Origin of the sequence: Saccharospirillum salsuginis, assembly GCF_014651855.1 — a bacterium.
Taxonomy (GTDB): Bacteria; Pseudomonadota; Gammaproteobacteria; order Pseudomonadales; family Natronospirillaceae; genus Saccharospirillum; species Saccharospirillum salsuginis.
In genome coordinates, this window is the sequence record NZ_BMXR01000016.1 from 1 (window position 1) to 105,497 (window position 105,497).

Annotated in this window: 77 protein-coding genes, 1 tRNA gene and 1 pseudogene; 46 read left to right on the top strand and 33 right to left on the bottom strand. The window is 58.1% G+C overall.

The genetic code is table 11. The features are described from left to right. Nucleotides 1–146: 146 nt before the first annotated feature. The gene (gene sbcB / locus IE111_RS22260) at nucleotides 147–1,712 is read right to left on the bottom strand and encodes an exodeoxyribonuclease I (protein WP_189613055.1); all 1,566 of its coding nucleotides are present in this window, start codon (nucleotides 1,710–1,712) and stop codon (nucleotides 147–149) included. Nucleotides 1,713–1,843: 131 nt separating this feature from the next. On the opposite strand from sbcB, the gene IE111_RS22265 reads away from it, so the two are divergent. The 3 genes from IE111_RS22265 (at nucleotide 1,844) to IE111_RS22275 (ending at nucleotide 7,340) form a co-directional block, all read left to right on the top strand. Further along, nucleotides 1,844–4,549 (top strand): DUF349 domain-containing protein, encoded by a 2,706-nt coding sequence (locus IE111_RS22265; protein WP_189613058.1) that lies wholly within the window; start codon nucleotides 1,844–1,846, stop codon nucleotides 4,547–4,549. Between the two features lie 118 nt (nucleotides 4,550–4,667). Next, nucleotides 4,668–4,744: transfer RNA gene (locus IE111_RS22270), tRNA-Met, on the top strand. Nucleotides 4,745–5,405: 661 nt separating this feature from the next. Next, nucleotides 5,406–7,340, top strand: coding sequence for a methyl-accepting chemotaxis protein (locus IE111_RS22275; RefSeq protein ID WP_189613059.1), 1,935 nt, complete (start codon nucleotides 5,406–5,408; stop codon nucleotides 7,338–7,340). Here IE111_RS22275 and IE111_RS22280 read toward each other — a convergent pair. The 4 genes from IE111_RS22280 to IE111_RS22295 all read right to left on the bottom strand — a co-directional run bounded on the left by IE111_RS22280 (nucleotide 7,331) and on the right by IE111_RS22295 (nucleotide 12,431). Continuing rightward, nucleotides 7,331–9,178, bottom strand: a complete 1,848-nt coding sequence (locus IE111_RS22280; protein ID WP_189613061.1) for a putative bifunctional diguanylate cyclase/phosphodiesterase — start codon at nucleotides 9,176–9,178, stop codon at nucleotides 7,331–7,333. The genes IE111_RS22275 and IE111_RS22280 overlap by 10 nt on opposite strands. Before the next feature lie 279 nt (nucleotides 9,179–9,457). Further along, complete coding sequence (locus IE111_RS22285) at nucleotides 9,458–10,519, bottom strand: zinc-binding metallopeptidase family protein (RefSeq protein ID WP_189613063.1); 1,062 nt, start codon at nucleotides 10,517–10,519, stop codon at nucleotides 9,458–9,460. Continuing rightward, nucleotides 10,519–11,742 carry a M20 family metallo-hydrolase gene (locus IE111_RS22290; protein WP_229805482.1) on the bottom strand — a complete coding sequence of 408 codons (1,224 nt, stop codon included), beginning with the start codon at nucleotides 11,740–11,742 and terminating at the stop codon, nucleotides 10,519–10,521. Before IE111_RS22290 ends, IE111_RS22285 begins: the two co-directional genes overlap by 1 nt. After that, the gene (locus tag IE111_RS22295) at nucleotides 11,742–12,431 is read right to left on the bottom strand and encodes a DUF1028 domain-containing protein (protein WP_189613066.1); all 690 of its coding nucleotides are present in this window, start codon (nucleotides 12,429–12,431) and stop codon (nucleotides 11,742–11,744) included. Before IE111_RS22295 ends, IE111_RS22290 begins: the two co-directional genes overlap by 1 nt. A 370-nt stretch (nucleotides 12,432–12,801) precedes the next feature. Between IE111_RS22295 and IE111_RS22300 the strand changes: the two genes are divergently transcribed. The 10 genes from IE111_RS22300 (at nucleotide 12,802) to IE111_RS22345 (ending at nucleotide 24,940) form a co-directional block, all read left to right on the top strand. Continuing rightward, nucleotides 12,802–14,358 (top strand): ABC transporter substrate-binding protein, encoded by a 1,557-nt coding sequence (locus IE111_RS22300; RefSeq protein ID WP_229805483.1) that lies wholly within the window; start codon nucleotides 12,802–12,804, stop codon nucleotides 14,356–14,358. 298 nt (nucleotides 14,359–14,656) lie between these two features. Beyond that, entirely contained in the window at nucleotides 14,657–15,616 is a 960-nt protein-coding gene (locus IE111_RS22305) for an ABC transporter permease (RefSeq protein WP_229805484.1), read from the top strand. Then, entirely contained in the window at nucleotides 15,613–17,535 is a 1,923-nt protein-coding gene (locus tag IE111_RS22310; protein WP_189613069.1) for a dipeptide/oligopeptide/nickel ABC transporter permease/ATP-binding protein, read from the top strand. The genes IE111_RS22305 and IE111_RS22310 overlap by 4 nt, the downstream gene beginning before the upstream one ends. Beyond that, complete coding sequence (locus IE111_RS22315) at nucleotides 17,532–18,503, top strand: ABC transporter ATP-binding protein (protein ID WP_189613070.1); 972 nt, start codon at nucleotides 17,532–17,534, stop codon at nucleotides 18,501–18,503. Before IE111_RS22310 ends, IE111_RS22315 begins: the two co-directional genes overlap by 4 nt. Before the next feature lie 13 nt (nucleotides 18,504–18,516). Then, a complete protein-coding gene (locus tag IE111_RS22320) occupies nucleotides 18,517–19,251 on the top strand; it encodes a FadR/GntR family transcriptional regulator (protein WP_189613072.1) in 735 nt (244 codons plus the stop codon). Between the two features lie 374 nt (nucleotides 19,252–19,625). After that, nucleotides 19,626–20,897 (top strand): D-amino acid dehydrogenase, encoded by a 1,272-nt coding sequence (locus tag IE111_RS22325; protein WP_189613075.1) that lies wholly within the window; start codon nucleotides 19,626–19,628, stop codon nucleotides 20,895–20,897. A 394-nt stretch (nucleotides 20,898–21,291) separates the two neighbouring features. Beyond that, nucleotides 21,292–22,275 (top strand): nucleoid-associated protein, encoded by a 984-nt coding sequence (locus IE111_RS22330; protein WP_189613077.1) that lies wholly within the window; start codon nucleotides 21,292–21,294, stop codon nucleotides 22,273–22,275. Nucleotides 22,276–22,362: 87 nt separating this feature from the next. Then, nucleotides 22,363–22,686: a hypothetical protein gene (locus tag IE111_RS22335; RefSeq protein ID WP_189613079.1), complete on the top strand. Its 324-nt coding sequence runs from the start codon at nucleotides 22,363–22,365 to the stop codon at nucleotides 22,684–22,686. A gap of 153 nt (nucleotides 22,687–22,839) precedes the next feature. Further along, a complete protein-coding gene (locus IE111_RS22340) occupies nucleotides 22,840–24,549 on the top strand; it encodes a sensor domain-containing protein (protein ID WP_189613081.1) in 1,710 nt (569 codons plus the stop codon). Between the two features lie 184 nt (nucleotides 24,550–24,733). Then, entirely contained in the window at nucleotides 24,734–24,940 is a 207-nt protein-coding gene (locus IE111_RS22345) for a cold-shock protein (protein ID WP_189613083.1), read from the top strand. 117 nt (nucleotides 24,941–25,057) lie between these two features. On the opposite strand, the gene IE111_RS22350 is transcribed toward IE111_RS22345, so the two are convergent. Next, nucleotides 25,058–26,653 (bottom strand): GMC family oxidoreductase, encoded by a 1,596-nt coding sequence (locus IE111_RS22350; RefSeq protein WP_189613085.1) that lies wholly within the window; start codon nucleotides 26,651–26,653, stop codon nucleotides 25,058–25,060. A gap of 341 nt (nucleotides 26,654–26,994) precedes the next feature. Between IE111_RS22350 and IE111_RS22355 the strand changes: the two genes are divergently transcribed. From IE111_RS22355 to IE111_RS22365, 3 genes are all read left to right on the top strand, one after another. Further along, entirely contained in the window at nucleotides 26,995–27,717 is a 723-nt protein-coding gene (locus IE111_RS22355) for a head GIN domain-containing protein (RefSeq protein ID WP_189613086.1), read from the top strand. A gap of 243 nt (nucleotides 27,718–27,960) precedes the next feature. Next, a complete protein-coding gene (locus IE111_RS22360; RefSeq protein ID WP_189613088.1) occupies nucleotides 27,961–28,533 on the top strand; it encodes a hypothetical protein in 573 nt (190 codons plus the stop codon). 234 nt (nucleotides 28,534–28,767) lie between these two features. Continuing rightward, entirely contained in the window at nucleotides 28,768–29,385 is a 618-nt protein-coding gene (locus tag IE111_RS22365) for an FMN-binding negative transcriptional regulator (RefSeq protein ID WP_189613090.1), read from the top strand. A 143-nt stretch (nucleotides 29,386–29,528) separates the two neighbouring features. Here the strand turns inward: IE111_RS22365 and IE111_RS22370 are convergent, their stop codons facing one another. The 6 genes from IE111_RS22370 to ispE form a co-directional block, all read right to left on the bottom strand. Beyond that, a complete protein-coding gene (locus IE111_RS22370) occupies nucleotides 29,529–30,002 on the bottom strand; it encodes a copper chaperone PCu(A)C (RefSeq protein ID WP_229805485.1) in 474 nt (157 codons plus the stop codon). Between the two features lie 507 nt (nucleotides 30,003–30,509). Further along, a complete protein-coding gene (gene ychF / locus IE111_RS22380) occupies nucleotides 30,510–31,601 on the bottom strand; it encodes a redox-regulated ATPase YchF (RefSeq protein ID WP_189613094.1) in 1,092 nt (363 codons plus the stop codon). 27 nt (nucleotides 31,602–31,628) lie between these two features. Beyond that, the gene (gene pth, locus IE111_RS22385) at nucleotides 31,629–32,219 is read right to left on the bottom strand and encodes an aminoacyl-tRNA hydrolase (protein WP_189613096.1); all 591 of its coding nucleotides are present in this window, start codon (nucleotides 32,217–32,219) and stop codon (nucleotides 31,629–31,631) included. Between the two features lie 204 nt (nucleotides 32,220–32,423). Continuing rightward, entirely contained in the window at nucleotides 32,424–33,065 is a 642-nt protein-coding gene (locus tag IE111_RS22390; protein WP_189613098.1) for a 50S ribosomal protein L25/general stress protein Ctc, read from the bottom strand. A gap of 142 nt (nucleotides 33,066–33,207) precedes the next feature. Beyond that, on the bottom strand, nucleotides 33,208–34,134 hold the full coding sequence (locus IE111_RS22395) for a ribose-phosphate pyrophosphokinase (RefSeq protein ID WP_444544506.1): 927 nt from the start codon (nucleotides 34,132–34,134) through the stop codon (nucleotides 33,208–33,210). A gap of 93 nt (nucleotides 34,135–34,227) precedes the next feature. Beyond that, nucleotides 34,228–35,085, bottom strand: a complete 858-nt coding sequence (gene ispE, locus IE111_RS22400) for a 4-(cytidine 5'-diphospho)-2-C-methyl-D-erythritol kinase (protein WP_229805486.1) — start codon at nucleotides 35,083–35,085, stop codon at nucleotides 34,228–34,230. 275 nt (nucleotides 35,086–35,360) lie between these two features. Here ispE and IE111_RS22405 point away from each other — a divergent pair, with 275 nt between their 5' ends. The 8 genes from IE111_RS22405 (at nucleotide 35,361) to IE111_RS22440 (ending at nucleotide 50,598) form a co-directional block, all read left to right on the top strand. Beyond that, the gene (locus IE111_RS22405) at nucleotides 35,361–36,341 is read left to right on the top strand and encodes a TAXI family TRAP transporter solute-binding subunit (RefSeq protein ID WP_189613104.1); all 981 of its coding nucleotides are present in this window, start codon (nucleotides 35,361–35,363) and stop codon (nucleotides 36,339–36,341) included. Between the two features lie 85 nt (nucleotides 36,342–36,426). Then, entirely contained in the window at nucleotides 36,427–38,613 is a 2,187-nt protein-coding gene (locus IE111_RS22410; protein WP_189613106.1) for a TRAP transporter permease, read from the top strand. 139 nt (nucleotides 38,614–38,752) lie between these two features. Beyond that, entirely contained in the window at nucleotides 38,753–40,576 is a 1,824-nt protein-coding gene (locus IE111_RS22415; protein WP_189613108.1) for a sensor histidine kinase, read from the top strand. After that, nucleotides 40,573–41,925, top strand: coding sequence for a sigma-54-dependent transcriptional regulator (locus IE111_RS22420; RefSeq protein ID WP_189613110.1), 1,353 nt, complete (start codon nucleotides 40,573–40,575; stop codon nucleotides 41,923–41,925). The genes IE111_RS22415 and IE111_RS22420 overlap by 4 nt, the downstream gene beginning before the upstream one ends. Before the next feature lie 166 nt (nucleotides 41,926–42,091). Beyond that, on the top strand, nucleotides 42,092–42,382 hold the full coding sequence (locus tag IE111_RS22425) for a hypothetical protein (protein ID WP_189613112.1): 291 nt from the start codon (nucleotides 42,092–42,094) through the stop codon (nucleotides 42,380–42,382). A 31-nt stretch (nucleotides 42,383–42,413) separates the two neighbouring features. After that, nucleotides 42,414–49,370, top strand: a complete 6,957-nt coding sequence (locus tag IE111_RS22430) for an RHS repeat domain-containing protein (RefSeq protein ID WP_189613114.1) — start codon at nucleotides 42,414–42,416, stop codon at nucleotides 49,368–49,370. Then, nucleotides 49,367–50,353, top strand: a complete 987-nt coding sequence (locus tag IE111_RS22435) for an RHS repeat domain-containing protein (RefSeq protein ID WP_189613116.1) — start codon at nucleotides 49,367–49,369, stop codon at nucleotides 50,351–50,353. Before IE111_RS22430 ends, IE111_RS22435 begins: the two co-directional genes overlap by 4 nt. Before the next feature lie 2 nt (nucleotides 50,354–50,355). After that, nucleotides 50,356–50,598 (top strand): hypothetical protein, encoded by a 243-nt coding sequence (locus tag IE111_RS22440; protein WP_229805487.1) that lies wholly within the window; start codon nucleotides 50,356–50,358, stop codon nucleotides 50,596–50,598. 50 nt (nucleotides 50,599–50,648) lie between these two features. Here IE111_RS22440 and IE111_RS22445 read toward each other — a convergent pair whose 3' ends face one another. Continuing rightward, nucleotides 50,649–50,846 (bottom strand): DUF4372 domain-containing protein, encoded by a 198-nt coding sequence (locus IE111_RS22445; protein WP_189613120.1) that lies wholly within the window; start codon nucleotides 50,844–50,846, stop codon nucleotides 50,649–50,651. Nucleotides 50,847–50,958: 112 nt separating this feature from the next. On the opposite strand from IE111_RS22445, the gene IE111_RS22450 reads away from it, so the two are divergent. Beyond that, nucleotides 50,959–51,417, top strand: a complete 459-nt coding sequence (locus IE111_RS22450; RefSeq protein WP_189613122.1) for a hypothetical protein — start codon at nucleotides 50,959–50,961, stop codon at nucleotides 51,415–51,417. 844 nt (nucleotides 51,418–52,261) lie between these two features. Then, nucleotides 52,262–53,137 (top strand): IS66 family transposase, encoded by an 876-nt coding sequence (gene tnpC / locus IE111_RS22455; RefSeq protein ID WP_194523977.1) that lies wholly within the window; start codon nucleotides 52,262–52,264, stop codon nucleotides 53,135–53,137. Nucleotides 53,138–53,240: 103 nt separating this feature from the next. Here tnpC and IE111_RS22460 read toward each other — a convergent pair whose 3' ends face one another. Both IE111_RS22460 and IE111_RS22465 read right to left on the bottom strand, forming a co-directional pair. Further along, a complete protein-coding gene (locus tag IE111_RS22460; protein ID WP_189613127.1) occupies nucleotides 53,241–53,852 on the bottom strand; it encodes a hypothetical protein in 612 nt (203 codons plus the stop codon). 33 nt (nucleotides 53,853–53,885) lie between these two features. Then, nucleotides 53,886–56,132: a CHASE2 domain-containing protein gene (locus IE111_RS22465; protein WP_189613129.1), complete on the bottom strand. Its 2,247-nt coding sequence runs from the start codon at nucleotides 56,130–56,132 to the stop codon at nucleotides 53,886–53,888. 451 nt (nucleotides 56,133–56,583) lie between these two features. Here IE111_RS22465 and IE111_RS22470 point away from each other — a divergent pair, with 451 nt between their 5' ends. The 5 genes from IE111_RS22470 to IE111_RS22490 all read left to right on the top strand — a co-directional run bounded on the left by IE111_RS22470 (nucleotide 56,584) and on the right by IE111_RS22490 (nucleotide 59,485). Beyond that, nucleotides 56,584–56,943, top strand: coding sequence for a VanZ family protein (locus tag IE111_RS22470; protein WP_189613131.1), 360 nt, complete (start codon nucleotides 56,584–56,586; stop codon nucleotides 56,941–56,943). Next, on the top strand, nucleotides 56,943–57,389 hold the full coding sequence (locus IE111_RS22475; RefSeq protein ID WP_189613133.1) for a methylglyoxal synthase: 447 nt from the start codon (nucleotides 56,943–56,945) through the stop codon (nucleotides 57,387–57,389). Before IE111_RS22470 ends, IE111_RS22475 begins: the two co-directional genes overlap by 1 nt. Nucleotides 57,390–57,419: 30 nt before the next feature. Continuing rightward, nucleotides 57,420–57,689: a MoaD/ThiS family protein gene (locus IE111_RS22480; RefSeq protein ID WP_189613134.1), complete on the top strand. Its 270-nt coding sequence runs from the start codon at nucleotides 57,420–57,422 to the stop codon at nucleotides 57,687–57,689. Between the two features lie 4 nt (nucleotides 57,690–57,693). Continuing rightward, nucleotides 57,694–58,773, top strand: a complete 1,080-nt coding sequence (locus IE111_RS22485; protein WP_189613136.1) for a WD40/YVTN/BNR-like repeat-containing protein — start codon at nucleotides 57,694–57,696, stop codon at nucleotides 58,771–58,773. Nucleotides 58,774–58,882: 109 nt separating this feature from the next. Then, the gene (locus IE111_RS22490) at nucleotides 58,883–59,485 is read left to right on the top strand and encodes a YitT family protein (RefSeq protein ID WP_189613138.1); all 603 of its coding nucleotides are present in this window, start codon (nucleotides 58,883–58,885) and stop codon (nucleotides 59,483–59,485) included. On the opposite strand, the gene IE111_RS22495 is transcribed toward IE111_RS22490, so the two are convergent. Together IE111_RS22495 and IE111_RS22500 are read right to left on the bottom strand one after the other, a co-directional pair. Then, nucleotides 59,486–61,132: an ABC transporter substrate-binding protein gene (locus IE111_RS22495; RefSeq protein ID WP_189613140.1), complete on the bottom strand. Its 1,647-nt coding sequence runs from the start codon at nucleotides 61,130–61,132 to the stop codon at nucleotides 59,486–59,488. It lies immediately after the preceding gene. A gap of 164 nt (nucleotides 61,133–61,296) precedes the next feature. Then, nucleotides 61,297–62,946 carry an ABC transporter substrate-binding protein gene (locus IE111_RS22500; RefSeq protein ID WP_189613142.1) on the bottom strand — a complete coding sequence of 550 codons (1,650 nt, stop codon included), beginning with the start codon at nucleotides 62,944–62,946 and terminating at the stop codon, nucleotides 61,297–61,299. A gap of 311 nt (nucleotides 62,947–63,257) precedes the next feature. Here IE111_RS22500 and IE111_RS22505 point away from each other — a divergent pair, with 311 nt between their 5' ends. After that, nucleotides 63,258–64,289 carry a LacI family DNA-binding transcriptional regulator gene (locus IE111_RS22505; protein WP_189613145.1) on the top strand — a complete coding sequence of 344 codons (1,032 nt, stop codon included), beginning with the start codon at nucleotides 63,258–63,260 and terminating at the stop codon, nucleotides 64,287–64,289. Here IE111_RS22505 and IE111_RS22510 read toward each other — a convergent pair. Next, complete coding sequence (locus IE111_RS22510) at nucleotides 64,276–64,710, bottom strand: GFA family protein (protein WP_189613147.1); 435 nt, start codon at nucleotides 64,708–64,710, stop codon at nucleotides 64,276–64,278. The two genes, IE111_RS22505 and IE111_RS22510, sit on opposite strands and share 14 nt — an antisense overlap. 335 nt (nucleotides 64,711–65,045) lie before the next feature. On the opposite strand from IE111_RS22510, the pseudogene uvrA (IE111_RS24855) reads away from it, so the two are divergent. Beyond that, a pseudogene (gene uvrA / locus IE111_RS24855) lies at nucleotides 65,046–67,835 on the top strand (excinuclease ABC subunit UvrA); the annotation flags it as partial. A gap of 60 nt (nucleotides 67,836–67,895) precedes the next feature. Then, a complete protein-coding gene (uvrA, locus tag IE111_RS24860; protein ID WP_444544507.1) occupies nucleotides 67,896–70,625 on the top strand; it encodes an excinuclease ABC subunit UvrA in 2,730 nt (909 codons plus the stop codon). A 115-nt stretch (nucleotides 70,626–70,740) separates the two neighbouring features. On the opposite strand, the gene IE111_RS22520 is transcribed toward uvrA (IE111_RS24860), so the two are convergent. Beyond that, nucleotides 70,741–71,598: a HEPN domain-containing protein gene (locus IE111_RS22520; protein WP_189613151.1), complete on the bottom strand. Its 858-nt coding sequence runs from the start codon at nucleotides 71,596–71,598 to the stop codon at nucleotides 70,741–70,743. A gap of 575 nt (nucleotides 71,599–72,173) precedes the next feature. Here IE111_RS22520 and IE111_RS22525 point away from each other — a divergent pair. From IE111_RS22525 to IE111_RS22540, 4 genes are read left to right on the top strand one after another with little or no spacing between them, the layout of a single operon-like run. Further along, nucleotides 72,174–72,383 (top strand): hypothetical protein, encoded by a 210-nt coding sequence (locus tag IE111_RS22525; RefSeq protein WP_189613153.1) that lies wholly within the window; start codon nucleotides 72,174–72,176, stop codon nucleotides 72,381–72,383. 51 nt (nucleotides 72,384–72,434) lie between these two features. After that, nucleotides 72,435–76,439, top strand: a complete 4,005-nt coding sequence (locus IE111_RS22530; RefSeq protein WP_189613154.1) for a contractile injection system protein, VgrG/Pvc8 family — start codon at nucleotides 72,435–72,437, stop codon at nucleotides 76,437–76,439. Nucleotides 76,440–76,460: 21 nt separating this feature from the next. Beyond that, nucleotides 76,461–77,114: an AHH domain-containing protein gene (locus IE111_RS22535; protein WP_189613156.1), complete on the top strand. Its 654-nt coding sequence runs from the start codon at nucleotides 76,461–76,463 to the stop codon at nucleotides 77,112–77,114. Beyond that, complete coding sequence (locus IE111_RS22540; RefSeq protein ID WP_189613158.1) at nucleotides 77,114–77,743, top strand: hypothetical protein; 630 nt, start codon at nucleotides 77,114–77,116, stop codon at nucleotides 77,741–77,743. Before IE111_RS22535 ends, IE111_RS22540 begins: the two co-directional genes overlap by 1 nt. On the opposite strand, the gene IE111_RS24840 is transcribed toward IE111_RS22540, so the two are convergent. The 10 genes from IE111_RS24840 to IE111_RS22585 form a co-directional block, all read right to left on the bottom strand. Then, nucleotides 77,671–77,961: a tyrosine-type recombinase/integrase gene (locus IE111_RS24840; protein ID WP_373300967.1), complete on the bottom strand. Its 291-nt coding sequence runs from the start codon at nucleotides 77,959–77,961 to the stop codon at nucleotides 77,671–77,673. The genes IE111_RS22540 and IE111_RS24840 overlap by 73 nt on opposite strands. Before the next feature lie 12 nt (nucleotides 77,962–77,973). Further along, nucleotides 77,974–78,255, bottom strand: a complete 282-nt coding sequence (locus IE111_RS24600) for a site-specific integrase (RefSeq protein ID WP_229805488.1) — start codon at nucleotides 78,253–78,255, stop codon at nucleotides 77,974–77,976. A 221-nt stretch (nucleotides 78,256–78,476) separates the two neighbouring features. Further along, nucleotides 78,477–81,527: a type I restriction endonuclease subunit R gene (locus IE111_RS22550; RefSeq protein ID WP_189613160.1), complete on the bottom strand. Its 3,051-nt coding sequence runs from the start codon at nucleotides 81,525–81,527 to the stop codon at nucleotides 78,477–78,479. Between the two features lie 14 nt (nucleotides 81,528–81,541). Continuing rightward, complete coding sequence (locus IE111_RS22555) at nucleotides 81,542–82,852, bottom strand: restriction endonuclease subunit S (RefSeq protein WP_229805489.1); 1,311 nt, start codon at nucleotides 82,850–82,852, stop codon at nucleotides 81,542–81,544. Continuing rightward, nucleotides 82,849–83,082: a hypothetical protein gene (locus IE111_RS22560; protein ID WP_229805490.1), complete on the bottom strand. Its 234-nt coding sequence runs from the start codon at nucleotides 83,080–83,082 to the stop codon at nucleotides 82,849–82,851. Before IE111_RS22560 ends, IE111_RS22555 begins: the two co-directional genes overlap by 4 nt. A gap of 1 nt (nucleotide 83,083) precedes the next feature. Continuing rightward, nucleotides 83,084–86,365 (bottom strand): DEAD/DEAH box helicase, encoded by a 3,282-nt coding sequence (locus IE111_RS22565; RefSeq protein WP_189613162.1) that lies wholly within the window; start codon nucleotides 86,363–86,365, stop codon nucleotides 83,084–83,086. Continuing rightward, a complete protein-coding gene (locus IE111_RS22570; RefSeq protein ID WP_189613165.1) occupies nucleotides 86,362–87,156 on the bottom strand; it encodes a hypothetical protein in 795 nt (264 codons plus the stop codon). Before IE111_RS22570 ends, IE111_RS22565 begins: the two co-directional genes overlap by 4 nt. Further along, a complete protein-coding gene (locus IE111_RS22575; RefSeq protein WP_189613166.1) occupies nucleotides 87,153–87,716 on the bottom strand; it encodes a virulence RhuM family protein in 564 nt (187 codons plus the stop codon). Before IE111_RS22575 ends, IE111_RS22570 begins: the two co-directional genes overlap by 4 nt. Further along, nucleotides 87,713–89,884 carry a type I restriction-modification system subunit M gene (locus tag IE111_RS22580; protein ID WP_189613168.1) on the bottom strand — a complete coding sequence of 724 codons (2,172 nt, stop codon included), beginning with the start codon at nucleotides 89,882–89,884 and terminating at the stop codon, nucleotides 87,713–87,715. The genes IE111_RS22575 and IE111_RS22580 overlap by 4 nt, the downstream gene beginning before the upstream one ends. A 153-nt stretch (nucleotides 89,885–90,037) precedes the next feature. Further along, on the bottom strand, nucleotides 90,038–90,736 hold the full coding sequence (locus IE111_RS22585; protein ID WP_189613170.1) for a DUF2441 domain-containing protein: 699 nt from the start codon (nucleotides 90,734–90,736) through the stop codon (nucleotides 90,038–90,040). Between the two features lie 424 nt (nucleotides 90,737–91,160). Here IE111_RS22585 and IE111_RS24845 point away from each other — a divergent pair, with 424 nt between their 5' ends. The 6 genes from IE111_RS24845 (at nucleotide 91,161) to IE111_RS22615 (ending at nucleotide 98,166) form a co-directional block, all read left to right on the top strand. Beyond that, complete coding sequence (locus IE111_RS24845; RefSeq protein WP_373300966.1) at nucleotides 91,161–91,343, top strand: tyrosine-type recombinase/integrase; 183 nt, start codon at nucleotides 91,161–91,163, stop codon at nucleotides 91,341–91,343. A gap of 789 nt (nucleotides 91,344–92,132) precedes the next feature. Further along, nucleotides 92,133–93,344, top strand: coding sequence for an extracellular solute-binding protein (locus IE111_RS22595; protein WP_189613174.1), 1,212 nt, complete (start codon nucleotides 92,133–92,135; stop codon nucleotides 93,342–93,344). 232 nt (nucleotides 93,345–93,576) lie between these two features. After that, entirely contained in the window at nucleotides 93,577–94,590 is a 1,014-nt protein-coding gene (locus tag IE111_RS22600) for a carbohydrate ABC transporter permease (protein WP_189613176.1), read from the top strand. A gap of 1 nt (nucleotide 94,591) precedes the next feature. After that, complete coding sequence (locus IE111_RS22605; protein ID WP_189613178.1) at nucleotides 94,592–95,440, top strand: carbohydrate ABC transporter permease; 849 nt, start codon at nucleotides 94,592–94,594, stop codon at nucleotides 95,438–95,440. Between the two features lie 436 nt (nucleotides 95,441–95,876). Next, a complete protein-coding gene (locus IE111_RS22610; RefSeq protein WP_189613180.1) occupies nucleotides 95,877–97,220 on the top strand; it encodes a GH1 family beta-glucosidase in 1,344 nt (447 codons plus the stop codon). Nucleotides 97,221–97,350: 130 nt separating this feature from the next. After that, nucleotides 97,351–98,166: a substrate-binding periplasmic protein gene (locus IE111_RS22615; RefSeq protein WP_189613182.1), complete on the top strand. Its 816-nt coding sequence runs from the start codon at nucleotides 97,351–97,353 to the stop codon at nucleotides 98,164–98,166. Here IE111_RS22615 and IE111_RS22620 read toward each other — a convergent pair whose 3' ends face one another. The 3 genes from IE111_RS22620 to IE111_RS22630 form a co-directional block, all read right to left on the bottom strand. Further along, nucleotides 98,167–99,315, bottom strand: coding sequence for an NnrS family protein (locus tag IE111_RS22620; RefSeq protein ID WP_189613184.1), 1,149 nt, complete (start codon nucleotides 99,313–99,315; stop codon nucleotides 98,167–98,169). It lies immediately after the preceding gene. A 15-nt stretch (nucleotides 99,316–99,330) separates the two neighbouring features. Beyond that, entirely contained in the window at nucleotides 99,331–99,552 is a 222-nt protein-coding gene (locus IE111_RS22625; protein ID WP_189613186.1) for a hypothetical protein, read from the bottom strand. A gap of 500 nt (nucleotides 99,553–100,052) precedes the next feature. Continuing rightward, nucleotides 100,053–100,772, bottom strand: a complete 720-nt coding sequence (locus IE111_RS22630; RefSeq protein ID WP_189613189.1) for a DUF1223 domain-containing protein — start codon at nucleotides 100,770–100,772, stop codon at nucleotides 100,053–100,055. A gap of 188 nt (nucleotides 100,773–100,960) precedes the next feature. Here IE111_RS22630 and IE111_RS22635 point away from each other — a divergent pair, with 188 nt between their 5' ends. Continuing rightward, nucleotides 100,961–102,853 (top strand): propionyl-CoA synthetase, encoded by a 1,893-nt coding sequence (locus IE111_RS22635; protein ID WP_189613190.1) that lies wholly within the window; start codon nucleotides 100,961–100,963, stop codon nucleotides 102,851–102,853. Here the strand turns inward: IE111_RS22635 and IE111_RS22640 are convergent. After that, on the bottom strand, nucleotides 102,844–103,902 hold the full coding sequence (locus IE111_RS22640; protein WP_189613192.1) for a Gfo/Idh/MocA family protein: 1,059 nt from the start codon (nucleotides 103,900–103,902) through the stop codon (nucleotides 102,844–102,846). The two genes, IE111_RS22635 and IE111_RS22640, sit on opposite strands and share 10 nt — an antisense overlap. A 238-nt stretch (nucleotides 103,903–104,140) precedes the next feature. Here IE111_RS22640 and IE111_RS22645 point away from each other — a divergent pair, with 238 nt between their 5' ends. Then, nucleotides 104,141–105,379, top strand: a complete 1,239-nt coding sequence (locus IE111_RS22645; protein ID WP_229805491.1) for an imelysin family protein — start codon at nucleotides 104,141–104,143, stop codon at nucleotides 105,377–105,379. Nucleotides 105,380–105,497 lie beyond the last annotated feature (118 nt).

The following is a 105,497-nucleotide window of genomic DNA, read 5'->3' on the forward strand; positions in this document are numbered from 1 at the left end:
GACTGGTATCTGGGCTTGCATGAAGAATGAAACGCCGTTTGATAGTGCGCTTTTGTTCAGCGATGAGCATTTTAAGGCTTGACGCTAAACGGAGTATCTACGGAAATGACCGTTGGGTGGAATTAGAGAAAAAAAGCGACGGATTCCTAGTCGAACAGGTCCAGTTGGGATTGTCCGGGCTGTCTGGTCGAATTCGTATCCTTATCCGCTCGGTTTTCCTGAACGTTAGGAGCAGCGTCTTCTTCGGTGTTATCGGAAGGTTTCGTTGCCTCTTTTAACCACTCGGCTTCTTGTTGGCGCAGCCACGCCAAGACATCGGTTAATACCTGGGAATCCGGCGTCTCCTCCAATGCCGCTTCGGTCCGTTCGATAGCCTCCGCCAGAGTCAGGCTGGACCCCCAGTCCGGGTCGCTCAGGCGCCGCTGGATGTCTTCCCGCCACTGGACGGTTTCCCGGGCATCCAATGAATCGGGAAAGTGCCGACCGCGCGCGTTGAACACCAGGGCTTGCTGTCGTTCGTCCTGCAGGTCCTCGGCCAGGCCGGGCCAGCGCTCGGGGTGGGCGGTCTCGGCACGGATCCGGTTGAGCACGCCCCGATCGTGGTCATTGATGAAGCCAGCATAAAGCGCGTGTTCGGGGTCGGCGAACGGCTCGCGTTCCCCGCTTCGAAACACGTCCCGCGCCAGTGTGACCAGGTCGTGCCAGCGGTCGACGATGTGTCGATGCCGCTCGATGGCGTCGCGATCCAGGTTGAACCGCTCGGCCACGGCATCGTCCAGCATCTTATAGGGCGCCACCATCGGGCTGCGGTTGATGTGTATGGTTCGCAGAGGCGGACGGGGAATGCCATCGGGAAGTTCGTCCGCGGGGCTGTACAGCCAGGCTCGCAGATCGTCGGCGTTGTGGTCCAGCAACCAGGTCGGGTCCTCGATCAGATCGAGCACGATGATCTCGTTGCTGCGATCCGGGTGCTCCATCAATGGTAATTCCACCGTCAGGCAGCCGCGCTCGGCCGGAATCATGCCACTGACATGCACAATGGGTTGGCGCTGTTCCGGCGACAAGTGGCGGCGGACTTCGTGTTTGTTGCGCAGGCTCAACGCGTAGTCGAACAGCTTGGGTTGATGCCGGCGGATCAGCCGGGCCATCTCGATCGTCGCCAGGACATCGCTGACGGCGTCGTGGGCATTGGCGTGTTCGATGCCGTTGGCCTCGGACAGGTGTTCCAGTTTGAACGAGGGCGCACCGCTGTCGTGTGTCGGCCATTCAATTCCCTCGGGGCGCAGGGCGTACGTCAGGCGCACCACGTCCAGCAGATCCCAGCGGCTGTTGCCGTTGCGCCATTCCCGGCTGTATGGGTCGAGCAGGTTGCGATAGAAGAGGTAGCGGCTGAATTCGTCGTCGAAGCGCAGGGTGTTGTAGCCGGTGGTGCAGGTGCCGGGTTCGGACATTAACGCATGGATGCGCGCGGCGAAGTCCCATTCCGACAGTCCCTGCCGGTCGCAGCCCTGGGGCGTGAGGCCGGTGATCAGGCAGGCGCCCGGGTCGATGACGGTGTCGACCAGCGGCCGGCATTTCAGGTCGACGGGGTCGCCGATCGGGTTGAGGTCGGCATCGGTCCGGACGGCGGCGAACTGGGCGATGCCGTCGCGTCGCGGGTTGATGCCCCACGTTTCATAGTCGTACCACAGGAAGCTGGCTGGTCGTGTCATGAAGGGGAGTTCCGGGGCCTTGCATTAAGGTTTACACTGGGCTGATAACCCACCACCTTAACATTGATTGGTGTTTCCGGCACGAGGGGCCGTTCCCGCGTTGCCCGGTACGTTCAGACGAGGGATGTGACATGGTCTTGACCAAACTGTTTGGCAGCAAAAAGAACAAGAAAACGCAATCTCAGCCGAGCCCGACAAAACCTGCTTCACCACCGGTCGATCCCGGTCCGAAAACACTCGAGGACCTGATCGCGCTTAGCCGCAGCGACGACCGCAAGGAGCATCTGACTGCCCTGACCGAACTGGCCCGCCGACTGACGGCCGGGGAGAGCTCGTTGAACGACTTGGTGGCGCAAGGACTGAACAAGACCGATCGTATCGCCCTGGAACTGCATCTGGACGAATCCGCCCGTCCTGAAGACATTGGCGAGGAAGACTGGGTCAAGGTCGCGATCAAGGGGTTTTCCGCCTCGGTGCGCAAAACCGCGGCCGAACAGGTCACCTCCGAACCGTCGCTTGAAGTGCTGATCAAGTCGAGCAAGGGCCGCGACAAGGCGGTCTATCGCATCGCCAAGGACAAACTGGATGTCATTCGCCAGTCCCAGCGCGAAGCCCAGGAACAGGAAGAAAAAGCCAAGACCGTGGTCGACGCCATGGAGCGTCACGCCAGTGCCTCGCTCGACCCACTCTATGCCAACAAGTTGAAGTCCCTCGTCGACCAATGGCAGGGCTGGCAGGATCTGGCCAGCCCTGCGTTGCGTCAACGTTTCGAGCAGGCCCGCCAGACCGCCGAAGCGCGGGTTCAGGAACTGGAGCAGGCCGCCCAGGCCGAAGTGGAACACCATCAGGCACTCGCCATGGCGGATCAGAACCGTCAGTCCATCGCCGAGCGGGTGCTGAACGAATTACGCGAACGCATCGATGCCCTGTCGCTGAGCGAGGATGACGTACGCGAAGCCCAACTGTTTTTGACCGAACAGCAGCATGCCTGGCGCGAGAGCGAGCAGTTGAGTCGCCCCAGCAAGGACGAGGAACGGGCCTTTCATCGTCTCTGTACCGCCTTCGAGGCCGTGCTGGCCAAGCAGGCCAGCATCGAGAAACGCTTTGGTGGCTGGGAGGCATTGCTGCAGCGTCTGGAACACTCACCGGACGAGATGGATGCGGAAGCACACGCCCTCGATGAATGGCTGCACGATCTCGATTGGCCCGACGATACACCGCCCCCGGAACTCAAGGCCCGGGTCGAACAGGTTCTGGCGGCTCACCACGATCAACTGGAAGAGCATCGCAAGAAGGAAGTGCAGGCCGTCCGTCAGGCCCGGGGCTTGATGCGCCGCTGCATGGCCGCCGTCAATGAAGGTCACCTGAAGCGTGCATCGGGTCTGTTGCACGGCGTGCAGGATGCCCTGGAAGGCCTGACCGAGCGGCGTCATCCGGGCCTGTTCCGTCAGTTCGAGGAAACCCGGGAAGCCGTCGAGAAGCTGCGCGACTGGCAGAGCTTCGCGGTCCAACCCAAGAAGGAAGCGCTGATCGAGCGCATGCGCCATATGGTGGATCAATCGATAGAGCCTCAGGCCCGGGCTCGCGCCATCCGCGCCATGCAGGACGAATGGCGCATGCTCAGCCGGGGGTTGCAGAACCAGCATCAGGACTTGTGGGAGCAGTTCCATGAACTGGCGCAAAAAGCCTACGAACCCTGCCGGGAATATTTCAACGAACAGAGCAAGTTGCGCGGCCTGAACTTGGAAAAACGCCGCGAACTGGTGCAACAGTTGGAGCAGTACGAAGAAATTACCGACTGGGAAAACCCGGACATCAAGGAACTCGACCGGGTGATGAACATGGCGCGCCAGGATTGGCGGCGCTTCTCGCCGGTCGACCGGGCCGCCAACAAAGACGTGCAGAAGGCGTTCGATGAAGTCTATCAGCGCATCCGCGGCCGGCTGCAGCAGGAACAGTCCGAATTCCGCGACGCCAAGCTGGCGATCATCGAACGGGCCCGGGCTCTGCTCGATGAAGAGGATGTCCGCCACGCCACCGAGACCGCCAAGCAACTGCAGAAGGAATGGCAACAGGCCGGCCATCTGGCCCGGCGTGATGAACAGGCGCTTTGGAAAGACTTTCGGGCCATTTGCGATGAATTGTTTGAGCGGCGCGGTCAGCAAATCGAGGCCTTCAAGGCCGATCTGGAAGAGCATCGCATCGAGGCCGAACGCCTGATCGGCCAGATCGACGCCCTGGCCAAACTGGACGATGTCCTGGCCGAGCAGGAGCAGTACCAGTCGCTGCGCGAAGCCTTCAAGCACCTGGGGACATTACCCAAGGCGCACCACAAGGAATTGATGGACCGCTACACCAAAGCCTGCAAGGCGTTCGAGGCCGCCAGCCGGGTGCAACGCAATCGCCAGAAGGACCAGCACTGGCTGGACCTGATCGACTGGGTGCACCGGGCCCGGTTCGACGAGAGCGTCGACCTCGATGTGCTGCGAGGCGATTTCGAGCGGATGGAGGTGCCGGCTCCGGCGCGCGACCTGTCCGACCGGCTGAACAGCTGGCGTTTGCCGCCCCAGCCGGAGGATGCCGAGGAATTGCGCCGCCGCACGATCGAGCTCGAAGCCCTGTCCGACCTGGAAACACCGGAAGCGGACCGTGCCTTGCGTATGGAATTGCAGGTTAAACGGCTGCAGGAAGGCCTGGGCCGCTCGACCAGCCCGACCGACTTTGAACAGGCCGTCGTCGATTGGCTGGCCACAGGCAGCGTGGCCCAGGCCGACTACGAGCCGCTGGCCGTGCGCATGAAGGCGGCCCGCGAGGCGTGGATGAGTAGAAAAAATTGAAAAAAATCAAAAAGTTAGTTGACAGTTGGCCGGACTGTCCTTAATATTCGCATCCGTTGAAGGGGCAATGACCAAACGGTCAAAAGCCAGCCGACAAAGGCACTTCAAAACAGTTTATTGCGGGGTGGAGCAGTCTGGTAGCTCGTCGGGCTCATAACCCGAAGGTCGTAGGTTCAAATCCTGCCCCCGCTACCAATACGAACCCGGAATCAGAGATGATTCCGGGTTTTTTATTTCGGGGTGGAGCAGTCTGGTAGCTCGTCGGGCTCAACTCTCCCCTCAAAATCGTCGAAGGTCGTAGGTTCAAATCCTGCCCCCGCTACCAATACGAACCCGAAGTCAGAAATGGCTTCGGGTTTTTTCGTATGGACTGGGGGAGCCCGGAATGGAGCAGTCTGGTAGCTCGTCGGGCTCAACTCTCCCCTCAAAATCGTCGAAGGTCGTAGGTTCAAATCCTGCCCCCGCTACCAAATCGAACCCGGAATCAGAGATGATTCCGGGTTTTTTATTGCGGGGCGGAGCAGTCTGGTAGCTCGTCGGGCACAACTCTCTCCCTCAAAATCGTCGAAGGTCGTAGGTTCAAATCTTGCCCCCGCTACCAATCGGAACCCGAAGTCAGAGATGGCTTCGGGTTTTTTATTGTGACCTGTTTCTCAAATCATTGAACCGTTTTTTCTTCCTTGACGTATGTCTAAGTCTCAAGCGGATCGGAACGATCGTCCGCATCCATTCAGCGACTCAGTTCGCTACAAAGAGACGAGGTAGTCAGATGAAGTTGCCAGGTTCGGTGGCCTTTCGGTTGGTCTCAGTCATTGGTATATCGATTGTTCTCTCCCTGGGTATTTCAAGCCTGTTCATGACCGCAAGCGTTCGCCAGGCCGCTGAACAGCAGGGGCGTGCGAACCTCACTCAATTGGTCGAAGCCACCACCCAATCGGTGAAAGCCTATAACACGGAGCTGGAGGCGGAAGCCGCCAAGCTGTCCGCTGTGTTTGGAAAGTTGTTTCCCGGAACTTTCGAGGTGGATACCGGCGAAACCCAGGTCGTGGCCGGTCAGCAAGTGCCGGCTTTGTTGAACGCCGGACGACCGATCGCCGGGGATTACACCGAAGTGGATCAGTTCGCCGATGCCACCGGCGGCAATGCCACGATTTTTGTCCGGCGCGGCGACGACTTTGTCCGCGTGGTCACCTCGGTCAAGACCGAAAGCGGGTCCCGCGCCGTCGGCACCGTGCTCGACCGGAGCTCGCCCGCCTATCAACGTAATCTCGATGGCGAAGCGTTCAACGGCAAGGTCACCCTGTTCGGTCGGAAATTTGTCACCAACTATTCCCCCATCTTCGATGCCTCGAACCGGGTGATCGGCATTCGCTACATCGGCATCGAGTATTCGGACAGTCTGTCCGCCATCATCAATGGGTTGCGCGAGCAAACCGTGGGCTCGCGGGGGCATATTTTTATCCTCAATACCCAGCAAGGGAATACGCGCGGGCAGCTGGTGGCGCACCCGACCGATCAGGGGCGTTCCTTCGCTTCTCTTGGCGGCGGGTCGGATGCCGCGTTGCGACAGATGTTGAACGAATCCGAAGGCGATCTTGAAGTGATGCTGAACGGGCCGGACGGTCTGGCGCCCTGGGTCGTCCATTTCGGCGCCATTCCCGAACTGGATTGGGTGGTTGCGGCGGCTCAGCCCAAGTCGGAAATGCTGGCCACGGCTTCAAGCGTGTCCAGTCGCATGATGTTGGCGATTCTGGTAACGGTGGTCGTGGTCGGTGCCGTGCTGATCCTGTCGGCTCGTCGTATGGTCGCGCGTCCGCTGGACGACGCCGTGGCCGCTCTCGAAACCATTGCCCGCGGCGATTACAGTCAGGACGTCCAGGTGACTCACGGTGGTGAAATGGGTCGATTGCAGCGCGCCCTCGGCACCATGCAGACTCAGGTCAAAACCACCATCACGGAGATTTCCAAAGCCTCGTTCGAACTGGCGAGTGCGGCCAGGCAGTTGACCGTCGCCGGCGATCGCATGGCGACCGATTCGCGTCGTCAGAGTGAAGCAGCGACCTCGATGGCGTCGACCATCGAAGAGTTGACCACCAACATCGACCATTTGGCCGGCAACGCGTCCGAAGCCCGGGAAATATCCGAAGCCACGGACGACAGTTCCCGGCGCGGCGCCGAAGTCATTGAAGCGGCCGACCATCAGATGCAGCACATCGCGGACTCGGTCCGTCAGGCTTCCGATCGCATGACCGCTCTGGATGAGGTCTCCGAAGAAGTAGCGACGATCATCGAAGTGATCGAAAACATCGCCGAACAAACCAATTTGCTGGCGCTGAACGCCGCTATCGAAGCGGCCCGTGCCGGCGAGCAGGGCCGGGGCTTCGCTGTCGTGGCCGAGGAAGTCCGCAACCTGGCCAGCCGGACGACGGACTCGGCGCACACCATCACCTCCATGATCGGCAAGATGCGGGACGGAACCCGCGATGCCGTCGGCATGATGCGCCAGAACCTGGACGACGTCGACAGCGTCGCCAAGCTCGGCCATGAGGCCGGCGATGCGATCAAGGACATTCAGGATTCCGCCCAACGCGTGGTGACGGTGTTCAGTGAAATTTCGGAACGGCTGAACGAACAGAGCCAGGCGAGCAATGAAGTGGCGCAAAACGTTGAACGCATCGCCACCATGGCTGAAACCAACGACAAATCCACACAGGAAGTGGCTCAGGCCACCGTCGAACTGGAGACGATGGCCGAGCAGTTGAAATCCATCGTCAGCCGGTTTCAGGTGTGATCGGGCACGTGTAGAAAGCCGGGAAGCAGTCGGTCGAAGGGCACTGGCCGGCTGTAGCGATAACCCTGCAGAAAGTCACAGTCCTGATGCATCAGCCAGGCCTCCTGGGCCTGGGTTTCCACACCTTCGGCCACGACGGACAAGCCGAGCCCCTTGGCCAGCCCGAGAATGGACAGGGTGATGGCGCAGTCGTCCGCATCGGAAGGCAGGTCTCGAATAAAGGAGCGGTCGATCTTGAGTTTCGAGACGGGCAGATGCTTCAAGCGGGCCAGCGACGAGTACCCGGTACCGAAGTCGTCGATCGAGAGCTGAGCCCCGAGTTCGACCAGCCGTTGCAGGATATCCTGAAGGGTTTCCGAGTCGGCCTTGATGGCGTCCTCGGTGACTTCGAATTCGAATTGCCGGCCGGACAGTCCATACTTGGAGAGGATGGCGTTCAGTCGCTCCGGCAGGTCCACCTCCAACAGTTGTTCCGAGGCCAGATTCACGGCCACAACCGGCATCCGGATGCCCTGTTCGCGGGCACGGGCACAATCCCGACCGATGCGGTGCATCACCGCTTCCCCCAGCTCCACCATCAAACCGCCGGCCCGGGCCAGGTCCAGGAAGCGGCCCGGCGCCAACCAGCCGTGGGCGTCGTGGTGCCAACGAACCAGGGCTTCCACCATGACCAGACGTTGATCGGAGGCATCGACGATGGGTTGGTAGAACACATCCAGTTCGTGGTTGAGAATCGCCGAGCGCAGTTGCGATTCCATCAGAAAGCGTGATCGCGCATCGGCGGACAGGTCGGTGTGGAATATCTGGGTCTGGCCCCGTCCGGATTCCTTGGCGTGGTACATGGCCGCTTCGCTGTGTTTCAGCAAGCTGGCGGCATCCTTCCCGTCGAGCGGAAAGCGACTGATGCCCAGGGAGGACCCGACCTGCAAAGCGTGTCCGGCGATGCGGATCGGTTGAGCGATGGTGCGACGAATGGTTTCGGCCAGCGAATGCAATTCTTCGGTGTTCATTCGGTTGCGTATCAACAGAGCGAATTCGTCTCCGCCGCAACGGGCGATCTTGTCCTTGCCGGGTATGAACAGATTGCGCAACCGATCCGCGACTTCCGTGATCACCTGATTGCCCACCATCTGGCCCATACCGTCGTTGATGGATTTCAGTCGATCGAGGTCCACCCAGATCAGGGCGAAGGGTGGCAGGTTTTCGGATGTGGCGGGGTGAGTCAGGTGTTGCAGACGCTCGCGCAGGGAGCGCAGGTTCGGAAGCCCCGTCAGGTCGTCGAAATGGGTGATGTAGTCGAGTTCCTGCTGCGACAGGCGCCAGGCTTCGTGGGTGTTGATCAGGCTGATGGTGTCGGCGATGGCGGTGGCGAAAGACATTTCCGGAAGCGTCCATTGCCGGGGTTTCAAGGTCTCCAGACAGAGGATGCCGCTCAGGCGTCCTTCATCGAAAATGGGGGCGTCGAGCAGGGAGTGGATGCCCAGCGGTCTCAGGTAGTTGTCGTTGAAATCGCGAGTGCGCTGGTCGTTGCGCGCATCGCTGGCGTCGATGACCCGGGCGCGCAGCAGGGCTCTGAAGTAGGCCGGATTGAGTGCCTGGTCCAGCCGGGTACCGTCGTTGTGGGTGCCATCGTTGAGTTGAAAGAGGATTTCACTGTCGATGGCGGTGTCGGACCCGTTCATGCGCCAGACGCCGACGCGGTCGATGTTCAGGCGAGTACCCACGAGGTGGACCAGGGCAGCCAGTTTGTCCTGTCGGTTGTCGCTGATGAAGTCAGGGTCGTGACTGAGTTTCATCAGGGCGTCATGGTATTCGATGAACTGTTGATTCTGATCCATGGGTCTTGGTGGGTCGCTTGGGTGCCTGGAACCCGCAGTCGGGACTTGGGTTGCTCTTCCAGGAACCGCTGTGAACCCTTCCATGGGCGCTTAACTTCGCCATCCATGGCTCAGATGTTCCTTCCAGAGCAACCCAAGCCCCGACTACTAGCCAACTTTAAAATCGCCGCATTCAACCTGGGAATTCAGTAATTCGCCGTTTGGCGTACTTAATCCTACGACCGTAAAGCGGTTACAGGTTCAAGCATGGCAGCGGTTTTTACGGCTGTCCATACTCTGTTAGTCGTTATGTTCGGGACTGAGGGTATAGGCCAGGAGCAGTCGGGTTATGCCGAGCAGGCTGTCGATGTGGGTGCGTTCGTAGCCGTGGGTGCTGTCGGTGCCGAAGCCGATGAGTGCGGTGCGGACGTCGTAGCCGGCGTTGAGGGTGGAGGAGCAGTCGCTGTGGTAGTGGCGGAAGACGTCGCGGACGTGGGGGATGTGGTGGCGTTCGGCGAGGTGTTCGAGCTGGCCGAGCAGGTCGCGGTTATGGGGGCCGAGGCTGTCTTTGTAGCCGAGGCTGACGGTATTTTCGCGACTGTTCTGGTTGTCGGCGACGGGGGCGATGTCGACGCTGATGAGTTCATCGAGTCCGCGGGGCAGGGCGGTTCCGGCGCCGAGCCCGACTTCTTCGGCGTTGGTGTAGGCGAGCACGAAGGGGATGTCCGGGGTCAGGCGGTGTTCGTGCATGAGGCTGAGCATCTCGAGGGTGCAGGCGATGCCGGCTTTGTTGTCGAGGAAGCGGCTGCACAGGTAGCCCGAGTCGGTGAACTCCGGTTGCGGGTCGACGCAGACGATGTCGCCGGGCTGGAAGCCGGCGGCTTCGGTGTCGGCACGGCTGGTGGTGGGAATGTCCGGGCGCAGGGTCAGTTGCGACCAGCCGACCGGTTGTTCGTCGACGGCATCGTTGTAGGCATGACCTGAGGACAGTTGGGTCAGGATGGTGCCGCGAATCGGGCCCTTGCGGGTTTTAATGGTAACGCGGGCGCCTTCGGCAAAGCGGGCGGACCAGGTACCGAGCGGGGTCAGTTCCAGCCGGCCATTGGGCCAGATGGATTGCACCATGGCGCCCAGGGTATCGAGGTGGGCGGCGATGGCGCGTTTCGGGTTCGGACCGCTGGCGGCGAGGACATTGCCGCGTGCGGTGGTGGTGACCTGGAGCGGGAAGTCTTGCAGTCGTTCGCGCATGGCGGCTTCCATGGCGGCGGTGTCGCCGGTCGGGCTGTCGATGCGCAGCAGTTCGTCCAGTGTGGCTTTCAGTCGGGCCGGGTCGGGTTGGGGCCGGTCGGTGTGGTGACGCATCAGTCGCGGGCCTCCCAGTGTTGCAGGCAGTGACGCAGGACGCGGGCGGCGCTGTCGGCGTCCGCCGCCGTGATGGCTTCGTCCGGATGATGGCTCAAACCGTCCTTGCAGCGCACGAACAGCATGCCGACCTCGGTCAGGGCGTTCATGGCCAGTCCGTCGTGACCGGCGCCGCTGAATAGTCGGTGCGGTTCGAAGCCTTCTGCTTCAATCGAACGTGCGAGACGGGTCTGGATGGCGTCGGAGCAGCGCACCTCCGTTTGTTCGTAGCGCCGTTCGTGCCGCCATTGGCAAGGGCTTTGGTTCAGAGCGCCTTCGATTTCCCGGAACAATTGTTCGCGGGCTTCGCGGCGAATCACCGACGATGGCGACCGCAGCTCCACAGTCAGGTCGACTTGGCTGGGGATGACATTGACGGCATTCGGTGTCACGTTCAATTCACCGACCACGCCGACCAGGTCGTCGGTGTCCCGGCACAGCCGATCGACGATTCGGACCACCTCGGTGGCTGCGACCAGCGCATCCCGGCGCAAATGCATCGGCGTTGTGCCGGCATGCCCGGCCTTGCCGGTGATCGTCACACTGTGGCGTTCAATGCCGGTAATCGCGGTCACGATGCCGACCGGCAAATCCAGGGATTCCAGTGCAGGACCCTGTTCGATGTGCACTTCCAGAAAACCGGCGATCCGATCCGGGTCGCGGGCCAGTTGCGGGATGGTCGACGGGTCGGCGCCGAGATCCCGGAGTGCATCGCCAAGCGTGTTCCCGTCCCGGTCCAGGGCGTCCAGCATAGTGGACTCGAACGTACCGGCCAGCGCCGAACTGCCCACCAGCGTCGATGAAAACCGGGCGCCTTCCTCATCGCTGAAAGCCACCAGTTCGATGTTGACGGGCAGGGTGGTTCCGGACTTGTGCAGATCCTCGAGTACTACCAGAGGCAGCAAGACACCCAGCATGCCATCGTACTTGCCGCCCTGACGGACCGTGTCCTGATGCGAGCCGATGATCAGCGTCTTCGCCCCGGCCACCGGCACCGTGCGCCCGACCAGGTTTCCTGCCCCGTCCAATTCCACCGACAGACCGGCCTGTTTCATCCAGCCCGACAAATCCGCCAGCAACGCCTTGTGTTCCGGCGTCCCCAGCAACCGGGTCACCCCCGGACCCGGCTCCGAATGCACAGCGGCCCGTTCGGATAACGCCATGATCCGCTCGCCCATCGACATCACTTCACCTCCTCATCGCTGACCGGCCCCGTGCGCGTCGGCTCGTCAAAGGTCGGCACCCCGGCCAGGAACGCCTGAAAGGCATGGCTCTGGGTCTTCTCGTACAACACCCACAACTGATCGATGCAGTTCGACTCCGCCCAATCCACACGCAGATCCACCGGCGGTCGATCCCGGTACTGCACCTTCAACGCCGCACTGTGCGTGCCGCGATAATCGCCACCGTACGCCTCCCCCGCACTCATCGCCGCCAGCAAACGCTCATGCAGCGGCGCCTGCGGCCGCGCCTCGAACGCCTCCTTCATCACCTCAACAATCTGCTCCGAGCGCAGCATATTGCCCGCCACCGCAAAGTGATCGCCGCAAAAATGCCGCTTCTCCGACAAATTCGACGACCCCGTATGCGCCGCCGTTCCGCCCTGTTGATCCAGCACAATCAACTGCCGCTCATTGCGACCCTGATCCAGCTGAATCAACCGATCCTTCACCGCCTCCGCCGACATCCCACTGCTCAACAGTGCCAGGCCTTGCTCCCCATACATCCAATTCGTAAACGCTCCCTGAGTCGCAATCGCGCCAGTCTGAAAGCGCACATGCGGCACAAAACCGCCCACAGCCACACTGCCCGTGGCCGTCGCAACGCCCAGCGCGCCGGTGTGTCTGTCCTTGGCGATAATGGAATAGGTCATGCCGCTCCGTCCGTTCAGAAGTTGATTGGCAATTTATCACTATAAAATTCCTTGCGTCCACTAATTTATAGTGATAAATGTATTTTCAGAATCGGAACAGTCCTTGGACCTGGGTCTTTGTGTGTCCGATGAGCGAGTGCAGGGTGCCGGGGGTACTCTGGAAGGGGTATCTGAGCCATGGATGGCGAAGTTAAGCGTACATGGACGTATTCACAGCGGCCCCTGGAAGAGTGCCCCCGGTACCCTGCACGGACCATCAACCACCTTGGAACCCGGGCACCCAGACAAGACAGGGAATTGCCGAGCCATTCCCTCTTGAACGCAATCACAACAACAAACCCGCGAAGCGAAGCAAAGAGAGGCCCCAACCGTGAAACAGACCATCCGAACCCTGCTCATGGGGCTGGCCGTCCTGGCCGGCAGCACCCTCTGGGCTGAAACGCCCCCCAACGTATTGGTCGTCGGCCAAATCGCCGAACCCCAATCCCTGGACCCCCACGCGGTCACAGCGGTCAACGACTTCCGCATCCTCGTCAACATCTACGACGGGCTGGTGCGCTACCAGGACGGCACCCTCAACGTCGAACCGTCCCTGGCCGAAAGCTGGACCATCAGCGACGATGGCACCCAGTACACCTTCGACCTGCGCGAAGGCGTCGAATTCCACGACGGCACACCGTTCAACGCCGAAGCCGTCGTCTTCAACTTCGAACGCATGCTCAACGAAGACCACCCCTACCACGACACCGGCCCCTTCCCGCTGGCGTTCTACTTCGGGCAGGTCGCCGAAGTCGAAGCGCTCGGCGAATACCGCGTCCGGTTCACCCTGTCCGAACCCTTCGCCCCGTTCCTGTCCAACCTCGCGTACCCGACCGGGCTGATCATCTCGCCGTCCGCCGTGCGTGAACATGGCGAAGACGTCGGCCGGAATCCGTCCGGCACCGGTGCCTACCAATTCGAGGAATGGGAAGCCAATTCACGCGTCGTGGTCAGCCGCAATGACGACTACTGGGACGGCGCACCGGACCTGGAAGCCGTCGTCTTCCGCCCGATCACCGACGCCAACACCCGGGTCGCCGAAATGCTCTCCGGCGGCATCGACATGATGGTGGAAGTACCGCCGGACAACGTCGCCACCTTCGCCAGTGACGACAGTTTCAACATCTACGAACAAGCCGGACCGCACCTCTGGTTCCTGATTCTCAACCTGAAAGAAGAACCCATGAACGACAAGCGCGTTCGTCAGGCGGTTAACTACGCGATCAACAAGAAAGCGCTGGTCGAAGATGTCCTGCAGGGCACCGCCACCGTCGCCACCGGTCCTACGCCTCCCGCCTTTGGCTGGGCGTACAACGAAGACCTGGAGCCGTACCCCTACGACCCGGACAAGGCGCGTGAATTGATTCAGGCCGCTGGTGCGGATGGCGCCGAAGTCACCTTCTACGTCACCGAGGGCGGCTCCGGTATGCTTGACCCGATCTCCATGGGCACGGCGATCCAAGCCGACCTGGCCGCCGTCGGTCTGGATGTGAATATCGAGACTTACGAATGGAACACCTTCCTCGGCCGGGTCAATCCAGGCCTGGAAGGCAAAGCCGACATGGCGGAAATGGCCTGGATGACCAACGACCCGGACACACTGCCTTTCCTGGCGTTGCGCACCGAAGCCTGGCCGGAAAACGGCGGTTTCAACTCCGGCTACTACAGCAACGAGCGCGTGGACGAACTGCTCAACAAGGCCCGCACCAGTACCGACCAGGCTGAACGCGCCCGCCTGTACAAGGAAATGCAGGAAATCGTCTACGAGGACGCGCCCTGGGCGTTTATCGCCAATTGGCAGCAAAACGCCGTTGCCACGTCCAATGTGCAAAACTTTAAGCTGCAGCCTTCGTTCCTGTTGCTGCTTCACGATGTGAGTAAGCAGTAGCTGGCGGTGGAAACGGAAATTTAGGCTACCAGGCAAGCGGCGGATGCCTGGGATACGATGACTTAACCACCCACGTAAAGTGGCGGATGCCGGGTGGTCTCAGTCGGGGATGTGGGCAGCATGGATGCTGCCGTCAAGCCCCCATGGATGGGTTCATGGCGACCCCGAATGAGACCACCCGGCAGCCACCACGAATTCCTGGCAACCGATGCAGTGGTTACTGGGGTCCCGTATCCCAGGCATCCGCCGCGAACCATTGGCACCTATGGAAACCCCAATTCAATCATCAGGGTGAATTATGGAACGCCAAATCTGGCCCTACATCGGGCGACGTCTGGTGATGACAATACCGGTTCTGTTCGGACTGACCGTGATTGTCTTTTTCATCATGGCGCTCATTCCCGGCGACCCCGCTACCGCGATTCTGGGCAGCTATGCCACGCCCGAAAACGTGGCTCAGCTCAATGCCCAACTCGGGCTCGATAAACCACTGGTGCAGCAATATCTGACCTGGCTGGGCAATGTGGTCCAGGGCGATTTCGGCCGATCCTATAACCAGAATCGGGAAGTCATCGAAATCGTCGGGGAGCGGTTTGGCGCTACCTTGATTCTTGCCGGTACCGCCTTGGTGCTGTGCTCTATTTTCGGTTTGTTGGTTGGCATCATATCCGCCGTGTATCAATACGGTTGGGCGGATAAAATTCTGACCCTGATCGTTCTTATCGGTATTTCCACACCAGCATTCTGGCTCGGTCTTTTGATGATCATGCTGTTCGCCGTTCAGCTGCGATGGCTGCCGGCCAGTGGCATGTTCGCAGTCTATGGCGGGGGCGATCTGCCGGATTTGATTCTTCATTTAATCCTGCCGGCCTCGACGTTGGCGTTTATCGCCACGGGAGTGATCGCCCGTCTCACCCGGGCCAGCATGCTGGAAGTGTTGCGGCAGGATTATATTCGTACCGCTCGGGCCAAGGGGCTGAACGAACGTCGGGTAATTTATCGTCATGCGTTCAAGGCGGCTCTGGTCAGCATTGTTCCAGTCATCGGCATTCAGGCCGGTTTTGTGTTGGGCGGGGCGGTGTATATCGAAACGGTTTTTCAGTGGCCCGGCATCGGCAGTATGTTGGTGAATGCCATTTCCACCCGTGATCTGTTGCTGGTGCAGGGTGGGGTGCTGGTTGTGGCCGCGGCTTATGTATTTTTCAACCTGGTGGCGGATGTCGTCCAGGTCATGCTTGATCCGAGGGTGTCCACATGACGACGGCAACCGCTAATGCAACCCAACTGAAAAAGCGGAGCGGCCGGGCGGGACCACTGGCACTACTGCTTCGCAATCATCTGGCCGGGTTCGGGCTGGTGGTGCTTGGCCTGGTGGTATTGACTGTGTTGGTGACGCCCTGGCTGCCGTTGCCCGATCCGAATGCGACCGCGCTGTCCGACCGCCTGTTGCCAGTGTTCAGTGACGGTCATTTTCTCGGCACCGATCAATTAGGGCGTGATTTGTTGTCCCGTATCCTTTGGGGGACTCGGGTATCGCTCGCTGTTGGTATTACCGCCACCTTGGTGGCCGCGACCTTCGGATCCGTCATAGGCTTGCTGGCGGGTTATTTTGCCGGCCGGGTCGATGGTGTCCTGATGCGCGGCATCGATATGTTGATGGCCTTCCCCTACATCTTGTTGGCGCTTGCGATCGTCGCTGTTCTGGGGCCCGGATTGTTGAACGCCTTGTACGCCATTGCCATTGTTAACATACCGTTCTTTGCGCGGAATGTCCGTGGTGTGGTTGTGACACTGCGCAACCGGGAGTTCGTCGATGCGGCCCGCCTGTCGGGGAAAGGCAATACGCTGATCCTGCTGACGGAAGTTTTGCCGAATGTATTGCCGGTCATTGTCATCACCATGTCCACCACCGTCGGCTGGATGATTCTGGAAACGGCGGGTCTGTCCTTTCTCGGTCTGGGCGCTCAACCGCCACAGGCGGATCTGGGCTCCATTCTCGGCGAGGGCCGGCGTCTGATCATCAACGCGCCGCACGTGGCGACCATCCCCGGTCTGGTGATTTTTGTTCTGGTGATGAGCATCAACCTGCTCGGTGACGGTGTCCGCGATGCGCTCGACCCGCGCCTGAAAGCCGGGGCTCTATTGCGGCCCGCCGCGCGCACTCAGGTCGCCAATGAAGCCAAGACCGCCGCCCGGGGTGAGCAACGGGGCCTTCTGGAAGTGAAGGATTTGCACACCGAGTTCCGCATCGGCCAGGACATTCACCGCGCGGTGAACGGACCGACGTTTCATATCGAGCCGGGGGAGTGCCTCGGGATCATCGGTGAATCGGGGTCCGGCAAGTCGGTCACGGCCATGTCGCTGCTGGGACTGGTGGCGTCTCCGCCGGGTGTGATCGCCAGTGGTCAGGTCAATTACCGCAACGAGAACATTCTGGGGGTGAGCGACGATCGTTTGCGGCACCTGAGAGGCGGGGAACTGGCTTACATCTTCCAGGATCCGCTGTCGACTCTGCATCCACTGTTCACCGTCGGTGACCAATTGGTCGAGGCGATGCGGGCGCACCACCCGTACAGCTACCGGGAAGCCTGGGACAAGGCTGTGACGCTGCTTGAAAATGTACGCATTCCGAACGCCCGCGAACGCGCCAAGGTGTACCCGCACCAGCTCTCCGGCGGCATGCGTCAGCGCGTCAGCATTGCCATGGCGCTTGCCAATGAACCCCAGCTGCTGATCGCCGACGAGCCGACCACGGCCCTGGACGTGACCGTTCAAGCCCAGATTCTGAAGCTGCTGAACCAGCTGCGGCGCGAACAGGACGCCAGTTTGATGTTCATCACTCACGACTTCGGCGTGGTGGCGGACATTTGCGACCGCGTCGCGGTCATGTACGCCGGCGAACTGGTCGAGGTCGGCCCGGTGGCCGAGGTCCTGGCGAATCCGGCCCACCCCTACACCCAGCGGTTGATCGCTTGTGTGCCGGATGTGAACCGGAAGCAAGGGAATCTGACCGAGATTCCCGGCCTGCCACCGAAGGTCAGCGACCTGCCGGTGGGGTGCAAGTTCGCCGACCGCTGTGATCGGGCCGTCGAACGCTGTCGTCAGGCCCCCATCGACCTGGAACCCCTGACCGACCAACGCCAGGCGCGCTGTATCTTTGCCCGGGAGGTGCTATGAACAAGGTGGAAGTGACCGGACTGGTCAAACGATTCGGCGGCGGGCGGACCCTGTTCCGTCGGCCCATCCCGGCCGTCCACGCGGTGCGGGATCTGGGGTTTCGGGTCCGTCCCGGCGAAATCCTCGGTATCGTCGGCGAATCCGGATGCGGAAAATCGACCCTGGCCAAAATGCTGGTCGGGCTGGAATACCCGACCGACGGCGAGATCCGTTTCGACGGGGAGCCATTGGCCGCCGCGGGCCACAAGCCCAACCTCAAGGTGCTGTCGCGTCGCGTTCAATACATCTTCCAGGACCCGAACAGCTCATTGAACCCGCGCAAGACGATCCGCGAGATCCTCTCCGCGCCGCTCAAGCACCTGCGTGGCATGAACGCCGAGGAACGGGAGCGTCGACTGGCCGAACTGATGGAGCACGTCAACCTCAGACCGGAATTTCTGGATCGCTATCCGCATGAGTTTTCCGGCGGGCAGGCGCAACGCATCGGCATCGCCCGGGCGCTGGCCGCCGAGCCGGATATCCTGATCCTCGACGAACCGGTGTCCGCCCTCGATGTGTCGGTACAGGCGCAGGTACTGAACCTGCTCAAGCGACTGCGGGAGGAATTCCAGCTGACCTACCTGTTCATCAGCCACGACCTCGGCGTTGTGCGCAACTTTTGCGACCGGGTCGCTGTCATGTACTTCGGCCGCATCGTCGAAGAGGCCGGCGTCGACGATCTCTTCTCCCGGCCCATCCACCCCTACACCCGCCGACTGCTCGACAGCGTGCCGGGTGTCGAGACCCGGGTGCTGCCGCCGGAAAGCGACGCCGTCGAACTGCCCGACCCTTACCATCCGCCACAGGGGTGCGCCTTCGCGCCGCGATGCCCCAATGCCCGGGACGACTGCCGGACCAGCGACCCCGAACTCGCCGACCATCGGCCAGAGCACCGGGCGGCGTGTTATCATCCGCTGGAGCATCCATGAACAGGCAACACCCATGACCAAACGCTCCGACCAGGTCGCCGACGCGTTGAAACAACTGATCGCCGAGCATCGTCTGAAACCCGGCGACCGGCTCCCGCAGGAAAAGGAGTTGATGACCCAGTTCAGCGCGAGCAAAGGCACCGCTCGCGAAGCCCTCAAGGCCCTGGAAACCCAGGGGCTGATCATCACCCGCACCGGCCCCGGCGGAGGTGCCTTTGTCGCCGACGTCCCCCCGGACCGCGCCATGTCCCTGCTGGCCAACTACTTCTACTTCAAAGACATCACCATCCACGACATCTACCAACTGCGCGTCCACCTCGAACCCGAAATGGCCGCCAGCGTCGTCGGACGCCTGAGCGAGGGCGATTTTCAACGTCTGCAAACCACCATGACCATCTACGACGCCCCGCCCACCGACCAACAGGAAGAACACGCCCAGCGCATCGCCGAACTCAGCTTCCACGAAGTGCTCGTCGATCTGTGCCCCAACCCCATCCTCAGCTTCACCTGCCACTTCCTGCTCGGCCTGCTGAAAAACCTCCGCCTGTGCCACAACATCTACGACCTGCCTAATCCCGAACTCTGGGAAACCGGACGTCACTACCAAATGCAGCTCATCTCCGCCCTCAAACGCGAATCCGAAGCGGATGTTCGTCGCATCATGCGCGAGCACATGATCCGGGCCGAGGCGTTGATGCAGGAGCAGGAGACAATTGTTTTGGATGAGTTTTTGCCGTCTCGGCGGTAGGGGATCTGGGTGGGATGGCTTGAAATGGTGGGCAATGCCCACCCTACGATTGAACCGTGGTTCAGGTAAACGTTTGTGCCAATGTTCATTGTCGGATTACGGCCTTCGGCCTAATTCGACCTACGATTCTGTTGTTAAGTGTTGGCTGTTGGCTAGCGGCTGATGCCGGGGGTTCTCATCTGGGGATGTCCGAGGCATGGATGCCGAGGTCAAGCCCCCATGGATGGGTTAACGGCGACCCCAGATGAGAACCCCCGGCATCAGCTGCGGATTATCACCACCCAACTCAAACCAACCGCCCGCTTTGCCACGGGCTGTCCACTGTTCTAAGGTATCAACACCACCCGAGCCTGCAATCAACACGGAGTACCTGAATGGAGGTTGTCATCATCGGCGCCGGCGTCGTCGGCATCACCACCGCCTGGGCGCTGAACCAGCGCGGTTACCAAGTTACCGTCATCGAAAAACAAAGCCAGGCCGCGCTTGAAACCAGCCGAGCCAATGCCGGTCAACGCTCCTACGGCCACGTCTCTCCCTGGGCCTCCCCGAAGCTGATCCGCAAAACCCTGCCATCGCTGGTCAAACGGCAGGGTCCGTTGAAGATCCAACCGCTGCCCACGCCGATCACCATCCACTTCCTGTTATCGATGTGGCGGGCCGCCTACACCCCCGGCCTGTTCCAGCGCAACCACGAAGCCATGCTCCAGCTCGCTCAGTTTAGCCGCAGCCAGTTTCTCGCCCTGGAAAAAACCGTCAAACTCGACTTCGACGGCCACCACGGCGGCATGCTCAAACTGGCCAGCACCGAATCCGAAAAGCGGGAACTGCTCGACATCGCCCAGACCCTGCAAAAACTCGACATACCCTGTCGCTGGTTCGACGCCGCCGCCGCCCGAGACCAGGAACCCGGCCTGCGCGAAGACACCCCCCTGGTGGGCGGCCTGCACGTGCCCGGCGACGGCTCCGGCGACTGTCACCTGTTCACCCAGGCCCTCGCCCGAGAATGCGAAGCCGCCGGCGTCCGTTTTCGCTACGACACCACCGTCACCCACTTCAAAACCTCGGAAGATCATCTTGAGCGCATACAGGTGAGCGGCGAATCCGGCCCCGAATGGATCGATGGCGACCTCTTCGTCGTCTGCGCCGGCTGCGCCAGCCGGGAATTGGGCCTGTCCCTGGGCGTCAAATGGCCCATATACCCGGTCAAGGGCTACTCCCTGACAGCCCGAATCGAAAACCCCGACCACGCCCCCATCTCCACCCTGGTCGACGACCGCTACTCCATCGCCATCACCCGTCTCGGCAATCGGCTGCGGGCCACCGGCTTCGCCGAACTGACCGAATTCAACCGCAAAATACCCGACCGACGGCTCGCCGCGATCCGGGAAGGCCTGGAAAGCCGCTTCCAGGGCGCCGTCGACTGGAGCAAAGCCGAATCCTGGACCGGTTTCCGACCAATGACGCCTGACGGCCCGGCCCTGCTGGGCAAGACCTTTCAGGACAACGTCTACGTCAACAGCGGCCATGGCACCTGGGGCTGGACCCTATCCGCCGGCAGCGCCGAAGTCATCGCCCGCCAGATCGCCGGCGACCCCATTCCCCTCAACCTTCAGGCGTTCGATCCACTGAGATTCAGCCGGAAGTAGGGCAGAAGTGGTCCGACACATCGGGCGGAGCGTTATCTGCCATTGTTAGCATATAAAGCCTGTGAATGGTTCATGGGCTCGGTATGCTCCCCACGGCAGATAACGGCTTCGCCTCTTCTGCCCTACCATTGAGGCCGCAATAGGCGCGCTAGTAAGCCCGAGGTTGCGGGTAGGCCTCAGCAGGGGAGTTCGCAGCATGGATGCTGCGGTCTAGCCTACATGGAAGTATTCACGGCGACCCTGCAGAGGCCTACCCGCCACCTCGGGCGGACCAAAGGCACTACCCCATACCAGCCACGGAACCAAAACAGACCATTGGCACGACTCCTCCCCAAACCGGTATACTCCGCCGCCGTATGAACGCAGCCAGACAGAAGGCCATGACTCCATGCCGATGACCAACCTGATCGTCCACCAGCTCACCCGAACCGACACCAAGACCGACCTACACCTCCAGGACGCCGAGCTCTCCCTGGACGACCACGCCATAACCCTGCTGGCCGAAGTGAAATCCAGCTTCGCCGCCCGTGCCAGCAAACGCTACGGTGGTTTCTCCGAAGAAGCCGGGCATTTCAAGGCGTTGACCGGTCAGTGGCAGCAGAACAGCATTCCGTTCAAGAGCTTCACCCATCAAATCATGGAACGACTGGCCGTGACCCTGGAGCAGGGCGGCCTGGAAAGTACCGGTCATTGGCTGTTCGCCGAAGAAGAGATCGAAGCCGGGCGCCAGTTCTGGTTCTTCCAGCTCAGACACAAAGACGGTCTCGCGCTGACGCACGACCTGCAACTGAGTGAAAGTCGCATTCTGGACTACAGCCGACTGGGCTTCGGTTTGTGTCTGGATTTGACGGCACTGGCCGATCCGAACGAAAAACAGTATCTGACCGTCAGTTTCGGGTTCGGCGACAAGGCCTTGCAGGACGGACTGGTCGATTTCGTGGACTTCGTGGCCACCGTCGATACCAGTGCCGATACCGAAGCCTTCATGGCCGTGGTCGATGCGTTCAGCACCCAGTTGCCGCCCGAAAAAGGCCAGAACTACCGGAAAAAAGCCGTCGAGTTCTGCATGGAACAGGATAAGCTGGGCGAACCCGTGTCCGTGCGAACACTGTCCGAGGAATTGCAAACCGAAGCCGATGCCTCCATATCCCAATACATCGAGGAGGCCAAACCGGACGTCAAGGAGGCCTTCATACCGGACCGCAAGAGTTTGAAGAAGTACATTCGTTATTCCGGCCGCAGTAAGGACGTATCCATCAGCTTCAGCAACGACACCCTGGGGCGGGACATCCAGTTCGACGAACAGAACGAGCGCCTGATCATCAACGAGATACCGTCCAGCCTGTTGAAGCAGCTGAAAAGCGGATCTGACGGCTGATTGATCCTGATCAAGCCATTTTTAGGGCCCCCGGTATATCTTTGCTAAACTGTAGGATTGTTTGAAATCTCACCCTCGGGGGTTAAGGTGAAACGACCACCGACCAAAAAGGAAATCCGTCAGGACCTGGAACGACAGGTCGAGAATTTCCTGCGCGAGGGCGGGCGAATCAATCCGGTCGAACAGGGTACAAGTGGGCTGGAAGGCAACCGTCCCTGGTCGCATCCGTTCCAGGCCGGTCCCGACGGCGAGCCCAAGCAAGAGCGCACGCCAGTGCCCGAGGTTGTCGCCGCCATCGAAGCCCGCAAACACAAAAAGCACCCTCCTGTACGCTCCAAACGCCGTGGACCACGCAAACAGTGGATATACGACGATTTCGGCGAGCCCGTGCGCTGGGTGTGGAAAGACTGAACCTTCGTCGTTGCCTGTCCAGGCCCGTATTCCGGTGCTAAGCTGAAAGTCTGAATATTCGCCGTCTGTTGACTCATCACGCCGTGATACCGGGGTTGTCGGAGTGATGTCGATACTGGCCAGACGGTTGAGCGGGTTGTCGCGAGTAGGGCCATGGCCATTTCCAACAACAATAACGAAGATGCCTATCAACTGATCGCCGATTCCATGAGTGATCTCGTCTGCCTCCATGATCCGCAGGGGATCTATCTGTGGGTCAGTCCGTCCGCCCGTCGGATTCTGGGTTATGAACCCGATGAGATGCTGGGCAAAAACCCGTACTCGCTGTTCCATCCCGACGATCGGGAACGCATCCGCAGTGGCACGCACGATCCGGCGCTTGAAGGCGCGGGAAACATTTACGTGCGGTACCGGATGCTGCATCGCAGCGGCTTTTACGTCTGGCTGGAGTCACTGACCCAGCCGATTCTCGATGATGTAGGAACCGTGGTTAACCTGCACACCACCTCGCGGGATGTGACGGAACAGGTACGGCTCGAACGGGCTTTGGCGCAGAGCGAAGCCTTGCATCGCTCGGTCGTCAATTCCCTGGCCGAAGGGGTAATGTCCTTCGCCAGGGACGGGCGGGTTTTAACCATCAATGAACAGGCCTCGAAACTGCTGGAACTGAATCCGGATAACGTGCTTGGCCGTCAGCCCAAGGACGTTTCCTGGAGGGCTGTTTATCTGGATGGGACGGAAATCCCCCAGACAGAGCTGCCACTCTTCGTGACCCTGTCGACCGGTCAATCCTGTCGTGATTTCCGGATGGGGTTGGTATTCGACGACGCCAAAACCAAATGGGTGTCCGTCAATTCGGAACCGGTGACGACCGAGGGCCCCCAGGCCGACAATCAAGCGGCCGTGGTATTGACGATGACGGACATATCCGATCAGTTGCGACGCGAAGCCATGCTGGAACAGTGGTCAACGGTGTTTCGCCACAGCCGGGAACCCATACTGCTTGTCGATCTGGACGGAATCATTCAGGAAGCGAACCCGGCGTTTGGTCGTTTACTTCAACTGGACAGCTCATCGACCATCGGGACGTCGTGGAGCGGTTTTTTACAACCGTCCAGTGGAACCCGGGTTCACGATGGAGACCTTCTGTTGAACGCGGCCCACCAGGGGCACTGGCGGGGTGAACTCTGGTTGCGCGATACCGAAGGCGGCATTCATGCGACCTGGGCGTCCATCTCGGCCTTGCCGGTCGAACCCGGTACGGAACACAAGATGCTGGTGATATTCAGCGATTTTCAGGAAAAGCACGAACAGGAAAAGGCGTTGCGGATTCAGGCCACCCACGACGCCTTGACCGGGCTGCCAAACCGGCTGTTGCTGATGGACCGGTTCGACATGGCGCTCAAGTCGGCGCAACGTCATGGCGAGACCTTCGCCTGCTTTTATCTCGATCTCGATGATTTCAAGCCGGTAAACGATCGCTATGGCCATGCGGTCGGCGATGAAGTACTCAAGACCATCGCCCGTCGGCTGAAAGCCATTCTGCGGGACGACGACTCCCTGGCCCGTCTCGGTGGCGACGAATTCGTCATGTTGATCACCTCGCTCAACGGGCGTTCGGCCGCAGGATCGGTGGCTGACAAGGTCTTGCAGGTCCTGACAGAGGTCATACCGGTGGGCGGTCGGGACATCCGGGTCAATGGCAGCCTTGGGGTTGGTCTCTTTCCGCATCATGCCGCCAGCGTGGATGATCTGCTGCATGTGGCGGACCAGGCGATGTATCGCGCCAAGCACTCAGGCGGCTCGCGCTGGCTCCTGGGCGGCCCCCGCGAGGGTTTACACAATAAAAACGAACGCCCTTAAAAAAAATGATTGACATCCCCCCGGGGTGCTATAAGCTGCACATCAGCTTGAAAGTACGACCTATTTTTTGTGAACACCCTCTCGAAGCTTCGCGCATCTCGTCTGGACCTTCATAAGTAATAGCAACACTTCAGCACAACCGGCCCTCGGGCTAACAATGTTTAATCTCAATAAGGTATTACTTATGTCTACCGTTACCGGCACTGTAAAATGGTTCAACGAATCCAAAGGCTTCGGCTTCATCGAGCAGCAAAACGGCCCTGACGTTTTCGCTCACTTCAGCGCTATTCAAGGCACAGGCTTCAAAACCCTGGCCGAAGGCCAACAGGTTGAGTTCACCATCACCCAGGGCCAGAAAGGTCCTCAGGCTGAGAACATCGTTGTTGTCTAAAGGATAACAACCCGTCCTTCGGGACGTGATCAAAAAAGGCAGGCACCGAAAGGGCCTGCCTTTTTTTGTGCATGGATGAAAACTCCCGGCCCCAAAGCCGGGCCCTGCCAGGCTTTCTTATTCGCCCTTTCGCATCCAGTGAGCCGCGCGTTCGGCCAGCATGATGGTCGGTGCATTGGTGTTGCCACCGATCAGGGTCGGCATCACGCTGGCATCGACCACGCGCAGACCCGATAAGCCCCTGACGCGAAACCGGGTGTCCACCACCGCGTCCGCATCCACGCCCATTCGGCATGTGCCGACCGGGTGATAGATCGTATCCGCCCGTTCGCGGAGCGAATGAATCAACTCATCGTCGCTGGCATTGTCGCCGATGTACATGGGTTTGCCCCGGTAACGGTCCAGCGCCGGCTGCATGATCAGTTCACGGCTCAGTTTCACGCCGCGCAATAACGCGTACAGGTCTCGTTCGTCGCTCAAAAAAGCCGGATCGATGCGCGGCGGCGACAGCGGGTTGCGGTCATACAGGCCCAGGTGGCCGCGTGAGTGGGGCCGCAATTGGCAGGCGTGAATGCTGAAACCCTGGCCGTAGTGCAATTTTCGGTTGTGATCGTCCGCCAGGCCCACCAGAAAGTGAAACTGGGTGTCCGGTCGCTCCAGATCGGCTTGGGTCTTCAGAAAGGCGCCTCCTTCGGCCACATTGCTGGCGATGATGCCCCGACCGCGTGTCAGATAATTCGGCAGCGACGCAGCCACCCGGGCAAGGCCCATCGCACCGTAGCCGATCAGGTGAGGGGAGGGGCTGCGCCAGGCGGAAATGTAGTCGAGATGATCCTGAAGATTGGCGCCGACCTGAGCGTGTTCATGGATGACGGGAAGACCGTGCGTTTTCAGCTCATCGACCGGGCCGATGCCCGACAGCATCAGCAGTTGGGGGGACTGGAAAGCGCCCGCGCACAACACCACCTCGCGACGGGCCTTGTACAGTTGTTGCGGCCCGTTGCCGTGCATGGCCCAGACACCGGTGACACCGTTCTCGCCCACTTCAAGCCGGGTGGCCTGGGTGCGGGTCATGACGGTGAGGTTGGGGCGATTCATGGCCGGATGCAAAAAGGCCTTGGCCGCACTGCAGCGCAGGCCCCGACGCTGTGTCACCTGATAGCGACCCACGCCTTCCTGGCTCGCGCCGTTGAAATCGTCCGTCAGGGTGTGCCCGGCCTCTCGACCGGCCTCGATATAGGCATCGATCATCGGGTTGTGGTAGGGCAGGTCCGCCACGCCGAGGGGGCCGTCGGTCCCGTGGTACGGCGCGGTCAGTCGGTTGTTGGCTTCGCTGTGCCGAAACCAGGGCAGAACCTCATCCCAGCCGAAATCGGCGAGGCCAAGCCGAGCCCAGTCGTTGTAGTCTTCCGGGTGACCGCGTGTATAGATCATGGCGTTTATCGCGCTGCTGCCACCGAGCGCCTTACCGCGTGGCTGATAGCCTTTGCGCCCGTTGAAACCGGCCTGCGGTACCGTTTCGAACGCCCAGTTGTGCGCGAAGCCGGGCACGGTAACGGCCATGCCGAGCGGAATCTGTATCAGTGGGCTGCGTCCGCCGCCGCCGGCCTCGGTCAGCAGTACGGTAACGCCCGGGTCCTCGGACAACCTGGCGGCAAGAACGCTGCCGGCCGAGCCTCCGCCGATGATGATGTAGTCGAAATGTTTGGTCATGCTCAAATCCTTTTTCGGGCTACGCTACAGCCGACCGTATGAAGTGACAAGCGGCACTCGTTATTGGTCGGGATTTCTGGCTGAATCGGATGAAATGGGCGAGCGTCTGTTACCTCTGGTTGATGAGCCGGGTTCCGATCCGTTCAGGACATGATGAAACGGAAGTGACGGTTTGAACCAAATACATTGGCTGAATTGGCTAAAAAAGGTGTCTGTTTCCCGTCGAAGCCGCTGATTGCCCCGTATTCCGGACAGCATCGGGTTTGGCACGACCTCTGCTACGCAACGACCGAACGGCGGTGTTCACCGTCCTACTTAAGGAATAGAGAAGGAAGTATACGATGAAAACAGTGAAGCAAGCCTCTTTAATACTGGGAACTTCAATCATGATGATGGCCGGCTGCGCCTTTTCGGCGACCGTGGCCGGGCAGGGGGACATGCTGGAAACCCGCTATGAGTTGCCGGCTTTGCAGCGGGTAGAGATCGGCGGAATCGGAGAGGTCAATCTGATCGAATCGGACCGCCGGGAACTGGTGGTCCATGCTCAGGAAAACGTCCTGGAATCACTGGTGATTACCATTCGTGGCGACGAACTGGACATCGGCCCGGAACGCGGCGTGAATTTCTCGGGTCGAACCGAGATTATCTACGATCTCTACATTCCGGAGGTTGAACACATCTCGTTGAGCGTCAGTTTGAACCTGCATTCCGATGGGTTTGCCACGCCTGATCTGACGCTGGATTTCAGTGGCAGTGTCGATGCGGACATGGTGCATCTGGACACACGCACCCTGAAACTGGATGCGGCCGGCAGCGCGGATGTGGATCTGTCCGGCAATACCGAACGGTTCATCATCGAAACCGCCGGCTCGGCCGACGTGAATGCCGAAGCGTTGCGGGCCCAGTTCGTTGACATCGACACCGCCGGTTCGGCATCGATTCGGGTATGGGCCGAGCAACGGCTGACCGTGGACGCGGCGGGCTCGGCGGACGTTCGATACGCGGGCCGACCTCTGGTGGAGCAAAGTGCGGCCGGTTCCGCCAAAGTGCGCCCACTGAATTGAATCACAATATAACGTTGGGGCCGGTCATTGATCCCAAATACAGGGGTAAGCGATCCGGCCCTGTACCGGGGTTGCCCGAACCTCGGGTAACCCCTAGATTGAAAGCATCTCTCGAATCCTGGATTCTTCCGGCTGGCTCTTGTCCAGGGAGAATTCGACAGGATGTATTCGCCGCAAGTCCATCCTCCAGCGTCTTTCTTTCCCTGTTCATGGTTGAATGATTCATTGTTCGGGAGATTAAGGATGAAACGCCTGTTTTTTGCATTCGTATTGACCCTGCTGGGAAGTTCTCCGGCTTTGGCCGAAGGCTTGTCCGATGGGTCGCTGGAATTGTCCATCAATGTTATTCGCTCCGAAGGCGCCTCTTTCGAAGCCGAGATCGCCGGTTCCACCGACTATCCGAGTTTTATGAGCGCTCCTATCCGCCTGGGTTATCAGTTGAACGATCAATTCACCTTGTTCGGTGGCTTTGCCCGGTTCAACAAGTCCGTTGAACAGGGCAACACCGAAGGGTCGTTGAGTGCGACCGTATTCACCGGCGGTGCTCAGGCGCAATTGGACTCCGGGCTGATGATCGAAGCAAGCTGGTCACGCATCCTGTCCACGTCGGATGACGGTACTCAGGAAGCCGATTTTAAAGGCAACCACTTTGAGGTTTTCGCAGGGCGTCGGTTCCAGGCCTTGAACGGCCTCTACATCGAGCCCAAGGCCGGTGGCACTTTCGGCAGTGTGGAACTCGATGACAGCAATACCGATCAGTCTTTCCAGGACGGTTTGGGTACCGAGTTCGCATTAACGCTGGGGTACGTTCTCTAAACCTGCACGGAGCCCGGCCCGGCCGGGCAGTCTGCTTTAGGACGAGTTCACCTTCCAAAGGGGCCTGGTGCGTACCGGTAAACTTCAGGATGACGATGCGAACCATCTCCCCGCCGATGCCGGCATTATCGATTCCATAGAAGACCTTAGAGATTGGATGAATGGGACCTAAAGCTGGACTAAGCAGGATCAAGCTGGCACCTTGGGTCTTTCCAGTCTGTCGATAAGAAAGCCATGTATATTCCATCCGCCATGCAAATGCCGTCCTGCCAGGCGGCCTGGGATTTTATCGAACAATACAGCTTCGGATGCCTGATGTCGTCCGAGTTAGTGGGTACTCATTTACCGTTTATCCTTAAGCGGGAAGAGGGTGCATTCGGAACGCTCTACGGGCATTTCGCTCGCGCCAACCCTCATTGGAAAACCCTGGACGGGCAATCGGTCCTGGTTGTTTTCAATGGACCGCATGCCTACATATCGCCACGCTGGTATGCCAAAGGTCCGGCGGTACCCACCTGGAATTATGCGGCGGTGCATGCCAAGGGATCACTGTCGTTACTCAACGCCGAACAGACACTGGAGTGTGTGGACGAACTGGTTTCACAGCATGACCCGGCGGTGTCGGAAAACGCCGATCTCATGCCTGACACCTTTAAACAAAAGCTGTTGAACGGCATTGTCGGTTTCAAGGTCGAGCTGACCCATCTGGAAGGAAAATGGAAGCTCGGTCAGCATCGCAGCCGGGACGACCAGGCGGGTGTTCACCGTCATCTCGGCGAATCAGATTCCCGAGAGGCACAGGCGCTGGCCGATTACATGACGGCATTGAACATTGGGACCGGTCATGAGTAGGGCAAGTTATGAAGAACTTGCCGGAACCATCAGCCGGATTCAACGGTGACAAGACCGGCTATCAAATACGGTTTGTCGAATCATAGACGTTGCATGGGGCCACCCGACTCTACGCCGGAGATCGAGTGACCATGGGTTAAGAATCAATCCATGTCGTGGTCCATGCCGCCACTGCGTTTCTCGACGGCGAATTCCACGTCGATGTTGCCGGCGTGCTCGAATGTCAGAGTGACCGGGACTTTTTCACCATCGACCAGCGGCGAGTCCATTCCCATGAACATGACGTGGTAACCACCGGGTTGCAGACTTCGGCTTTCACCAGCCGGTATCAGCAAGCCTTCCGGTCGATGCTCCATTTTCATCACGTCGCCTTCCTGTCGGGTTTCGTGAATCTGGACTTCGCGCGCGAAGGGCGCTGAGCCTCCGAGCAGGGTCTCATCCTGGTCGGAGCCGTTGTGTATGGTGAGGAAACCACCGCCGACCGTTACCCCTGGAGGAGTTGCCCGGGCCCAGGGATGGGCGATGGTGAGGTCATGGTGTTGATAGTCGTGGGCCAGGCTCAGGGCGCTGAACATCAGGGATGCCGCCGCGGCGAACAGACGTTTTTTCATAATCATGATGAATCCTTCTCGAAATGAATGGTTAGGCAATGTGCGGGACATGCGGCCTGATGGGCGGTCCCCTTGCCAGGTAGTTCGAGACGGAAGTTTCGGGAGGTGCGGCCCGGAAGGCCGTTGAGGGAGGGATTGCCCGGCCCGGTGAGCCTATGGCGATAGGCAGCTCGACAAGGCCCGGCGAATACTGGATGCAAGGGCAGGTTTCATCCGGATGCTCGGCCGCGGGTGATTCGCCCGACTCGATCGCAACCACCACCACACCGGCACTGGCGCACAATCGCATCCAGCGGCCGTCCACCGCGCCCTGGGCATTGATGGCGGGCACCAGGAAAAAGCAGAGCCAGCAGATAACCTGCAGGACGAGGCCATTGTGGAGTCGGCGGCGAGTGAATGTCATCGGGGAAGAGCATGGCTCGGTGATGGACCAAGCGTGACTTTACCCGCATTCGGCCGGTCGGGGCAACCGGGGTTGGGGTCGGCCCGGTGCGAAACCGGGCCGGGTGGGGATCACACGTTGAAGCGGAAGTGCATGACATCGCCGTCTTTAACGATGTAATCCTTGCCTTCCAGGCGCCATTTGCCGGCTTCTTTGGCACCGGCTTCGCCGTTGTATTGAACATAGTCGTCGTAGGAGACGGTTTCGGCGCGAATGAAGCCTTTCTCGAAGTCGGTGTGGATCACGCCGGCCGCCTGGGGAGCGGTGGCGCCGACCTTGACCGTCCAGGCACGTACTTCCTTCACACCGGCGGTGAAATAGGTCTGCAGGCCCAGCAGTGTGTAGGCGGCACGAATCACCCGGTGCAGGCCCGGCTCTTCCATGCCCAGGTCGGCCAGGAATTCGGTTTTTTCGTCGTCTTCCAGCTCGGCGATTTCGGACTCCAGTTTGTTGCAGATGGCCACCACCTCGGCGTTTTCCTCGGCCGCGATGGCATGGACCTTGTCCAGATAAGGGTTGTTCTCGAATCCGTCCTCGTCGACGTTGGCGATGTAGAGCGTCGGCTTGGTGGTTAGGAAGAAGAACTGTTTCAGGTCGGCCTTTTCGTCGTCGGTCAGGTCGACGCTGCGAATGGGTTTGGCTTCATCCAGGGCCGGCTTGATCTTCTCCAAAAGCGCGACCAGGCGAATGGCTTCCTTGTCCTGACCCTTGGCCTTCTTCTGCAGCTTGGTCAGTTGCTTTTCCACCGCGTCCAGGTCGGCCAGTGCCAGTTCGGTGTTGATCACCTCAATGTCGGACTGGGGGTCGATCTGGTTGGCGACGTGGATGACGTTGTCGTTCTCGAAGCAGCGCACGACATGGGCAATGGCGTCGGTCTCGCGAATATTGGCCAGGAACTGGTTGCCCAGGCCCTCGCCCTTGGAGGCACCGGCGACCAGGCCAGCGATATCGACGAATTCCATGGTGGTCGGAATCGATTTTTCCGGTTTCACGATCTCGACCAGTTTGTCCTGACGCGGGTCGGGTACGGGTACGACGCCCGTGTTCGGCTCGATGGTGCAGAACGGGAAGTTTTCGGCGTCGATGCCGGCCTTGGTCAGGGCATTGAAGAGGGTCGATTTACCGACATTGGGCAAGCCAACGATGCCGCATTTAATCCCCATGGTGTTGTCTCCTGAAAACGATCGCCGTTACTCGGCTTTGAATTGATGCAGTTGGTTCATGGCTTTTTGCCAATCGCCGGCGACAACGCGTGGCGTATGGTCGATCGCCGCTTCGATGGCACGATCCAGACGGATTCGGTCGTCCGGATGGGCCTTGCTGAGTACGTAATTGACAACTTCGCCCGATGAGCCCGGATGGCCGATGCCCAGGCGAAGCCGATAGAAATTCCTGTTGTTGGCCAACCGCGCGACGATGTCGCGCAGGCCGTTGTGGCCACCATGACCGCCACCCTGTTTGAATCGGGCCACGCCGGGCGGCAGGTCCAGTTCGTCGTGGGCGACCAGGATCTGTTCCGGGGCGATCTTGAAGAACTGGGCGAAGGCGCCCACGCTCTGACCGCTGCGGTTCATGAAAGTCATCGGCTTCATCAGCCAGACGCTCTGGCCGGCCAGGTTCACCTTGCAGGTTTCGGCCTGGTATTTGGTGTCCAGTTTCCAGCTGGCGCCGCATTCACGGGCCAGTGCATCGACGTATTCGAAGCCGGCGTTGTGTCGGGTGGCGTCGTATTGGGCGCCCGGGTTACCGAGGCCGACGATGAGGCTGATGGCGTCTTTCATGATGAGACCGATGTTTAAATGGGTCGCGCACGGAGTGCGCTCCTACGGTTTGTCGTAGGAGCGCACTCCGTACGCGACCAGTATACCGTTAGCACAACGTGCACAAACACTGCTCCCGCACATCCATGTGCTCCGCAGCATAAGTGCATCCATGCACAAAAAAGGGCCTTACGGCCCTTGTTCGAAGCGAAACGGTGCGAAGATTTACTCTTCCGCCGCTTCCTCTTCGCCTTCTTCGCCTTCAGCCAGAGCCTTGCCGGCCGGCTTGATGACGGATACGACCGGAGCGTCGTGGCTGGCGCCCTTGTTCAGTTCGACCAGAGACACGCCTTTCGGCAGTTTCAGGTCGGACAGGTGAAGGACGGCGCCCAGTTCGATGTCGGCCATATCGACTTCGATGAATTCCGGCAGGTCGCTGACCTTGCAGTTAACGTCCACTTCAGTGGCGCTGTGCTGAATCTTGCCACCTTGCAGTTTAACAGCCTTGCACTGGTCTTCGTTCAGGAAGTGCAGCGGCACTTTCTTGTGGACCACGGTGCTCTTGGTCACGCGCTCGAAGTCGGCGTGCAGCGGCAGGCCACGGGCCGGCTCACGCTGAACGTCCATCAGAATGGCTTGCTCTTCTTTGTCGCCGATCTTGATGGTCAGTACGTGAGAGTAAAAGGCTTCGCTCTTCATGGAGCGGCTCAGTTCGCGCTCTTCCAGCGTCAGGCTGGTCGGTTTGCGATTCTTGGCGCCGCCGTAAATGATGGCCGGCACCTTGCCTTCACGACGCAGGCGGCGGCTCGCACCCTTCCCCGCGACCTCACGCACTTCGGCGCTCAACGTAAAAATATCGTTAGACATTGTCAGTCTCCAAATAATAGCGACACAGGACCGCGACCAGCCCCGTGCCACTGTTCATCGACGATCGGGTAATCCCGATACGAGTTAAATAGGTTGGAATGTTGTCAGGATTTGCTCCGAACTAACGTGATTTTCGCGTTAATTACCGGAACATGGCGCTGATCGATTCCTCATTGCTTACCCGGCGAATGGACTCCGCAAGGACCCCGGCCATGGAAAGCTGGCGGATATTAGCACAGTTTTTCGCGGCTTCCGAGAGCGGAATGGTGTCGGTCACCACCAATTCGATTTTTGAGTTGGCGATGCGCTCGACAGCCGGACCGGAGAGGATGGGGTGAACGGCGTACGCCACGACTTTCTTGGCTCCGAACTTGACCAGCGCCTCGGCGGCCTGGCACAGGGTGCCGGCGGTATCGACCATGTCGTCGACCAGAATACAGGTCCGGTCTTTGACATCGCCGATGATGTTCATGATCTCGGCCTGGTTGGCTTTCGGCCGGCGTTTGTCGATGATCGCCAGATCCGCGCCCAGTTGCTTGGCAACGGCCCGGGCGCGCACCACGCCGCCGACATCGGGGGAGACGACCATCAGATTGTCGCTTTCCTGGCGCTGAATGTCGTCGAGCAAAACCGGCGAGCCGTAGATGTTGTCCACCGGAATGCTGAAGAAGCCCTGTATCTGGTCGGCGTGCAGGTCGACGGTCAGGATGCGGTCGATGCCAACGACGGTCAGCATGTCGGCCACCACCTTGGCGGAGATGGGGACACGCGAACTGCGCGGGCGCCGATCCTGACGGGCGTAGCCGAAATAGGGCATGACCGCCGTGATGCGACCGGCCGATGCACGGCGCAACGCGTCGGCCAGCAGGATGATTTCCATCAGGTTGTCGTTGGTCGGAGCGCAGGTGGGCTGAATGATGAAGACGTCGGCACCGCGAACGTTTTCATTGATGTCGATGGCGGTTTCGCCATCGCTGAACTTGGTGATGGTGGCATCACCCATGGGGATGCACAGACGTTCAACCACTTGGTTGGCGAGATCGGGGTTGGCGTTCCCCGTAAAAACCATCATTTTTGACACTTCGGACCACCCTTGATTGGTATTGAGCTAAAACTCGATCGGGTGGCCCGCAACCACCCGATATGGAAATCGGTGTTGCGGTCAGGCCTGGTCGGCCAGGGCTCGCTGCAATGGCGATTGATTGACTCCCCGGCCAATAAAGCCGCTGTAGCCGGGGTTTCGCTCTGTGATGGTGCGCAGAATCGTTTGAGCTGCCATATCGCTTTGCGTCTGTACGAATACACAAGCTCCACTCCCGCTGAGCCTGACCGAGCCGTACTGGGACAGTTGCTCGATGGCGTGATCGATATTGGGGTAGAGCGTTCTCGCCACGGGTTCGAAATCGTTGTGTCCGGCCCCCGTCAGCGCGGTGCGTATTGTGCTGACAGGGGTATTGCGTGTCAATTGAGGGTGCCTGAACAGGGCCGGCGTGCTGACGTGAACGCCGGGGTGGATGACGACGAACCAGTGTTCGGGCAATTCCACCGGTGTCAGCTCCTCGCCGATCCCCTCGGCCCAGGCGCTGCGTCCGCGAACGAACACCGGGACGTCCGCGCCCAGCGTCAGGCCGATCTCGGCCAGGGCGTCTTCGTCCAGACCCAGCTGCCACAGGTGATTCAGGCCGACCAGCGCCGTGGCGCAATCCGAACTGCCACCGCCGATGCCGCCGCCCATGGGCAGCCGCTTGGTGAGCTGGATGTCGGCACCGCCGGTGTGGCCGGTGGCGTCTTGCAGGGCGCGGGCGGCACGGGTGATCAGGTTGTCTTCGTTGGCGACATCCGGGATGGACGGGGAGACGCGCACCTCTGTGTCGTGCCGGGGCGTCAGGGTCAGCTCATCGCCAAAATCCAGCAACTGAAACAATGTCTGCAGCCGGTGATAGCCGTCATCCCGACGGCCGACGATGTGCAGCATCAGGTTCAGCTTGGCCGGAGCCGGCAGTGTCAGGGTGGCGGTCAAAGCAGCCTCCGAAATGAATGGTCGAGCGATGCGGATCATACCGCAATCCGTGCGTCCGCGCCGCCGGAGTCTTGGGTGGAATTCCACCCAAAGTCGCGAGTCCCTTGAGTTGGTCCCCACCCAATCGTTGCGCTTCGGGTATCGGAAATGCCCATTGTAGAGCCTTTTCGTTAGTTGGCACCCCGGTTGCAATAGCCTGGGTACGAAAGCCCGCAGAGGCTTCGAATCGCCACAGTGAATACTCACAACAAAGACAACAACGATTGGAGTAAGACATGAAACTATCCCGTACCTGGGCGCTTGCCGCGCTCTCCGCTTCCGCTATGACTCTGGGTGTCGCTCACGCCGAAGACCGTTCCGACTGGCCGTCCAGCTTCACCGTCGGCACCGCCAGCCAGGGTGGAACCTATTTCGCCTACGGCTCCGGCTGGGCCAATTTCGTGGCTGACAACATCGGCATTTCCGGCGGCGGCGAAGTCACCGGCGGGCCAATGCAGAATATGGCGCTGGTCCACACCGGTGACCTGGCATTCGGTTTGACCACCATGGGCCCGGCCCGTGAGTCGATTGATGGCAACAGCCCGCTGGCGCCGGGCATGAAGATGGACAACGTCTGCGCCATGTTCCCTATGTACCAGACGCCGTTTTCCGTAACCACGCTGTCGAGCTCCGGCATTGAATCCATCGCCGATATCCCGGCCGGTTCCCGCATCGGCTTCGGTCCGGCCGGTTCCACGTCCGACACCTACTTCCCGCGCATGCTGGAAACCCTGGGCGTCGACTTCGAGCGCCGCAACGGCGGCTGGACCGACCTGGGCGGTCAGTTGCAGGACGGTCTGCTGGACGTGATCGCCTTCGCGGCCGGTATCCCGATCCCGGCGGTCAGCCAGTTGGAAGTGCAGACCGACGTGAACATCATCGAGTTCACCGAAGCCGAAATGAACACCATTCTGTCGGAATTTCCGGTGTCCGAGTTCACCATCCCGGCGAGCACCTACAGCACACTGAATGAAGACGCTCGCGCGGTCTCCATGTGGAACTTCGCCATCGCCAACTGCGACCTGCCGGAGAGCTTTGTCTACGAGGTCACCAAGCTGACCATGGAGAACAACGACAAGATGGTTTCCATCCACAAGGCGGCCCGCACCAGCGTGCCGGAGAACTACGGCAAGAACACCTTCATCCCCTGGCATCCGGGTGCCGCTCGTTGGTTCAACGAGAACGGCTATTCCATCGACGCCAGCATGATTCAGTGATGTTGTCGGGAGTCGCCCGTCGGCTCCCTGCATTGAAAACCCGGCCGGACGTCCGTCCGGCCTTTCTCCATCCGGGGATAAGACCATGAATTCCGAAGACAAACACCCTGAGGCCGTCGAACGCGAGCCGACCGATGCCGTCCTGCTCGCCGACGGTGTCGATGAAGAAGCGGTGGAAGCCAATCGCCGTCTCTTCGAAGGTTGGTTGTTCTGGGCGGTGGCCGCGATGGCTGTCGTTTATTCCAGCTTCCACCTCTATACCCTGAACATCGCGCCCCTGGAAACCTGGACCTTCCGCATCATCCACGTGTGCGGTGCCCTGGTGCTGGGCTATGTCCTGTATTCCGGCACACAATTCACCACAGAAGACGGCACCGTCAAGGCACGCCGCTGGACCACACCGCTGGCCTGGCTACTGCTGCTGCCGGCTCTCTACGCCCTCTACCAGACCAGAGTCATGTACCGCTTGGTGGAAACCGGCACATTGCGCGTTCCCGCCAATATCGAGACCTGGCACTATGGTTGGCCGCTCATGGTGGCCACGGGACTCGGTATTGTCCTGAGCTGGTTTCATCGCAAACCCCGTTCCGGCTTCAGTGTCGCGGACCTGGTGTTGGTGGTGTGTTCCATTGCCGCTGCGACCTATTTTCTGGTGGTGTTCAACACGCCGCTGCGCATGAGCACCGGCACCAGTTTCGCGCCGATCGGCATTTCCTTCGCCGCCGTCGCCGGTACCGCGCTGATCATGGAAATGACACGCCGAGTGGCCGGCCTGGCACTGGTGATCATCGCCCTGATCTTTCTGGGCTATGTGTTCGCCGGCCCCTACCTGCCGGGCTTCCTGGGGTACCCGGGGCTGTCGGTCCAGCGCTTCTTCAGTCAGGTCTACACCGATGCCGGTGTCCTGGGGCCGACCACGGCCGTATCCTCCACCTACATCATTTTGTTCATCATCTTCGCCGGTTTCCTGCAGGCGTCGAAGGTGGGCGACTATTTCGTCAATTTCGCCTTCGCCGTTGCCGGTCGCGCCCGGGGCGGTCCGGCCAAGGTGGCGATTTTCGCCTCCGGCCTGATGGGCATGATTAACGGCACCAGCGCCGGCAACGTGGTATCCACCGGGTCGCTGACGATCCCGCTGATGAAGAAAGTGGGCTACAGCAAGCAGTCCTCGGGCGCCGTCGAAGCCGCCGCGTCCACCGGCGGGCAGATCATGCCGCCGATCATGGGGGCCGGCGCCTTCATCATGGCGGAAATCACCGGCATTCCCTACACCGAGATCGCCATCGCAGCCATCATTCCGGCCATTCTTTACTTCGCCTCGGTCTACTTCATGGTGGACTTCGAAGCGGCGCGCACCGGCATGCGCGGTATGCGCGAGGACGAATTGCCGAGCCTGCGCATGCTGGTGCGGCAGGTATACCTGTTCGTGCCGATCATTATCCTGATCGTGGCGCTGTTCATGGGCTATTCGGTGATCCGCGCCGGTACGCTGGCGACGGTGTCGGCCGCCGTGGTGAGCTGGATTTCGCCCAACAAGATGGGCATCCGGGCCATTCTGAAAGCGCTGGAGTTGGCCGGTGTCATGGCGATCCAGATCATCGTGGTCTGTGCCTGCGCCGGTGTGATCGTCGGCGTTATCTCTCTCACCGGGGTGGGTGCGCGTTTTTCATCGTTGCTGCTGGGCCTGGCCGAAGCCAGCCAACTGTTGGCACTGATTTTCGCCATGATGATTTCCATCCTGCTGGGCATGGGGATGCCGACCACGGCCGCGTACGCGGTGGCCGCCTCGGTGGTGGCGCCGGGTCTCATCTCCCTGGGTATCGATCCGCTGACCGCGCATTTCTTTGTCTTCTACTTCGCAGTCGTCTCCGCGATCACACCGCCGGTGGCGCTGGCGTCCTATGCAGCCGCGGGGATTTCGGGAGCCAACGCGATGGAGACCTCGGTCGCCTCGTTCAAGATCGGCCTGGCCGCGTTCATTGTCCCGTTCATGTTCTTCTACAACGGGGCCTTGTTGATGGAAGCCAGTTGGCCGGCCATTATCCGCGCTCTGTTCACCGCGACCATCGGCGTCTACTTGCTGTCGGCCGGGGTGCAAGGTTGGTTCATGCGCGTATCGGCGGCCTGGTTCGTTCGTTGGGCCCTGGTGCTGGCGGCCTTCCTGATGATCGAAGGCGGCATCGTCACCGACCTGGCCGGTGTGGCTGTCGCGGTCGGTGCCTTCCTGGTGCAGAAAGCACGGGGTGGCAAGGCGCAATTGGTCGGGTCCTGAGCCTTGGCTTATGGTGGGCCGAGCCCACCCTGCGGAGTTACCGGCCCCGTAGGGTGGGCACTGCCCACCAGACTAACCACCTCTTGTACCCGACACCAACACTGACTAATCTTCACTCAGACTTTTCGATAAACCGCCAATGTCCTACCGCATCTGGGTAATCCTGCTGTTCCTTCTGACCTGCGCCATATCCTGGGGCGTTGGCTCCATGGCGGGTTATCGGTCGGTGGAGCGCGAAAGCCTGGAAGAAGCCTTTCGCTACGGACAGTTGGTAGCCAATGAATTGAACCGCTATCGACCAATTCCCGAGTTGATGGCCGAGCATCCTTTGCTGCTCGATGCGTTGCTGAATCCCCGGGATGCGGACCTGATCCGCAAGGCCAATGAAGAAATGAAACGCATGGCGACCATTGTGGAAAGTTCGGACGTCTACCTGATGGACCGGACCGGCCTGACCATCGCCGCCAATAATTACGAGCTCGAGACCAGTTTCATCGGACGTAATTTCGGTTTCCGGCCGTATTTTCACGAAGCCCTAAACTCGGGCGAATCGGCCCTGTATTTCGCGCTGGGGACCACCACCGATCTGCGCGGCCTGTATTTTTCCCACCCCATCCTGACCGATACCCGACCCCGGTCGGTGGTCGGCGTGATCGTGATCAAGATCCAGGTCTCGGACCTGGAAACCCAATGGCAACGGCCGGCGTCGTTCACCGAATCGGAAATGGTGGTGCTGGATGCCGACGGTATCTCTTTCCTGGCGAGTCGACCCGGGTGGTTGTTCCGGACGTTCGAACCGATTTCCGACGCCCGCATGATCGGCATTCGCGAGGAGCAACGCTACCCGAGACAACCGCTTGAGCCGATGAACATCACCACCGATGTCCGGCCCTGGGGGGTGTCCGATCAGTCCCGCCGGGTGGTGATCCAAGAGGACGGCGTCAATCAGGAATACCTGCGCGTTGAATCGTCGCTGCCGGAATTGAACTGGCGTCTGCAGGTGTTGATCGGCACCCGGCCGGTACTCTGGACCCAGGTGCAATTTCTGATCGCCGGGACGGTTCTGTTCCTGGGCGGATTTCTGACCTGGCTGTATCTGCGCGAACGCTATCGGCGCGAGGCGGAATTGTCGCAGCGGGGTGAGCAACTGGAGCGCCGGGTCGCCGAGCGCACAGCGGATCTGGAGTCGTCCAACCGTCAGCTGAAGGCGGAAATAACCGAGCGTGAACGCGCGCAGACCGAACTGAAGGAAACCCAGCAGGAACTGATTCAGGCCGCCAAGCTGGCTGTGCTGGGGCAGATGTCCGCCGGGCTCAACCATGAAATGAATCAGCCGCTGACGGCAATTCAGGCCTACGCGCGCAACAGCCGTCGCTTTCTGGAACGGGACGATTCGGCGACGGTCGACGCCAACCTGAACGAGATAGTGAGCCTGTGTAACAAGATGTCGGAACTCACCCGCCAGTTTAAAGTCTTCGCGCGCAAATCCGAAGGGCCGCCGAGCCAGGTCGATCTGCGCCAGCCGGTCGAGGCGGCGTTGAAAATCATCTCCGCCCAGGACAGCAGCGAGGGTGTCGGCATCGACTGGAACCCGCCCGAAGTGCCCGCTTTGGTGCATGGTGACTTGATCCGCATCGAGCAGGTTCTGGTTAACCTGATCGCCAACGCTATTCAGGCGGTCGAGAACACACCGGATCCGCGCGTGAGCATTGACATCATCGAACAGAACGGCCAGTGGCAATGCCGTGTTCGCGACAACGGCCCGGGGTTGCCGGCCAACAGCGAGCAGGTGTTCGAACCCTTTTTCACAACCAAGTCGCTGAAGCAGGGATTGGGGCTCGGGTTGTCGATTTCACGGCAGATCGTCGACGCCCTCGGCGGTCGCCTGACCGGCCAGAACCGGGCTGATGCTCCCGGTGCCGAATTCATCCTGACCCTCAACAAGCGAGAGACACCCGAATGACCGACGCCACCATTTTCTTTGTCGACGACGAAGCCGACATTCGCCAGGTCATGCAACAGACATTGACCCTGGAAGGCTTGCAGGTTCGTTGTTTCGCCGACGGTCGTTCGGCTCTGGCGGAGCTGTCGTCGGAATTCGTCGGCGTCGTGTTGTGCGACTACCACATGCCGGGCATGGACGGCTTGGCTCTGCTGCGGGCCGTGCGCGACATCGACGACGCCATACCGGTGATCATTCTCACCGGCCAGGGTGACATCAGCACCGCCGTCTCCGCCATGCAGCAAGGCGCTTACGACTTCATCGAAAAGCCCTTCAACCACGAAGAGCTGATCGAACTGCTCAAGCGCGCCCAGGAAAAACGTCAACTGGCGCTGGAAAACCGTCAGTTGAAGGCGCAACTGCGCCAGTTCGCGCGACCCGGCCCGCGCCTGCTGGGGGATTCGCCGTCCATGAAACGGGTGATGGCGATGATCGACCCTTTGCTCGACACCTCGGCCGATATTCTGCTGCGCGGGGAGACCGGCGCCGGTAAGGACGCCATCGCCCGCTACATCCATGAGAACAGCCCGCGCAGCAACCACAATTTTGTCGCCATCAACTGCGGCGCGGTACCGGACAACCTGATCGAAAGCGAGCTCTTCGGTCACGAAGCCGGCGCCTTTACCGGTGCCGACAAGCGCCGCATCGGCAAGTTCGAACACGCCAACAAAGGCACGCTCTTCCTCGATGAGGTGGAAAGCATGCCGCTGTCGTTGCAAATCAAATTGCTGCGGGTGTTGGAGGAACGCAAGGTCGAGCGACTGGGCAGTAACCAGACCATCGACGTCGATGTGCGCATCATCGCCGCGTCCAAGTCGGACCTGAAAGCGTTGAGCGACCGGGACGATTTCCGCGCCGATCTGTATTACCGACTGAACGTCGTGGAAGTCGACATTCCGCCCTTGCGCGAACGCAAGGAAGACATCCCGCTGTTGTTTCACCATTTCGTGCTGATCGCGGCGGCCCGTTACGACCGCGAAAGCATTCCGCTGGACGCCAATCAGGCCGCCCGACTGATGCAGCACGACTGGCCCGGCAATGTACGGGAGTTGCGTAACCTGGCCGAACGCTATGTGCTGATGGGCCCAGCTGTTCTGGAAACGGGAGCCGAGACATTGACGGGGGATGTGCAGGACCAACAGAGCCTGCCGGATATGGTGGACGCCTTCGAACGCTCGGTGATTTCAAGTGCCCTGCAGGCCTGTCAGGGCAGCATCAAGGAGACCATGGTGCGCTTGGGTCTGGCGCGCAAGACGCTCTACGACAAGATGAAAAAGCACGGGCTGGATAAGGCTGAATTCAAGGAATAATGACACTCTGATTACGTCTACGGAATGAATGCTTCTAATAAGGATGTTTGATGATACCAATATGCAAATATCACTCTATGATGTTAATGATGTGATCGAATTGGCAGAAATGTTTCGGCACGATATCTTAGACTGTAAGGACAATCCAAAACGGTAGGGACTACCGATGAAGATCACCATGTCTACGAGGATTGTAGTAGCAGTTGCATTTTCCTCTTTATTAATTTATGCATCATTGCACGCCTTTCATGTAGATAGTGAAGGCACTGCAATGGCGCAAGATCCCGTCAATCAACACTCCTCTTCCAGTAGTTCATATGAAGAGGAGGTCCCACCTCCCATTGATCGAGCTATTCCACAACGGCAGAACAGAAAAGTATTCGATGTTAAAGAATCTTTGGATCCTATCCAGTTGGAGGAATCGTTCGGAATTACTCGAGTACCGGTCAAGCAGTGACATTAGCGTTAAAAGTCGAATAGGGAATTTTATGAGTTTCAATTACAAATCACTTTGGTTACTGCTATGTGGAGTAGTAGCCAGCATGCATACCTCGGCAATAGAGGTTAGAGATTACTATGAAGAACCAGGTTTGCAGGAGTATCGGGCTGACCTAGGGAATACCTTTAATGAGTCAATCAGTCCTTTTGGTGGAACCCTGCAGTTGAAATACAATGACATCATTGTACCTGGCAATGGTGGTATGGATGTTGTAGTCCAGCGGTCTTACACAAGTATTCAAAATGATCAGTACCCCGATTCTGATTCAATCCTGGGGTTTGGTTGGAACCTTCACTACGGAAGAGTGGTATCTCCAAAAAACGGGTTCTATTGCAACAACGTCGACGATAGTTCGTATCTAAATCCGTCTTACGAATCACCAGATGGATCTCGTCATATGTTATTCAAGAATACCGAGTTGAATGACGGTAGTTGGATCACAAAAAGCAATTGGAGAGGGGAGTGTGTTGGAGGGCCGCTGGGTTTTGATCAAGGAATGATTATGACCTCGCCTACAGGGGTTAGATATCATGCAACATTCAATGCCCCGGGTAAGAATGTATGGTTAGTGGAAAAAATAGTAGACCTGAATGGCAATGAAATATTTATCGATTACGAGGTAAATCCTGAACAAAAAGCGTTGATCAAGGCAATTTATCGTTCGGAAGAAGGGTACGAGAGTGAAGCTAAGCTGGGAGACGCCGTTGTAGAGTTTAGTTACTTTGATGAAGATACTGTATACGCCCGAATTAAGCGTATAAGCTCAAACGACCGATCTTGGGAATACAACTACGACTTGGTAACCGAAGGACCATTTGAAAACGAGGTAGTGTATCAGCTCTCTAGAGTTATTCGGCCAGATGGGGAATACTGGGAGTATGGGTACTATGACCGCATGAACAACCCAGACCCTATTGGTTCTAATGACGAACAAGCAGGTTCATACTCCTTAAAGTCTATTACAAACCCAAGAGGCGGTTATACCGAGTACACTTACCAGTATGTGTTCTTTGATCAAGCTGTAAAAGATATTCGTGAAGCTCGGACTACAGCTATTTTCAGAAAAACTGTTAGTGGTGACAATGTAGAGGTATCAACTTGGAAATACAGCTTCGAACCTCACTCCGAACCGGCAGCATTTGATAATGAGGGAAATCCACTCCTTTATTTGGATGTAACAACGGTTGAAGGGCCCACAAAAACGGAAAAGTACTATCATTTTGGTAAATCTTATACGTTGATTGACATGGGTGAGCCTGATGATGGCGAGTCAGGTAAACATCACTTGTTTTGGGAGAAATGGCAGATAGGCTTGCTTCGCCGAATCGAAATATATAGTAATAACGACGAGTTGATGTCGGTTACAGTAAACAATTGGAAAAAAAGGCTAGTATCGAAGAATTACTTTGATCATGGCTCCATGTATCGTCCGGACTGGTGGACGGATGACAGTTCTCGAGAGTATACCTATGCGGCGCAGCTTGAATGGACAGGAAGTAAAAAAGACAGCTATGCTACTTTGCCTGACGGCGAATTCACCAGAACGATTAACTATTTATCCTATGACGATTATGGGAATCCAACTTACATAAGGGAAAGTGGAAATGTAGAGTGGGATTCGTCAGTATTGGATGGACACCGGATCGCTGAAGGCTCTGCTCAAGATGATAGGAATAGATATATTCGTATATCATATGGTAATGATGTAGATAATTGGTTGATTGGTCAAGTGCGGTCAAAGACTACTCAGGTTGATGGGGTTGATAAGGACAAGGCTACTTATAGCTATGATGCTAATGGTAATTTAATAAGTGAAACTGTTAATGGTCTGGTTACTACATTCGAATATCATTCACATGGAGAGGTGAATCTTGTTGAGGAGCCTACCGGAAAAACTACTGTGTTTGAGAGCTATAAAAGAGGTGTTCCTCAATCTATAGAAAAGCCTTTGGGCGTCCACGAAAATATAGTAGTTAATGATACTGGTACTATAAGAAGCTTTGAAAACGGAGTAGGCGATAAAACATTATACGAATATGATGGCTTGGGTCGTATTACGAAGATAACCTTTCCTATTGGGCTTCCTGTTAATATAGATTATTCCTACAATGAGCGAACGTTAACTCGTGGACCGTTCAAACAAATCGATCAATATGACTCTTTGGGAAATGTTGTTAAAGTGGAATATCAAGATACAAGTACTTCCGAAGTGGTTTGGACTCACTATGAGTTTGATCCACTTGGAAGAAAAGTGTTTGAATCACTTCCAAACGAGGAGTCACGAGGAACTGTATACGAATACGATGCTCTCAACCGTATTATAGCGTCGACGGATCCCGCTGGAAACGTAACAGAGTGGAGTTATGATGACCATTTAGAAGAAGTAACAGATGCTAATGGGAATGTAACAAGGATTGTATTTCAGCAGATAGGACTTTCTGTCCGGTGGCCATACAAGATAGTTCAGCCAGCGTCGAAAGGAACTATAGTTGTCAGAAATGAGAAAGGACAGGTACTTCGGATACTTCAGGGAAAGTCACTGGAAAATGGTGACATCCAAGGGTTTGAAAAAACGTTTTCTTACACCAAGATTGGCCGAATTGCTTCAGAGAGTAGCCCCGAACAAGGCACTTTCACATTTGAATATGATGAGGTGGGTCGTTTGTCGGCTAAAAAGCACCCAGGAAATGCAACTGTACAATATGAGTATGACGCGATGGATCGTGTCGCAAAAGTCACATCGATAGATGGTGATGTTGACATTGAGTATGAATATGACAAAGCCGGACGGCTTAAACTATCTCGATCTGGCGAAAATCAAAGAAGCTATAGTTACGATGAGAACGGGAATATTACTACTAGTACGCTTTCTATATTAGGCGTATACGACCACTCCATGTCGATCCAGCGTTTTTATAATGAGCTGGACCATGTATCGAAAGAAATTTACCCAGATGGTTTGACTATAGAATATGAACCTAATGCATTCGGTCAGGCAACGAAAATCGGTGAGTTTGCCAATTCAATTAGTTATCATCCGAATGGGGTTGTCAAAGAGTATGTTCTAGGAAATGGTGTTAATGTTAGTCAAGGACTTGAAAAACGTCAGCTACTGGAGACTGTAAAAGCCGATGATGTTCTGGATTACTATATTGGTTATGATGACGTGAGTAATATTTCTTACGTAAACGACTATATTGGTGATAGGCGGTATTTATACAGCTATGATGAACTGAATCAGCTAAGAGAAGCAAAGGTGTATGAAAGAAATGGGTATTACTATCGTGAATTGTACGCTAGGGTTTATGAATATGACTATTTAGGGAATATTTCGAGCAGTTGCTGTACTCCCAAGCGGTTTGGTAGCGATTATCGCTACAATAAGTATTACGGTTATGGTTCTAATAAGTTGGAAGCTTTCCAGTTTGGAAGCTCCATAAATGAATACCAATATAACATGGATGGTACTCCTTCGCAGAAGAGAGTGATTGGTCATCAAGGTTTTGTAAGCGATTTTTATAGCTACCGATTTGACGCAGATCAGAACTTGAGAAAAATCAATCATGGCAACCATACTATTAATTTCAGCTACGACAGTAATGGTATGATGGTGTCAGCCGAAAACATTGGACCTGGCTACAAATATGATACTAAATTCAGTTTGTATTCAAGCGGTGGGAATCTGATCTATACAGAAGAATTTAACACCTGTAAATCTCTAACATATGTGCGATTGGCCGGAAAACTGATTGCAAAGTCAGAGCTGGACGATTTCGATAATGGAACCTTGGATGGTGACTCGGATGGCATGAGCGACTGTCTAGAAGCGAGATATGGTTTGAACTCAGAAGATCCGAGTGATGCAGATGGTGATTTGGACCAAGATGGCTTGACCAACTCTGAAGAGATTGCACTTGGTAGTCATTTAACGTTAGCCGATAGTGATAGTGATGGAATCGACGATAATGAAGAAGCGGCATTAGGGACCTCTCCAATATTAGCCGATTCGGATTATGATGGGTTAAATGATTTGCGAGAAGTTGAACTTGGACTGAATCCGGTAAATGAAGATACTGATGGCGATGGAATAAAGGATTCAATTGAAGTTAGAGTAGGTCTGGATGCAGATAACCCACAGGACGCCTACCAGGACCTAGATGAAGACTTATTTAGCAATCGACAGGAAGCGCTTGCCAATACCAGCCTGGATGATGCGGCAGATTATCCTCAAGGTGAGCACACACTACTCTGGAAGCAGAAAGTAATTGCGGGTGATTCTGCGATTCCGGCACTGGATAAGTTGGGAAACTCATATATTCTATCTAGCTGGGATATAATAAAGATATCTCCTAGTGGGAAGAGGGAGCAGTTAGCCGAAACCGATGGAAGGTACTGGAGTCAAGGTTATCAACGTTCAATGCAAATCGATGGGGATAAAGCATTGATGGTTCCTTGGGATTATACTCTTGGGATATATGACAATAGTGCTGAAGAGTTATATTACTCAGATAAAGTCATTGAAAAGTCTGAGGTTGATGGAGTGCTGGCAATGATAAGGCCAGGACAATACAAATTAGCGCAGACAGTTTCAGACAAGAGTTACATTGCGGAAAGTACTCCCGAACAAGCTAAGTTGTTGTATTCCTTTAGCCCTGACGAGAAAGTACATGGTATTCTGATTGATTATCATGGTAATAGCATTGTTTGGTATGAGAGCTACTTGTCCGTGTTTAATGCGGATAATGAATTGATGTGGACCGAGCGACCTGCGCAGTCATTCGTCGCCATTGATAACGCCTTATACTTGTACAACTTCGAACATTATCCAATTCGAAGTCATCAGCCGAGATACTCTTTTGCAAAGTATTCGTTGAGTGGAAACCTACTGTGGGGAAAAGATCTCAATGTGAAAGTCGGGGTGTCAGATATCGAGGGCAACAGCTATCTGGGAGTTAAACGTGGAGATGATCCATCAACGTTAACATCTTTCACTCCATCAGGTCAGCTTCGCTGGGAAAATGAACTCGAAGATGGCGAAGTACTATTCGATTTGTTACTGGCACAACCTGATAAGCTACTGGTTGTTACCTCAAAGTCACTATATTTGTTGAACTTGGGTGGAGACACAGTTTGGAACGCTCCCGCACCGTGGTCAGCCTCTGCGATCGACGGACGTGTGACTATGGATCGTGATGGAACGGTTTTAACCATGATCGAGGACTATGGCTTGTATGCGATTGCTACACCTGCAAAAGGAATGGCTAATACTCCAAGTCCGGCTAGAGTCATGGGAGTTGGAAATTCGGTCAATGCCTGTTATCGAGGCAGTGAGGCATATGCGATTGATAGTGACCTCGACAACGATCAGGTTAGTGATTGTTTCGAGTCGTTCTTCGCTTACGATTTTGATGGGCAAGGTGATAGTGACCTTGATGGTCTAACAAATGCTGAAGAATTAGCTTTGGGAACCAGCTTTCTTGTCGCCGATACAGATCAGGATGGCCTAAGTGATAGGCAGGAAAGTGATGCATCGACCCATCCTCTATTATCGGACACTGATGGTGATACCATTTTGGATGGAGATGAAATCGAAAAAGGAAACAGCCCTGTAGTTGCAAATGTTAAAAGTGATGTTGATGTAGATGGATATCCTGACGTGGTAGAAATGGTGTTCGAAACTGACTACAACAGTCCCGCTTCGGTTCCCGAGTTGGATAGTCCAGTACCAGTCCTGGAAGTAGATGAAAAATTCAGTGAGAGAAGTGTTGACTCCATACAAAAGTATCGAGTTTTCGAGCACGAATATGGCTATTACTTTAGAACCAATGAGGGGATAGTTTCAACGGATCATGCAGGAGAGTTGAAGTGGATATATTCACTTGACGAAAACTACTCTAGAGAAAGAATTGCAGTAGGGAAGAATGGGAGGTTATTTCTTTGTGCGGATGCCATTGAGGAACCTTATGAAGGGAAGGTTTTCTCACTGGGTGTCGATGGTGTATTAGATTGGCAGTATCGATATGTGGATTCTAATTATTGTATGGATATGGTATTAACCTCAGATAATGATCTTTACGTAACATTTGGGTTTCATTCATATCACCACGACCCGAAAATTATACAGTTTGATGAAAACGGGTCTATTGAACGTGAACGCCGCATGACAAATCGATTGTCGAGTATTGTGGAAACTGCCAGTGGTCAATTGGCCGGTGTTAGCTGGGGTACTGAGGTGTTGCTACCTGATTTAACGGTCGATTGGCGAAATGATAGCTGTAATACATCGGATGCAATCGACTCATTGACTGTGCCCATGTCGAATGGAAATGTCCTCCACTATGGTGACTGTGTCGCACTCTTCAGTGCTGAGGGAGATAGGTTGTGGTACAGCTACAGTCTAGGTATCGGTCAGGAGATTGAGATAAATAGTATTGTTGTTGACCATGAGGATAATATCTATCTCGCAGCTGATTCGGTTATTTATAAGTACGATGAGCTAGGTAACCTTATTTGGGAGTATGAAAACGAGTATGGTCTCATGTCAGAACTGAGTACTTCTCGAAACGGTTCTTTGCTGTTTTCGTCATCTAACCGAATCATTGAGCTCGACTTTGATGGCAATGTTCGACGTACGATTCAAAGCTCCTATGTCAGTACGGACACAAAAGTGTATGCGTCAACAACCGGAGTGTGGTGGTTTGTCAACGATAACTCGATCTTCGCGATACAACCTGACATCATTGAATCTCAGATATCAACGACATGGAGCAGCTTGGAAGGTGGCCAACTGGGTACGCGTTCAATCTGCGTAAGGGATACACAATTCCTGAGTGCAACGCAGGATTCAGACGGCAACGGTCTCACGGACTGTATGGACTACTTAACGTCGCTTTCACTGCCAGCAACTAATGTAGAATACACACCATTAGAGGGGCAAATGCAATGAGTTGCTATTTAAAAGGGATTCTAAGCAAGCTGATGTGGATAGGTGTGCTCGCCTCTGTCGCCATAAGTGCGCAGGCCAGTCGAGAGACCACCTACCTCCATACCGACCACCTGGGCACCGTTGTGGCAGCCACGGATGAATCCGGCTCGATTGTCTATCGCAAACAATTCGATGACTATGGCGACTGGTTGAACACCAGCAGTTCAGTGGCGGAAAACCACCCCGAGGGCTATACTGGCAAGCCGCTTCTGGAGGAAGCGGGCCTGGTTTACATGGGTGCCCGATTCTACGACCCCGAAATTGGCCGATTCCTGTCGCCGGACCCTGTAGGGTTCGATGTACAAGAACCGATGCTCTTTAACAAATACCTGTACGGGAGCAACAATCCTGTACTCATGGTAGACCCGGACGGCAATCGGCCGGTGGAGTACTATCGTGTAGAACCGACCTATTCCACGGTATCGGCGGGCCATCTGAAAGAATTCTATGGGGACCACGGATTCATCACTTCTGCGAGTACAGAGGAAGATGAACGGGCTGTGGAGTTCATGGAGAATGCCATTGTCGGTGGCGTTAGCATGATACCCATCATGCGTGGTGCGCAGTTGGCTGTTAATGCTACTCGGTCGATAAGGGCTGCTAGAGGCGCAAATAGTGCACTCAAACAATTTGGGCGAAGTGTTGATGACCTTTCATCAGCAGCAAGCCAAGCTATTAACAAAGAGGGACTAACTGCTGCTGCGCGTGCGTTAACTAAACATGCTTCAGGGCAAAGAAGTTCTGGTTCCTTCCCTAAATTAACGGGAGGCATAGCAGAGCAGAATAAAGCTGCAAGGGAGATTGTCGATGAAATTTTAGGCAATTCACAGTCATCCTTTACTAATTTAAGCCGTGGGGGGCTGGAAGTTCGGGCGCCCGATGGTCGAGGTCTAAGATATAACAGTGATGGAAAACTATCTGGTTTTCTTGATCCAAGGAAATGAGTATGATTCCGAATTTTAGTGTGGACTTTTTTAGTGATGTGCAGTATGAGTACATGACTGCAGAAATTTCGTATAAAGGTCAGATATTGTGCCAAATTAGTCAGGACAAAGGGAGTAGTAATATGGAAATTGAATTTTTTCATGAGCAGCGAATTGTGGGTGAGCAACCAAAAATGAAATTTCCCATTAAGGATTTTATTACGTTAATTGAAGACGTAAAGGGTGAGCTTTCTACATACAGATGAAATCATTTTATTTAATGCTGTTTGAAATTAATTTTTATTCTACGGAGGTCTTAGCTAAATTCCGAGGCGATTAAATCCTGAATCGGGTTTGTGTTGGCTATGTTTTTCAAGTATTTCGATTGGTGCGGATAATGGTCGGGCAGCGAATGGGAGCGCTTGTCTCCGTCGTACTCATCCACGAGCTTTTTGAATTCGGCTTTGGGTAAGAACTTGAGGAGTTGGGCGAATACTGTGCTACGATGGGCCATGCTCGGTTCCTGGCCAATAGGGTCGATGTTGTTTTTGCGAACTCTATTGTACCCCATGCCCACGGGGCCGAGCTCCCCTTCAGATCAGCCGATTTTTAACTGGACAGCAGGGATGATAGATATTGCTAAAGTGATTTTAAACTTTCATAAAATGTTACTTTCTATTGAGAAAGGGCTCTCTAATATAGGGTATTATAAGGGAGGTGATGAGTGGGACGAGTTGTCTGACCAATTGTATTATTATGCTGTTGTGAAGTATGTATATCAAGAATATGGCTTCGATATTGATCGACCGTTCGAATCATGGGAAAGGGTTAAGTACGGGGTGGTAGTGAGAGTAGAGGATGGAAGTTCGATGCTTATCGGTAAGCGGTCCGATCAAACCGAGCCTATAGTTAAGTATGAAAAACTTATTGGTCAAGAAATAGAGTTCTCGTTTGTTGGTTTTGGAAATCCTTCGTATCCCGAAGAAGATGTGGCTGGTTTAGGCTTTGTTTTAGGCTTTAGTTCCAATGCGGAAATAATTTGTGCAGCAATAGATATCTGTTCCTTTTTTGTGAAAGAACCCTAATCTGGGTATATAATGGATCCTGGGAAAGAGGATTTTCTGTTTTCTTCATCCAATCGAATCATTGAGCTCGACTTCGATGGCAATGTTCGACGTACGATTCAAAGCTCCTATGTCAGTACGGACACAAAAGTGTATGCGTCAACAACCGGAGTGTGGTGGTTTGTCAACGATAACTCGATCTTCGCGATACAACCTGACATCATTGAATCTCAGATATCAACGACATGGAGCAGCTTGGAAGGTGGCCAACTGGGTACGCGTTCAATCTGCGTAAGGGATACACAATTCCTGAGTGCAACGCAGGATTCAGACGGCAACGGTCTCACGGACTGTATGGACTACTTAACGTCGCTTTCACTGCCAGCAACTAATGTAGAATACACACCATTAGAGGGGTAAATGCAATGAGTTGCTATTTAAAAGGGATTGTAACTATTCAGTTCAAATTCTTGAAAAAAGAGCTTGACAGGGTTTTTCCCAAAAAACAGACATTTTCGCCCACCCTTGCTGCACCTCCATAATCCAATCAACCAAGCCCCTGTCAGCTTACCTAGGCAACGTTCTCTCGAAGCCCGTCCCCAGGCGGATCCAAAAGAAGAAAACGCCTCAGAATCCCACTCAGAAGGAAAAATTCGTCCTGAAAATTCCATGAGACAATAGAGCCAACCAAGCCACCGACCCAGCCGTCAATGACGTTAGAGAATATCGACATCAACGCCGCTATCGCAGATGCGGAAAAACTGCGGAAAAACTGCGGAAAAACGATAAACAGATTACGCCTCCCGTTCGCGCTGTGATGTCTGTGTTGCTTCTCGTCATCAAACTGCTGATGGCGAAGTCCGGAATGAACAGCCGTAACAGCAGCATTCCACCCTCTCAGGATCAGAACCGGCCGAGAGCCAGAAAATCTTCGGCCAAACGCAAGGCCGGAGGCCAGCCCGGACGCAAGGGCATCACCCTCAGTACCGTCGATAACCCCGATCAGATCGATACGCTCAAGCTGGACCGCCGTACCCTGCCACGCGGTAACTGGCGTGTGGTAGGCCATGAATGCCGTCAGGTTATCGACCTGAAAATCCATCGTCATGTCATCGAGTACCGCGCCCAGATACTGAAAAATGAACACGGGCAGCGTCGTGTCGCCGAGTTCCCGGACGGCGTGACTCGGCCGGTCCAATATGGCTCTACGGTCAAGGCTCATGCCGTCTATCTGTCGATGTTCCAGTTGCTGCCCTATGAGCGGATACAATCCATGTTCACCGACCAGTATGGCATCCCTTTGAGTGCCGGCAGTCTCGTCAACTTCAATCGCGATGCCTGTTCACGCCTGGCTCCCTTCGAAGGGCTGGCCAGGGAATGGTTGACCGCCGAACCCTTGCTTCACGCCGACGAAACCGGGCTCAATGTCGATGGCAAACGCCAATGGCTCCATGTCCTGTCCGCCCCAAAGTGCACCTTGTTCAGTCTGTCGCCGAAGCGCGGCACCGAGGCGATGAACGCCATGGGCGTGCTGCCGGTGTACAAGCGCACGCTGGTGCACGATCATTGGAAACCCTATTACACCTATGCCTGCCTTCATGCGCTGTGCAACGCTCACCATCTGCGTGAACTGACCTACGCCCATGAGGAGGACGGGCAGCGCTGGGCCAAGAACATGCATACGCTGCTGCTGGAACTGCGCGATGCCGTTGAACGGGCGGTGGTGCCTTGCACTCAGTAGGATGGGTGAGGTTTTGCGTAACCCATCAACGTAATTTATCTGCGAGTGAGTCAGCATCTGGTCGAGGTATAAGTGTTCGAAAAGTGAAAAGTTGGCTGCTACATTAAAGCTTTTTATCATGAGTATTGCTTCCGGCCCTTGTACGATCAAAAGCCTTAAGTTTGGGTGAGTTCATCGCACGAATGGTCCAGGCCAGCGCAAAGCCGGCCACAAGCACCAGGTTGCCTGCCCCGAACACCAGCTTGATGCGCGACGCCCAGGTAACCGCCAGCAGGAAACCGTCCGAAGCCGCGTCCGGGAAACGGATGGCCAGGACCAGTCCGACATTTTCGCCGTAATCCGCTATGGTCCCGATCCACGGGAACAGCACCCAGGCGTGCCAGCGACTGCGTTCACTGAACAATCGCCGGGTCAAAAAGGCCAGAGTCAGGCAGAAGAAGGTGGCCAGTGACAACGGAAAAACCAGATCCACCGGAAAGAACCGGGTCGCATAGAATGCGAGTCCTTCCGGCCGGGCGGACGCCAGAAATGTCCGCAGGTCGCTCAGCGTGTAGAAAGGAATGATATCCGGCGCCTGATAGCCGCCGGTGAGTTCGAGCAGTCTCGGAACGATCGCCAGACCGAACAGTGTGTACAGCGCCGCTGTTGCGATAAACGCCGCGAGAATGGTTTTCCAGTTCGATGCCCTCTGATAAAACCGGATCAGTCCGTTCATCAAATCAGCTCCTGGTTTGTGCGCACCGCCGGACTATTTGGATGTGTGCGTATAAGTACCATCCCAGCCTTCCGGTAGGGCCTGAGATCTCAATTCGATAATCCGCTCCAGATAGACCCGATACAGTTTGGGGCGTTTGCTGTGCTTGGCCAGCTGCTCGAAGACTTCCCGGGCCGACTCCCATTCCTGGTTCAGGTAAAACCGGTAGGCGGTTTCCAGGCGCGACAGTTCATCGAACCAGTGATCGTCCACCTCTTCGACGCGGCCCAGCGGTTCGAACACAGCCACCGGTTCCTGTTTGCCTTTCACCCGGATTCGATCCACGGGCCTGAACACCCAGCCGTCGATTCGGGCGCGGGTATCCGGGCCAACCAGTATCTTCACGCCATAAAACTTCGTCAGGCTTTCCAGACGCGAGCCCAGGTTCACGGCATCGCCGAGTACGGTGTAGGCGCGGCGGAAGTTCGAGCCCATGTCGCCGACGTTCATCGGGCCGGTGTTGAGACCGATGCCGACGTCGATGGCGGGGTAGCCGAGTTCGGCCAATTCGGGGTTGAGCCGGTCCAGCGTTTTGATCATCTCGTCCGCCGCTTCCAGCGCGTGCAGGGCATGGTCCGGGTCTTCCAGTGGCGCCCCCCAGAACGCCATAACCATATCGCCGACGTATTTGTCGATGGTGCCCTGGTGGTTGAAGATCACTTCGGTGATCGGCGTGAAGTAGCGGTTGAGCAGGTCTTTCAGTTCGGTCGCCGACAGCGATTCGGAAATGGTGGTGAAGGAGCGGACGTCCGAGAACAGCACCGTCATGTCCCGGTTCTCGCCCTCGAAGCCATAGGCGTCCGGGTCGTTCAGCATATGGTCGATGTGCGCCTTGGGCACATACTGGCCAAAGACGTTGGCGATGTGCTGTTTGTTGCGACGCTCGGAAATAAAGCCTTCGAGCAGGTGCAGGCCACCGAGCGCGAGCGTCAGCAGAATGCTGCTGGCGAGCGGCAGGGCGGCGTTCTGTTCGGCCCAGAAATAGAAATTGATGCTCACCAGGGCGCCGAGCAAAACCCCGGTGGCGGTTACCAGGCCGATCGGCCCGAGACGGCTGGATATGATGGAAAAGACGACGCCCAGCACCAGCAGCAGGGACGCGATGATGGTGTGGGCCGAAACCGGCGTGTAGGGAAAGTCACCGGTCAACAGACCGTTCAACAGGGTGGCGTGCACTTCGACCCCCGGGAACTGGGGCCCGACCGGGGTGCTGCGCAGGTCGGACAGACCAATGGCCGAGGTGCCGACGAAGACCAGTCCATTTTCGAAGCGGGCGGGGTCGATCCGGCCTTCAAGGACATCGGTGGCGGAGATATAGGGAAACTGCCCCTGGGGCCCGAGGTAGGGCACCAGCACCCGCCCGGCGTCGTCGGTGCGGATGAACTGGTCGGCGAACTGAATGCCCTCGATAACGTCGATGGCGCTGTTGAAGCGGGCCGTCTTCAGCTCGATGGCGTCAAGAAAGTAGTAGGCCATGCCGGTGGCCAGAGCCAGCGACGGGTAAAGGTCTCCTTCGAAACGGGTGACCAGGGGGACGCTGCGCAAGGTGCCGTCCCCGTCGATCTTGGGCGCGATGGAGCCGGCGGTGATGGCCGCTTCCTGCAGGATCGGGACGCTGGCGGTGTAGCCGTTGGCGTGGACGACACGCAGGCGCTTGTCCTGTTCCGGCGTCAACGAGAGAATCGGCTGCGGCAACTGCCCGACGCGAATGCCGGGGTCGTCCTGAAACAGCAAGGGCATGACGACGTCTATGCAGCAAAAGCTGTCGGCCAGAATACGGTCGAATTCGGTGGCCGGAACAAACTCTTCCATGGCGTCGGCCAGGTTATGCTGACCGTTTTGGCGGGCGCGTTGTTGCAGGTCCCGGGTCGGGTTGGGTTGCGGCTCGGTCATCATGATGTCGAAGGCGACGACGACGGCGCCGGCTTCGGTCAGCGCCTGGGTGAGGGCGGCGAGTTTGTCCCGGGGCCAGGGCCAGCGGCCCACGGTGTTGAGGCTGCGTTCGTCGATGTCGACGATCAGGATGTTGGCATCGGCCCGCTCAAAGCGTTGTTCTTCGTGCAGCAGGTTGAAGCGCCAGTCGTACAACAGATAGTCGAGCCGCTTGATGACGGAGCTCTGGTCGCCCCGGGCGTAGTAAAGGTGGTAGCCGGCCAGCGACAGTGTGATCAACAGGCCGATGATCAAGGCGCTCCAGCGCAGGGCGTTACGGAACAGGAAATGTGCGGGTTTGGATCGCATCGACAGCGTTACAACGATGGAGGTCTTGGCAGCATAGCCCGTAGGTCGGATTAGCCGCAAGGCGTAATCCGACGATTGCATTGGAGTGAGGATGCTATTCCGGCTCGGACCGTAGGGTGGGCACCGCCCACCAATGGAAGGATAAATCGCATCGGAAATGTTCCACTGCCCCGGTAATCGAATGGGTGGCTGTGGATTCAGTCGCTGGTTCGTTGTCCTCCCTAGGCTAGCCCGTAGGGTGGGCACCGCCCACCAATGGAAGGAATATTTGCCTCGGTAACGCGCCACTGTCTCGTGTAATCGAAGGGGGCTGTGGATTCAGTCCCTGGTTCGTTGTTCTCCCCTGGTGGGCAGTGCCCACCCTACGAATGAAAATCCCCCTCACAAGCTTGGGCACTCTCCAGCTGAACGCGGTACCATTTCAATCAATCCCCAAAAAAACAAGGACCCGATGTTGAAAAAGCGATTCGTCATTCGACTACTTTTCTGGATAGCGTTGATCAGCGTCACCGTGCTGTCGCTGATCCCGGTCGATCACCCGGACATGGCGCCGAACGATAAACTGAATCATCTACTGGCCTGGGGCGCACTGAGCGTGCTCGCCGGGCTCGGTTGGCGGTACCAGAACTGGTTGTTCTCGGTGTTGCTGGGCTACAGCTTCTTGATCGAGCTGCTGCAGGGTATGACGGGCTACCGGATGTTCAGCCTGGCCGATGGCTTCGCCAATGCCCTGGGCATTGGCCTGGCGATCATCGGGGTGCGTCTGTGGTATAAAGTCGAGGCACGTTTGGATAAGTCCCGAGGATATTGATGAGCGAAAAGCAACGCAGTGTCGCCCTGGTGGCGCACGACAACAAGAAGCAGGAGCTGGTGGCCTGGGCGAAGGAGAATCAGTCTCTGTTCGAAACGCTGGGCATCTATGCGACCGGGACGACCGGCAAGTTGATCGAGAAGGGCTTGAACCGGTCGGTGAACAAGCTGTTGAGCGGCCCGCTGGGCGGTGACCAGCAGATTGGGGCGAAGATCGCGGAGGGTCATATCGATCTGCTGATTTTCTTTTGGGACCCACTGGAGCCGCAGCCGCACGATCCGGACATCAAGGCACTGCTGCGCATTGCGGCGCTGTACAACATTCCGGTGGCCTGCAACCGCGCCAGCGCCGATTACATGATCCAGTCGCCGTTGTTGCATGGCGAATATCGGCCCGCGAAGCCGGATTTTTCGATCTACACTCAGCGCATCACACCGGCCGGCTAACAGGGGCGTACCCATCCCCGGGGAGGCAGCATGGTTGAGGTCAGTTTTACCCAGAATCTGCAGCGGCATGTGGAATGCCATGCGTTGCAGGTGGCCGACGGGACGCTGGCCGAGGTGCTGGAGCGGGTGTTCGAGGTGTACCCGGCGCTGAAGGATTACGTACTGACCGAGCAGGGCGAGCTGCGCAAGCATGTGATGCTCGCCATCGATCAGCAGTTGGTTCAAGGGGCCCTGCCGGCGCGGCAGCGGCTGAATTCAGGCAGTCGCTTGCATGTGATGCAAGCGCTATCGGGAGGGTGATGCCATGAACAGGGTGCTGTTGTCGACACGCAAGGGGCTGGTTGAGTTGTCCGGTCGCGATGGTGGTCTGCACTATGACAAGACGCATTTTATCGGCGATCCGGTGTCGGTGACGGCGACGGATGCCGAGGGCCGCTGGTGGGCGGCGCTGAATCTCGGCCATTTCGGGACCAAGCTGCACCGCTCCGAAGACCGGGGGCGGACCTGGCGGGAAATCGCCGTGCCCGCCTATCCGGAAAAACCCGAGGATCCGGACGACCCCAATACCTGGACGCTGCAACAGATCTGGTGTCTGGAGGTCGATCCCAAGGTGCCGGGTCGGCTCTGGGCCGGCACCATACCGGGCGGATTGTTCCGCTCCGACGACTACGGCGACAGCTGGGTGCTGAACGAGGCGCTCTGGTCGGTGCCGGAACGCAAGGGCTGGTTCGGCGGCGGTTACGATCAGCCGGGCATCCATTCCGTGGCCATTCACCCGCAGGACTCGAACCATCTGACGGTGGGCGTGAGTTGCGGCGGAGTCTGGAAAAGCCACGACGGTGGCGACAGTTGGACGCTGGTGGGCGAAGGGCTGCGCGCAGCCTTCATGCCGGAGGATATGCAGTTCAACAAGGCGATCCAGGACGTGCACCGTCTGGTGGTCTCGCCGACAGACCCGAACCGTGTCTGGGTGCAGCATCACAACGGCGTTTTCGTCTCCAGCGACGGCGCGGAGACCTTCACCGAACTCGAACCCGAACCCAGTGCCTTTGGTTTCGCCGTGGCCGTGCACCCGACCGACCCGGACCGGGCCTGGTTCGTGCCCGGCAAGAAGGACGAATTCCGCTATCCGGTGGACCTGGCCATGCTGGTGAACCGTACCAACGACGCCGGCAAGCGCTTCACCGCTCAACGCGAGGGGCTGCCGCAAGAGGCCTGTTTCGACCTGGTCTATCGCCATGGGCTGGCGGTGGACGATACCGGCGATCGCCTGGTCATGGGGTCGACCACCGGCAATGTCTGGTTCAGCGATGATGGCGGGTCGAGGTGGCAATCGGTGAGCACCCACATGCCACCGATCTACGCGGTGGCCTTCGCAGAGTGATTGACACCCCGGCATGATATCTTGCCACAGCTTTGATCCGGAGCACTTTCCTTTGCGGGCGGCGCTGTTAAGATGCGCCGCCCTTTAGCAGTAGCGGGAGCCCGTTCCGTTGAAACAGAAAAGCACCCATTCCATTCCCGAAGACCTGTTCGCCCTGTTGACCGGGGCCTTGTTCGTGTCCTTCGGCCTGTTGTTGTTCAAGGATCAGGGGTTTTTGACCGGTGGCACGGCCGGGTTGGCGCTGATCATCACGAAAGTCAGCGATTTCTCCTTTGGCCAGGTTTTCTTCGTCATCAACCTGCCATTCTATTGGCTGGCTATCCGGCGAATGGGGTGGCGGTTCACGATCAACACCTTCATTTCGGTCGCCTCGGTCTCGGTATTGGCCGACAACCTGCACCGGGTGATTTCCCTGGGCCCGGTCCATCCGGTATTCGCCGCCATCATGGGCGGCTTTATGATCGGCACCGGCATGCTGATCCTGTTTCGGCATGTCTCCAGCCTGGGCGGGGTCGGCATCCTTGCCCTCTATCTACAGGATCGCTTCAAGCTCAGCGCCGGCCGGGTGCAGATGGGTGTGGACGTGGCCATTGTCTGCATCGGCTTCTTCCTGGTGCCGCTGGTCGTGTTGGCGTTGTCCGTGCTGGGCGCCCTGGCGCTGAACCTGGTGATCGCCCTGAATCACAAGCCCGGCCGCTACCAGATCACCTGATCAGCGCGGGCGCAGATTCAGCACGTGGATCAGGCGCTCGGGGATCCCCTGATACACCATGGGGCGAATGTAAGGGTTGTCCTCGTCGACCCAGCCGGTGAACTCCGCATCGTTGTACTGATACCAGATCGGGTTGGCGAACAGGCTGATCACCGGCAGCGTTTCCGCCACCCGGGTCTGGATGCGGGTGAGGATGCGCTGTTGCTCCTCCGCGTCCGTGGTCAGGGCGAAGTCGTCCAGCCAGGTTTCGATGTCCCGGTCGCGGTGCATGTGCATGGCCTGGTTGGTCAGGGTGCCGGGGGTCATGTCGTCCGGATTGAACATTTCCGAATAGGTCCGCCAGGGCGTTAGTCCGGTGTTGACCCACATGATGTAGATGTCGAATTCGCCGGTCGGTATGCGTTCGAACCAGGCCTGCTCGTCCATGCTGTCCACCGTCGCCTTGATGCCGATGTCACGCAGGTTGGTGGCGATGGTGAACAGGCTGTTGACCCAGTCGGTCCAGCCGGAGGGCACCGCCAGAGTCAGCTCGATGGGGGTACCATCGCTCAATTCCCGGTAGCCGTCGCCATCGCGGTCCAGATAGCCGGCCTTATCTAGTCGGTCGCGGGCGGCTTCCGGGTCGTAGTCCATCAGATCCCGGTAGGGCGCGAGTGCGTTGTCGTCGTACCAGTGTTGGTACAGCGGTCCGGTGCCGACCGGATAACGCGTTTTCGACGTGAGTCCGAAGGTATCGCGTTGGCGCAGTGTGTCGCGATCGATGGCCTGGCTGATGGCCCGGCGCACCTCGACATTGTCCAGTGGCGCGCGTTGGGTATTCAGCTGCAGGTTGACGTTGGGACCGGGCGCGACCCAGTAGCGGTTGTGTTCGCTGTGTTGTCCGTACGTGTCCTCCGGATCCCGGATGCCTTCACCCATCCAGTGGATCTTGCCGCGCCGTGCGGCGGCCCACAGCGTTTCATTGCCGCTGAAGTGGGGGAATTTCAGACAATCGACCGCCGGTTTGTCCGGAACGTAATAGTGCGGGTTTCGGCACAGTTTGAAGTGGGTGACATTGAAGGCGTCCACTTCGGTGAAAGGGCCGGTACCGACGGGATTCAGGTTCGCGAAGTCGTTCGGATCCCCGACCTTGGAGAAGATATGGCGCGGCAGCGGATAGAGCCGGCCGATGTGCTGATGCGCCAGTGCATTGGGACGCGCCAGATGGAAACGGACCGTCAGATTGTCGATTACCTCGACGTCGCGGACCAGGCCGGTTCCGGTGTCCGGATCATACAGGCTCAGGTTGATGGGGTAGTCCGGGTGTTGCCGCGCATAGTCCACGGTGAAGGCGACGTCCTCGGCTGTGAACGGTGTCCCGTCCGACCAGCTGACGCTGGCGCGCAATTGGTAGGTGACCGACGTCAGGTCGGGGCTGATCGACACATCCCGGGCCAGGCGGGGGTAGTGGTTGTTCGGGTCCCAGACGTTGAACACCCAGAGCGGTTCGTAGACGAAATCCTGAGCGTAGAACACGCCGTTGGTCGCATCGAAGGGGTTGAAGTTGCGATCGAAACTGTTGGTGTGACTGGGTACCAGAACCAGATCAGTGGCCTGGAGCGTGCCGAACAGGAGCGTCACGAGGACACCGGGAAGCCATTTGTTCATGTGCAAGCCTCATTGATTTTATTGTTGAGAAAGCGCTTACATTTTTATTGCTTTCAATGAAAGCGCTTACATATTAGTCTGGATGTGACAGGCTTTGCAATAACGTTGAGTAAAAAGTGATCAGAAGGAGCGGCGGGACTGCCACTCCGAGGAGGTGGGATGGTCTAACGCGGGCGCAGATTCAGGACATGGATCAGCCGTTCGGGAACGCCCCGATGCACCATGGGGCGCACAAAGGGATCGCTTTCGGTCACCCAGCCGGTGAATCGTTCGTCGTTGTACTGGTACCAGCTTGGATTGGCGAACAGAGTGATCACCGGCAGGGTCTCGGCGACCCGGGTCTGAATACGCGTCATGATGCGCTGGCGTTCCGCGTCATCCGTCATCAGGGCGAAATCGTGCAGCCAGTCTTCGATGTCCTTGTCCCGATACATGTGCATGGCCTGGCTGTCCAGGTTGCCGGGCTTCATCTTGTCCGGATTGAACAGGTCCGAATAGGTGCGCCAGGGGCTCAGGCCGGGATTGGTCCACATGATGTAGATGTCATAGTTGCCGGTCGGTATGCGTTCGTACCAGGCCTGTTCGTCCATGCTCTCCACTCGGGCGTTCAGGCCGATCGAGCGAAGGTTGGCGGCAACAGTGAACAGGCTGTTCACCCAGTCGGTCCAGCCCGAGGGCACGGCCAGGCCCAGTTGAATGGGGGTGCCGTCCGGTTGTTCCCGGTAGCCGTCGCCGTCCCGGTCGAGATAGCCCGCACCGTCTAGTAGCGCACGCGCGGCCTCGACATCCTGTTGCATCAAATAGCGAAACGGCGCCAAGGCCGTCTCATCGTACCAGCTCTGGTACAACGGGCCGGTACCGACCGGATAGGGGCTCGCGCTGGTCAGGCCGAAGGTATCCTCGGTCAACAGGGTCTCGCGATCGATCGCCAGGCTGATGGCCTTGCGAACGGCCACGTCGTCGAGTGGTGGTCGTGTCGTGTTCAATTGCAGGTTGGTGTTGGAGCCCGGTGCCATCCAGTACCGGTTGTGTGGAGTGTGCTCGCCAAAGGCACCAACCGGGTCCCGGACGCCTTCACCCATCCAGTCGATCATGCCGCGCCGGGCCGCGGCCCAGAGGGATTCGTTACCGCTGTAATGCGGATACTTCAGGCAGTCCACCGCCGGTCTGTCCGCTTCGTAGTAGTGCGGATTGCGGCACACCTTGAAGTAGCTGGTGTTGAAACGGTCGACTTCGGTGAATGGGCCGGTGCCCACCGGGTGAGTATTGGCGAAGGCTACCGGGTCGTCGATCCGGCTGAAGATATGGCGCGGCAACGGATACAGCCGGCCGATGTGCTGGTGGGCGAGCGCGTTGGCTCGGGCCAGCTCGAATTCGACGGTCAGGTTGTCCACCACACGGGCACTCTTGACCAGGCCGGTGCCCGTCTCGGGATCGTGGATGTCGAGGTTGATCGGATAGTCCGGATGACGGCGGGCATAGTCGACGGTGAACACGACATCCTCGGCGGTGAAGGGGGTGCCATCGGACCAATACACGCCGCTGCGCAGTGTGTAGGTCAACCGCGTCAGCCCCTCGCTTTGATGCACGGCCTTGGCCAGACGAGGGTAGTGACGGTCGGGATGCCAGACATTGAAGACCCAGAGCGGTTCGTAAATGAAATCCTGGGCGTAGAAGGAGCCGATGGCGGAATCGAACGGATTGAAATTGCGTTCAAAGCCGTTGGTATGGCTGGGTACCAGAACCAGATCCCGGCTTTGACCTCCCAGGGCCAGAGTCGGAATCAGGAGCGTAAGCCAGAGTATGTGTCGCATGGGGTTACCTCGGTGGCGGTTTCTTCTTGTTTAACTGTAACCGGTTACAGTTAACTGTGACCCATGCCCGATGTTTTTTCAAGCGTACGGACTCGGATGGTGGTTTTTAGGAACGAAAAGGCATGAGCGAGGCAGTTGATAGTCGTTGATTGCGAGGTGTTTCGATATTTCGGCGAGAAAAGTGCTATGCTTTCTGTAATCGCTTACAGTAATGCCCGGGCCGGCGATCCGGAAAGGCTGATTCGCAACCGCCTTTGGTGTACTGTAGTCGGTTGCCGCTTTGTAACACTGCCAATGAGGACAACGGGCGAATGGCCACCATACGGGAAGTTTCCAAGCACGCCGGCGTATCGGTCGCGACCGTCAGTCGGGTCGTGAACGGCAATAAATGGGTCTCCGAAGCCACCCGACTGCGGGTGCTTGAATCCATGGAAGAGCTCGGTTACGAGCCGAACTCCTTCGCCCGCAGCCTGGCCACGAATCGAAGCAACACCATCGGCATGGTGGTCGGGGATTTGTCCGGTCCCTTCTTCGGGCCCATGATGCAGCGCGCCGAGCAGGTGATTCGCGATGCCGGCAAGCATCTGATCATCACCAGCGGCCACTCGACGCTCGAAGAGGAGCGCGATGCCGTTCAGTTCCTGCTCAAGCGCCGGTGCGACGCCCTCATCCTGCACCTCGACCTGATGCCGGACGAGGAAATCATCGAGTTGTGCGACAAATCCCCACTGCCGATCATCCTGGTCAACCGCCTGATCCCGGAGCTGGCCGACCGTTGCGTATCACTCGACAACGAAGCCGGCGGCTACCTGGCCACCCGTCATCTGCTCGATCTGGGCCATACCCGCATCGCGCACATCACCGGCCCCCTGTACAAATCCGACGCCCGGGACCGCCTGGCCGGTTACCGCCGCGCGCTGGAAACGGCGGGGGTTCCGTACGATGAGAGCCTGGTGGTGGAATCCGACTACCTGGAATCCGGCGGTGCCCAGGCGCTCGACCGGCTCAAGCGCCGCGAGGCCGAGTTTACGGCCGTTGTCGGCGGCAACGACCTGATGGCCATCGGTGTAATCAATGCCCTGCGCCAGCAAGGCGTTCGTGTACCGGAGCAGTGCAGTGTGGTCGGCTACGACGACGTGGTGATGTCCGCGTACTTCGTGCCGGCCCTGACCACAGTGCGCGTGCCCGTGGACGACTTCGGAGCCGATGCCGCCCGCCTGGCTCTGAAACTCTGCGAAGGCGCCAGCGACACCGCCCAACTGCGGTTCCAGCCGGAACTGGTAGAGCGCCAATCCACCCTGGCGAAAGGCGAAGTCATGGCCGAGAACCTCAGTCTCGTTTAGTCGTTCCCGCGATTTTAACCTTGCTAAAGTCCGGCCATTCCTCATATCCGTCCAGATCATCGCTGGGTCGATCCCAATCGGCTCTGTGACCCAGGAAGATATGTGCCTTCGGGCCTTGTCGGATATCGGTATCCACCGACCCCAGGCGAACCCGCAGATGTTCCGCTCCCTCGACCCGATTGAACAGGGGCGAGCCGCACCGGCTGCAAAAATGCCTCACCTTGCCGGGCGAGGACTCGTAGGTGCCCAGCAAGGCTTCCCCGGTGGTCAGTCGAAAGGCGTCGACCGGCACGGCGATGTTGGCGCCGAAAGCCGACCCGCTCGCCTTGCGGCAACTGCGGCAGTGGCAGTACACGAAGTCGCCCTCGAACCGATCGAACTCAAAGCGGATATCGCCGCACAGGCAGGATCCCTGGTACATCAACTATCTCCCCTGGTGGGTATATTAGAACTCAAGTTTCGGAGTTCGCCGCTCTGACTAGCGGCGGATGCCGGGGATACCCCTGTGGGGTAGTCCGCAGCAGGGATGCTGCGGTCTAGGCTCCATGGATGGATATACGCCGACCCCACAGGGGTATCCCCGGCAGCCGGCGCGGGCCACTGCCTCACTGCCAGCTCGAACTCCGAAACGTAACTGTCGAAGTGTACGGCTCTGCCCCCGGCAAGCCTACCCGAATCCAATTCTTCGTCTTGGTCGTACCCCCTGCCTCCTTTATAGTGTCTCGCCCCCGAACCCTCTGACTCGATGGTGACCTCATGCCCCATGAAAGCCTCCGCATTCGCGGCGCGCGCCAGAACAACCTCCAGAACCTGGACCTGGACATTCCGCTCGGAGAGTTGGTGGTGGTCACCGGGGTGAGCGGTTCGGGCAAGTCGACGCTGGCGTTCGACACCGTCTACGCCGAAGGGCAGCGCCGCTATGTCGAAACCTTCTCGGCCTACGCCCGCCAGTTTCTGGACCGGATGGATAAACCCGCCGTCGACAGCATCGACGGCATCCCGCCGGCCATCGCCATCGAGCAAAGCAACACGGTGCGCACCTCCCGCTCCACCGTGGGCACGATGACCGAGCTGAACGACTACCTCAAACTGCTCTTTGCCCGGTTGGCGCACCTGTACTGTCGCGGCTGCGGGCGAGAAGTGGTCAAGGATACCTCGCAAAGCGTTGTGGAGACGCTCTACAGCGACTGGCCCGCCGGGCAACGGCTGATGGTGTGCATGCCCCTGCATGTGCCGGAACGACTGAGCGACGACGAGGTGATGCAACTGCTGGCCCAGCAGGGGTACGCCCGCATTCACCGGCGCGAGGGCGACCGGGTGGAAGTGGTGCAGGACCGGCTCAAACTGAGCGGAGACAACCGTGGCCGGCTGACCGAAGCGGTCGAGACCGCGCTGCACTACGGCAAGGGTCATGTGTTGGTGTATCCGCTGAGTGATGCGCGCGAAGCCGGGTCGGTGGAGCGTTTTTCCAGCCACCATCATTGCGCGCATTGCGACATCGACTACCCGGAGCCGAACCCCAGTCAGTTCTCATTCAACTCGCCCATCGGTGCCTGTGACAGTTGCCGGGGCTTCGGCCGCATCATCGGCGTTGACTACGGGCTGGTGATTCCCGATGAACGGAAAAGCCTGAAAGAGGGCGCCATCAAACCGATTCAGACGCCCGCTTACGCGGAAGTGCAGCGCGATTTGCTCCGTTACGCCAAACGGCGCGGCATTCCCGTGACGACCCCCTGGGCCGAGCTCAGCGACGACCAGCAAGCCTGGGTGATCGAAGGCGAAGGCGATTGGGACCGGGGCGTCTGGTACGGGTTGCAGGAATTTTTCAATTGGCTGGAGAGCAAGGCCTACAAGATGCACATCCGGGTGCTGCTCTCCAAATACCGGGCCTATACCCCGTGCCCGAGTTGCGATGGGGCGCGTTTGAAACCCGCCTCCCTGTGGTGGCGAGTCGGCTCTGTTGAAGCCGCCGAGCAGGCCCTGGCGGGCAGGACGCGTTTTGTCCCGGCGGGCACCGAATTGGCGGACAGCACGTTTCAGAAATTGCCGGGTCTGAACATCGCGGACGTGATGCAACTGCCGCTGGTGCGGTGCGCTAACTTCTTCGAGGAACTGACCCGCACCGATACCGACGAACCCACCCAACTGCTGTTGACGGAGATTCGTGCGCGCCTGGGCTATTTGTGCGAAGTGGGGTTGGATTACCTGACGCTGGACCGTCAGTCGCGCACCCTGAGTGGCGGCGAGGTGCAGCGCATCAACCTGACCACGGCTCTTGGCACTTCCCTGGTGAACACCCTGTTTGTGCTGGACGAGCCCAGCACCGGCCTGCATCCGCGCGACCTGCAGCGGCTGGTCCGGGTGCTGCACCGGCTGCGCGATGCCGGCAATTCACTGCTGGTGGTCGAGCACGACCCCGAGGTGATCCGCGCGGCCGACCGCATTCTCGACATTGGCCCCGGCCCCGGCAAAGCCGGAGGAAACATCGAGTTTTTCGGCACCCCCAAGGCGCTGTTCCGGCGAAAGAACAACCTCACGGCCCGCTATCTCACGGGGCGTGACCAGGTCAAAGCCCCGCCCGCCGACGCCCTCACACCGACGGACGCGGCTGTTACCGTATTCGGCGCCGCCGAACACAACCTGAAGCGCATCGATGTGCGCATTCCGCTGGGGCGCCTGGTGTGTCTGACCGGTGTCAGCGGCTCCGGCAAATCCACGCTGATGCGTCAGATCCTGTACCCGGCCATTCTCAAGCATCACGGCGAACAGACCGAAGCGCCGGGCGCCCATGAGCGCATCGAAGGGCTCGACCACATCGACCGGGTGGTGATGGTGGACCAGAGCGCCATCGGCAAAACCACCCGTTCCACACCGGCGACTTATGTCGGCGCCTACGATGCACTGCGCAAACTGTTTGTCGCCACACCCTTGGCGAAAGAGCGGGGGTATACCCCGGGCACTTTCAGTTTCAACTCCGGCCAGGGTCGTTGCCCGACCTGCCAGGGCAACGGTTTCGAGCATGTGGAGATGCAGTTTTTAAGCGACGTCTATCTGCGCTGCCCGGACTGCGATGGCAAGCGCTTCCGCGACGAGATCCTCGAAGTGAAGCTGCTGCAGACGACGGACGAGGGCAACCGGGCTCTGTCGATCGCCGATGTGCTGTCTCTGACGGTCGCCGAGGCGCTGGACAGTTTCCACGACCAGCCCGAGGTGCGACGCAGCCTGCAGCCGCTGGCGGACGTCGGCCTGGACTATGTGCAACTGGGGCAGGCCGTGCCGACCCTGAGTGGCGGCGAGGCGCAACGGCTGAAGCTGGCCGGGCATCTGGCGCAAGCATCGGCGAAGAGCGGACGCAAAGCCAAAAACAAAGACAAAACCAACGGCCACATTCTCTTCCTGTTCGACGAACCCACCACCGGCCTGCATTTCGCCGATATCGCGACCCTGATGGGGGCGTTCCGTCAGCTCCAGGCCGCCGGCCATTCGCTGGTGGTGATCGAACACAACCTGGACGTGATCCGCAGTGCGGACTGGGTGATCGACATCGGCCCGGAAGGCGGTGACGCCGGTGGGGAACTCCTGGCCGAAGGCACGCCACAGCAGGTGATGGCACATTCTCACAGCCACACGGCCGAGGCGTTGCGAGACTATGAACAGTCGCTGTCGGCAGGGGGCACGGGTGTCGCGGACGTCGCCGCCAGCTACGCAACCAAAGCGCGCCGCGACAACGTCATCCGCGTGCATCACGCCCGCGAACACAACCTGAAGAACATCGATGTCACCATCCCGCGCGACAAGCTCACGGTGATCTCCGGTGTCAGTGGCAGCGGCAAAAGCACCCTGGCGTTCGACCTGATTTTCGGCGAAGGCCAGCGCCGCTATCTGGAGTCGCTGAACGCCTACGCGCGCCAGTTCGTGCAGCCGTCGGCGCGGCCGGATGTGGACGCCATCTACGGCATTCCCCCGGCCGTGGCCATCGAGCAGCGCACCAGTCGCGGTGGCCGCAAGAGCACCCTGGCGACCCTGACCGAAATTTACCATTACCTGCGCCTGCTCTACGTCAAGCTCGGCACCCAATACTGCCCGGACTGCGACGTGCCCATCGAACCGCAGACGCCGGCTGCCATTCGGGCGCGCATCCAGAAAGATTTTCGCGGTCGCCCGGTCACCCTGCTGGCGCCCATGGTGGTGGCGCGCAAAGGCATTTACCGCGAGCTGGCTGAATGGGCCGCCGGGCGCGGCTACAGCCACCTGCGGGTCGATGGCGTTTTTCAGCCGACCGACGACTGGCCCAAACTGGACCGTTACCGGGAGCACGACATCGAACTGCCTTTACTCGATATTACGGTCTCCCCCGAGACCGAACGCGAGCTGGCCGAGGGGCTGGAGCAGGCGCTCGGGCTGGGCAATGGCCTGGTCATCGTCGCACCCGGCAAGGCCGGTAAAGCTCGCGGCAAAAACGAGCGGCTGTTCTCCACCCAGCGCGCCTGCCCGAGCTGCGGCACCGGTTTCGACGAGCTGGACCCGCGTTTGTTCTCCTACAACTCCAAACACGGCTGGTGCGGCACCTGCTACGGCACCAGTCAATTGATCCAGGGCTTCGACGACGAACAAACCGGCGAAGAAAATACCTGGCAACCCGAGGATGACAGCGCGGTGGACAGCACCTGCCCCGACTGCCAGGGTCAGCGACTGAACCCTACGGCCCGGGCGGTGCGCTTTCGCGACCGATCCATCGCCGAACTGGCGGCGCTGCCCGTCGATCAGGCCGAAACCTGGTTCGGCAAGCTCCGCCTAAAACCGCGCGAAGAGGTCATCGCCCGCGACCTGCTGACCGAGATGCACAGCCGCCTGCGTTTTCTGCAAAAGGTCGGTCTCGACTACCTGAGCCTCGACCGCGCCGCCCCCACCTTGAGCGGCGGCGAAGCTCAGCGGATTCGTCTGGCGGCGCAACTGGGGTCCAGCCTGCAAGGGGTGTGCTACGTGCTGGACGAGCCGACCATCGGCCTGCACACCCGCGACAACCGCAAACTGATCGAGACGCTGCGCGAGTTGCAACAGCAGGGCAATACTGTGGTCGTGGTCGAACACGATGAAGACACCATCCGCGAAGCCGACCACCTGATCGACATGGGCCCGCGCGCCGGTGTCGAGGGCGGGGAAGTCGTCGCCCACGGCAGCCTCAAGAAAGTCCTCTCGAGCAAACAGTCCCTTACCGGCCGGATGCTCTCGCAACCGCTGCGCCACCCCATGCCGGACTTGCGCAACGCCGAGATGCGCGCCCTGTGGGACAAGGAGAGCCTGCGTATCGAAGGAGCGCATCAACACAACCTGCGCCACATCGATGTTGATATCCCGCTGCGCCAACTGGTCGGCATCACCGGCGTCAGCGGAAGCGGTAAGAGTACCCTGGTGCGGAGCGTGCTCTATCCCAACCTGAAGCAGGCGTTGGCGAACCAGGGCCGGAAAGGTCGTCGTAAAACCCAGTGGCAGGGCGCCGAGCGGATCGACGGCTGGGAGTCGGTCGATCGCATTCTCGAGGTCGATCAGACCCCGATCGGTAAGACCCCCCGGTCCTGCCCGGCGACCTACATCGGTATTTGGGACAGCATCCGCAAGCTCTTCGCCGGCACCGTCGACGCTCGCCTGCGCGGCTACACCCCGGCGCGGTTTTCGTTCAACGCCGGCGACGGCCGTTGCGACGCCTGCGGTGGCCAGGGCGAACAGAAAATCGAAATGAACTTCCTGCCCGACGTGCGCGTGCCCTGCGACGTTTGCCACGGCTGGCGCTTTAACGACGAGACCCTGAGCGTGACCTACAAGGGCAAACACATCGGCGAAGTGCTGGCCATGAACATCGATGAAGCCGCCGACTTCTTCGCGCCGGTCAACAAGGTGCATCACGCCCTGCGCCTGCTGCAGGACGTCGGCCTCGGCTACCTCACGCTTGGCCAGCAAAGCCCGACCCTGAGCGGCGGCGAAGCCCAGCGCATCAAACTCGTCGCCGAACTCGCCAAAGCCCGCATGACCCCGGAAGACGCCCGGGGTCGAGGTCCGCAGCACAACCTCTACGTGCTCGACGAACCTACGGTCGGCCTGCACATGGCCGACGTGGAAAAACTGCTGCGCGTGTTGCACCGGCTGGTGGACGCCGGCAATACCGTGCTGGTGATCGAGCACAACCTGGACGTGATTGCCGAAGCCGACTGGGTGATCGACATGGGTCCGGAAGGCGGCCAGCACGGCGGCCGGGTGATTGCCCAGGGAACACCGACGACGCTGACCAAGCGTAAGCGCTCGCACACCGGCCGGTATTTAAAGGATGTGTTGGGTTGAGAATATTTTGTGAGAGAGTAGGGGGAGGGAGTGCCGAGTGTGATTTTGTAAGAGCTAAAAACGTCGCGTTGCACCAGCCAGCCTGGTGCAATAAATCGTTTATTCGTTCTGGGTATTATCGGTAACTTTCAATTTTTTCCCGGCACAGTGTTTCAGTGAGGTCTTTTAACAGAGTCACACGCTCAGCCAACCACTCCAGCTGTTCTTTTGTGATGGAATAACTGGGTTTATAGCGTGCGTCAACATACGCTTTGCGCAACAACTTGAAACAGTCTTTTTCTTCTTTCGTGGCTTTGGGAAATATCGACAAGAATTTGGGTTCAATACTGCCAACCCGCTGACCAAGCGATTCAAGGTCATGAGTGCTGGGTTTGTAACGGGTGAAGACCAACAAAGCCGTACCATACAGGCTTTCAGTTATTTGGTGTAACTGAAATGCGGCTTCATTGTACGATTGTTGAGACATGCAAAACTCATAGAGACCAAATAGCCGAACCGCTTTGTTGAACCAGTAGTTGAAGTCCTCTTCCGCTAAATTCTTTCTTTCCTTGGGCGTAATTTCAACGGGCTCCGCCAGCTCAAATCTGCCTGAATCAAACAGCAGAATACCTTCTCGCAGGATATCTATATAAAAATATTGACTTTTCCTTAACCGACGATTGATAAACTGGATATCTTCCGCGATCAAGCTGATGGGTGTTCTATGAATGGCTTTGGCCAAACGCCGGGACAGGGCATTGTTTTGCTCGATTCTCTCAGCCTGGCGGGATGTTTCCGTAACCACCAGAAGATCAAAATCACTCTGGTAACGGTACTGGAGGGTTTCCGGGTCCAGATCTTCCACCCAGTCACCCCGTGCGTAGCTACCAAACAGAATAAGCATATCGAGATCGATGTCTTCACGGATGATCTCGATAGCTCGTTGTAATTCCTGCTGTTTCTGCTCGGGCAGATGGTCGAGTGATGCTTTCATAGGGCCATTATAGTGGCTGTCCGCGTAGATTTATAGCGCCAGTTCGCCACATGGACGCCTGAAAAATTCCGTCTTCCAGACTGGTCAGCGCCGTAGAGAACCCCACCAGTGTAAAGATATTCGGCCCTAAACCACATGACCGGCATTCTGAAACACACCAATGGCCCGAAAAGTCAGATACCCATTATTCAGCTGAGAGACTACCAAAATGAGTGGGGGATAATGAGCGCACTCTCAGCACCCCCCCTGGAACGTGGTGCTCTGGATTTCCGGGGGGATTACATGTGAATGCAGAGCCGCTATCGACTGGATTGTAGACCTCAAGAGCTTACTGCGGTAGTTGTTAACCCAGTTTGCTTTCAGCGATTTTCACTTTTGTGATTGATTCAACATACAGCGATTAACAAATTCGCTAACGTCCCGCTTCGACGCCCCGGCTGTAACACAGGCGCTTTTCATCACCGTTCATCTCATAAAGGACGGCCGGGCAGGGATCCGCCACTCGTACTTTCCCTCGCTCGCCCATTCGTCACCCGGGCCGAGGCGGATCGGCTCAAGGAAGAAGGAGAAACACCATGACGCTATCCATCGCAGGGAACAACAAAGCGATGCGCGAAGTCGACCTCTCGGACGTGAGCCGGTATTGCCTGCCCCTATCTGACTTACCCGTTGATACCTTTCTGGTCAAAACGGTCGACTTGCACGAGTGGACCTTTCATCAGGACTTTTCTATTGAATTGAAAGTCCTGTCGGGACATCACGTAGGAGTCGGCCACCGACATTGATTGCACCATAGGCGACAACTGATGCACCCCGAATTCAAGGAATAGCGACTCATGGAAACCAAAGCATCCCTGTTGCGCACCGAGATCGACGTTCGGTTCGCCAGCCTGAACGGCCTGAGCATCAAAGCCCGAAGCCTGGAAGGTTCGGAAATGATCAACCGGCCCACCCGACTGGACGTCAATCTACATACGCAATACGCCAACGACCTGCCCGTTACCCCGGGCGAACTGTTAGACCAGCCAATTCAAGTTATCATCGATGGCCCCGGCCTGGTTCAGCCGCGAAGGATTCATCTCAGCCTGATGGCAGCGGACGAGAGCTGGACCGGCGACGCCTACCATCTGAATCTCACGCTCGCCAGCAAATTGGAGCGGGGCAGCCGACTGGGACAGACCCGCTTGTTCATGGGCATGACTCGTGAACAGGTGGTGTGGCAACTGATGTCGGAAATGGGCTACGACCGGTTCGAAGTGGACCTCGCGCTCGATCCCGTTTCCGCCTTCGAAGGCCCCTTCCTTCAGGTTCAGGATGAGACCACCCTCGAGTGCTTCCAACGTCTGCTGGCTGAAGTGGGCGCCAACTACTGGTTCGAAGACCGGGACCCGGAACAGAACCATGAACTGTTGGTCATCCGCAACGACACCCAGATCAGCCCCTACCTGCCGTTCATTGAATGGGGCCAAACCGTCTCCGGCCTCTCCCCGGACCAGCAGCTCAACCGGATCACCGCCGCCTACCAACGCTGGTCGGACCAGCCCCACATCGCCGGGCGCAGCGTTCAGGGCACAACACCAGGCGCCATCAGCCGCGAAGACGCCGACTACCGCAGCTTTACGCCGCCGCGTCCGCGTCCCGAGGCCGAACAACGGGCCCTGTTCGAGCAACAGTACTTCGACCAGCAGCGCTACTTCATCACCCTGCACGGCCATCAACCCCTGCTGAGTGCCGGTCACAGCGTTGCTTTCGATGCCGGTCAATTGCCCAATGAGTGCCCGTCGGGCGAGTATCGGATGATTCAGGTGGTCCACAATGCCGAACCCGCTGCCGGTGAGGGCAACGCCCCGGGCGTGCAATACCGCAACACCGCCGTGGTTATCCCCCGGGCGACACCGCCCCGGCCGAAGGTGAAAGCACAGCCGCCGCTGCCGCATCTGTTCCCGGCGCGCATCGAAAGCCGGTACGACCACGCCGAACTGGCCGCCGATGGCCGGTATTATTTCCGGGCGGATTTTGACCGGAGTGCCCAGGGCAAAGGCCAGGCCAGCCCCCCGACAAGCCGGCTGACCCCTTATGCCAGCCCAGGCACCGATGACACAGAAGAGATCGGCTGGCATTTCCCGTTGCTCGACCAAAGCCGAGCCCTGGTCACCTTCCTGGACGACGACCCGGCGCGACCGATGATCGTCGGTTTTGTGCCGGGCCAGAGTCAGTTCGGCCCAGTGACCAACAGGAACGCCACTCAAAGCCGCATCGTCACCCCCGGCCTGAACGAGTTGACCTTCGATGACACCCGCAAGGCCGCGTGCATCGCCCTGCACACCTTCGACCGTCAGGTGCGTCTGGAACTGAACGCACAGGACGCCGAACCCTATGTGCACCTCATGGCCATCTACGGCGGCGTCAACCTCTATGCCGACCTGAACCTGATGATCGAGGCCGAAGCGCAACTGGAAGAACGCATCGGCGCCGACCGGACCCAGACCGTCAAGAACACCAGCCGGACCACCACCGAAGAAGGCTCGATCAACCACCAGGCGGAAACCGATCAAACCCACACCGCACAGGTCAACCTGTCGCAAAGCGCGGGCGAAGACTTCAGCCTCTGGGTCCAGAAACAGAACCTGTCGATCCTGACCAATACCGGCATGGACACCTCCGTGACCAACGGCAACCTGCAACTGCAGGTCCAGGCCGGCGCGGCCATCCACCAGGTGAACGGCAACATCACCGTTCAAGGCAACGGCAACGGCGACATCCTGCTGAAGCAGGGCGACGGTGGCGTGAAGATCGACCCCAGCGGCAACATCAAGCTGTTCGGCAAAAAGGTGACACTGAACGGGCAGAGCGGGGTGGTGTTCGACGGTGAGGTGCAGTATGAGACCGGGGCGGGGAATGAGCCGGAGAGCGTATCTCTACTCCACGCCGACCTGATCAAGGAAGCGGCCCTGATCAAGCTGGACCCCTTTGTCGCGAAGGACTCGGAACCCAGAGTCTATGAACGTCCTACCGAAGAGCCGGAACAGTCACCGGAACCCACTGTCGACATTGTCACCGCCGTGGACGGGCAAGCGTTCCACCTGTCAGACCGAAATCCGCCCGGCGACCCCATCTCGCCACAGTTCTTCGATGTGACCGTCCGGAATGGCGAAACCCCGGAAATGATAGCGTGGCGATACCTGGGGATTCGCAATGCGCGGCGTATTTACTATTACAACGAAGGCTATTCCAAACAGAACCCACCGAAACCGGGTGACACACTCAAACTGCCCAAGGGGTGGGCCCTTGATGTGGAAATCCGCTCGGCCAATGTCCACGCTGTGACCGTTGAACTGGTGGGTGACCGACCGTCGCAGCAACGCATTGATGTCGGCGATCAACGGGTACAGTTTCCGCTAAAGGCGGGACGCTACCAATTGATCGCCAGCGCAGAACAGGCCGAAGCGAGAGCCGAATTCGAAGTCACCGAAGAACAGCTCAACCTCGAATGGCTGGATTTTCAGGCCCTCTATAACGACACCTGGCAAACGCCTCTGCCTCTGTTCGGCGTTAACGTCCCCACCGATGGCGCCTTGGTGACCGAGCCACACGATGTACCGGTGGATGAACCCGCCCGACAGGCCAGCCACCTCTTCGAGCAATTACCCAACGGAGAGCTCAGTGTTGAAATACCGGTTGAAGACGGGCTGGAAGCTGAAATCGACAGCCTGCGCAACTCCTTGGTACTGACCCTGGATGGCGCTTATCGGGCAACGGTAGCGGACATGGTGGGCTTTCAGCGGCGTTGGGATACCTACGGTTATGCGGCCATCGCATTGGACGGCCATCATGGTTCGATGGAAGGCGGCACCTCCTGGGTCAAGGACCAGGCCACTCTGTTCGAAGTGGAGACCTGGAAGAACCTCGGTGACAAAATAGCCGAAGGTACGAGCAAGGCGCTGGACATGACCGCCGACTATGCCGTGGAACGCTACCGGGACATCGTGCAATCGGCCAATGACGCCTCCGACTGGGTGGATGAACACAGCGACGACCTGCACAACTGGAATTGGTGGCAAACCCAGTCCAGAAAAACGCTGCAAGAGGCGCGGGAAGCCGGATCCGCGCTGGTTGACGACGTTCAGGCCGGCCTGGACGACGCCGTGGAATTCTTGGGCGAAAGCCGCGAGACCCTGGAGAAAATGTACCGATATCGGGAAGACATCCTGACCCTGCCGGACCTCATCGCCACAGGCGATGTCGACGCTATCGAACACTTTATCGACACCGTGTTGATGGACATCGACCCGGAACTGGCCGCCGCCGTAAAAGACAACCCCAACTACACCCTGGCCCTGGCGCTCATCGCCGACCATGACGCCGCTCTGACCTACGTCATGTACCTGAGCTTGATTTTCGAAGCGGTGCCACCGAACTTCTACGCCTACATCGCCGGTAAAGGCGGTGCTTACCTGGCGTTGGAACTGCTGGTACTGGCGCTGACGAGCCTGCTGACTCTCGGGGTGGGCACGGCGGCCCGGTTGACCATGATCGCTGCGCGGCTGTCGGCCCGCAGCGCCCAACTGGCAAGAGCCGGCCAGAAAATCGAGCGAGCCCAGCAAGCAATGAATGCCTTTATTAAAACCATTGAGGACATCGTGGACAGCCTGACCACAATGGAACGGCTGGGCGGCAAACTGGTTAAGGCCCGAAACTCCGGCCTGGTATTAAAAGCGAGACCGAACACACGCCTGGAGCACAGAAAAGACACCACTCGACGGGAGCAGCGCTGCCGACTGTGCCAAAAAACGGATCACACCACGCCACGCAGCTTACGGGGCGTCGTGGTAGCGAAATAGGTTACCAGGAGATATAGCCACATGACGGTACTGGACAAAATCACCGGCACTGACGAGAAGGACTCTCAGTATCGAAAGCGATTGGAAAGGGCGGTACAAAGCGAACAGGATCATCCGATCCACCATGGCATTACCATGCAGGCGCATCATTTGCTCTCTCAGGAAGGCATTAAGTACTCAAAGTTGGGTGATGAATTGAAGCACCGAGGCTATGATATGAACGTAGTTGAAAACCTCGTTTTTCTACCGAGTGAGTTAATCGGGGCTTGCCATCTAGGGGTGCAATTGCACCGGGGAAACCATACAAACGTTTCGAAGTTCACCGGGCGTTCATATCACAATGAGGTTAAGTATCAGATTCAGGAAATTGAAACCAAAATTTTTACCTGCAAAAGAAACCCCATGCAAACTAAGGAGTACGTTTGTGATGAGATGGATAAAAAATCTAGGAAGATGCTCAAATTAATTGCCGAGTTCAAAATGCCCTTAACGCACATTGATGAAGCCTTCGGCCTGGATGAGCAGGTGGGGTGTGGTAATCAAAACACCCTAGATGACCATAGGGAACGAGCGACGACTTGTCAGTATCGACGTGATCATACCAACCACAGAGACCCTAAGGGCAATACCATTACCTTCCCCAAGCAATACTATGTACTAAAGGTGGGCCAATAATGACGGATTACAATGATCAATATTATATTTCCCTGATTCCGGCAGGTGATGAAGTGCTCTTTCCTACGCTCCATGACCGGTCAGCTAAGTGTCGGTATCGATTCCGAAAGTATGACATAAGCCAAGGTCCAATATTTTTTGAAAATTGCTATCGCGAAGAAGATCGAAAAATGGGGGTCAATCGAGACCCATTACCGGATATTCTGGTTGATAGTGCTGAACTCATCGTTCCGCCAGTTTTTAAGGAGTATCTGCAGCGTTTTCCTATATATGGTATGCAGTTTGTGCACGCCATTTACGTTGATGACTATGATAAATGGCATGATAATCGCTGGGCTATGAATTTTTATGAGCGCATCCCTGCTTTGGATGTTGATAATTGTGAAATAGACTGGGAGTTCTCAAACCCTGAAGAAAGTGAATATGACGTCGTGCGCTTTAGTTTGTCTGAAAGCGTTTTGAACGACATACCAGAAGAAAGTCGTTTGGTTTTTAAAATTGGTCAATCGTGTAAATCCTATGTCATGGTCCATCAAAAAGTTAAAGACTTTATCGATCAGGCTGGCTTTACCGGTTTGCGACTGATCAAAGTATCTGAATTTGAAGAAGGTCGGCAGTTTAAAGGGTAACAGAGTGGGCCGACCGTCACTAAGCGGTCTTTTGCGCCCTTGCCTTGTTCGATGCGCAACCAACCGCGTTCGCCGTCGAGATCCTGCACCTTAAGACGCACGACTTCGCTGCCCCGCAGGCCACACTCGTACGCCAGAGCCATCATGACTTGGCTCTCGGGGTGCGTGCAGGCGGCGAGGATGCGTCGCACCTCGCTGCGGGTCAGCAGCTCGGGGATGCGCTGGGTGCGTTAGGGCACGACCAGAGTCGCTTCGAATCCCGGCCAACCCAGCACCTTCACATAGAAAAAGCGAAGGGCGTTTAAGTACAATCGGCAACTGGCCGGGGCCAGACGACGCTCCTGGACCAGGTGGTCCAGAACGCCCTGCAAGTCCTCGGTCGTCAATCGATCGGGGGACACCTGGCTATACCGTGCCAGTCGCTCGACCGCGTATAAATAACTCTCGTAAGTTCTCGGGGAAAAGCCACGCTGTTGCATGACGCGGATCATTTGTTGGCGTAAGAGGCTCATTCTTTTTCTCCTCTGACGCGACCCGTAAATGGATCGGGAGGAGTATTGGCAATGAGCCGAATTTTGCCCGAAAAGTGTAAGAAAGGTGGCCGCCGCGAAGCGGCTTAGTTCAACGCCAAGCTCACCGGCACATATTGTGGAGAGCGTTTTTGTGTAAAATTGGAGCAACGCGACATACACAATAACGAGCGTAGCAATATGTGTCCGCGTGCAGCTCTTTGTTATGCATTGTTTTTCTCCCCTGCCTGCAACCGCTCATACACCTCATGCAGCAGGTGCTCTCCCGCAACGCGGCGGAAGTCATCGTCGTTCATCAGGCGGCCAAAGATCTCCTCGTTGCCGTCCATGCGCTCGATGAACAGGTTCTCCAGCATCCGGTTGAAGACATAGGCGAAGTTGTCACGGGTATTGGCCTGGGCGGCTTCGCGCAGGGTGTCATTCTCGACGGCGCTTTCGGCGATCTGGTCGAAGAAGAGCTGGTCGGCGGGGGTGAACTCGGTGCCGAAGCGCTCGTTGAGCTTGCCGATCAGGGTGGACAGCTCCACTTCGTCATCCTCGGCCTTGCCGGTGCCGACCTCGGTGGGCCCGTACAAGGCTTGCGCTTCACCCACGCCCAGATCGATGGCCCCCTCGCTGATCTTCTGCAGCCGGTAGTATTTCAGCGAAACTTCGTCTTCCAGCTCGAACACGGTGTCATCGGTGCGCCGGGGCAGCTTGTGGAGCAGAAAGCGGGCATAGCTATAGAGCTTTTCCAGGCTGCTGTCCTGGTAGGGGATGATCTGGGCCAAGAAGGCATAGAGGTTGCGGAAACTGGCGAGCTGGCCCTTGAACTGGTCCTGATGGTCGTCATCCAGCGCTTGGTAGCGTTCCACGGCCTGGTCGAGAATGGCGTTGATCTTCTGGTGGTCTCTTGCGGTGGGTTCGTTGCGGTTCTTGTACCAGACCTCAGCGAAGGCGTTGACTTCATCGGTAGTGAAGACCTGGTGCTCTTCCAGCCGGTGTTGCAGGTCGTAGAGCTGGTGGGGGTCGCTGGGCTCACCGGCGGGGGTGACTTCGTAGTAGGGCTTGAAGGCTTCAAAGATCTCCCCCGGCTCATTGACGAAATCGAGCACGAAGGTGTATTCCTTGCCGGGGGAGGTGCGGTTGAGGCGGGATAGGGTCTGCACCGCCTGAATACCGGCCAGCCGCCGGTCCACATACATGGTGTGCAGCAGCGGCTGGTCAAAACCGGTCTGGTACTTCTCGGCCACCAGCAGCACTTGGTAGTGCTCGGAGGCGAAGCGCTCCGGCAGCTCGGATTCCTTGATGCCCTCGTTCATGCCCACTTCGGTGTAGGACCGATCCGGAAAGTCCGGGTCGGTGACGCTGCCGGAGAAGGCCACCAGCGAGCGGATGCCGGTGATGTCGTGGTCCTTGATGTACTTGTCAAAGGCCTGCTTGTAGCGCACCGCGTGCAGGCGCGAGGCGGTGACCACCATGGCCTTGGCCCGGCCACCGATACGGTGGCGCGTATTGTGTCGGAAGTGCTCGACGATCACCTCCACCTTCTGGGCAATGTTGTGCGGGTGCAGGGACATGAAGCGCGCCAGCGCTCGCGCCGCCTTTCGCTTCGGCACCTGCGGGTCGTCCTCGATGGACTTGATCAGCCCGTAATAGGTCTTGTAGGTGGTGTAGTGCTCCAGCACATCCATGATAAAGCCTTCCTCGATGGCCTGGCGCATGGAGTAGAGATGAAACGGCGGCTGGCCGTCCGGGCCGGGCTCATTGAACACCGCCTGGGTCTTGAACTTGGGCGTGGCGGTGAAGGCGAAGAAGCTGATATTCGGCTGGCGCGGGCGCTTGAGCATTTCCTTGAACAGCTCGCGGCGCGCTTCCTCGGAGAGATCTTCCTCCTCCACATCCAGAAACTCCTCGGCAATGGCCGATTCGATGCCGTCACGGTTAAGCACCTTGCGCAGCTCCATGGCCGTCTCGCCGGACTGGGAGCTGTGGGCCTCGTCCACGATCACCGCGAAGCGCTTGCCCCCGGTGTTCAGCGCCACTTCCTCGCCCTTCTTCGCCAGAGTGTCCATGGCCTGGGTAATAAAGGGGAATTTCTGGATGGTGGAGATGATGATGGGCACCCCGGATGAGAGCGCTTGGGCAAGCTGCTGGGTGTTCTCGTCGATCTTCTGCACCACCCCCTGTTTGTGCTCGAATTGGTAGATGGTGTTCTGCAACTGCTGGTCGAGCACCCGGCGGTCGGTGATCACCACCACGGTATCAAAGACCTTGTTGTCCCCGGCATCGTGCAGGCTGGACAGGCGATGAGCCAGCCAGGCGATGGAGTTGGACTTGCCCGAGCCCGCCGAATGCTGCACCAGATAGTTGTGCCCCGGCCCCTTGGCGCGGGCGGAGTCGATCAGCTTGCGCACCGCGTCGAGCTGGTGAAAGCGGGGGAAGATCAGGGTTTCCTTCCGGTGGCGTTTGACGCCCTTTTTGGTGGTGACCTTTCTCTCGCTCACCTCCAGATGCAGGAAGCGGGCGAGGATGTCCATCAGGCTGTCGCGGGTCAGCACCTGCTCCCAGAGATACGCGGTACGGTAGTTGCCATCTTCGGCGGGCGGGTTGCCGGCGCCGAAGTTGTGGCCGCGATTGAAGGGCAGAAAGCGGGTGTCGTCCCCGGTCAGGCGGGTGGTCATAAAGGCCTGGTCCGGGTCCACGGCGAAATGCACCAGCGCCCGCTCCTTGAAGCGGAAGATCGGCTCGGCCGGGTCGCGGTCGCGCCGGTACTGGCCCATGGCGTCGTCCACCGTCTGCCCGGTCATGGGGTTCTTCAGCTCCAGCGTGACCACCGGCAGGCCATTGACCGACAGCACCATGTCCAGCGATTTCTTCGGGTGCTTCTCGTTGAAATGCACCTGCCGGGTCACCCGCAGTCGGTTGTGGCCGTAGGCTGCTGCCGCCTCCGGGTTCATGCCCGTATTCGGGGCGAAATAGGCCAGCCGGAAGGTCTTGCCAAAGCACTTGAAGCCGTGGCGCAGCACATACAGCGCGTTCTTGGAGGCCAGCTCCTTGACCAGCGAACCCAGCAGCACGTCCCCAGACTTGTCGCCATGCAGTTTCACCAGCGACTGCCAGCGCTCCGGCTGGCTGACGGAGACAAAGGCCAAGACCTCATCCGTGAACAGCGCCCGTGCCGGATCGAAACCGCCGGCATCACCGCGCTCGTATCCGCCCTGCTCGATCAGCGACTGCTCCATGGCCTGTTCGAAGTAGATTTCCTGGTGCATGGCTTTCCCCCGGTTCAGGCCACCTTGATCTGGCCGGTGACGGCGTTGGTGATCAGGGCGGAGCGGTATTCTTCCAATCGCACAATTGCGTTACTTATGCGCTCATGAATCTCGTCGAGACTTTTCACATTTCCAGATATCCAATCGACAATTTCATGTACTTCATCTGCTGGCGGAAGAGCAATGCGGATACCTCCTACAGTGTCCGTATTTAAGTTCAGCTGTGTGCCAAGCTTCCCGAGCCCCAAATAGGGTTGGCCACTCTTGAAGATCCAAAACAGATACTCGGATAGCTCAGGGGGGATTCGAGGGAAATACACAAACCCGTCATGAATACAGCATTTGATTCCTGCAATTATGGGCTTTCCAACGCTCCCGGCAATACTCAGAAACAAATCCCCAGGATGTCGCTTCACGCTCAAACTCGCACCTAATTCCGATAGCCGTTGAGTCGTCTTTTCAAGGCGCATCTCCGAAGCTGTGACATCTGCAATCCTCACCCACGAATATTCACCCTCGTCATCAAAATAGATTGGATCGTCAATTGGACGCGGGGAAGCACCTCGTAGGACGGGAGTAATCCACTTAATCGCCATTACATCCCAATGCGCCGGAATCTCCCCCAGCCACTCGATGCCGCTGTCTTTCATGGGGGCATCGGGGTTGAGGCCCTTGGTGACGGCGCGGGTGATCAGGGCGGTGCGCTTTTCGGCCAGCCGGTCGAGCAGGCGGCGCTTTTTGGCGATCAGGGTGTCAATCTCGGCGGTCTTGCGGTCGAGGAAGGCGGCGATTTTTTGTTGCTGGTCCAGCGGTGGAACCAGCGCCTGAAAGTCCTTGATAAACAGATCCGGGACGCGCTTTTGTCCGCCAGCGCCATACATGGCTCCTTCACCCAGCTTGCGAAACAGCTCGGAAATGCTCAGATAAAACAAAAAGCGTCCGTCGATATCGTCAGCCGGACGAATGACATGCAGCTCAGTTGTACCAAATGCAATCCCGTTCCTCAGCCCTTTCGCGAACGCGCCCTTGCCGTTCTCAAAGCACGGGGTAATCTTGGCGACAACGACATCACTGTCGGCAAAGTAGGTATAGCCGTCGCCGACTTCGTCCAACGCCTTGACTTGATCAAGCTGAATGCCGCCATGTTCGCCAATCGCGGCCATGGGCACGAAAGAGACTTCGTCCTCCGGTGCCAATGTGATCGGCTGCGCCTTGTTGATCCGCGTGAAAAACCGCAAGCGTCGAGTAACCCAGCCTTCAGGGCAAGGCAAGGCATGATAGAGGTCCATGGCACCCAGCTGAGCGGATGAGGAGGCCGCATTCATGATTTGCCCTCCTTCTTGATCCGCTCCTCCAACGCCTCCAGCTCCCGCAAGTCCTCGGCATCGGCCTCCAGCGCCTCGTCCCGCCGCCGCTGGGCGTCGAACCGCTCGTAACGCTGGTGGGCGATATGCTCCATGCGGTCACGGCTGATGCTGCCCGTGCCGTCGAGGTCTTCTCGTTCGTTTAATGCCAGCAGCCGGTCCACATTGGCCTCATGCAATTTAGCTGCCACCCTAAGAACCCTCCCCGGACAGAATCTCCCATACTTTCTTGTAACCGGCTCCACTCAGGGGCGCCTGCTCCGGCATTGCACGGCTCCAATCTCTATGGGACATATTTTTGAGGAATTCACGCGCCTTTCCGACAGAATATCGTTCATCTTTACCGCCATATATTTCGCGATAGAGCGAGCCGAGATTCTCGGATACACTACGAGGAGCAGAGTTCATCCGCATCAACACCGCATCTTCCGTACGAACGCCGTGATAAATCATGGCAGGCAGAGCATTGATGCGGCGGCGCTCAGCCTCGGTCATCCTTTCAAAGTCCATCCCCGATACACGACTCAAGGCCGACACACCCCAAGTGCCGTTATTGACAATAGCGCGATAGATCGCCTTGCAAGCATCGGTAAACGCCTCGGTTTCCGACCGCTCGTTATTCTGTGAAAAATAGGTTTTCGCAATGTCCTCCAGCCGCACGCCATTCACCCAGTCGCGTGTGATGTTGGATAAATGGGCATGGTCGAAGCCATCACCACCTATTTCCTCCAACTGCTGTTTCAACTGGGGAACCTTGAGCATGACCCCGAACAGGTCCGCCATGCGGCCTGCATCTCCAAACAAGCTTTCCGGCGCCCAGTCATCAGGTCTCAACTGCTCTTCGAGATTCCGCATGCCGCTCATCGCTTTTTGCACGCCTTCAGGCGAGAAACCGGTCTGATCGGCCAGTTCCGCCGCCCCCGGCATATCAGCCAGTTTGCGGGCATAGCTCTGCGTGGCATTCAACAACGCGTCAGCCTTGTCACGCTGGGTCGGGTCATTGCGCAGGGTCGTGTATCCATAGGTCTGCCGCAGAAGTTGTTCGGATTCCGCTAGTACCGCGTCTAGATTTTTCTTTTCCGCCCAGAGGTGAGCAACATAACATCGAAAGTCTTCCCACTGATCTTGCCAAAGAACGGCATCGAGATCGTTTAGCTGGCCTTGGGCAGCCAGGTCATCAAGAAGTGCAATCAAGCGGGAGGCGAGAGCGCCGGTATTGCGGCGAACAAAATCGATTATCGCGTCTCTGTCCTTGCCCTCGGCAAGGCCGACAACGCCGACGCTATCATGACCGATTCTGCCGGCCCGACCAGCGAGGTTCCAGAACTCCCGAGGAGACATTTCGACCGACTGCCGTCCCTGCGGAACAAAGCGGGAGGCCAGAAAGATTGACGATACCGGGAAATTGATGCCCTGGGCGATGGTTGATGTGGCGCACAAAACGCGGAGGTGACCAGACTCCGCGAGCCACTCCATGAGCGTTCGGATTTCATCAGACAAGCCCGCATGGTGGACCCCAATCCCATGGTCGAGCATTGCTATCAACTCGAAATCTTGGCTGACTTCTGTCTTTAGAAAAGACTGCACTAGTCGAATGTCATCGGGAACAACTTCGAACTTCGAAACACTGCCTGCTGCATGACGGGCCATGTTCCAGACTGTGTTAATGTTGTTGGCGACGGCAATACTAGTGCGCCTCCGTGTAGACATGACGGCAGCCATGGCGCCGGTCTGCAAGCCGAATCCCGTCTGTTGCCCTCGGGCCAACACCTTGCTCTTCGGCACTGCTATCGGCTTGCACTTGCCCGCACGATGCGTGCCGCGCAGCTTCATGGCCCTCTCAGTAACAGTCAGCGTTTCATACTCGAGCCGCCACCCGGCCCGTTCGCTGTCATCTTCAACTGCACGGTAAAGCCCGATAATCCGTTCGTTTGGCTTCCAGGCAGTGGTACTGAAACTGATCGCTTTCCCGGCGTTGACGTCTTGTGCTAGCCAACGCGCCACGGTCTCGCTGTCCTCGACATAGGGCATCAACAACAGAAAATTAGCTTGAGGGCAATCACGCTTGATTGTGGCAAGAAGAAACTCGATCCGGAGCCCTCTGGCCTCCGTTTCGAGATTGTGCGCTTCGTCCATCACAACAAGCGCAAGCGGACGCGGCACGTTCTTATTACGGATGACCAGCGAAAGCTTTTCCGGTGTCGCAACCAGCACATCGAAAGGCTTTTCCTGGTCGGTAAGAAGCTCCTCCTCGAAAGCATCAACCTCTATCGCCCCACTGAGTTGTTCAACCCGCAGGCCGACCGGCTCGAAGTCACGACGCAACCGTCGCGTGATTTGCGCGGTCAACGCCCTGGTCGGTGCGACGTAAGCGACCCACCCAGGGTTGTCGGGCACATCAAACTGATTGAGCGCCTGGAGAATCCGGAACTGCGCCAGCAATGTTTTGCCACCGGAGGTCGGCATGTCTACCACGATCGCGGTTTTAGCCTGATCAAGAAGGCCCTGTTCGAGCAGAGCGGCACGTTGCGGTGGCAGTAGTTCGAACATCGCCTGGTGCTCTCGTTTGGTCAGCGCCTTGACGAAGGCCGACACACGGGAGTTGACGGTTCGAGTGCCCCACCACAGGGAGTTCGTGACCATGATCCGGGCAGCGGCATGAAGCCAGCGCAAGATCATTTCATGCCGCGCATCACCCGATGCAGTTGCAGCCTTGATGCCCGCTTCAAAATGCTTGTCGAGATCACCAAAGACGGTAGGGGATTGCCCTTGCAACATGTATTCAGCAAGGATTTCCGTCGCCTTCGCCCAGTGATAGAGACCGATCAGCCGCAGGGCGATGCTCCTGTCTTCCACTTCGGAACCATTGCTCAGGCGCGCTTTCTCATGCGTTCTCTGGTCTTCCCGCAGTCCAGCGATAATTTCACGGATGCGATCAAGATCATCCCAACCATCCTTGCGGAACAGCCGTACCCAGCAGTCGAACAAACGGTAGAGCAGCCGTCTGTCCCACGGCACACCCGCCACCGACGGCACCACAACCGCAACTCTTTTTTCCGTGAACCAGCGCCTCAGGTCTGACCCACGATCACCGCAATAGGCAACGGCAGCCAGTTGCAGCACATGGAAAATACGTTCTTCCGTGTTTTCCGGTATCGGCGCTAAACGACGAATGTCAAAGGCGTGATGCGCGGCGGCCGCAGTTTGACCTCGCAGACCATTGTCACCGCCAGCGGGGCGGCTCAGGGCATCCAGGCCCTCAATTGCGGCCATTTCATAGGCCAGGGCGACACGCTCCAAAAGTCCTTCGTCTACTTCATCGCCGGCAAAGGAAAAAGTGATCTGACGGCCAACTGCCTGCCAAACCAGTCGCTCATTGACCACCTCGGCCGCTCGAATACGATCAGCTTCGGGAATCGCTCTGAGCGCCCAATGGGACTGAAGATTTTGTAGCGCTGCAGTGGAAATGGTCATGTGCCACCCCCTTCCTGCGTCGCAAGAGCCTGTGCCGCCAGGCTGCCGATTGCGTCGGCTGGCAAGTACAAGGCAAGCAGTTCGACCTTTGTGCCAGCCGGACAGCCGTTTCCAAGTTTATCAACCCTCACGCGCACGTCGTCCACGTGCGGCTCGACATCGCGCACCAACACGCCAAAAAGCTGAACGTCCGACGTATTGTTGAGATAACGCTTGCTGGCGGCCTTGAACCTATCCTGCCAGGTCGCGTTCTTGGCGCGGTGCCCCAGGTACCTGAACAGGTCGTTGCGAATGTTCTCCCTATCCCGCAAGTCTTCCAACTGCTGCTTCAGCCCGGTCCGCCCGTAAACGGCACCGGGCGGGTACTTGGCTTCCCCGGACGTCTTGACTTCTCCGAAAACAAAGCGGCTGCCCTGTTCATCCTGTTTAATACCTACTAGATCTGCCCCAGGCAGACTCGAGCCGCTCTTACGCTCGTCCCGGCCGTCCGGCCAAGGAAATAGGCAGCTCCTATGCTCACTCAGATAGGCTTCGGCAATGGCTTCGCCAACCCGCCAGTTCTCTACACCTTCGGGTGCGGCCAATGCCTGGGCTAGCTGCTTCTGCTCGAAAGAGGTCTCCGCGACTCCGACCAACAGTTGTTCAATGTCAGCTTTACCCTGTTCATCGAAGACCAACGCCGAAACTTGGCCATTGATCGCCGTGCCGAGTTCATCATCGTTCCACGATCGACCCGTTCCGGTGCTCGGCGAGGCTCCATGGCTATAGCACTCAGTCCCAACGGCAATCATAGCGCCACCTCCCCGTTCATCAGTGTGGACAGGAGGAGGTCGCGATTATCGGGCCGGTAGTCGCTGGACAGGGCGAACAGATCCCTTACCTTTTGGTAGAAACGCCTCTCCGAGGCGCGGATGTCGCGGATACGTGCCAGTAGCTCATCGAAGTAGTCCCAGCTGCCGGGCTCTTTCAGCCGCTCGTCGTCCATGACGAAACCCTTAACCAGGTACTCCTCCAGATGAGCGGTGGCCCACTGCCGGAACTGGGTGCCGCGTGGGGACTGTACCCGGTAGCCCACGGCCAGGATCATGGGGAGATTGTAGAAATTGACCGTGCGCCGCACCTGTCGCACCCCTTCCTGACGAACTATTAAATTTTCTTTAATAGTTGCCTCGGCCGATAGTTCGCCGCTTTCCAGGATGTTCTTGATGTGGACATTGATGTTGGGAACCGAGGTCTGAAATAGTTCGGTCATTTCCGCCTGAGTCAGCCATACGGTATCGCCGTCCACCCGTAGCTGGATCTCCGTCCGGCCGTCCTCGCTGCGGTAAAGGATTAGCTCGCCCGCGCTCATGCGGTCACCTTTTTCAGCATCTCCAGAATCTCTCCCTCCAGGCTCTGAATATCCCGTTCAATCTCCTCCAGCGGGCGGGGCGGCTCATAGACATAGAAATGCCGGTTGATGGGGATCTCGTATCCCACTTTCGTTTTGTCGTGATCGATCCAGGCGTCGTCGACGAAGGGCAGCACCTCGCGGGCCAGGTAGTCCTCGCAGTGGTCGCGGACGAGATCGAGCAACTGGCTGTTGTCGGCGTCCTTGTCGTAGCAGATCGGCAGAGGCAGCGGGATATCGGCTGGTAGCGGCACGATCTCGGTGTCGCGCAGTTCGGTATCCGGCTCGGGGTTGCCCTTGCTGTCCCGGCAGATGGCGGCCTCGGGGTCGCGCTCGGACAGGGCATTGAGAATGGCCTTCTTGATCGGCGCGGGCAGTTTCTCGCCGGCGGCCTTGAAGGCGGCCTTGAGTAGTGGTTCGAACTCGGCGCGGTCGGTATAAAGTTTGCCGTCCAGCTTCTGCAGGATGCCGATAAGGCGCTGCTGGGCGGCCTCGCCGGCTTTGACCTCGGCCTCCATCTCGGCTTCGTTCTTGCGTTTTTTGCTCTTGGCGAGATTGATGAAGGCGGTTTCCTGCCACAGGCGTTCGATGCGCTCGGCGCTGGCCTGGAAGTTGAGCCGCAGGGGGCGCTCCACGGTGACTTTCAGATAGCCGAAGTCGCGGTTGTCGAAGACCTTCGAGCAGATCCGCTCGCTCTGCTCGCCGTTCGGCCCCACCCGGCAGGTGGCGCCGTCGGTGAACTCGGCATAGAGGCGGGTCAGTTCCTCGATGTGCTCATCGCCCAGCTCGTTGCGCTTGTTGCCCAGGCTCTTCTTCATCTTGCGGTAGTGGCGGGTGCCGTCGATAAGCTGCACCTTGCCCTTGCGATCAATGGGCTTGCGGTTGGTCACCAGCCAGATGTAGGTGTAGATGCCGGTGTTGTAGAAGAGCTGGTCCGGCAGGGCGATGATGGCATCCAGCCAGTCATTCTCGATGATCCAGCGGCGGATGTTGCTCTCGCTGGGGCCGGGCTCGCCGTTGAACAGGGGCGAGCCGTTGAAGACGATAGCGATCTTCGAGCCCTCGCCGCCTGTTTCGGGGCTGGGCTTCATCTTGCTGAGCATGTGTAGCAGGAACAGGGTGGCACCGTCGTTGATGCGTGGCAGGCCGGGGCCGAAGCGGCCGTTGAAGCCCAGTTCCTTGTGCTCTTTCTTCACATAGTCTTCCTGGGGCTTCCACTCGACGCCGAAGGGCGGGTTGGCCAGCATGTAGTGGAAGGTCTTGTCCGGGTGGCCGTCGCCGGTTTCGCCGTCGCCCAGGGTGTCGCCAAAGGCGATGTTGTCCACCGGCTCGTCCTTGATCAGCAGATCCGAGCGGCAGATCGCCCAGGATTCCTCGTTGTACTCCTGCCCGTACAGCGCCAGGTGGGCCTGGGGGTTCTGTTCGGTGATGTATTCTTCGGAGACCGACAGCATGCCGCCGGTGCCGGCGGTCGGATCATAGATGGTGCGGGCGATGCCGGGGGTGTAGACCTCCTCGTCCTCGGTGTAGAGCAGATGGGCCATCAGGCGGATGACCTCGCGGGGGGTGAAGTGATCCCCAGCTTCCTCGTTGGCCTGCTCGTTGAACTTGCGCACCAACTCCTCGAACACATAACCCATGTCGTGGTTACTGACCTGGTCCGGGTGCAGGTCGACTCTAGGGTCCGCAAATTCCTTGACGATGAGATACAGCCGGTTGGCCTTGTCCAGCTTCTCGATCTCCGACTCAAAGCCAAAGGCCTCGAAGATCACCCGGGCGGACTCGGAAAAGCCGTTGATGTAGCTGGTGAGGTTGGTGGCAATGTTCTCCGGGTCCGCCAGCAGCTTTTCGAAGGTGTAGGGGCTGATGTTGTAAAGCGGATGCTCACGCCCCTGACTGGCCTTGCGCGCCAGCACCTTGTGCAGGGCCTCCCCTTCCAGTCCGCGCGCCTGAAGCTTCTCGTACTCCTTCAGCACCCGTTCCTTGGTGGGCGCCAGCACGCAGTCCAACCGGCGCAGCACCGTCATGGGAAGCATGACCTTGCGATACTGCGGCGGCCGGTAAGGGCCACGGAGCTTGTTGGCGATTTCGAAGACGAAGTTGATCAGGTTGGTGGTGTTGGTGGTCATCTATGCCCTTATTGCGTGTATAGGCTGAGAATTCGACGGTGTTGTTTACTCAGGTTCCGGTATTTATATAGAGCATAACGCCCGGCTCACGCGCCGGTTTGGAGCCGCGAAGCGGCGGAAAACTGGTCGCTGTGCAGCCGATTGTTGGGTGACTTATGGCAGTTTACTCCCATAACTTCGAATGTATTCCAACTGCTCAGGATCAGAAATCACAATTTCTCCATCAAGTAGATACTCCCACCTGCTTCCATGTGGAGCTGCATCCCCGGCCCAATAGCGATGTGCGCAGTCCATATCACCCGTCCTGATAAACTCATCAAACCAGTGTGTGTTCACTTTCGAGAGAGCAAGCTGGTTGGAGATTTTAACGCTGACCATATAAATATGGTCTCCAAGCATGCTCTTAATGTGTTTAGCTCCCTCTTCGTTTGCATCCGCTAACCAAAGGCATGATAGTCGACTAACTTTGCCTGGGTAATCAGATCTCCTCAATTGCTCCAATGATAATTCTGCTTCCGACAACTCCAGAATCCTCTGCTTTTCCTGTGCAGATACGAGGATCTCATTCCCGTGGCCATCCACCATGTGTAGCCTTCGTCGCAACATGACCGCTTTGATCAAGATTGTTGCACTTCTGGGGGTAACAGCCCCACCTTGGTAACCGTTTTCGCGAAGGTCTTCGATCGAGAAATTTTCAACAGGCTTATGTACTGCCCCCAAGCCTGGCTCAATAGAAGCTAGATAGTTCGGTGACCAAATCCGTCCAGCGATTGCAAAATTATTACAGGGCAGGAAATCGGCCAGACTGATTGCATGCAAATAGCTCATTAATTCACCCAACAGTTTATTCATCGTCGCCCGCGCCCCTTATTCCGGCACATCGCTGTTGCAACTGTACCACGCAGATCTGGCCGAGCCCAGCAACCACAGTACTTACAGGCTATCACGGGAGGTCCCTAAACCGGATATCAAATCCACAAAAACCGTCTCACCCGACGCATATCCCGGGAATCAGCGTCTTCGGAGACACATATTCCGGAGTTTTCCCGGGATATGTGTTGCGCTACATGTTGAGCCTTCCACATCCATCAACACTCAGAAAACCGCGCTGAATGCTTTGGTATTTCTGTTCAGGGAGTTTTTGCAACAAGATGTTGGTCAACTGACCTTCAACCTGGCAAAGAAGCCCCGAAAGCTACCGAGCGTGCTGTCGCGTGATATAGCCCAGTCTATTATCGGTCACCTGTCTGGTTTACATCGCCTTATAACTTAGCTTATGTATGGCAGCGGCCTTCGAATCATGGAAGCCGTCCGTTTGCGCGTGAAGGACCTGGACTTCGCTAATGAAGGCCTGTGGATTCAGGAAGCCAAAGGTGGCAAGTCGCGCCGGACGCTCTTACCCACTCGTTTAATTCCCATTCTCCAAGAGCAAGTTGAATTCGTTGCCAGTTTGCATTAGCGGGGAATCGTGAGTCCGGTGGATGTGGTTTGACCCTCTCCCCTAGCCCCTCCCGAAACGTCGGACCGCCCGTGGGAGAGGGGAACAAATCGGTGGCGATAATCCCTCCCGTGGTGTCGGTTTGCCCGAGGGAGAGGGGAGCAATTCCGGTGAGCCGGAATTATGGAATAGGCACGCTACCGCCCGGTCGGTTATATGACACGCCAAGTAGGATCGGTTTTTTGTGATGTGTATAGGTTTACCTTGGATTGAGGGGTTATTCAAGGGTTGATTGAGTGGAGGTGTCGTTTGTGTCCGATTTTGGGGGAGTTTGGGCATGCCGGCGGTTCGAATCGGTGTGGGGTATGGTCAAGTAGTTGAACAGCGCCAGGAAATTCATATGCCGCCAGTCCGGCACGACATCGCCCGGGTCGGGCCGGTGAGTCCCAGCCAGGCGGCGGTCGGGGAAAGTAGCTGTCGTTTCATGGTTGGCTCCTGTTGTTTCTGTGTAACCAGTTACAGTTTATAGGCTTGTGGTATCCCTTGTCAGCTCTGTCCTGCGGGGCTTTTACGCATTTATAGGCCGTTAAATAGCGGGTTTACGGTTTTATTTTGCTTGACACCCCATCGGGCGATCCTTATCGTAACTGTAAACGGTTACAGATAATCTGTCTAAGACCGTTTTCATAACGAATAAAACTAAAAACGGTTACATGTCGTTAAGCTCGGTTCTTAACGGCTGATCGAGCCCCGGTCCCACCGGTTGCTTGGGCGAACCGACAACAACAAGAACGAGTCTGGAGGCAACTCATGACACTCAAAAAGACCCTTGGTTTTACTCTGGCCACGGCCGGCCTGATGAGCTCGGCCCTCGCCGCCGATATCCGCTTTGACGGTTTCCCGGATTACGACAGTCAGCTCGAGGCCATTCTCGGCGGCTTCGACCAGCACGATGTCGATATGCTGATGAACGAGCACGGCGGGCATCACGACAAACTGAAAACCAATCTGGCCACCGGCAGCGGCGCCGGCGATGTGGTGTTGATCGACCGCGGCTTCGTCGGTTCCTTCATCAACCAGGGCGGCTTTGTCGACCTGACCGAAGAATACGCACCCTATAAAGACGGCTTCGCGGACTACGCTGTCGCCCAGGGCACCAGCGCCGATGGCCGCCAGTACGCGGTACCGGTCGACCTGGGGCCCGGTGTGGTCTATTACCGTCGCGATTACATGGAAGACATGGGCTACGACCTGGACGACGTCATGACTTCCTGGGACAGCTATATCGACTATGGCCGCGAATTGAAGAAACACGACGTTCTGTTGATGGGTAACGCCATGGCGTTGGCCACGGCGTACTGGAATTTCAACGTCGAATCGGGCAACGGCCTGTACTTCGATGCCAATGGCGAACCGCTGGTTACCGGCCCGCGTTTCCAGCGAGCCTTCGAACTGGCCAAGACGGTTCGTGAAGAGGGGATGGACGCCAACATCGCCGAGTGGACCGAAGAATGGTACGCCGGTTTCCGCGAAGGGCGCTTCGCCACCCAGATGTCCGGCGCCTGGTTGCTCGGTCACCTGAAAAACTGGATGGCACCCGACACCGCCGGCAACTGGGGCGTCAGCAACCTGCCGGACAACACTTACGGCACCTGGGGCGGTTCCTTCCTGGCCATTCCGAAGCAGTCCGACAACCCCGAAGCCGCCTGGGACCTGATCGAATACATGATCAGCGAAGACATGCAATTGGCCGGTTTCCAGAACATCGCCGCTTTCCCGGCGCACACCGACACCTACGACGACCCGATGTTCGGTGAATCCATCGACTTCCTGCGTGGCCAGAAAGCGCGCCTGTTGTTCGCGGACATCGCCGAGAACGTCGAGCCGGTCGAACCGCACGAAGGCGACCAGATCGCCGAGTCCCTGGTCACCACGGCGCTGGAACAAGTCCTGAACGATGGCGTCGACATCGACACCGCGCTGGCGAATGCTGAGCGGCAAATCAAGCGTCGAGTTCGCTGAGTTTTGGATTTCACTTTTGGCTAGCACCGGATGCCGGGTAGACCCATTCGGGGCGGTCCGACGCTTCGGTGTCGGTCGCCAGGATGGCGGCCGTCAAGCCCCCATGGATGGGTTGAGTGGGCGGCACCCCGCGCGACCCCGAATGGGTCTACCCAGTAGCCGGTGCGGGTTCTGGCACCAAGGTGCAAACCTCACATCTGAGTAATTACACCCTCACTCCCTGGTCCTGGTTATGAGTACGAACCTAGAAACCCCTGTGTCCGCTCCGGCCAATTCAGCCGCCGAACGCGACAACGCCCCGGCCGATCGCTGGCGAACCCTGTGGCATAAAAGCACCCCTTACTGGTTCATGTCGCCCTACATTCTGATCTTCGGAATATTCGGCATCTTTCCGGTTTTCTTCATGATTTTCCTGTCCTTCCACACCTGGAATCCGGTCGCGGGACTGGGGTCCATGGAATTCGTCGGACTGGAGAATTATGCCCTGAGCCTGACCGACCCGACGCTGTGGCAGACACTGAAAAACACCATCCTGATGGCGTTGTATTCCGGTGTTCCCCAACACCTGGTGGCCCTGCCGATGGCCTATCTGTTGGTGCAGCTTGGCAAGCGTGCCCGGCACTGGCTGACGACCGCTTACTTTCTGCCGTACGTCACCTCGACCATTGCGGTCTCGATGATCTTTTTCGTCATGTTTTCCAAGGAAAGCGGCATCATCAACCAGGCACTGACCGGCCTCGCCAATGGCACGCTAACCGGTTGGGCATTCGGCTGGATCAACGACCTCATGCCCATTGGCTGGGTTCAGGAAAACAGCCTGATTCGCTACTCCGTCTCCTTCGTCGTGTTCTGGAAATACGTCGGCTTCAACATCGTCATCTACACCACCGGTCTCGCCACCATTTCCGACGATTTGTACGAAGCCGCCATCATGGACGGCGCCAATGCCGTGCAGCGTTTCTTCTACATCGCACTGCCGCTGCTGCGCCCCTTCATCTTCTTCGGTGTCACACTCACTATCATCGGCAACATGAACCTCTTCGACGAACCCTATGTCCTGACTCGCGGACTGCAGCAAGCCTCCACCAACGGCATGACCATTTCCAACTACCTCTACCGCGTCGCCTGGGAATGGCTCGACATGGGCGGGGCCGCCGCCATCTCCTGGATCCTGTTCGTCGTCATCGGCGCCTTCACGGGGTTCTACTTCTGGTTCTTCGGCCGTCGCGGCCTGGGAGGCGATTGATATGACACGACTGACCGCACACATCAACCTGCGTCTCATCGGCCGCGCCATACTCTGGGCGGCGCTGCTGACCGGCGTCTTCATGACCGTCTTCCCGTTCTTCTGGTCGCTGCTGATGGCCACGCACGACCGCACCACCATGTTTTCGAGCGGGCTCAACCTCTCGCTCGGCGACCAGTTGATCGCCAACTACGCCCGACTGCTCGACACCATGGATTTCTGGGTCGGCATGCTGAACAGCTTCTCAGTCTCCATCATCGGCACTATCGCCTCGCTCCTGTTCTGCAGCATGTGCGGCTACGCTCTCGCGGTTTACCAGTTTCGCGGCCGCAACGTACTGTTCGGCATGATGATCTGCTCCATGATGCTGCCGCCGATCCTGACGCTGATCCCGTACTACATGGTCATCGACGCCATCGGCCTGACGAATACCCACCTGGCCGTCTGGCTGCCGTTCAGCATCAACCCGTTCGGCATCTTTCTGATCCGCCAGTACGTCGTCGCCTCCGTCCCGCGTGACCTGCTCGAAGCCGCCAAGCTCGATGGCGCCAGCGCCTTTCGCACCTACTGGAGCGTCGTACTTCCATTGTTAAGACCCGGACTCGCCACCCTCGCGATCGTCCAGTTCGTCTTCCTGTGGAACAACTTCCTGCAACCATTGGTCGTGCTGACCAGCAGCGAAAAAATGGTCATCACTCAAATGCTGCGCAGTGTCCAGGGTATTCCCAACACACCCTGGGGCGCCCTCATGCTCGGCACCTTTATTTCCATCCTGCCACTGGTCGGCATCTACATGGCCGCCAGCCGTCAGATGATCAGCGGGCTCACCAGTGGGGCTGTGAAGAACTGAAGAACCAGGGGCTAGTTGCCAAAACCCGCACCGGTGACCGGGTGGACTTATTCGGGTGGTGCGACACTTCGCTCGTCGTAAACCCGTCCATGGGGGCTTGGCGGCCGTATCCGACCGCCATGGATGGCGGGAGTGCCGGTTTTGCATGGAGCAAAAACCGGCCGGGCGGCCGACATCCCCGACTAGGTCTACCCGGTACCCGGTGCTAGCCATCATTGCATCCTCGTAGCTCAACAAGGCTTAAAGGACAGCAACTGGGAGTATTTACGATGGCTAGCGGAGGATGCCCGGTATACCCATCCGGGGATGTGCGCAGCAGGGATGCTGCGGTCAAGCCTACATGGATGTATATACGGCGACCCCGGATGGGTATGCCGGGCAGCCTTCGCGGATTCTGGCGTTGAATTGAACTACTTGCACATTGTTGGAGAAGACTATGAGTTTTAATTTGCCGGATCATTCACCGCTTCGCCGGAAAGACTTTTTGTTTGGTGTTGCCACCGCCTCCTTTCAGGTTGAAGGCGCCACCGAGGAAGACGGTCGGGGTGAAAGTATTTGGGACCGTTTTTGTGCCACTCCCGGCAAAGTCCTGAACGGCGACAACGGCATGCCCGCCTGCGACCACTATCATCGCTGGCCCGCTGACCTCGACCTGATCAAAGAGCTTGGCTTCGACGCCTATCGGTTCAGCATCGCCTGGCCGCGCATCGAACCCGAGCCCGGCGTCTGGAACCCCGCCGGTTTCGACTTCTACGACCGGCTCGTCGACGGCATGCTCGAACGCGGCCTTCAACCCTACGCCACCCTGTATCATTGGGACCTGCCCCAGTACCTTGGCGAGCGTGGCGGCTGGGTCAACCGCGACACCGCCTATCGCTTCGCCGATTACGCCGACAAAGTCACCGAACGACTCGGCGACCGGGTGTTGGGCTATGCCACCCTGAACGAACCCTGGTGTTCCGCCTTTCTCAGCTACCGGCTCGGCATTCACGCCCCCGGCCTGAAAGACGATCGTCTCGGTTTCCAGGCCGCCCACCACCTGTTGCTTGGTCATGGTCTGGCACTGCCTGCGATGCGACGCAACGCACCCAAGGCACAGCACGGCATCGTGTTGAATTTCACACCCGCCTATCCCGCGACCGACTCGGCCGACGATCGTCTGGCGGCGGACTATTCGGACGAGGAAAACAGCCATTTCTATCTCCAGCCGCTGTTGACCGGGGAATACCCCGAAGCCGTGCGTCAGCGCCACCCGGAGTTGATGCCGACTGTCTACCCGGGCGATATGGATATCCTGAAGCGCGACATCGATTTCCTGGGCGTGAATTTCTACACCCGTGCCGTCGTCAAGGCCGGCGAAGGGCAAGATTACGAAGCGGTGCCGCAGCAAGCCGAAGAAACCCACATCGGCTGGGAGATCTACCCCGAAGCGCTGACGGAGCTGATCACCGGTTTCAAGGATCGCTACGCCAACCTGCCGCCGATCTACATTACCGAGAACGGCGCCGCCGACAACACCGAAGTGGAGCAGGGCGAAGTGAACGATAGCCTGCGCGTCGCCTACTACGACCGGCACTTGCAGGCCGTGCAGCATGCCATAGAGCAGGGCGTGGACGTACGCGGTTACTTCGCCTGGAGTTTGATGGACAATTTCGAGTGGGCCGAGGGGTACAGTCAGCGGTTCGGTATCGTGCACGTCGATTACGAGACCCAGCAGAGAACGCCCAAAGCCAGTGCCCGCGCGTTCTCGGACTGGTTGAGTGATCGATCCGGAATGTAAAGGCGGCGATTCTGAAAAGGATTTCAGAGGCGGACATTTGTGAAACCCACAGTGCCCTTCTATTATGACAGAACGTGTTCCGAGACAGGGAATGGTCGGAATGGAAGTATATTCCCCAACGGAGCATCCGATGAGGCGCTTGAAGAACACACTGCTGTGGTGCGGGGCTGTCCTAATGTCCGTCACGGTCATGGCGGAGGACCCCGCTGCGACCTGCGATAAGTTGGTCGCCACCGGAAACCCGGAATACCCTCCGTACCTGTGGCGTGATCCCGATACGCGCCGTGGGCTGATGGGGGCCAACGAGTTGATTCTGAAGGCGGTCAGCCAGCGGCTCGGCATTCCCATCGAGGTGGTTTATACCGGCCCCTGGTCGCGTGCCCAGGAAGAAGTCCGCGCCGGTCGCGTCGATTTGATCGCCGGTGCTTTCTATACCGAGCCCCGCTCGGAATACATGCATTACATCCGCCCGGCGTTCCTGACCACGCGCAGCGTTCTCTGGAAACGAACCTTCGTTGATATCGATTACAGCGAATGGGATGACCTTCAGGCCTATGACGGCGCCACTGTCATCAACAACAGTTTTGGCCAGGCATTCGACAGCTATGCCCGGGACAACCTCAAGATAGAAACCGTCGCCAGCCTCGAGCAGGCCTTCCGCATGTTGGCCCAGGGGCGGGTCGACTACGTGCTGTATGAAGAATTCCCCGGCCAGGCCTATTCGGACCGACTGAACCTGACCTACGTCATCGAGACGGCCAACCCTCCGATCAGTCAGGAGGAGCTCTATCTCACCCTCTCTCATCGCTCAAAATGCAACACCCCGGAATTGAGGGGCGCCCTGGAGCGGATTATGCGGGAGATCACACGGGACGGAACCGCCGAAGCAGCCCTGCAGGCCGGTCTTGAGGCCTGGCATGACCAGAATCCCGCATCCGGGGGGTGATCAACCCGGTCGCCCATCCGGACGTGGCGCGGTCAGAATGGGGTAATAGTGCACCGCGAACACCGCCAGACCCATCGCCGACAGCAGCACGGCCAGGCTGAACCCGATGCCGGTTAGGGAGGGTAAAAACACCGGCAACACAACCCGGGCCAGCATGCCGCCCATCAGGAATACAGCCATCAACCCCAGCCAGATTGGCGCCCGCAACGGCCGTCCGGTATGGCCCAGCGACACCCGGCTCACCATCGCCAGAATCATCAGACTGATGCCCTGCAGGGCGAGAATGTGCTGGGCATTGTGCCCCAGGCTGGTTGCCGGGCCGGCCACGACCAGGATCGCCGCCGTCAACGGCAGCGCCCAGTAGCTCAGATGCAGTGTCCAGATCAGCGAATCCTGCCAGATCATCGGCGTATACCACCGCACCGCCCGACGCACATGCACCAACGCCACAACCAGAAAGACGGCCCGTCCGACCATCGAACCGCTCAACCCCATGGCCACCAGAACCACCAGGGCCAGGGTTCCCGATACCAGCAGCCAATACTGCCACAACGGCTCGGAAGAGCGGGGCAGGCCGAACCGGTTTGCCGTAAACATCGGAATAATCCGCCCGCCGATCACCGTCATGAACAACGCCATGCACCACAATAAGGCCGATCCGTAGAGACGCAGCGACGGCCACAACAACGCCACATGCAGCACCGCGATCGCCAGTAGGGCCGGCAGGAAAACCAGATTGCGCCACTGCTGTTGTTTAATCACCGGCCGCGCGAACCAGAACGCCCCGTAACCGAGGCAGAGCAGATCGGGCAGAACCCACCACACGGGCGACACATCCGGACCGAACCAAAGCACAACCCGGCCCGACAACCAGAACCCGACCAACACCGCCAGCGGCCAGCCGCTGATCCCCGGCATCCCGGTCCAGTTCTGAACCGCCGTCAACAAGAACCCCAGGGCAATAGCCACCCCGAAGCCAACGGTCATCTCGTGCACATGCCAGGTCAACGGACTCAAGGCCCCCGGCCACGACACCCAGCCGTTCAAAAACAGGCCCCAGCGCACCAAAGCCACCACGAAAAACACCGACCCCAGCAGGAAAAAGGGGCGGAACGCCAGGTTCATCACCGCTCTCGGAATTACCGACATTCGTTCATCTTCCCGTTAATTAACCGTACGACCCAGAGTCTGCAACGCATGCAGACGCAACACATAAGACAATTTGAACACCACCGCCAACACCAGCATGGACACATGCGCCATGCCCTGAACCAGCAAATGCTGGTCCGAAGCCCAGACATAAGCCGTCAGCGTTGCCGCCACAAACGCGAGCAAGGATAGCAGCATCAATGAATGTGCGAGATCGAGTTTCTGAAAAGCGTTCATGTGAGCCTCCGGGTTGTACCAATAAAGATGTATTTAATATCGATCTTTATAAGAGTCATATTAAATGAATGTTTGTGGGTGTCAAGGACGAAGTATTGAGAGCGTGGGTAAGAAGCGGGGGCGGCGGAGGCTAGTACCCGAGTCGCGTAGGGTGGGCACCGCCCACCATGGAAGAACAACTAACCCATTCGACCCCGATCAGCCCGTAGTCAGTTGGAATGGAAGTTAAAAGTCGAATGCCCCAACCTTGGTGGGCGGCCGAGACGTCGGACCGACCCACCCTACAGTAGGTTCGGTGGCAATGAGCCGAGCCCGGGGTGGCCTTAACCCTTCCGGGGGATGTCCGCAGCAGGGATGCTGCGGTCAAGCTTACAGGGATGTATTCACAGCGACCCCCGGCAGGGTTAAGGCCACCCCGGGCGGACCAGAACCACAGGCCTAGCCAAGCAAAGGCCAACCCAGGCACCAACCGGAAACCACCGCCACACAAAGCCAGACCACTAGGGCAAATACCCACCAACAGCCTGAATAATCCGCGGCTCGTCACGCGGAGACACCCACACCACCAGGGCCGTCCGACTCTGCCCGGCCTCGGGTGCCTCCGGCAACTCAACCGACCAGTCACCCTCGCCATGCGCCCGATACCAATCCAGCACCACAAAATCATGCCGCAACGTCTTGCCGGCGTTCTCGCCCCGCTTGACCTGCGAACTCAAGCCATTGCCCAGATACGCCATATGCAGGGTCAGGGGTCTGGATTCGGACTCGAAACCAAACCGGGCGGACAGTTGACCGTCCTCAATTGTCACCGACAACCGGCCGCTCGCCACCAGCGGCGCCGTCACCTGTCGACGACCGTTGAACCAGGCCCGGAATTCCTCGCTGTTCACCATGATCCCAGGGGTATAGCGCTGGCTCAGACGGCCGGACTCGACATAGGCCGTCTGGCGCGAGCCGTATTCCGGCTCGGCGAACCGGTCCTCCCAGCCGATCCAGTCCCAATAGCCGACGTGGAAGGCCATCGGAATGATGTTGGTGAACAGATCGGGATGGTTCTTGAATTCGGACAGCCAACGGTCCGCCGGCGGGCAACTGCTGCAGCCTTCGGAGGTGAACAATTCAACCACGGCCGGAGCGCGTTCGGCGCTGTGCCATTCCAGGGAAGCCGCCCAGGCCGGTGACAGGGTAAGTATCAAGCCGATAAGCCAAAATCGGTGCATGAGTCGTCTCCTCTGGGTGGTGTCCGCATTGGATCGGTTCATCGCCCCGAAGTTCCACGAACACTTGAGATAGATCAATGCATCTCCCTGTGTGTACGCCAATGGTCTAGTAGTCAAGGCTGGTTGCTTTTTGGACACTTTGAAACAAACCAAAGACAACAACAAAACCCGCTTGGAAGGATAGACCCATGTCCAACGACGCTCCTAACACTTATCAACAAGCCTATCAGGAAGCCAGTGACCATCCCGATGCCTTCTGGCTGCAACAGGCCAACCGCATTCAATGGGTTCGCAAGCCTACCCGGGGAGCCACGGAGGATGACGAGGGCCTGACGCGCTGGTACGCCGACGGAGAACTCAATACATCCTGGTTGGCGCTCGATGCCCACGTCGAAGCCGGCCGCGCCGACCAGACCGCGTTGATCTACGACTCGCCGGTCACCGGTCGCCAGCAGACGTACAGCTATGCGGAACTGCTGGACCGGGTCAAACGAACGGCCGGTTTTCTGGCGCACCTCGGCGTGACCAAAGGCGATCGTGTTGTCATCTACATGCCCATGGTGCCCGAGGCGGTTATCGGCATGCTCGCCTGCGCCCGGCTGGGCGCCATTCATTCGGTCGTGTTCGGCGGGTTCGCCGCCCGGGAACTGGCCGTGCGCATCGACGACGCCCGGCCCAAGGTGGTGCTGTCGGCCTCCTGCGGCATCGAAGTGGATCGGGTGATTCCCTACACACCGATGTTGAACGAGGCCTGGTCACTGGCCGAACACAAACCTGAATCCGCCGTCATTCTGCAGCGCGACCAGGCCCGGGCCGAGCTGACCGAAGGTCGGGATCACGACTGGGCCGAGCTTGAAGCCCGGGCGGAACCGGCGGACTGGGTTGCGGTGAAGGCGACCGATCCGCTCTACATCCTGTACACCTCCGGTACCACGGGCAAACCCAAGGGCGTGGTGCGCGATAACGGCGGCCACGCCGTCGCCATGCACTACAGCATGGAGGTGGTGTACGGCATGAAACCGGGTCAGGTGTTCTGGGCGGCCTCCGATGTGGGGTGGGTCGTCGGCCACTCCTACATCGTTTACGGCCCCCTGATCTACGGGTGCACCACGATATTGTATGAAGGCAAGCCGGTGCGCACACCCGATGCCGGTGCTTTCTGGCGCGTGATCGACGAGCACAGGGTGAACGCCCTGTTCACGGCTCCCACCGCCTTCCGTGCCGTGAAAAAGGAGGATCCGAACGGCGACCTGATGGCCTCGTACGATCTGACTTCCCTGCAACGGCTCTTCCTGGCCGGCGAACGGCTCGACCCGCCAACCTATGACTGGCTTAAGGAACGCACCGGTCTGCCGGTGCTCGACCACTGGTGGCAGACCGAGACGGGCTGGGCCATCGCCTGCAACCCGGTCGGATTGGAAGAATTGCCGGAAAAAGCAGGTTCCGCGACGGTGCCGACGCCGGGCTTCCAGGTCACCATTCTCGACCCGGCCGGCGAGCCGTGCGCGGCGAACGAACAGGGTGCCGTCTGCGTCAAGCTGCCATTGCCTCCGGGTTGTCTGCCGACCATCTGGGGGGACAACGAACGGTTCCACAACGCTTATCTGTCGGCCTTTCCGGGGTACTACCTGTCCGGTGACGGCGGATATCTGGATGAGGACGGCTATCTGTTCATCATGGGTCGGGTCGACGACGTCATCAACGTGGCCGGCCACCGCCTGTCCACCGGTGAAATGGAGGCCGTGGTCGCCAGCCATCCGGCGGTGGCCGAGTGTGCCGTGTTCGGGGTACAGGACGACCTGAAAGGGCAGGTGCCGCTCGGTATGGTGGTGCTCAAGGACGGCCAGACGCCGGACTTGGCCGAGCTGGAACAGGAGCTCGTCGCTCTGGTTCGACAGCAGATCGGCGCGGTGGCCTGTTTCCGCCGGGCGTTGGTGGTCGACCGTCTGCCCAAGACCCGTTCCGGCAAGATCCTGCGGCGGACTCTGCGACAGATCGCCAATGGTGAGCAGTACCAGGTACCGTCCACCATCGACGATCCGGCGATCCTCGACGAGGTGTCGACCCGGCTTCAGCCGTAGTCCCAGGCCAGCCGCCGTCCCAGGCGGCTGGACTCCTCCGCGCGTTCCAGCGTGTAGAGCAGGGCGCGGGCTTCAAAGGTGCTGACCGGCGCCTTGTCTTCGCCCCGAATGGCCGCGGCCAATTGACGGTAATAGTGCCGGTAGTGGCCCGGCTCGGGGGCATCATCGGTGGTCTCGACGGTCCCGTCTTCCCGGGCGCTGAAACGTCGGGCGGTTTGTTCGGCGCCGAGCGACGGGTAGCCTGCCTGCCAGGGCATCTGATCCGCGCGTAATGCCGCTTCTTGTGGATCCAGCCCCCAGCATTGCCAACTGCCGTTTTCGAACCGGGCGTTGTAACGACGCATGTCACCGGCCTCGAACGGTGTCGAACCGAGCGTGATCTCGAACCCGGCATAGTGCAGTTGTACATCGAACCAGTCGACGGTCTGGCCGCCGGGGCGCAGTATCTTCAAGTTCGCGGTCAGGGCCTCGGGCGGGCCGAACAGGGCCAGTGCCTGATCGATCAGATGCGGGCCCAGGTCCCAAAAGATACCCGTACCTTCGCCCGGTTGTTCGCGCCAGCGTTGTTGTGGTGTCGGGCGGAATCGGTCGAATCGGGAATCCAGGTGTTTTAGTTGGCCGAGATCCTGGCTGTCGATCAGCTGTTTCAGGTGCAGGAAATCGCCGTCATAGCGACGGTTTTGATAGGCCGTGACCACCCGGTTTCGGCGTTCGGCCAGTTCGGCCAGGGTTTCCATCTGCTCCAGACGGGTGACCGCCGGTTTTTCCAGCAACACATGCTTGCCGGCCTCCAGCGCCGCCTTGGCCAGCGGGAAGTGCAGGTCGTTCGGTGCGGTGATGACAATCAGATCCAGGTCACCCGCGCCGATCAGGGCATCGGTGTCGTCGGTGACCTCGGTGTTCGGGTAGCGCTGATGGACGGCATCCGGGTTGCGACTGTTCACCCGCGTCAGCTCAAAGTCCTCCAGCAGTTCGATGAAAGGTGCGTGAAATACGCGACCCGACAGACCATACCCGACCAAACCGGTACGAATTGAGGATGTCCCCATGATGTTTTCCCGTTCTCGATGAAAGCGTTATCGCATTTAAGCGAGGGCGCGTGTCGTGCAGCAAGTATCAAACTGTAACAGGGCACATTCAGATTGCCTTGAAATGCATATGAAAATAATTTGCATATGCTATTAAGTTTGATAGCCTTTCGCGCTTGAGAACAGCAGGGACGTTGCCGATCCGCTCCGGGTGTGCACGCCCCCATCCCATACGAATCGAGTAATGAAGGAGTATTTCATGTTCCGTCAGCTTTCCGCGGGTCTGGTCGCGGCGACATTCACAGCCGGTGCCCTTGCCGCCGCCCCCTCCAAAGACGCCATCGTTGAACAGTATGCCGACCTGGCGCTGGAAACCTACAACGCCTCCCTGAAATCCGCCAAAAAACTGGACGGTAAAATTGAAACCTTCCTGGACAACCCGTCCCAGAACACGCTGGAAAAAGCCAGGGCCGCCTGGATCGACGCGCGCGAGGATTATCAACAATCCGAAGTCTTCCGGTTCGGCAATCCGGTGGTCGATGATTGGGAAGGTCAGCTCAATGCCTGGCCGCTGGACGAAGGCCTGATCGACTACGTCGATGGCGACTATATTCACGAACTGGGCAATCCCGGCGCCACGGCCAACCTGATCGCCAACACCGAGCTCCAGGTCGGCAGTGAGACTCTGGATGTCAGCGAATTCACACCGGAATTGCTGGCCTCCCTGAATGAACTGGGTGGCTCCGAGGCCAACGTGGCCACCGGCTATCACGCGATCGAATTTTTGTTGTGGGGACAGGATCTGAATGGCACGGCTGCCGGTGCGGGCGAGCGTCCCTACACCGACTTTGCTTCGGGCGAAGACTGCACCCACGGTCACTGTGACCGTCGGCGTGACTACCTCGCTACCGTTTCCGACCTGTTGATCCAGGATTTGGAGTGGATGGTCGCCCAGTGGGACGACGGCCAGAGCGACAATTACCGCGCAACCCTGCTGAACGAGCCGACCGACAATGCCCTGCGCCGCGTCTTTTATGGCATGGGCAGCTTGGCATTGGGTGAGTTGGCCGGTGAGCGGATGAAGGTCGCTCTATCGGCTTTCTCCACCGAGGACGAGCACGACTGCTTCTCCGACAACACCCATAACTCGCATTTTTACAATGCCCGGGGAATCCGCAACGTCTATACCGGCACATTCGGCCGGTTCGGCGGCGGTCCGTCCATCCGTAAGTTCCTTAAGGACGAGAACCCGGAACTGGCCGAGCGCGCCGACGAAGCCTTCGCCAATACTGAAGCGGCGTTGCAGCGTCTGGTCGATTCCGCCGAGCAGGACGATGTGCATTTCGATCAACTGATCGCGATGGACAACACCGACGGTCACGAGATGGTGCGTTCCGCCATTGACGCCCTGGTGGTTGAAGCCCGGGTGATCGAAGACATGGCCCTGGCGTTGGGGATCGATCGGTTGAATCCGGACAACGCCGATCACGATTTCTGATCGAAACTTCCAGGGTAGGGTGGGCATCGAGGCTGTGAAAGTATCCCTTCTTTAAGGTTAAAATCACGGCTTGCTATTCAAAAGGAGCTTTCCAGTGCCTGCCCGCCGCTACAAAACC

Excerpts from the sequence above, each read along its gene's own strand:
- sbcB (WP_189613055.1), bottom strand. The coding sequence starts at position 1,712 with ATGACACGACCAGCCAGCTTCCTGTGGTACGACTATGAAACGTGGGGC.
- IE111_RS22265 (WP_189613058.1), top strand. The coding sequence starts at position 1,844 with ATGGTCTTGACCAAACTGTTTGGCAGCAAAAAGAACAAGAAAACGCAA.
- IE111_RS22275 (WP_189613059.1), top strand. The coding sequence starts at position 5,406 with ATGACCGCAAGCGTTCGCCAGGCCGCTGAACAGCAGGGGCGTGCGAAC.
- IE111_RS22280 (WP_189613061.1), bottom strand. The coding sequence starts at position 9,178 with ATGGATCAGAATCAACAGTTCATCGAATACCATGACGCCCTGATGAAA.
- IE111_RS22285 (WP_189613063.1), bottom strand. The coding sequence starts at position 10,519 with ATGCGTCACCACACCGACCGGCCCCAACCCGACCCGGCCCGACTGAAA.
- IE111_RS22290 (WP_229805482.1), bottom strand. The coding sequence starts at position 11,742 with ATGTCGATGGGCGAGCGGATCATGGCGTTATCCGAACGGGCCGCTGTG.
- IE111_RS22295 (WP_189613066.1), bottom strand. The coding sequence starts at position 12,431 with ATGACCTATTCCATTATCGCCAAGGACAGACACACCGGCGCGCTGGGC.
- IE111_RS22305 (WP_229805484.1), top strand. The coding sequence starts at position 14,657 with ATGGAACGCCAAATCTGGCCCTACATCGGGCGACGTCTGGTGATGACA.
- IE111_RS22310 (WP_189613069.1), top strand. The coding sequence starts at position 15,613 with ATGACGACGGCAACCGCTAATGCAACCCAACTGAAAAAGCGGAGCGGC.
- IE111_RS22315 (WP_189613070.1), top strand. The coding sequence starts at position 17,532 with ATGAACAAGGTGGAAGTGACCGGACTGGTCAAACGATTCGGCGGCGGG.
- IE111_RS22320 (WP_189613072.1), top strand. The coding sequence starts at position 18,517 with ATGACCAAACGCTCCGACCAGGTCGCCGACGCGTTGAAACAACTGATC.
- IE111_RS22325 (WP_189613075.1), top strand. The coding sequence starts at position 19,626 with ATGGAGGTTGTCATCATCGGCGCCGGCGTCGTCGGCATCACCACCGCC.
- IE111_RS22330 (WP_189613077.1), top strand. The coding sequence starts at position 21,292 with ATGACCAACCTGATCGTCCACCAGCTCACCCGAACCGACACCAAGACC.
- IE111_RS22340 (WP_189613081.1), top strand. The coding sequence starts at position 22,840 with ATGGCCATTTCCAACAACAATAACGAAGATGCCTATCAACTGATCGCC.
- IE111_RS22345 (WP_189613083.1), top strand. The coding sequence starts at position 24,734 with ATGTCTACCGTTACCGGCACTGTAAAATGGTTCAACGAATCCAAAGGC.
- IE111_RS22350 (WP_189613085.1), bottom strand. The coding sequence starts at position 26,653 with ATGACCAAACATTTCGACTACATCATCATCGGCGGAGGCTCGGCCGGC.
- IE111_RS22355 (WP_189613086.1), top strand. The coding sequence starts at position 26,995 with ATGAAAACAGTGAAGCAAGCCTCTTTAATACTGGGAACTTCAATCATG.
- IE111_RS22360 (WP_189613088.1), top strand. The coding sequence starts at position 27,961 with ATGAAACGCCTGTTTTTTGCATTCGTATTGACCCTGCTGGGAAGTTCT.
- IE111_RS22365 (WP_189613090.1), top strand. The coding sequence starts at position 28,768 with ATGTATATTCCATCCGCCATGCAAATGCCGTCCTGCCAGGCGGCCTGG.
- IE111_RS22370 (WP_229805485.1), bottom strand. The coding sequence starts at position 30,002 with ATGATTATGAAAAAACGTCTGTTCGCCGCGGCGGCATCCCTGATGTTC.
- ychF (WP_189613094.1), bottom strand. The coding sequence starts at position 31,601 with ATGGGGATTAAATGCGGCATCGTTGGCTTGCCCAATGTCGGTAAATCG.
- pth (WP_189613096.1), bottom strand. The coding sequence starts at position 32,219 with ATGAAAGACGCCATCAGCCTCATCGTCGGCCTCGGTAACCCGGGCGCC.
- IE111_RS22390 (WP_189613098.1), bottom strand. The coding sequence starts at position 33,065 with ATGTCTAACGATATTTTTACGTTGAGCGCCGAAGTGCGTGAGGTCGCG.
- IE111_RS22395 (WP_444544506.1), bottom strand. The coding sequence starts at position 34,134 with ATGGTTTTTACGGGGAACGCCAACCCCGATCTCGCCAACCAAGTGGTT.
- IE111_RS22405 (WP_189613104.1), top strand. The coding sequence starts at position 35,361 with ATGAAACTATCCCGTACCTGGGCGCTTGCCGCGCTCTCCGCTTCCGCT.
- IE111_RS22410 (WP_189613106.1), top strand. The coding sequence starts at position 36,427 with ATGAATTCCGAAGACAAACACCCTGAGGCCGTCGAACGCGAGCCGACC.
- IE111_RS22415 (WP_189613108.1), top strand. The coding sequence starts at position 38,753 with ATGTCCTACCGCATCTGGGTAATCCTGCTGTTCCTTCTGACCTGCGCC.
- IE111_RS22420 (WP_189613110.1), top strand. The coding sequence starts at position 40,573 with ATGACCGACGCCACCATTTTCTTTGTCGACGACGAAGCCGACATTCGC.
- IE111_RS22425 (WP_189613112.1), top strand. The coding sequence starts at position 42,092 with ATGAAGATCACCATGTCTACGAGGATTGTAGTAGCAGTTGCATTTTCC.
- IE111_RS22430 (WP_189613114.1), top strand. The coding sequence starts at position 42,414 with ATGAGTTTCAATTACAAATCACTTTGGTTACTGCTATGTGGAGTAGTA.
- IE111_RS22435 (WP_189613116.1), top strand. The coding sequence starts at position 49,367 with ATGAGTTGCTATTTAAAAGGGATTCTAAGCAAGCTGATGTGGATAGGT.
- IE111_RS22440 (WP_229805487.1), top strand. The coding sequence starts at position 50,356 with ATGATTCCGAATTTTAGTGTGGACTTTTTTAGTGATGTGCAGTATGAG.
- IE111_RS22445 (WP_189613120.1), bottom strand. The coding sequence starts at position 50,846 with ATGGCCCATCGTAGCACAGTATTCGCCCAACTCCTCAAGTTCTTACCC.
- IE111_RS22450 (WP_189613122.1), top strand. The coding sequence starts at position 50,959 with ATGATAGATATTGCTAAAGTGATTTTAAACTTTCATAAAATGTTACTT.
- tnpC (WP_194523977.1), top strand. The coding sequence starts at position 52,262 with ATGAACAGCCGTAACAGCAGCATTCCACCCTCTCAGGATCAGAACCGG.
- IE111_RS22460 (WP_189613127.1), bottom strand. The coding sequence starts at position 53,852 with ATGAACGGACTGATCCGGTTTTATCAGAGGGCATCGAACTGGAAAACC.
- IE111_RS22465 (WP_189613129.1), bottom strand. The coding sequence starts at position 56,132 with ATGCGATCCAAACCCGCACATTTCCTGTTCCGTAACGCCCTGCGCTGG.
- IE111_RS22470 (WP_189613131.1), top strand. The coding sequence starts at position 56,584 with ATGTTGAAAAAGCGATTCGTCATTCGACTACTTTTCTGGATAGCGTTG.
- IE111_RS22475 (WP_189613133.1), top strand. The coding sequence starts at position 56,943 with ATGAGCGAAAAGCAACGCAGTGTCGCCCTGGTGGCGCACGACAACAAG.
- IE111_RS22480 (WP_189613134.1), top strand. The coding sequence starts at position 57,420 with ATGGTTGAGGTCAGTTTTACCCAGAATCTGCAGCGGCATGTGGAATGC.
- IE111_RS22485 (WP_189613136.1), top strand. The coding sequence starts at position 57,694 with ATGAACAGGGTGCTGTTGTCGACACGCAAGGGGCTGGTTGAGTTGTCC.
- IE111_RS22495 (WP_189613140.1), bottom strand. The coding sequence starts at position 61,132 with ATGAACAAATGGCTTCCCGGTGTCCTCGTGACGCTCCTGTTCGGCACG.
- IE111_RS22500 (WP_189613142.1), bottom strand. The coding sequence starts at position 62,946 with ATGCGACACATACTCTGGCTTACGCTCCTGATTCCGACTCTGGCCCTG.
- IE111_RS22505 (WP_189613145.1), top strand. The coding sequence starts at position 63,258 with ATGGCCACCATACGGGAAGTTTCCAAGCACGCCGGCGTATCGGTCGCG.
- IE111_RS22510 (WP_189613147.1), bottom strand. The coding sequence starts at position 64,710 with ATGTACCAGGGATCCTGCCTGTGCGGCGATATCCGCTTTGAGTTCGAT.
- uvrA (WP_444544507.1), top strand. The coding sequence starts at position 67,896 with ATGGCACATTCTCACAGCCACACGGCCGAGGCGTTGCGAGACTATGAA.
- IE111_RS22520 (WP_189613151.1), bottom strand. The coding sequence starts at position 71,598 with ATGAAAGCATCACTCGACCATCTGCCCGAGCAGAAACAGCAGGAATTA.
- IE111_RS22525 (WP_189613153.1), top strand. The coding sequence starts at position 72,174 with ATGACGCTATCCATCGCAGGGAACAACAAAGCGATGCGCGAAGTCGAC.
- IE111_RS22530 (WP_189613154.1), top strand. The coding sequence starts at position 72,435 with ATGGAAACCAAAGCATCCCTGTTGCGCACCGAGATCGACGTTCGGTTC.
- IE111_RS22535 (WP_189613156.1), top strand. The coding sequence starts at position 76,461 with ATGACGGTACTGGACAAAATCACCGGCACTGACGAGAAGGACTCTCAG.
- IE111_RS22540 (WP_189613158.1), top strand. The coding sequence starts at position 77,114 with ATGACGGATTACAATGATCAATATTATATTTCCCTGATTCCGGCAGGT.
- IE111_RS24600 (WP_229805488.1), bottom strand. The coding sequence starts at position 78,255 with ATGAGCCTCTTACGCCAACAAATGATCCGCGTCATGCAACAGCGTGGC.
- IE111_RS22550 (WP_189613160.1), bottom strand. The coding sequence starts at position 81,527 with ATGCACCAGGAAATCTACTTCGAACAGGCCATGGAGCAGTCGCTGATC.
- IE111_RS22555 (WP_229805489.1), bottom strand. The coding sequence starts at position 82,852 with ATGAATGCGGCCTCCTCATCCGCTCAGCTGGGTGCCATGGACCTCTAT.
- IE111_RS22565 (WP_189613162.1), bottom strand. The coding sequence starts at position 86,365 with ATGACCATTTCCACTGCAGCGCTACAAAATCTTCAGTCCCATTGGGCG.
- IE111_RS22570 (WP_189613165.1), bottom strand. The coding sequence starts at position 87,156 with ATGATTGCCGTTGGGACTGAGTGCTATAGCCATGGAGCCTCGCCGAGC.
- IE111_RS22575 (WP_189613166.1), bottom strand. The coding sequence starts at position 87,716 with ATGAGCGCGGGCGAGCTAATCCTTTACCGCAGCGAGGACGGCCGGACG.
- IE111_RS22580 (WP_189613168.1), bottom strand. The coding sequence starts at position 89,884 with ATGACCACCAACACCACCAACCTGATCAACTTCGTCTTCGAAATCGCC.
- IE111_RS22585 (WP_189613170.1), bottom strand. The coding sequence starts at position 90,736 with ATGAATAAACTGTTGGGTGAATTAATGAGCTATTTGCATGCAATCAGT.
- IE111_RS24845 (WP_373300966.1), top strand. The coding sequence starts at position 91,161 with ATGTATGGCAGCGGCCTTCGAATCATGGAAGCCGTCCGTTTGCGCGTG.
- IE111_RS22595 (WP_189613174.1), top strand. The coding sequence starts at position 92,133 with ATGACACTCAAAAAGACCCTTGGTTTTACTCTGGCCACGGCCGGCCTG.
- IE111_RS22600 (WP_189613176.1), top strand. The coding sequence starts at position 93,577 with ATGAGTACGAACCTAGAAACCCCTGTGTCCGCTCCGGCCAATTCAGCC.
- IE111_RS22605 (WP_189613178.1), top strand. The coding sequence starts at position 94,592 with ATGACACGACTGACCGCACACATCAACCTGCGTCTCATCGGCCGCGCC.
- IE111_RS22610 (WP_189613180.1), top strand. The coding sequence starts at position 95,877 with ATGAGTTTTAATTTGCCGGATCATTCACCGCTTCGCCGGAAAGACTTT.
- IE111_RS22615 (WP_189613182.1), top strand. The coding sequence starts at position 97,351 with ATGAGGCGCTTGAAGAACACACTGCTGTGGTGCGGGGCTGTCCTAATG.
- IE111_RS22620 (WP_189613184.1), bottom strand. The coding sequence starts at position 99,315 with ATGTCGGTAATTCCGAGAGCGGTGATGAACCTGGCGTTCCGCCCCTTT.
- IE111_RS22625 (WP_189613186.1), bottom strand. The coding sequence starts at position 99,552 with ATGAACGCTTTTCAGAAACTCGATCTCGCACATTCATTGATGCTGCTA.
- IE111_RS22630 (WP_189613189.1), bottom strand. The coding sequence starts at position 100,772 with ATGCACCGATTTTGGCTTATCGGCTTGATACTTACCCTGTCACCGGCC.
- IE111_RS22635 (WP_189613190.1), top strand. The coding sequence starts at position 100,961 with ATGTCCAACGACGCTCCTAACACTTATCAACAAGCCTATCAGGAAGCC.
- IE111_RS22640 (WP_189613192.1), bottom strand. The coding sequence starts at position 103,902 with ATGGGGACATCCTCAATTCGTACCGGTTTGGTCGGGTATGGTCTGTCG.
- IE111_RS22645 (WP_229805491.1), top strand. The coding sequence starts at position 104,141 with ATGTTCCGTCAGCTTTCCGCGGGTCTGGTCGCGGCGACATTCACAGCC.